Source organism: Paenibacillus eucommiae, assembly GCF_017874215.1.
In the GTDB taxonomy this organism is placed as follows: Bacteria; Bacillota; Bacilli; order Paenibacillales; family NBRC-103111; genus Paenibacillus_AI; species Paenibacillus_AI eucommiae.
Genome location: NZ_JAGGLB010000020.1, coordinates 115343 through 197049, shown reverse-complemented (window position 1 = coordinate 197049; position 81707 = coordinate 115343). Strand labels below are relative to the sequence as shown.

The 81707-nt window shown below is 45.4% G+C and carries 59 protein-coding genes; 44 read left to right on the top strand and 15 right to left on the bottom strand.

Going from position 1 to position 81707, the window contains the following annotated elements; translation table 11 throughout:
- From J2Z66_RS25875 to J2Z66_RS25835, 9 genes are all read left to right on the top strand, one after another.
- A partial coding sequence (locus J2Z66_RS25875) for a hypothetical protein (protein ID WP_209975628.1) occupies window positions 1-289 on the top strand: 289 nt, incomplete at its 5' end.
- Between the two features lie 65 nt (window positions 290-354).
- Window positions 355-1968 (top strand): hypothetical protein, encoded by a 1614-nt coding sequence (locus tag J2Z66_RS25870; RefSeq protein ID WP_209975627.1) that lies wholly within the window; start codon window positions 355-357, stop codon window positions 1966-1968.
- 997 nt (window positions 1969-2965) lie between these two features.
- Entirely contained in the window at window positions 2966-5026 is a 2061-nt protein-coding gene (locus J2Z66_RS25865; RefSeq protein WP_209975626.1) for a hypothetical protein, read from the top strand.
- Between the two features lie 52 nt (window positions 5027-5078).
- On the top strand, window positions 5079-7088 hold the full coding sequence (locus tag J2Z66_RS25860) for a hypothetical protein (protein ID WP_209975625.1): 2010 nt from the start codon (window positions 5079-5081) through the stop codon (window positions 7086-7088).
- A 24-nt stretch (window positions 7089-7112) separates the two neighbouring features.
- Window positions 7113-8843: a sensor histidine kinase gene (locus J2Z66_RS43885; protein WP_209975624.1), complete on the top strand. Its 1731-nt coding sequence runs from the start codon at window positions 7113-7115 to the stop codon at window positions 8841-8843.
- A 2-nt stretch (window positions 8844-8845) separates the two neighbouring features.
- Complete coding sequence (locus J2Z66_RS25850; RefSeq protein ID WP_209975623.1) at window positions 8846-10504, top strand: response regulator transcription factor; 1659 nt, start codon at window positions 8846-8848, stop codon at window positions 10502-10504.
- Between the two features lie 164 nt (window positions 10505-10668).
- Window positions 10669-12354, top strand: a complete 1686-nt coding sequence (locus J2Z66_RS25845; protein ID WP_209975622.1) for a type 2 periplasmic-binding domain-containing protein — start codon at window positions 10669-10671, stop codon at window positions 12352-12354.
- 230 nt (window positions 12355-12584) lie between these two features.
- Entirely contained in the window at window positions 12585-13478 is an 894-nt protein-coding gene (locus J2Z66_RS25840; protein WP_209975621.1) for an ABC transporter permease, read from the top strand.
- Window positions 13479-13498: 20 nt separating this feature from the next.
- Window positions 13499-14377 (top strand): carbohydrate ABC transporter permease, encoded by an 879-nt coding sequence (locus tag J2Z66_RS25835; RefSeq protein ID WP_209975620.1) that lies wholly within the window; start codon window positions 13499-13501, stop codon window positions 14375-14377.
- Here the strand turns inward: J2Z66_RS25835 and J2Z66_RS25830 are convergent.
- Window positions 14374-15201, bottom strand: coding sequence for an AraC family transcriptional regulator (locus J2Z66_RS25830; protein ID WP_209975619.1), 828 nt, complete (start codon window positions 15199-15201; stop codon window positions 14374-14376). The two genes, J2Z66_RS25835 and J2Z66_RS25830, sit on opposite strands and share 4 nt — an antisense overlap.
- A 197-nt stretch (window positions 15202-15398) precedes the next feature.
- Here J2Z66_RS25830 and J2Z66_RS25825 point away from each other — a divergent pair, with 197 nt between their 5' ends.
- From J2Z66_RS25825 to J2Z66_RS25770, 12 genes are all read left to right on the top strand, one after another.
- The gene (locus J2Z66_RS25825) at window positions 15399-16487 is read left to right on the top strand and encodes an FG-GAP repeat domain-containing protein (protein WP_209975618.1); all 1089 of its coding nucleotides are present in this window, start codon (window positions 15399-15401) and stop codon (window positions 16485-16487) included.
- A gap of 7 nt (window positions 16488-16494) precedes the next feature.
- Window positions 16495-17547, top strand: coding sequence for a Gfo/Idh/MocA family protein (locus tag J2Z66_RS25820; RefSeq protein ID WP_209975617.1), 1053 nt, complete (start codon window positions 16495-16497; stop codon window positions 17545-17547).
- A gap of 286 nt (window positions 17548-17833) precedes the next feature.
- Window positions 17834-18277 carry an acetyltransferase gene (locus J2Z66_RS25815; RefSeq protein ID WP_376774478.1) on the top strand — a complete coding sequence of 148 codons (444 nt, stop codon included), beginning with the start codon at window positions 17834-17836 and terminating at the stop codon, window positions 18275-18277.
- 1002 nt (window positions 18278-19279) lie between these two features.
- Complete coding sequence (locus J2Z66_RS25810) at window positions 19280-20125, top strand: BtpA/SgcQ family protein (RefSeq protein ID WP_209975615.1); 846 nt, start codon at window positions 19280-19282, stop codon at window positions 20123-20125.
- A 119-nt stretch (window positions 20126-20244) separates the two neighbouring features.
- Window positions 20245-20976 (top strand): GntR family transcriptional regulator, encoded by a 732-nt coding sequence (locus J2Z66_RS25805; protein ID WP_209975614.1) that lies wholly within the window; start codon window positions 20245-20247, stop codon window positions 20974-20976.
- A gap of 17 nt (window positions 20977-20993) precedes the next feature.
- On the top strand, window positions 20994-21935 hold the full coding sequence (rbsK, locus tag J2Z66_RS25800; protein ID WP_209975613.1) for a ribokinase: 942 nt from the start codon (window positions 20994-20996) through the stop codon (window positions 21933-21935).
- A gap of 139 nt (window positions 21936-22074) precedes the next feature.
- On the top strand, window positions 22075-23034 hold the full coding sequence (locus J2Z66_RS25795) for a substrate-binding domain-containing protein (RefSeq protein ID WP_209975612.1): 960 nt from the start codon (window positions 22075-22077) through the stop codon (window positions 23032-23034).
- Between the two features lie 222 nt (window positions 23035-23256).
- Window positions 23257-24759 (top strand): sugar ABC transporter ATP-binding protein, encoded by a 1503-nt coding sequence (locus tag J2Z66_RS25790; protein ID WP_209975611.1) that lies wholly within the window; start codon window positions 23257-23259, stop codon window positions 24757-24759.
- The gene (locus tag J2Z66_RS25785) at window positions 24752-25717 is read left to right on the top strand and encodes an ABC transporter permease (protein WP_209975610.1); all 966 of its coding nucleotides are present in this window, start codon (window positions 24752-24754) and stop codon (window positions 25715-25717) included. Before J2Z66_RS25790 ends, J2Z66_RS25785 begins: the two co-directional genes overlap by 8 nt.
- 294 nt (window positions 25718-26011) lie before the next feature.
- Window positions 26012-26554, top strand: a complete 543-nt coding sequence (locus J2Z66_RS25780; RefSeq protein ID WP_209975609.1) for a hypothetical protein — start codon at window positions 26012-26014, stop codon at window positions 26552-26554.
- A gap of 200 nt (window positions 26555-26754) precedes the next feature.
- Complete coding sequence (locus tag J2Z66_RS25775) at window positions 26755-27738, top strand: Gfo/Idh/MocA family protein (protein ID WP_209975608.1); 984 nt, start codon at window positions 26755-26757, stop codon at window positions 27736-27738.
- A gap of 70 nt (window positions 27739-27808) precedes the next feature.
- Entirely contained in the window at window positions 27809-28393 is a 585-nt protein-coding gene (locus J2Z66_RS25770; protein ID WP_209975607.1) for an AAA family ATPase, read from the top strand.
- A 591-nt stretch (window positions 28394-28984) separates the two neighbouring features.
- Here J2Z66_RS25770 and J2Z66_RS25765 read toward each other — a convergent pair.
- Window positions 28985-31273, bottom strand: a complete 2289-nt coding sequence (locus J2Z66_RS25765) for a heavy metal translocating P-type ATPase (protein ID WP_209975606.1) — start codon at window positions 31271-31273, stop codon at window positions 28985-28987.
- Between the two features lie 238 nt (window positions 31274-31511).
- Between J2Z66_RS25765 and J2Z66_RS25760 the strand changes: the two genes are divergently transcribed.
- The 4 genes from J2Z66_RS25760 to J2Z66_RS25745 all read left to right on the top strand — a co-directional run bounded on the left by J2Z66_RS25760 (window position 31512) and on the right by J2Z66_RS25745 (window position 33547).
- The gene (locus tag J2Z66_RS25760; protein WP_209975605.1) at window positions 31512-32189 is read left to right on the top strand and encodes a DsbA family protein; all 678 of its coding nucleotides are present in this window, start codon (window positions 31512-31514) and stop codon (window positions 32187-32189) included.
- 45 nt (window positions 32190-32234) lie between these two features.
- Window positions 32235-32654, top strand: coding sequence for a disulfide oxidoreductase (locus tag J2Z66_RS25755; protein WP_209975604.1), 420 nt, complete (start codon window positions 32235-32237; stop codon window positions 32652-32654).
- Between the two features lie 75 nt (window positions 32655-32729).
- Window positions 32730-33101 (top strand): ArsR/SmtB family transcription factor, encoded by a 372-nt coding sequence (locus tag J2Z66_RS25750; RefSeq protein ID WP_209975603.1) that lies wholly within the window; start codon window positions 32730-32732, stop codon window positions 33099-33101.
- Window positions 33102-33364: 263 nt separating this feature from the next.
- Window positions 33365-33547 carry a hypothetical protein gene (locus tag J2Z66_RS25745; protein WP_209975602.1) on the top strand — a complete coding sequence of 61 codons (183 nt, stop codon included), beginning with the start codon at window positions 33365-33367 and terminating at the stop codon, window positions 33545-33547.
- Window positions 33548-33696: 149 nt separating this feature from the next.
- Here the strand turns inward: J2Z66_RS25745 and J2Z66_RS25740 are convergent, their stop codons facing one another.
- The 6 genes from J2Z66_RS25740 to J2Z66_RS25715 all read right to left on the bottom strand — a co-directional run bounded on the left by J2Z66_RS25740 (window position 33697) and on the right by J2Z66_RS25715 (window position 41577).
- Window positions 33697-34635, bottom strand: a complete 939-nt coding sequence (locus J2Z66_RS25740; protein ID WP_209975637.1) for an alpha/beta hydrolase — start codon at window positions 34633-34635, stop codon at window positions 33697-33699.
- A 347-nt stretch (window positions 34636-34982) separates the two neighbouring features.
- Window positions 34983-36350 (bottom strand): sensor histidine kinase, encoded by a 1368-nt coding sequence (locus J2Z66_RS25735; RefSeq protein ID WP_209975601.1) that lies wholly within the window; start codon window positions 36348-36350, stop codon window positions 34983-34985.
- The gene (locus tag J2Z66_RS25730; protein WP_209975600.1) at window positions 36347-37021 is read right to left on the bottom strand and encodes a response regulator transcription factor; all 675 of its coding nucleotides are present in this window, start codon (window positions 37019-37021) and stop codon (window positions 36347-36349) included. Before J2Z66_RS25730 ends, J2Z66_RS25735 begins: the two co-directional genes overlap by 4 nt.
- Window positions 37022-37214: 193 nt before the next feature.
- Window positions 37215-38126, bottom strand: coding sequence for a hypothetical protein (locus tag J2Z66_RS25725; RefSeq protein WP_209975599.1), 912 nt, complete (start codon window positions 38124-38126; stop codon window positions 37215-37217).
- A 60-nt stretch (window positions 38127-38186) separates the two neighbouring features.
- Window positions 38187-39788: a response regulator transcription factor gene (locus J2Z66_RS25720; protein ID WP_209975598.1), complete on the bottom strand. Its 1602-nt coding sequence runs from the start codon at window positions 39786-39788 to the stop codon at window positions 38187-38189.
- Window positions 39781-41577 (bottom strand): sensor histidine kinase, encoded by a 1797-nt coding sequence (locus J2Z66_RS25715; RefSeq protein WP_209975597.1) that lies wholly within the window; start codon window positions 41575-41577, stop codon window positions 39781-39783. Before J2Z66_RS25715 ends, J2Z66_RS25720 begins: the two co-directional genes overlap by 8 nt.
- Window positions 41578-41908: 331 nt before the next feature.
- On the opposite strand from J2Z66_RS25715, the gene J2Z66_RS25710 reads away from it, so the two are divergent.
- The 7 genes from J2Z66_RS25710 (at window position 41909) to J2Z66_RS25680 (ending at window position 58096) form a co-directional block, all read left to right on the top strand.
- Window positions 41909-42859 (top strand): ABC transporter permease, encoded by a 951-nt coding sequence (locus tag J2Z66_RS25710; RefSeq protein WP_209975596.1) that lies wholly within the window; start codon window positions 41909-41911, stop codon window positions 42857-42859.
- A gap of 24 nt (window positions 42860-42883) precedes the next feature.
- Window positions 42884-43756: a carbohydrate ABC transporter permease gene (locus J2Z66_RS25705; RefSeq protein WP_209975595.1), complete on the top strand. Its 873-nt coding sequence runs from the start codon at window positions 42884-42886 to the stop codon at window positions 43754-43756.
- 92 nt (window positions 43757-43848) lie between these two features.
- A complete protein-coding gene (locus J2Z66_RS25700; protein WP_209975594.1) occupies window positions 43849-45621 on the top strand; it encodes a type 2 periplasmic-binding domain-containing protein in 1773 nt (590 codons plus the stop codon).
- Between the two features lie 119 nt (window positions 45622-45740).
- Window positions 45741-47642, top strand: coding sequence for a beta-N-acetylhexosaminidase (locus tag J2Z66_RS25695; RefSeq protein WP_209975593.1), 1902 nt, complete (start codon window positions 45741-45743; stop codon window positions 47640-47642).
- A complete protein-coding gene (locus J2Z66_RS25690; RefSeq protein ID WP_209975592.1) occupies window positions 47639-49978 on the top strand; it encodes a hypothetical protein in 2340 nt (779 codons plus the stop codon). Before J2Z66_RS25695 ends, J2Z66_RS25690 begins: the two co-directional genes overlap by 4 nt.
- An 87-nt stretch (window positions 49979-50065) precedes the next feature.
- The gene (locus J2Z66_RS25685) at window positions 50066-51124 is read left to right on the top strand and encodes an SGNH/GDSL hydrolase family protein (RefSeq protein ID WP_312894768.1); all 1059 of its coding nucleotides are present in this window, start codon (window positions 50066-50068) and stop codon (window positions 51122-51124) included.
- Between the two features lie 87 nt (window positions 51125-51211).
- Complete coding sequence (locus J2Z66_RS25680; protein ID WP_209975590.1) at window positions 51212-58096, top strand: LamG-like jellyroll fold domain-containing protein; 6885 nt, start codon at window positions 51212-51214, stop codon at window positions 58094-58096.
- 536 nt (window positions 58097-58632) lie between these two features.
- Here J2Z66_RS25680 and J2Z66_RS25675 read toward each other — a convergent pair.
- The 3 genes from J2Z66_RS25675 to J2Z66_RS25665 form a co-directional block, all read right to left on the bottom strand.
- Complete coding sequence (locus J2Z66_RS25675) at window positions 58633-58905, bottom strand: hypothetical protein (protein WP_209975589.1); 273 nt, start codon at window positions 58903-58905, stop codon at window positions 58633-58635.
- Between the two features lie 152 nt (window positions 58906-59057).
- Window positions 59058-59459, bottom strand: a complete 402-nt coding sequence (locus tag J2Z66_RS25670; protein WP_209975588.1) for a hypothetical protein — start codon at window positions 59457-59459, stop codon at window positions 59058-59060.
- Window positions 59460-59551: 92 nt separating this feature from the next.
- A complete protein-coding gene (locus tag J2Z66_RS25665; protein WP_209975587.1) occupies window positions 59552-60589 on the bottom strand; it encodes an alpha/beta fold hydrolase in 1038 nt (345 codons plus the stop codon).
- A 330-nt stretch (window positions 60590-60919) separates the two neighbouring features.
- Between J2Z66_RS25665 and J2Z66_RS25660 the strand changes: the two genes are divergently transcribed.
- The 6 genes from J2Z66_RS25660 (at window position 60920) to allD (ending at window position 67380) form a co-directional block, all read left to right on the top strand.
- On the top strand, window positions 60920-63073 hold the full coding sequence (locus J2Z66_RS25660; RefSeq protein ID WP_376774477.1) for an acyltransferase family protein: 2154 nt from the start codon (window positions 60920-60922) through the stop codon (window positions 63071-63073).
- 60 nt (window positions 63074-63133) lie between these two features.
- A complete protein-coding gene (gene sigV, locus J2Z66_RS25655; RefSeq protein WP_209975585.1) occupies window positions 63134-63640 on the top strand; it encodes an RNA polymerase sigma factor SigV in 507 nt (168 codons plus the stop codon).
- The gene (gene rsiV, locus J2Z66_RS25650; RefSeq protein WP_209975584.1) at window positions 63641-64543 is read left to right on the top strand and encodes an anti-sigma-V factor RsiV; all 903 of its coding nucleotides are present in this window, start codon (window positions 63641-63643) and stop codon (window positions 64541-64543) included. It abuts the gene before it with no gap.
- A 90-nt stretch (window positions 64544-64633) separates the two neighbouring features.
- A complete protein-coding gene (locus tag J2Z66_RS25645; protein WP_209975583.1) occupies window positions 64634-65329 on the top strand; it encodes a GntR family transcriptional regulator in 696 nt (231 codons plus the stop codon).
- 57 nt (window positions 65330-65386) lie between these two features.
- Entirely contained in the window at window positions 65387-66172 is a 786-nt protein-coding gene (locus J2Z66_RS25640; RefSeq protein WP_209975582.1) for an SDR family NAD(P)-dependent oxidoreductase, read from the top strand.
- Between the two features lie 146 nt (window positions 66173-66318).
- Window positions 66319-67380, top strand: coding sequence for an ureidoglycolate dehydrogenase (gene allD / locus J2Z66_RS25635; protein WP_209975581.1), 1062 nt, complete (start codon window positions 66319-66321; stop codon window positions 67378-67380).
- 138 nt (window positions 67381-67518) lie between these two features.
- Here the strand turns inward: allD and J2Z66_RS25630 are convergent, their stop codons facing one another.
- Both J2Z66_RS25630 and J2Z66_RS25625 read right to left on the bottom strand, forming a co-directional pair.
- Window positions 67519-67800 (bottom strand): hypothetical protein, encoded by a 282-nt coding sequence (locus J2Z66_RS25630; RefSeq protein WP_209975580.1) that lies wholly within the window; start codon window positions 67798-67800, stop codon window positions 67519-67521.
- Between the two features lie 288 nt (window positions 67801-68088).
- Window positions 68089-68625 carry a DUF2179 domain-containing protein gene (locus J2Z66_RS25625; protein WP_209975579.1) on the bottom strand — a complete coding sequence of 179 codons (537 nt, stop codon included), beginning with the start codon at window positions 68623-68625 and terminating at the stop codon, window positions 68089-68091.
- Between the two features lie 110 nt (window positions 68626-68735).
- On the opposite strand from J2Z66_RS25625, the gene J2Z66_RS25620 reads away from it, so the two are divergent.
- Window positions 68736-68882: a hypothetical protein gene (locus J2Z66_RS25620; RefSeq protein ID WP_209975578.1), complete on the top strand. Its 147-nt coding sequence runs from the start codon at window positions 68736-68738 to the stop codon at window positions 68880-68882.
- Between the two features lie 214 nt (window positions 68883-69096).
- On the opposite strand, the gene pepT is transcribed toward J2Z66_RS25620, so the two are convergent.
- Entirely contained in the window at window positions 69097-70332 is a 1236-nt protein-coding gene (gene pepT / locus J2Z66_RS25615; RefSeq protein ID WP_209975577.1) for a peptidase T, read from the bottom strand.
- Window positions 70333-70553: 221 nt separating this feature from the next.
- Here pepT and J2Z66_RS25610 point away from each other — a divergent pair, with 221 nt between their 5' ends.
- Window positions 70554-70973, top strand: coding sequence for a hypothetical protein (locus tag J2Z66_RS25610; protein ID WP_209975576.1), 420 nt, complete (start codon window positions 70554-70556; stop codon window positions 70971-70973).
- A 14-nt stretch (window positions 70974-70987) separates the two neighbouring features.
- Window positions 70988-76018, top strand: a complete 5031-nt coding sequence (locus tag J2Z66_RS25605) for a DUF4132 domain-containing protein (protein ID WP_312894767.1) — start codon at window positions 70988-70990, stop codon at window positions 76016-76018.
- 158 nt (window positions 76019-76176) lie between these two features.
- Here the strand turns inward: J2Z66_RS25605 and J2Z66_RS25600 are convergent, their stop codons facing one another.
- Complete coding sequence (locus J2Z66_RS25600) at window positions 76177-76719, bottom strand: GNAT family N-acetyltransferase (RefSeq protein WP_209975574.1); 543 nt, start codon at window positions 76717-76719, stop codon at window positions 76177-76179.
- Between the two features lie 661 nt (window positions 76720-77380).
- On the opposite strand from J2Z66_RS25600, the gene J2Z66_RS25595 reads away from it, so the two are divergent.
- From J2Z66_RS25595 to trpB, 3 genes are all read left to right on the top strand, one after another.
- Window positions 77381-78187, top strand: a complete 807-nt coding sequence (locus tag J2Z66_RS25595) for an HAD family hydrolase (protein WP_209975573.1) — start codon at window positions 77381-77383, stop codon at window positions 78185-78187.
- 41 nt (window positions 78188-78228) lie between these two features.
- Window positions 78229-79338 (top strand): bifunctional heptose 7-phosphate kinase/heptose 1-phosphate adenyltransferase, encoded by a 1110-nt coding sequence (locus J2Z66_RS25590; RefSeq protein WP_209975572.1) that lies wholly within the window; start codon window positions 78229-78231, stop codon window positions 79336-79338.
- 105 nt (window positions 79339-79443) lie between these two features.
- Window positions 79444-80604: a tryptophan synthase subunit beta gene (trpB, locus tag J2Z66_RS25585; RefSeq protein ID WP_209975571.1), complete on the top strand. Its 1161-nt coding sequence runs from the start codon at window positions 79444-79446 to the stop codon at window positions 80602-80604.
- Window positions 80605-81707 lie beyond the last annotated feature (1103 nt).

The following is an 81707-nucleotide window of genomic DNA, read 5'->3' as shown; positions in this document are numbered from 1 at the left end:
CACCTCAAAGAACACGCACCTCAAAGAACACGCACCTCAAAGAACACGCACCTCAAAGAACACGCACCTCAAAGAACACGCACCTCAAAGAACACGCACCTCAAAGAACACTCACCTCAAAGAACACCCAGCTCAAAGGACACCCAATGCATTTTTATTTCGGAAGAATAGCTTGGAACAGTTAGCCTACACTGAGTTGAACCTGGCACTTGTACGTAGCGATGTTAGCGATAATATTTGTAATGTATTTATATTTAAATATTTCAAATATATGGGCATTGCAATATAATGAGGATGGAAGTATTGCTATAGATCCCAAATTAATTCTATTTGCCGAAAGCTGGAGGTTATCAAGTGAAAATAAAAGACATTGGAGTAATTTCGTTAAATGTCTTCTTCATATTTGCCGCAGTATTCCTAATAACAGGATGCAGAAATAATTCGGAAAGTCAGTTGGCCATTGAAGAGCTCATTCTTCCGTATTATTGCTATGGAGTTGTAAAGGCTCCGCAAGGCGTCACCATTACTTATCTTCCAGAAAACTCGGGGGATAGTCATAAACTTACCGTAAGATTCAATAAGGCGCTTTCGGAGAAGAATACGATGAACTTGTATTATATTCAAACAGGATCTCCCGTTCCGATTCTATCTATGGAGAAGACGATGCCCAGCGGCAAAAGATATGATCAATATCAAATTAGTGGTAATAACCTTGAAATCGGATATAACGGAATGGAGAAAGGCAATTACTATGTGAATCCGATGACGTTTAGCGCGCTTTATTTCCCTGAGGAGATCATGGCTGAGGATGGCAGTGTTTTGGAAACGGATCTTTCTGTTTATTTTTCCATGGGCGCAGTTAATCCCCATGAGCAGTTTGAACAAATAAATGTGGTGATGAACGAGACGCTGACACCTACGTTGATCATACCGACGAATGCTGAACAGGGAAGTGCATGGAACTCCTCCGGACAGAAAAACAGAGAAGTTGGTTATGTCAGAGAAACGTACTCGCCGATCTATAGCAGCAAAGAAATGTCCGAGGTTGTGGATCGGATCAGTTTTGGAGCTAATGTGGAATTGGCGGAAGCAGGTGATGGTTATTATCGGGTCCACTATTACGTTCCCCGGGATGCATCCGATGAGAAGCATCATTCAAGGTATGCTCTTTCCAATGACTTGGATATATTTGAGAGCGAATATCTTATAAAAAAACAAGGTTATGTCAAAGCAGCAGAAGTAGGCTTGATTGGGTCGTTTGACAATCCTGGAGCAAAAGTGTCTGTGTATGCAACCGGGACTCAGACCATGAATGGAACGCTGGAGTTATATGTATCGAATCTATTCTATCCTGGCGTAGGATCGAGCTATAGGCTGTACAATGTAATGGAGGACACCGAAATTCGAAGCGATGAAGTGATCAGAACAATAAACGATCAGCAAATCAATGCTTTGGAAGTAGAAAGTTATTTGTATCTGAATGATTTATATGGCAGCGGAGTGAGAATTTATAATGACGAAAACAATAAATCGCTCCCAATGGAAGATAAAAGGAATCATTTGCTGCTATTAAATGAATTCAAGGATGATCAAGCGTATATCATGAGATTGAGGGATGAATACAATGGGTATTTATTCGAAAGTTGGAATCGTTCTGTCAGTGATTATGGGAAAAATCGCAAAGCTGATTTTGACAAATATTTCGCAAGCATAAAAAAAATGAATGATATATGGTACGAGTGGAGCCAAACGGATCCCGAAGTCAAACGGGAAACTTATATAAAGTTAGTAGTAGACAATCTGGCTGCAACTGAAGATGAAAAAAGGAACATGGCGGCCTATTTTGCTGATTCAAGCGAACCATTATTCAATTCCTGGACAAAGTTTGTTGAAGGAGGCTTGGGAACGATGGTTGACCGTGCGAAAATAGAAAATGAATTGAAGCGAATATTTGGAGATGATCAATAGCATTATGTTTTCCATAGGGGCGGGGTCAAGCAGATTATTACTTGCTTGGCTCTTTTTTGTACTGGCTCTATTAGAAAGTATAAGTTTTCTGGGTGAAGGAGTGAAAATTCCCGAATACACAGTGTAGCTAAACATATTGTGTACGATTTTTCACCTACATTTGGCCGCTTCGGCCATGCTTAGACACATTGTAGTTGGATTTTCGCTTTCATTCGGCAGTTTCGGCTCGCGCAAGCACATTGTAGGCGGTTTTCCGCCTACATTTGCCGCTTCGGATTGGGCCTGCCTACTAATTGGGGAAAGCTTAACCTGAACTATGTTAACCTGACAACATTGGGGATCAGGGGAGGACGCGCGTTAGTAGCAGCCCAGCCCGCCCTCCGCTGAAATGAGCGTACGCCACTTAACGATGTTTTTCATCGTTAAAATAAGAATTCCAGGTCAATCCGTCACGTTAATGATGATTTTCATCGTTAAAAGAGGGCGGATGGCCTCTCAGGGGCGGTTAGAAGGGATTTTAACGATGATTTTCATCGTTAAAGTAAGGATGTGGAGGGGACTTTATGCTTTTAACGATGAAAAACATCGTTAAAGTTCGCTAAAGTAGTAGATCCTCTCTGTTGTGCCCGCTGGCGGGACCGATCTTCAGTCCCAGCGACTTGGCCCGCGGGGAAATCTCCTTCCATCCAGAGAAAAATCCTTGCTGGATGTCCGTTTGAGCTTGGTGTTCGTGCGATTCGTGCGATTGTAGCTAGAGAGAGGGAAGGGCTGTGGGCGGAAGAAATCTAAGTGATTTACAGCGATGAAGCGATAAAGTATTCATATAGTTAAATAAAGGAAGCTGTAAGGAAAGCAAACTGGGCAACAGAATGTCAGGATCACTAATTATTGTTATTGCCTATGAATTTTGCCGTATTATACAATAAAATCACAGAGAAATGAGATAGAGGTGGTAGGGAGATATACGTAAATTACATACAATCCGGGAGGAATAGTGATGACGATCAAAGTCGAGCGTGAAGTCTCTTTTGAAGGTTCTCAGGAAGGCGCTCCAGAAGGTTCTCCAGAAGGTTCTCAGGGGGTTGCTCCAGAAAACTCTCTCGAGGGTGTTCAAGTAGGTGTTCAAGAAAATTCACAAGAGGGAACAAAGCAGGGAAAGAAAATGAGCAGGAGAAAAATGCTGGCTGCACTTGGAGTGATGGGAATAGCGGCATCCGTTAATGGCATTAAATTCCCGCAAGTAGCGGAAGCGGCGACGACATTAACCCCGAACTTGAAGCTGGCTAAATCGGATCCTTTCGTTTTGGCTGATATGAACGCGAATTTTGACCGGGTTGACAGTTATTTGGGAGGGGCGTCGGTTTCTCCCGACTTTTACAAAGTAGGAAGTGGAGTAGATGATACGGACGCCGTACAGGCAGCGTTTGATTCTGGCAAGCCTGTTATTTTCACGCGTGATTACAATGTCAAATCAGTGGAAATAACGGGGGCCCACAAGAAAATTGATTTTAACGGATACTGGTTAACAGGAATTAGTGAAAGCACGGATACTGTCTCAATGAAGGATTGCATATTGAAAATCACTGGTTTTTATTTGAGGCTGTATAACATCCAAATTGCCGGTGGATTTAACACCAACTACAAATGCGCAGTTCACTGGTATTCGAAGGTAGGTTCTCCCGCACAAAACAATCAGGTGTATGGCATGCAAATTAACCGCACGCTTGTAGGGCTGCACTTCGGCTCCTACCTGGATGATCCCGCGCCGTATGATGCTCCGCAAAGTGAAAATTTTATTATCGGTCTGAACTGCAGATCCGTACAAAACTGCCTAGTGCTCAATCAGCCGAACGGATTTCTGAAAATTATCGGCGGTATCCTCGACTGCGGTCCCTTTGAATGGCCTGGAGCCCCTTACGATGCTGCGGCTGCCTATTGTTTCTACAATAAACAAACAGAGCTGTCGATCGTAAGCACAGAGCTGTTAAAGACGACCAGCACGGATGGCTTTGCCTTCAAGGGCTCGAACTTTTCGCTGCTGGATTGCGTGATCGAAGCGGCTTCTACCTGGGGAGTTATAACGGGAGACGCTTATATCCATCAAGTGTTGGGCGGGTTTCAGGGGGGAGCTTCACAGCCTCTTTTCACTATAGAGTCTGGTGCTGTTGGCCGGCTGTACTTGGAGAAGCTTCGCACCCATCGCGGCAGCGGCGCAGGCAGCAGTTCGACTGCTGCTATTATCACTGGATTGAGCGGCGCGCCTAATTATAAGATACGTATCGAGAAATCCAGATTTGAGGAGTGGAAGCCGAATTATATTGCTGCTTCTAACCGGGACCGCGTACATGTAGAGGATTCCCGCTTTCTCTTCACTATCAGTTCTGCACTCCAAACGGTAACCGTAGATGATCAGCAGGATCAGACTAATTTGGCTTTTAACGTCGATACGACAGGCGAAAGCATGTCCACGGCAGCAACGATCAACCCGAATACGGGCTGGATCTGGACGCCGGTGTATGGAACCGGAGCTAATTATGTTAAGAAAAATACGGCTGACGTGCCATCGGGCTTCCTGAGCTGTATCGAAATGCATGCAATAGGCGTGGGCTATATCACCTCTGCGCGTTTCCTCGTTCCTTCGGGGGCCGAGGCGGCTTTTCAGGCGTGGGCCAAATATAGCAGCGGCGGCTCCCAGGTCGGCGTGAAAATCTTATGGTTTAAAGCCAATGGCACGGCAGCCTCGACCGTAGAGACACTGATGCTGGGAGCTGGCGAAATCAGCACCACCCAGTGGACGCTGGTGACCAAAGCTGTCACGGTGCCCGTGGATGCGGTATTCGCCTGCTTCCGGCTGACCGCGGAGGTAGGCTCCCTGTACATCACAGGTCTGCAGCTGCGTCCGGCAGGACAGCTTCCCTATTCCAATGCTTTCATTAACAACATTAACCGTGCCTTTGATGTTGCAGGAGAAGGCTTTATTCTCAAAGCGCCTGACAACACCAGATATAAAATATCTGTTACAAACGCTGGAGCATTAACAACTGTGGCGATTACTTAGCTGGATGAGCGAACACAATAAGGCCATAAGAATGAATAGTGGGGTCAGGCAAATGAAGATTAGTGTTCCGATGCATATACAACCTTTTAGGGAAAACTTGTGGGATGCCTATTTGCAGCAAATGAAAAGTATGAATGTAAGACGGGTATTTCTTGCTTCCAGCATTCATGAAGGCCACCTGCCTGAGCTGGAGGTGTATCGCAAAGAAGCGCTTATCCTGAAAGAGCTGATCGCGTTGTTCGGCGGGCATGGTATCGAGGCTGCTTACTGGGGCAACAGCATCGGTCACGGAGGTTCTCTGCTTACCGGAGCAGCCCGCCGCTTTCAGGAAGTTGTAGGGCCAGAAGGGAAGACAGCTTCTGGCGTATACTGCCCCTTAGATCCTGAGTTCATCGCGTATGTTTGTCAAGGATACAGCCTGATAGCAGAATCCGGAGTAGATCTGCTTGTACTCGATGATGACTTCCGGTTGCATCTGCATGCTCCTGAAGCGCCGGTTGGCTGCTTTTGTCCGCTCCATATGGAAGCCATGGGGCAGCGGATTGGGCGTGAGATCAGCCGTGAGGAGCTGGCTGCAGCAGTGCTGCACGGGAAACCATCCCTGCTGCGCACGCAGTGGCTGGAGGTAATGGGCGACAGTCTACTGGCTTTTGCCGGCAGATTGGAGAAGGCAGTTCATGCCGTGAACCCCGCGGCACGGCTCGGATTATGTGCCGTCATGTCCCATTGGAGCCACGAAGGGATCACCATGGATAAGCTGCTGCAGACGCTTGCCGGAGAAACCAGGCCCTTCCTGCGTACCATTGGCGCACCCTATTGGTCCAAGGAGTCCCATCATATCGGCTGGATCATCGCCTATACACGTCTTCAGCAGCATTGGGTGAAGGATACGGATGTGGAGATTGTGGCCGAAGGGGATACTTATCCTCAGAGCAGGTTTCATTGCTCGGCCGCTATGCTGCATGCTTTTCATCAAGGTTTGAGAGCAGCGGGCTTTCCGGGGCTATTGAGCTATTCGCTGCACTTTTCTCTGTCACCGGAGCTGGAAGACGGTTATGTGAGCAAGATATCAAGGCAGCAAGCCCATTATGAGGCCATTAGTGCATTTTGTCCCGAGGGCTATGTAAGCCATGGCGTTCAACCCGTGCTGGTTCCTTACAATATGGCCCATATGACGCTGCCTGAAGCGGGTTCAGACTTCAACTTGTCCTGGCCGGATGAACCTGTAGTGCTGCAATATTTGTCTCGCATGGGTATCCCAATCAGCTATGAAGACAAGCAAGGGGCTGTTGTGTTAACCGGCTCTTATGCAGCAAGCCTAAGTGATACCGAGCTGGAGGCCCTGCTGAGGAGAGGTGCGCTGATTGATGGCACTGCGGCCCATTGGTTAATGGCACGAAAGATTGATATTGGAATTACATCCCTGATACCAGTGGAAGCTCCCTCGTTCGAGCAATACACCGATCCGGAAGTTTGCGGCAAATATGCAGGTGAGTATATGTGGTCTGTAGCAGGTGGGGATGTTTCATTTTTTGAATGTGAATTAAAAGCTGGCGCGATTTCTGTTACTGAGTTTATGGGACTTCGGTATAAGCGGCTGTTTCCTGGGGTCATTCATTATGAGAACGCCAATAAGCAGAGATTCTGCCTTCTGCCGTTTGATTTGGCCAGTGCCCGCTACAGCAAGCAGCTTATTTACAACTATGCGCGTCAGCAGCAATTCGCAAGCAGCTTGGCTTGGGTAAACCGCAATGCTCTGTACGCCACAATGAGCGGTCAGCCTGACGTCTACATGTCCTGCAGGGTTTCCCCGGACAGCAAAAGGCTGGTCATTACTGTGCAAAATGGCAGCATGGATCCCATCAAAAACCCGCAAATTCAACTGAATCCAGAGATCCAGATCTGTAGTATAATAGAGCTGCTGCAGCATGATCAAGCTTCTGCGGTGCAGGTGGAAGACTTTGTCTATCACCGTGATGAACACTTCGGTTATTTGGAGATAAAGACAGAGATTCCGCCAATGGGTTTTATGGGAGTTGCCGTTATAAATCCTTGGGGATAAACGTTACTATATGGAGGAATGAATGTGCGCAGCCCATCAGACAAACAGCCTAAGTTGACTATTTTTTATAAACTGGTGGGTACGCTTCTCTTTATTACAATTCCTATTTATGTGATAAGCCTAGTAATGAATCAGCGCGCTGCAGACATCGTCCGCAATGAAATTTCAAATTCCATGGAGCAAAAGACGGACTATGCCTTGAATTCTATTGAAACGGAAATTGAAAGAATTGTAGGTCTGCAGCGGGCTTTTATTAACGATCCTGATCTGAACGATTTGAGCATCCGGTCTCAGTCGCTGAATGATTATGAGAAAACGAAAGCGTTTAACGATTTATCGTATAAGATCGCGATGCTGGCCAGCTCCAGCAAGTTTATTAAAGAAGCTTTTGTGATCATGCCCAACATCAACAAAAGACTTTCCTCCATGTCAGCCGTAGAGCTGATGGACGAGAATGAATATGAGGCGTTGAAAATGGTAAGCGAATCCCCACTACACTCGGTGTATGTGGACGGGAGATTGCTGCTGCCAATTGGTTTTCCCAATACGACCCGTACGCAATTTGTGCTGGTGATCGAGCTGTCTATGATAGATTTAGGGCGCGAGGTCCATTTTTTTCAATCCTATCCGAACAGTGCGACGTATTTAGTCGATCATTATAATCAGCAGACGCTTTATAAAAATGTGCCAGGGATCGATCTGGAGTCGATCATAAATCCGTATATGTCCAAGCAGCAGCGGCTTATTATCGAAGGCAGCCCTTACCTTATTTTCCAAAAAACCTCCGACCTGCTGCAGTGGGGATTAATGATGATCCTCCCTGAGAACGATGTGCTTTATCCGGTCTATTCGTTTCAGAAATGGTACTGGTATTTAACCCTGTTCGCCATCATTATCGTCTTCGCCTCCTCCTATATGATATACAGGCTGATTCACACTCCGTTAAAAAAAATGGTATCCGCTTTTAAAAAGGTAGAGCTCGGCTCCTTGGAAGTAACGATTGAACGAAAAGAAAATGACGAGTTCCAGTACCTGTATATGCAGTTTAATAAAACGGTAAGGCATCTCAAGCAGCTTATTCAGCAAGTGTATGAAAAGACGATTTACAGCCAGCAGGCCGAGCTTAAGCAGCTGCAGTCGCAGATTAACCCGCATTTTTTTTATAACAGCCTTTATATTTTATATATGATGGCCCATGCGGAAGATACAGAGGGTACCAAGAAGTTGTCCAAATATTTGGGCGACTATTTCAAGTTTATCACGTACAACAAGTCCGACATGGTCGATCTTGCGCTTGAGCTTGAGCATGCCAAAACCTATGCTTCGATTCAACAGCTGAGATTCGGCAGCCGGATCAGCTGCGAATTTATCGTGGAAGGAGACTTGTCCGCTTGGGTCGTACCGCGGCTGATCATCCAGCCTATTTTGGAAAACGCCTTCGTTCATGGCCTTGAGAACACAGAAAGCGATGGTGAAGTGAGCGTTAAGCTGGCTTGCGATTCAGCTCAATTGACGGTCTCTATTACAGATAATGGGAGGGGGATGCAGGCCGGGCAGCTGGAAGAGCTGAACACCGGGCTGTCATCCAACAGGGCGGAAGGCGACATTCATGGCATTTATAATGTACACCGCAGGTTGAGGCTGCTGTACGGTAGCGGCTGCGGGGTACGGCTAACGGGGAATGATACCGGTGGAGTGACGGTTACTATGCATCTTAGTAAAGCAGCATCACCCGGATTGATCGAAGGAGGATAACGATGAACACCATTTTGATCGTCGACGACGAGCCGATTATTGTCCAGGGGCTGTGCAGCATGCTCAGCGAGATGGAGCATGAGCTGGTTGTTTGGAAGGCCTACAGCGCGAAAGAGGCGCTGGAAATTATGGAGCACAGCCGGATCGATATTCTGATGACCGATATTAGAATGCCAGGCATGACGGGCCTGGAGCTTGCGGAAATTGTGCGTAAGCAATGGCGCCGCTGTACGATTGTATTTTTGTCGGGCTATTCCGATTATGAATATTTGCATTTTGCGCTGCGCCAGGGGAGCTATGACTATTTGCTGAAGCCCGCGGATATTGAAGTGATTACGGTTGTGGTGCGGCGCGCGTTGAATGATATGGAGCAGGACATAGATAATAGTGAGATTCTGGAGAAGGCGAAGCTGCAGTACAAGGAAGCGCTGCCGCTGCTGCGCAAAGATTTCTTTGTGAAGCTGATCGAGGGCGGCTTTGACGAAGCTGAGGCTGCGCATTTGCAGGAACAGCTGGATTTCTTGGAGCTGCCCCTTCGGGTTGATGGCGATGTATTACTGATGATGGGAAGGATTGACCGCTGGCCGGAGCATTTTTCCCCGAATGACCGCATTTTGCTGGAATATGCCGTTTCTAATATTGCCCAGGAATATTTAACGCCTGTCTGCAAGCTGTTTTCAACGAAGCATGAGCGTTATATTGTTTGGATCATTCAAGCTAGCGGGTCTGACGGAGATGGAGCTCTGTATGGAAGCAGCAAGCTTCATTGGTATATCGGTGAGATGCTGGAGAAGGTGCAGCAATCGGTCAGACATGTGCTGAATCTGTCCATCTCGCTTATTTTGTCGCAGCCTGTTAAAGCGTGGTCGAAGCTGCAGCAAGAGTATCACCTGATGTATGACGTGCTTCAGCGGGGCATTGGATTGGAGGATGAAATTGTAATTGACGACCGAGCGGAACAAGCGCCCTCTCATCCTGAGCTGCTTAACGAGAATGCGCTGGTAGAGCGCAGCATCAATCAGCTGAAGGCGCAGCTCGAAGCCAGGGATTTGGATGGCTTTGCCAAGCAATTGCGCGCGCTGTTCAGTGTGGTGCAGAAATCTGTTTTTGTGAGCTTTACGCAGCAGATGGAAGTTTTCTGCGCTATGTCTGCGATGTTCCTGACCTATCTGAACAAGTGGAAATTAATCGGCGCCTTGGAGAGGCAAATGGATTTAACGCTCCTCTGCAATTATCAGGCTCATGCGAACTGGGACGATCTGCTGACCTATTACAGTAAGCTTTCCCAGTTTATATTTGAACAAATGGAGCTGGAGCGTACCGATTTGAAAACCAAAATCATCGATAAAATCGATCAGCATATCCTTACGCACCTTGATGGGGATCTGTCCCTGCACCAGCTTGCCAAGCAGGTTCATTTGAGCTCTTACTATTTGTCCAGACTGTACAATAAGATCAGTGGCTGTTCGCTCGCCGAGCGGATTATCCAGATCAAAATCGCCAAAGCCAAGGAAATGCTGTCCTCAGTAAACTCAGGCGACATTAAAATTCAAGATGTGGCGGGGGTGCTAGGATTTGACAATATGTCCTATTTTAGCAAATATTTCAAAAAGCATGTTGGGGTTACACCAGTGGATTTCAAAGAAGCAAGCAGAAAATAACAGAGTAGGACAAGCCAAGAGTCTTCAGACTTCAGTTTTCAGATGAACGAAAAGACAGCAATGGAATGCTAAAATGACAACGCTTTTTTATTGTTTGAGGCATCTCCAAAACCTATAATTAGGATTGTCAGAAAATGAAAAATAGGATTGCGAGGGGGATTTACATGAAACATGGAGCAAGGTCAAGGAGCTTGAAAAAAGCGGTGATGCTGGTTGTCTTATCCACATTGGTGCTGTTAGCTGCATGCAGCAGTGGGGACAAGAAAGTGAATGAACAGCCTGGAGCGAGCGAGAAGCCGGTCACGACGGTAAAACCAGCAGCAATTTCCCCGGAAGGCAAGTTTGACCCGCCTATTGAAATTACGACAGGAAGATCGACAGAGGGCATGAAATTTGAAGAGGGCAGGTCGATTGACAATAACCAATACTACGATGCGTATTTGGCGCAATTGGGTATCGGAGTTAAAAACGCCTGGGTCGTCAGTAATCTCGAAGGGTATATCAATAAAATGAATGTGGCCGTCGCCTCGGGTGAAATTCCGGAATTGGCTGTCGTAAGCGGAGCACAGTTGAAAAGATTGGTAGAGGCTGACATGATCGAAGACCTGAGTGCGGCCTATGAGCAGTATGCCAGTGAAAATACGAAGGCTATGATGACAGCAGACGGTGGTAATGCAATGAGGGCATCCACCTATGGCGGCAAGCTGTATGCGCTGCCTATTACGAGCAGCTCGGTTGACAGCGCAGGCGTGCTCTGGATCAGAGAAGATTGGTTGAAGAAGCTTAACCTGACACCTCCAGAGACTATGGAAGATGTGGTGAAAATAGCCAAGGCGTTTGTAGACAGCGACCCTTCCGGGAAAACGATTGGCATCGGCATGTCGAAGGAATTAAATTATATGGGTTCACCTAACATAGGCAACTTGCTGAACGGATTCCATGCTTTTCCCGGCTCTTGGGTGAAAGACAGCAGTGGCAAGCTTGTATACGGCAGCACGCTTCCCGAGATGAAACCTGGTTTGGCCAAGCTGGCCGAAATGTTCAAAAATGGCTTGATGGATAAGGAATTCGGCGTCAAGGATCTTAGCAAAGTGTTTGAAACCATGTCAGCGGGTAAATTAGGGTTGTTTTTTGGAGATATGGCCGCTCCCTTATATGCGAATAATGGCTCCAAGAAAAATGATCCCAACGCAGAATGGAAGGCTTACCCGATTCCTTCTATCGATGGGGCTCCCATCAAGGTTCAGGTAGGCGGATTATCCGACCAATATCACGTGATTAAAAAAGGCTATGCGCATCCGCAAGCTTTGGTTCTATTGATGAATTTCTGGATCGAAAAAAATTGGTACAATCCTGAGCCAGGATTATCACGCAATGTAGACACGGGAATTCTATATTATCCATATGCGATTGTTACGGCATCCCCTGCAGAGAAGAATCTGAATGACCATCGTGCCATTGCGGCCGCTCTAGCTAGTGGAGACGATTCGAAATTAGATACGGATCAAAAATTTTACTACGGTAAAATTAAAAAGTGGCAGGAAAAGAAAGATGATGTGGCCGATTGGGGTTATGACCGGGTTTTCGGATCAGGCAATTCAAGCCTGGAAATTATAGATAACTATACAAAAAGTGACATGTTGAATATGACCGCATTTCTAGGCGGCTCAACACCTGCAATGGTAGAAAAAATGGCAAGCCTTGAAAAGATGGAAAAGGTGATGATAACCAAAATTATTTTGGGGACAGCAGGTCTTGAGGAATTCGATAAGTTTGTATCGGACTGGTATAAGCAAGGCGGGGAGCAAATCACCAAGGAAGTCAATGAATGGGCTGACGCTGTGAAATAAATGTGAAATAAAATGGTGATCCAACCGCTGAATGATTCATTTGCTAATGCTTCTTGAACGATGAAAGTGTGTAGAGGAAAGGGGCAGACGGGCAAACAGGTGGAAAAAGCGATAGCGTCCACATGTAAAGGTTTGCTCCTACCGCTGCACGGATTGATTTAAGGAACACTCACATCAAAGGACGCTGCAAACGTCTATGCCATATTTTGCAAAGAAGTGGAGTGGAACGAATGAAAGTATGGAAACGACAGCTGCCGCTTCACATCATGATGATACCAGCTATAATTTTTGTTTTTTTATTCAGCTATGTGCCCATGTCAGGTGTGGTGATTGCTTTTCAGAAGTTTGTACCTAATCGGGGTTGGTTCGGATCGGAATGGGTCGGATTGGACAATTTTGTGTACATGCTGAATATGCCCGAAATTTTCCAGGTCGTATATAACACGGTGTTTATTGCTGTTATGAAAATTATACTAGGGCTCATCGTACCGATTACAGCTGCACTCCTATTGAACGAAATGAGAACGAAATGGATCAAGCAATCTGTACAAACGTTAATCTATCTCCCGCATTTTTTATCTTGGGTTATTCTAGGTGGCGTTCTGATCGATATTTTGTCCATTCAAGACGGTATTGTGAACAATATGCTTGGTGCTTTGGGGATTAATCCTGTGTTCTTTTTGGGCGACTATAAATGGTTTCCTTTTACTCTTGTCATTTCGGATACTTGGAAGGAATTTGGATTTGCCACGATTATTTATTTGGCTGCCTTGACGGGTATCGATCCTGCTTTGTATGAATCCGCATATGTGGATGGAGCTAATCGCTGGAAGCAAACGATCTATATCACCTTGCCAGGCATGGCGCCGATTATTATTATGCTGGCCGTGCTGAGCTTGGGGAACGTACTGAATGCCGGATTTGAACAGGTGTTTATTTTGTATAGTCCGCAGGTGTATCAATCGGGAGATATTATCGATACTTTGGTGTACCGGATCGGGTTTATGGATGCGCAGTACAGTGTTTCAACAGCTGTTGGGCTGTTCAAGTCGGTCATTAGTTTTTTTCTGATTGTTACCTCCTACGGGTTGGCTTATAAGTATGCAAATTATCGAATTTTTTAGTTAAGGCGGGTGTTTTGCGTATGATCGAATCCAACTCTTATTCTCGAAAACTATTTGTATGGGTTAACTATATATGTATGATTTGTGTGGGTATTATGTGTATTTTGCCCTTTGTGCAAACCTGGGCTGTCTCACTAAGCGATTCTGCTGCAGTGGATGCGAACGCTGTGAAATTATGGCCAGTTGGCTTTAATACAGATGCATATACTTTTATTTTAAAGGATTCCGCCTTTGTTACAGCATTTGCAGTGTCTATCAAAAGGCTGCTCCTCGGGACGGCAATCAGTATGGTACTAACCATTCTAACGGCTTATCCGTTGTCCAAGGAACCGGAGCATTTCCGCTTGCGCCTGATGTATGTCTGGTATCTTGTGATTACGATGTTAATTGGCGGCGGGCTTGTACCCACGTATATGGCGATTAGAACTTATGGTTTACTAGACAGTATGTGGGCTTTGGTGCTGCCTGGTGCAGTTGCGGTATTTCATATTGTGTTATTGCTTAACTTTTTCCGGGGGTTGCCCAAGGCTCTGGAGGAAGCTGCCTTTATCGACGGAGCGGGGCATATTACTATATTGGCACGAATTTATTTGCCGCTGTCCTTGCCTGCGTTAGCGACGATTACTTTATTTACGATGGTGGGCCATTGGAACAGTTGGTTCGACGGTCTGCTGTATATGGATCGGACGGAGCATTACCCGTTGCAAACCTATTTGCAGACGATCGTGGTGAAGCCGGATCTCTCGCAATTGACCAATCTGACCACGATTGCCGATGTTACAGAAAGAAGCGTGAAGACTGCACAAATATTCCTTGGCATGCTGCCGATTCTGGTCGTATACCCGTTCTTGCAGCGGTATTTTATTAAAGGCATTGTGCTTGGTAGTGTGAAAGGCTAATTCCGCTCCTGCTCCTTACGAAACTGGCTGGGACTTTTCAAGGCAAAGCTTTTGAACCAAGATGAAAAATAAGGCTTAGACCCTAAATGAAGCTCATCGCTGATTTCTGCGATGGCTTTATTTGTTTGGAGCAATTCCCGGCAGGCCCATAAATATCGTTCATGCTGAATAAATTCGTGGATGGTGGAGTGCATCGATTTAGAGAATACTCTGGACAGTTGTCTGGAGCTTATGTGACAAGCGGCTGCGATTTCCTCAATTGCAGGATTTGCGAGCTTATGATTATGAATATAGAGAAGGGCTTTCTCTACAATTTGCTGTGAAGACGTATACACCGAAGGGATTTGGGAGGAGGTGCTGGCTGAATCACCAAGCTCCCTTGCTCTTTGCAGCTCGATCTGTGGCGAAATGATGCTCCAAATTAACTCGATCAGCCGTATTTGAACATGAAACAAATTCAAAGCCCCAACATGCTCCTGCAGCTGGCGAATCGTTAGCAATTCATTGTGAATCAGCGGAAACGGTGCGTAAATGCGCGGCAAATCCTTGTGCAAGCCAGAGATGGAAAAAGGGATAAAGAAAATTTCCATGGGGTCGCTCAAATCGGAAAATTGTTCATGAACTTCCCCTGGCGGAGCCATATAAACCACATTGCGATAAAACTCCGCCTGACCTTCTTTAAGTTTGTTAATCCCTTTTCCTCTCGTAATAAAGTGCATCTCGTATTGCTGATGGGAATGTGGCGCTATATACCAGCCCGGCTTTGGGGCTACATAACCAAGATGATTCACTTCAAGCTCAATTTGGTCAAAGGCTACTCGCATGTCTGAACACCTCCAGCTTAATCTGCTTAATGGTCTACCTAATCATACTACATCTCGGACGAATTAAGAGTCATTATGTCTGAAAAACGTAACAAGATGTCTGCTTTCTTTCTTATGTAAACCGTCTCTTTTCGCTATGATGAAGCTGTACTTACGATGATGTTCGTCGTTTATTATGCTCATGAGGAGGAAGCGGCTTGACAGTTCAATGGAAGAAAAGATTGATAGATCCTGCAAAGTTTGAAGCCTGCTCCGTGTTTGATGTAAATAATGATGGTCAGCTGGATATTGTTAGCGGTGAGTTCTGGTATGAGGGGCCGGATTTCACCAAAAAGCATAAAATTTGTGACATTCTTGCGATTCATGAGTATCATGACGATTTCTCCGATTACCCTCTGGATGTTGACGGGGACGGTTATCTGGACCTAATTACAGGTGCTTGGTGGGGGGGAACCCTGAAATGGCGCCGCAACCCGGGCGCAGCAGGCGGAGAGTGGGAAACGATCGATATTGATGAAATTGGAAGTATTGAGACGATACGTTTTATCGATATTGACGGCTGTGGTGTACCCGAAATTTTCCCTAACACGCCAGGAGCTGCGCAGATTTTTTATAAATTAGTAGTGGATGCAAACGGCCGTGGCACAGGCAAATTCGATAAGTTTGTTATTGGTGAGCAGCCAAGCGGGCATGGTCTGGGATTTGGCGATATCAGCGGAAATGGACGGATCGATGTAATTTTGAGCGGTGGCTGGCTGGAGCAGCCGGAGAATCCTTTTCAGACGCCTTGGGTATTTCATCCCGAATTTTCATTAGGCTTGGCTAGTGTGCCTATTGTTACGTTGGATATAACAGGAAACGGATTGACAGATTTAATTGTAGGGCAGGCCCATGATTATGGGCTCGATTGGTATGAGCAGCACGTAGATGCCGCAGGAAATCGCAGCTGGCTGAAGCATGAAATCGATCCGACCTGTTCCCAATACCATGATTTACAGCTGGTTGATATTGATCTTGATGGTGAATTGGAGCTAATAACCGGCAAACGCTACAGGGCACACAATGACGGCGATCCTGGTGCGTTCGATAACGTGGGTATTTATTATTTTAAAATAAAGGGTGGGCACTTCGAGAAGCATGTCATTGATTACGGACCTCCGGGTGAGGCTGCGGGCTGTGGCATCTACTTTTGGCTGCAGGACCTGAATGGGAATGGGTTGACGGATCTGGTGGCGCCAGGCAAGGATGGCTTGTATGTATTTGAAAATTTAGGAAATCAGGAGTGATACGAAGATGAGTAAAAAATTGAAAATAGGCTTTGTTGGAAGTGGTGGAATGGGGCAGATGGCGCATCTATCCAACTATTCGGTGTTGAAGGATGAATGTGAGATCGTTGCTTTGGCAGAGCCTCGTCCGCAATTGGCTGAGCTGGTTGCTGCCCGTTATGGAATTGAGCATGTGTATGCTGATCATGAAGAGCTTCTCAAGCATGAAGGACTTGATGCTATTGTTGCCGCCCAGCCCTATAAGAGACATAGTATCTTGATCCCGGATATTTTACGTGCAGGCATCCCGGTTTTTACCGAAAAACCGCTAACGTTATCCGTCGATGCCGGTGAGAAATTGGCAAGCCTGGGTGAAGAATTGGGCGTGCTGCATATGGTTGGTTACCATAAACGGTCAGATCTGGCTATGGAATATGCGCAGAAGCTCGTTCAAGCGTGGAAGCAGTCAGGTGAGTTTGGAAAGCTAAACTACGTGCGCGTCACAATGCCTCCTGGCGATTGGATTTCGGGAGCGGATCAGCCCTTGGGTACGGATGAACCTATGATTCCATGCGAATGGGAGCCTCGTCCACAAGAATTTGATGAAGTGAACGGTAATAAATATGACATTTTCGTCAATTACTATATCCACCAGGTCAATGCCATTCGTTTTCTGCTGGGTGAAGGCTATAAGGTGACTTATGCAGATCGGTCCGGTATATTGCTTGCAGGAGAAAGCGCCAGCGGAGTTTGCGTTACATTAGAGATGGCCCCGTACAGCACAACTGTGGAGTGGCATGAAGGTATTCTGGTGGCATTCGAGCATGGCTTTATTAAAATAGAGCTGCCTGCTCCGCTCGTACGGCAAGTTGCTGGTAAGGTCACAGTTATGCGCGATAATGGCAAAGACGCACCTACTTATACGGAGCCTGTCATGCCTAGTATAGCTGCGATGCGTAATCAAGCCAGAAATTTTTTGGCAGCTGTCCGCGGGGAAAGACCTGCGCCTTGTGCAGCGATGGATGCTCTGGAGGATCTCAAAATTGCTAGAGATTATATTCGTATGATGGCTGCCTATTAAGAGTATGCGCCGCCGGATTCCGAGCTAGCTTTTCGCCAAGATGTCGAACAGTATTTTCAAATTTGTATGAAATAAACAATACTTGGTAAGGGGAGCCATGGGTTCCTCTTTTTGTGATGTTACTGGAAAGTAAAATCACTGTCCCTTTCCGTCAGGAACCAGACGCCTGCTGGCTGTCCGTTTCTGACTTGCTGTTGGGTGGGAATAGAGTTAATATATTTAATAATTCCAATCAAATGAAATCAAATGGAATCCTGGGATAGTGAGAGGAGTAATGAGTGTAAATATGAAGGAAATTGTTGCTTACCAAGAAAAAGCTCATGATCAATTAGTCGATATTTGGTATCAGGCTGTGCGCCATACGCACACTTTTTTGACGGAAGAGGATATTGAATTTTACAAGCAGCTGGTTCAAAATCAGGCGTTAAAAGCAGCTGAAGTCTGGATGGAGTTAAACGAGCATAAAGAACCGACCGGGTTTATTGGTCTTGATGGTGTAAATATTGAGATGTTGTTCGTTGACCCTAAGTATCACGGAAAGGGGATAGGCAGCCGCTTAATCCAATTTGCCGAAAAAATAAAAGGCAGTGAGCTCAAGGTTGATGTTAACGAGCAAAACGAGAAGGCTAGTGCCTTCTACAAACGATATGGCTTTGTTCAGACAGGACGCTCGGAAGTAGATGGCTCAGGACGACCGTTTCCATTGTTGCATCTTGAACTTAGAAAGTAGGCCTATGCAAAAAGCGGCGGATGTCAGGGGGCGGGGGGGAGCGAGCAATGTTGTCAATTAGAAGGGCATGCCCACTCAGAAGCGGGAGCATGTAGGCGAAAAACCATACACAAAGTGCTTGCGAGCGGCCGAAGTGGCGGAATGTAGGTGAAAAACCATATACAATGTGCTTGGACGTGGCTGAAGCGGGAGAATGTAGGCGAAAAACCATACACAATGTGCTTGCACGTGGCTGAAGCGGGAGAATGCAGGTGAAAAACCATACACAATGTGCTTGGACGTGGCTGAAGCGGGAGAATGTAGGCGAAAACCATACACAATGTGCTTGGACGTGAATGAAGCGGTAGAATGTAGGCGAAAAACCATACACAATGTGCTTGGACTTGGCTGAAGCGGGAGAATGTAGGTGAAAAACCATACACAATGTGCTTGCACGGTCGAAGCGGCGGAGTGTAGGTGAAAAACCATACACAATGTGCTTGGACGTGGCTGAAGCGGCAGAATGTAGGCGAAAAACCATACACAATGTGCTTGGACGTGGCTGAAGCGGCAGAATGTAGGCGGAAAATCATACACAATGTGCTTGGACGTGGCTGAAGCGGCAGAATGTAGGCGAAAGACCGCACACATTTTGCCGGCTTAACCTGACAAAATTGGGGACGGAAGAGTGGCTGCTTATTAAAGTTGTTAAAGATTTTGTTAAAGATATGAGTGCTGAAATCGGCCTCAAAAAATTTTATTGACAATGTTAATAAAAGGTCATATATTTGTTATGACAACATGACATCATAAACTGTGTTGAGGGCGGGTGGTTCCAGATTGATACTAAATAATAAAGTTGTATCAAATTGCATTGATTGTTTTTAATTGTTTTTAATTATTTTTAATTATTTTTTAATTATCAAATTGAACTGCATCAAACTGCATTGTACATCAAAGTACCCTTGCCTGGCTGTCGTCTTTTGTAAATGGGCAACTATCACATCATTTCAGGAGGTTAATATGTCATCAACTATTTTTCCGGCAAAAAGTAATTCGGTATTGGATATTTTTAAAACAGATAAGGCGATCATAGGTATGGTTCATTTGAAAGCTCTTCCTGGTGCGCCACACTTTAAAGGTGGGAATCTGGATGCTATATATGATTTTGCGATGAATGATGTCCGCGCTTTGGAAGAAGGCGGTGTGGATGGGCTCATGATCGAGAATGCCGGTGATATTCCTTTCTGCAAACCGGAAGACATTGGGATGGAAACGGTCGCGGCAATGACTGCGTTAACAGAAAGAATTAAAAGAGAAACTAATCTGCCAATAGGCATCAACTGCCTTGCCAACGGTGTTCTGGTTGCTCTGGCTGTTGCCAAAGCTAATGATCTGCCTTTCGTTAGAGTGAATCAATGGGTGAACGCTTATGTCGCCAATGAAGGTTTCATTGAAGGGGCTTCCGCGAAAGCGATGAGGTATCGTTCCAATATCAAAGGGGATAATATTAAGATATTTGCTGATGTTCATGTGAAGCATGGAAGTCATTCCATTGTTGCTGACCGCAGCTTGGCAGATCAAACAAGAGATGCGATTTTCTTTGACGCAGATGTGTTAATTGCCACAGGCAGCCGTACAGGTGATGAAACATCCACGGATGAAATTGAAGGCATTAAGAGCAACACGGATTTGCCTGTGATTGTTGGCAGCGGAATGACGCCAGGCAATGCCCAAAAAATCCTTTCCCATTGTAATGGATGTATTGTTGGCAGTTATGTAAAAAAAGACGGCTTATGGTGGAACCAGGTAGAGGCTGCCCGTGTGAAGGAGCTTATGGACGTTGTTCTTCAGCTGCGTGGGGAGTAAGGCTCGGAGGCCAAGTAATAAAATTGTCATTGACGAGGGACGCTGCTGGCATTACAATTTGTTATGATAACATAACATAGTGCAGCACTACGTTTGGAATAAGAAAGGTAGGTCCTTCCATGGCAAAAGTGAATAGAGAGAATCGCCTCCCGTTATATGTTCAGTTAAAAGAGGTTATTATAGAAAAAATTGATAATAAAGAATGGCTTCCAGGGGATGCCATACCAACTGAGATGGAATTACAAAAAATCTACAAGGTCAGCAGAATTACGGTGAGACAAGCGTTGGGAGAACTCGTTTCCAGCGGAATTTTAACCCGGGCACAGGGCGTAGGCACTTTTGTTGCTAGTCCCAAGCTGGAACCGATCAGGCCCGATTTGACCGGGTTTACTCAGGATATGAATGAGAAAGGGCATCAGGTCAGTTCACTCATTCTGCATCATACAGCAGTAAAGGCCAGCGAGAAGCTGCAAAGAATATTTCATATTCAGCCTACAGCTGAGGTTATGAAATTGGAACGTATTCGGCTCGTTGATGGTTTGCCGATCGGACTCCACAGGACTTTTTTAAATACGTCGATTACGCCGCAGGTAGAGCTGGACAAGTATGATTTTACCACTGATTCTCTATATACGGCGCTGGCGGCAGAAGGTGTTCATCTTGGAGGAGCCGAGGAGAGCGTAGAGGCAAGTTTGGCCGATGATTCGCAAGCTTCTGTACTCCATATTTCTACGGGTGCTCCAGTATTATTATTAACCAGATTAACCAAGTTGAAAGATGGAACACCTTATGAATACACACAAATGGTCTACAGGGCAGACAAGTACAAATACACAATTAAGCTAAGCTAGAAAGAGGGCAGCCCCCAATGAAAAATGAAATAGAAATCGTTGTTTTTGGGACCCTTAACATGGATTTTGTAACCTATGTGGATCATCTTCCGGGCGTTGGAGAAACTATTGCAGCATCAACCTTCAGTCTGGATCCAGGCGGCAAAGCGGCAAATCAGGCAGTGGCCGCTTCTCGTCTAGGCTGCAGGGTCGCCATGGTTGGCCGGATCGGAGATGATCACCTGGGCAGTAAGCTGAAGGAGCAGCTTGAGCGGAATCAGGTGAATCATGACCATGTTCGCTATACACCCGAGTCAGATACGGGCATGGCCGTAATTTCTGTGGATAAGGACGGCCAGAACACCATTGTTACTTTTGTGGGTGCAAACGCTTTTCTCAGCAAGCAGGACATAGATGATGTGGAGCCGATGTTGAAGCAAGCCAAATTCGCCATTATGCAGATGGAAATGAAGCAAGAGGTAGGAGAGTACCTGATTCAAAAGGCTCATCAATTAGGTGTAGAGCTGGTATTGAACCTGGCACCGGTAGTATCGATCCAACCTGAAGTCCTGCAGTTAGTTGATCTTCTTATCGTCAATGAAACGGAAGCTTCCCAGATGACTGGAATAGAAGTGAATGCTGCTAATTTCTCCGAACATGCTGCACAAGCTTTATTCGATAAGGGGATTAAACATGTAATTGTTACTTTAGGTGCTAAAGGGGCTGTTTTGAAAACAGCAGATTCGATGGTGCACTATGCTTCACCGCAAGTAAATGCGATTGATTCAACGGCTGCTGGTGATTGCTTTGTTGCTGCGACTACAAGTTTTTGGTGTAAAGATGGAAGCCTGGTCACTGCTGTTCAGAAAGCTGTTGAAGCAGCAAGCTTATCTGTAACTAGAAGGGGTGCCCAATCCTCGTTGCCGACACTGGATGAATATATTGAATTTAATCAGAGCCTGGGCCTTGTTCAAAACTAACCTCAGAAGCAACCTGAAAAGTGATCTAAAAAGTAACCTCAAAAGCAATCTCAAAAGCAATATGTGGAAGCTTGGGCGATCATTGCCTATTAAGAAAGCGCTATCATTTTAGTAGATAATTTTTAAGGGGGAAAGAAATATGCCAGGTAAACTTTTAAAAACAGGCTGTATCGGTATATTGATGTGTGCTTTGCTCTTGACTGCTTGCGGAAAAAACGGCTCCTCTGACAATCAGACGACCAGTGGTAGTGACAAACAAATAACCGTGGGTGTAGCTATGCCTACCTTAAGGCACCAGTTCTACATCGATATGAATACAGGCATTGAGAAAGCTGCCAAAGAAAACGGCATAAAGCTTCTGACCAATGATCCCAATCTGGAAATTAACAAGCAAGTTGCCGGCATTGAGGATTTTATTGAGAAAAAGGTTGACGCGATGATTGTTATCGGCACGGATAGCCAAGCTATAGTTCCCGCTCTCGAAGAAGCCAAAGCCAAAGGAATACCGATCATTACTGCGGATTTGGTTATTAACTCGGATAAAATCGATACGTTCATCGGAACCGAAAATTACAAGGCCGGAGTGGAATTAGGCAATTATCTCAAAAAAGAGATTGAGTCCAGTGGGCAGCCAGCCAAAATTGGCGTCATCACACGTGTTCAATCCATGATACAGCAAGAACGTCTGCGTGGGTTTAAAGAAGCTCTGAAGGATGTAAAAGGAGTGACTATTCTTAATGAACAGCCCGGCTACCAGAGGGAAGACTCCTTAAATGTGGTGGAAAATATGATTCAGGCTAACCCGGACCTTAAATATGTGTATGCTACGGCTGAAGGCAGTGTTTTGGGCGCATTGGCTGCATTGCAATCAACAAAAAATGAAAAGATAAAGATTGTAGGCTTTGATGTCACCAAGGAAGCAGCAGATGGCATCAAAAGCGGAATGATTCTGGGCATGATTCAGCAGCAGCCGACATTGATCGGTGAATCCGCGGTTAAAGCCGTGAATGATATCTTAAGCGGTAAAGCCGTTGATAAGCAAATTGATACACCGGTAATTCTTATGGACAAAGCGAATGTGGGCGAATATTTCAAGTAAGAAGAAGTGCCTTGCGGCGTCTTTTGAGGAACGTGTTCGTGATGTGGGTGCTTGGGGGAGGAAAGGGATGTGGGCTCCAGCCGCTGTTAAAGATTTGTTCCCTTAAATGAAATGGATGTTGTGGTTGGAACAAATCTTTAAATGCGGACGCTACCGCTCTTCCTCCCACACCCCTTTGCAGTAAAGCTTAGTAAAAAACTACAAGAAAAAGGGGGAAATCCCTTGATTCAGCCCATTTTAGAATTGAAACAGATAGAAAAGAAATTTAATGGAGTTCCGGCTTTATCCAAGGTTTCTCTTACGATGATGCCTGGCAGCATCCAAGCTATCGTTGGGGAGAACGGGGCTGGGAAATCCACGCTAATAAAAATTTTGACAGGGGCGTACTCCAAAGACGGCGGCGAGATTTATTTTGACGGAAAAGTAAGTGGGCATATGGACCCAAAACTCTCCAAAAGCTTAGGCATTCATTGTATTTATCAGGAATTAACGGTGGCGAATCATTTAACGGTAGCTGAAAACATCTTTTTGGGCAACCAGCCGAAAACCAAATGGGGTTTGATAGACTGGAATAGGATGTTTAAGGAAGCTGCGAGTATTCTGCAATCGCTTAATATTGATCTGGATCCGAAAAAAATCGTAAAAAGCATCAGCATTTCCCAAAAACAGATGGTCGAGATAGCCAGAGCTGTTTCACAGCAAGCCCGGGTTTTAATTATGGATGAGCCTACTTCTTCTTTATCGGAAAGAGAAACAGAGATTTTGCTTAGTTTGGTCACGGATTTAAAGAACCGCGGTGTGAGTATCCTGTATATTTCTCATCGTATGGAAGAGATTTTTCGGATTACCGATACGATTACGGTCCTGCGGGACGGTCAGCTCGTTAAAACGTTGAAAACAGCGGAGATTGCAGATACGAATCATCTGGTTGAATTGATGGTTAACCGGAAGGTAACGGATTATTTTAATAAAGTTAATGTGCCTATAGGGGAAACGATTTTGGAAGTGCGCAATCTAAACAAAAAAAATGTGTTGAACAACATCAATTTTGCGTTGAGAAAAGGAGAAATTTTAGGAATCGCGGGCTTAGTCGGATCTGGAAGAACGGAAATTGCCAAAGCATTATTTGGTTTATTGAAAATAGATGAGGGACAGTTCTATATCGACGGGGAGCTGCTGAAGATTCGTAAGCCTCGTGACGCCATTAGACTGGGGATTGGATTTGTAACGGAGAATCGGAAAGAAACCGGTTTAGTCCTGAAGATGAATGTACGGGAAAATGTGACGCTGGCGAATTTGAAAGCATTTGAACAAAAGTTTCTGGTTAATAAAAAGAAGGAAAGAGATGTCGTCCAGGATTATAAGAAAAAGCTGAGAATTAAAGTGTCCAACATCGAGCAAAAAATATCCGATTTAAGCGGCGGGAACCAGCAGAAAGCCATTCTGGCCAGATGGATATTACAAAAACCGAAGATTCTCATTTTGGATGAGCCGTGCCGGGGCGTGGATGTCGGGGCAAAAGCGGAAATCTTTGCTGAAATTAGCCAATTGGCTGAGCAGGGTGTGGGAATCATTATGATTTCGTCAGAAATTCCCGAGATAGTAGGGATGTGCGACCGGGCCATTGTCATGTGTGAAGGCAAAATAGGCGATGTCTTGGAAGCTGATCACATTACGCCAGAAAATATACTCAGATTAGCTTTTGGGGGCGGTTTACATGAATAATAATCCGATATCAAAAAGCTTGACCCATTATATACTTGATAAAGGCAGTGCGGTTTTAGGATTAGTTTTGCTTTTCATCGTTATGTCCATCTTATCCGCTGATTTCTTGTCGCTGGACAATATTCTAAATGTGTTTAGACAATCGGCTGTGCTTATGATTATGGCTGTGGCTATGACGTTTATTATCATTACGGGCGGTATCGACTTAAGCGTTGGTTCGCAGGTGGCCGTTAGCGGGGTCGTTGTTGCCGGTATGATTTCAGCGGGAATTCCGATGCCACTAGCGGTATTGCTGACGATCGTCATTGGCGGCATCATCGGATTATGCACGGGTGCTGCTATTTCTTTTCAACGTATTCCTCCGTTTATTATGACACTGGCCATGACGACGATTTTATCAGGAATAGCATTTGCCTATACGAAAGGAACACCTATTGTGATCAGCAGCCCTGATTTTAGTTTTTTGGGGCGCGGATATTTAGGTGTCATCCCCATCCCGATATGTATAGCTATTATAGTTGTTATTATTGGTTATATATTGTTAACCCATACACGCTTTGGCAGGTTCGTATATGCGATTGGGGATAACGAAGAGACAGCCCGATTATGCGGGATTAACGTTCCCTATGCGAAAATTGGTGTTTATGTTTTTGGGGGTATGGTGACCGCGCTTGGCGGGATTCTTTTAGCTTCCCGGCTCTCGGCAGGGACTCCCAATTCAGGGACGGGCTCCGAGCTGGACGCTATTGCCGCAGTTGTGCTGGGGGGAACGAGTCTTTTTGGCGGAGAAGGTAAAATTATGGGCACCGTGGTGGGCGTTTGCATCATATCCTTTTTGAACAATGGCCTGAATTTACTCAATGTTACATCCTATAATCAAATGCTGATCAAGGGATTCGTTATTCTTCTTGCTGTATGGATAAGCACTTTGAAAGCTAGAAAAGGTTTGGCACATTAATGAATGGAGCGTGTGCTTCACTTAACGATGTTTTTCATCGTTAAAGTAAGTGTTTCAAGTCAAGCAGCCACGTTAATGATGAATTTCATCGCTAAAAGAGGACGGATGGCCTCTGTGGGCGGTAAAAAAGGATTTTAACGATGTTTTCATCGTTAAAGCATCAGGTTCTCAACTGCGCGCGCTCTTCATCCCCAGCGCCCGAGCCGCTAGGAAATCTCCTTAATCCCATAAAATATTTGAAAAAACCTCCCAGTTATTGTATGATTTATGAAAACGAAAAGGGAGATTATGGTTATGGGTTTGAGGAAAAGGCATTATTTATTGTTCTTATTAGTTTTTATTTTATTGATTGCCGGTTGTGGCGGAAAAGAGAAAACAGATGAAGAAAAATTAGCAGAAGTTATACAAGAGCATCTTGGAAACGTCGCGTCGACTCCCTCGAATGAAGAACCGACCGTAGAAGGAACACTTAGGGAGATAAACAAATTTCTAACTTCGGACATCTGGAATGAAGGTTTCGTAAATATAAGTTGGTATGTTAAGCAAGGAACAGGCAGTACCGGTGAAACGCTGGATATTGATTTCACAATAGAAAGACTTGGGAAAACCATGGTTAAAAAGAAGGAGTACGACGATTACATCAATGGATTAAATGAAGAATATGATGGAATTAAACAAGTGTGGACCAAGCTTTCCGGTGAAATTGACCGCTTGTATGCTCAAATCCAAGCAAATCCTCCGGTTGCAAAGGACGATAACTATGATTTTGATACTGGTTTGTATCAACAATACAAAGATGCATTTAGTGACGATGTCAAAGCACTTCAAAAGAGATAAATTAATTTTAAACAAAAAGCATCCTCTACCCGGGTGTTTTTTTTGTTTTGAGCATCCTTGGATTCCTCTCTTTTTTTAATTGGCAAGTCATTGCAAGTTCATCGAGATGTTGTTCAGGTAGAACATTGTCACAGCCAGGGGAATCTTATAAGATGAGAGGAGACGAAAAATTCAAGCTGTAAGAATGTGAGGAATCAGAAATGATACGCTTTGGCATTATTGGCACGAACCAGATTACTGAACAATTTATTCAAGCCGGGCAGCAGTTGGAGGATTTTAAGCTGGAGGCTGTCTACTCAAGGACTGAAGAGCGTGCGCAAGCATTTGCTTCCAAGTATGGGGCAAGTGCTATTTATACAGATTTGGAAACGATGGCGCAGAGCGATAAGATCGATGCCGTTTACATAGCCAGTCCAAACTCCTATCATTCAGAGCAGGCTGTACGCTGTATGAAGCACGGGAAGCATGTGCTGTGTGAGAAGCCGATTGCTTCCAATGTGAAGGAGCTGCAGCAGATGATCGCCGCCGCCCAGGAGCATGGCGTTGTGCTTATGGAGGCGATGAAATCCACGCTGATGCCCAACTTTCAGGCTGTTCAGGACAATTTGCATAAGCTGGGTAAAATACGGAAATATTTTGCGAGCTACTGTCAATATTCTTCACGTTATGATGCCTACAAGGCGGGAAATGTGATGAATGCTTTCATGCCTGCTTTTTCTAATGGGGGCTTGATGGATCTTGGTGTATATTGCCTGTATCCGATGGTCGTATTGTTTGGGAAGCCCGACGGTGTCCAAGCGAATGCGGTGATGCTCGAATCCGGGGTTGATGGCGAAGGAAGCATGATTGCCCGGTATGGAGAGATGGAAGGAGTCATTATGTATTCCAAAATCACGCCTTCATCGCTGCCTTCCGAAATTCAGGGAGAAGCTGGCTATATGGTCATAGATAAAATAAGCCAACCTCACAGCGTGCAGATTCATTACCGGGATGGTAGCGTTGAGGATCTGACTAGACCGCAAGTTAATGAGACCATGATGTATGAGACAAGAGCTTTTATCGACTTAATCAAAAGTGGAAAGCAGCAGTCGGAAGTAAATACCTTTGCAAACTCGCTGACGGTGATGGAGCTGATGGATGAGGCTCGCAAGCAAATTGGATTGGTTTATCCGGCTGATTTATAGTTCGCTTAAGTTTGCATAAGTTCGCTTATAGTCTTTTATAATCGCACTTCCATGGTTGGAGGTCTTAATAATGATCATATGGATTAATGGCTCCTTTGGTGCGGGAAAAACACAAACCTCGTATGAGCTGAATCGAAGAATAAAGCATAGCTTTGTATTTGACCCGGAAAGGTTTGGCTTCCGTATCCAGAAAGATCTGCCTAAGGGAATACGAAAAGATGACTTTCAGGACTACTCCATCTGGAGGACGTATATTGCGGAAACCTTGCGGTATCTGGATGCAAATTATGAGGGCGTCGTTATCGTGCCCATGACACTGATCAAGAAGGAATATTTTTACGAGATTATCACTGCACTGCAAAAAGAACAGATCCCCATCAAACATTTTTCTTTACTGGCTTCTGAAGAGACGATACAGCGGAGACTGCGCAAACGTGGGGACGGTCCGGGCTCGTGGAACGCTAAGCAGGTGGCCAAGTGCGTGGCAGCGCTAAGCGATCCATTATTTGAAACACATATTCAAACCGAGAGCAAGCCGATTGCAGCGGTGGCGGAGGAGATTGGGCAAATTGCTGGCATTCCGCTTACCGGAAGGCACTCCAAGCTTTCTCAAATGATGTATCAGATCATGATTCAAATCAAGCATATTAGATGAGGATTGCCGAGCTTACCCAAGTTTTCTGATGGTATAAAAAAAGGACCTGGCCACATTCAAAATGAGGCGGGTCCTTTTTTTATCACGCGGTGCAGCGTTACTGTGCTAAATTGGGAGATATCACCCCTCATTCACCAAGGGAATCAGAAAGGAAGCGTAGATGGTTCCTATTGCCATGATTCCTTCCCCTCAGGAAGCAACTTCTGCTGGCAGTTCGCCTTCTGCCGAAATGAGCGTGTGCTCCATTTAACGATGTTTTTCATCGTTAAAACAAGTGTTTCAGGTCAATCGGTCACGTTAATGATGAATTTCATCGTTAAAAGAGGACGGATGGCCTCATGGGGTGGTTAAAAGGGATTTTAACGATGTTTTTCATCGTTAAAGTAAGGAAGTGGAAAGGACCTGGTGCTTTTAACGATGAAAAACATCGTTAAAGTAGCAGGTCCTTCTCAACTGCGCGCATTCCTCAGTCCCAGCGTCTCGTCCGCGGGGGAATTTCCTACATTCAAAAGAAAAACCTAGGCTGACTTCGATTTGAGCTTGCTGTTCGTGAATTCGTGCGATTGAAGCTGAAGAGGGGAGGGATATGGTTCACTTCTTAGCTTTCTGAATCAACACAGTAAGGCTGACAAGTGTTACAAATATAGTAGCGCCCATGTCGGACAAAATGGCTATCCATAGGGTCAGCCATCCGGGGATGGTCAGCAGCAGGGCAATCAGCTTCAAGCCGAGCGATACGATGATATTGAACCGGATAACCCGGTTCACCTGCTTGGCAACCGCTACGGCTTCAGGCAGCTTGCCGAGGTGATCCTGCATCAGCACAATGTCCGCTGTTTCAATGGCGCTATCGGTGCCTTTGCCCATCGCGATGCCAAGCTGGGCGGTGGCTAGTGCAGGGGCATCATTGATGCCGTCTCCGATCATGGCTACCTTGCCGGTTAGGCTGAGCTCTTTAATCTTGTTCACTTTGTCTTCCGGAAGCAAGCCGCCGAAATAGCTTGAAACCCCGACCGCCGCGGCAACTTTCTCGGCTGTTTGTTGGTGGTCGCCAGTCAGCATGACTGTGCTACGGATACCCGCGCGATGCAAGGCGGCAATGACCTGCCTGCTTTCCTCACGGATTTCATCGGCGATGCCGAACATACCGAGAATACGCTGCGTATCTGCAACCAGGACGAGCGTTAAGCCTTCACTTTTGAGCTTATCGATTGTGGAGCGGACTTCTCCTTCGATGCTCAGATGCTCCATTGTTTTCTCATTGCCGAGCCAGTAGGTTTCCCCATCCACCTTGGCAACAATCCCACGCCCAGTGACAGTTTGAATGTCTTCTGCTTCTGCTAACTCTATCCCTCTTGCAGTAATTTCTTTCATGACGGCTTTGGCAAGGGGGTGAGAGGATGATTTCTCAACTGCACCGACTACCCGGTAAAAACGCTCCTCGTCATAAACAACCGTTTGTTCGACATGCGGCTCTCCCTTGGTGAGTGTACCGGTTTTATCGAAGGCCAGGGTGTCTATTTTCCCCAGCTGCTCCAGGAATACGCCGCCTTTGACCAGGATGCCATTGCGGGCATTTCGTGTGATTCCGGCTACTATGGCGATAGGTGAAGACAAAATCAGCGCACAAGGACATCCAACAATAAGAACGGCTAGGCCCTGATACAGCCATTTGCTCCAATCTCCACCTAATAGCAGGGGCGGAATGAGAATGACGAATGCTGAGACGATCATAATAAGCGGTGTATAGTATTTGGCGAACTTGTTAATGAAAAGCTCAGTTGGCGTTTTGGTTTCTTGCGCTTCTTGAACCAAATGAAGAATCTTGGCAAGCGAAGAATCGTTATAGGCTTTCTCGATCCGGATTCGCAGTACACCTTCGTTGTTAATGCTTCCGCCAAAAACGGATTCTCCGGTTTCCTTTTCTACAGGTAATGATTCCCCGGTGATCGCTGCTTCATTTACTGAGCTTTTGCCTTCTGTAACGATACCGTCTGATGGAATTTTTTGACCTGACTTCACGAGTACGATATCTCCAGCCTGGAGAGCTGCAATGGGAACGACGGTTTCGACTCCATTGTCGATTCTAATCGCTTCTTTGGGGGCAACTTGCAGCAGGGTTTCCATGGAACGGCGGGCTTTATCCATCCCCAGACCTTCCAGCAGCTCATTAAGCCCGAAAAGTACGGCTACGAGTGTCGCTTCTTTCCATTCACCGATAGCGATGGCACCAATTAAGGCGATTGACATCAATGTATCGATGTTAAATTTTAAACGAAACAGATTTTTTACGCCGCGAATAAAAGTAGTGTATCCACTGATTACTGTGGCAAACAAGTACATGCCGATGATGACAGATTCATTTAACTGTCCTGCGAGTAATAGTGCAGCAACATAGATGGCACCTGAAAAAATTAATAGCTTTAGCATACGAGAGTTGGAGCCGGAATGGGAATGATCGTGTCCATGTTCATCGTGCTGATCACTATGTTCGTCACCGTGCTCATGCTCATGTTCATGTCCATGACTGTGATCATGCCCAGGAGGAGCATGACTGTGCTCGTGACCATTGTGTCCATCCTCATGATGATGGTCCGGATGTTCATTATGCTGGCTATGATCGTTGCCATGGGAGTGCTGTTGAGCCTGTGCCGGCTTTTTAATCCGTTTGGGCAGAGCGCTCGGCTGTTTGTCAATATACGCGCCTTCTGATTTGAGAATATGTTCTACCTTAGATAAGTTTATTTGGGGATCAACGAGCAATCTGCCGGAGTTAAAGCTTAGCTTTGTGGTGTCACCATGCTCTAATTGTTGAATTTCTTGCTCAAGCATCTGTGCGCAGTGTCCGCAGGATAAACCTTTAACACGGTATTCATTCATTATAAAAACCTTCTTTCGATATTATACATGAATACATGCTCATATAATATGCCGTATTGCTTGTTTTGTCAAACCCATTTTTGTTTTTTTGCCGCCTGTTTATGGCTTGTAAGTCCTTATTTAAACCCGCAAAATACTAGGAACTGTAACATAATATTCATTGATGAGCAGGTGTTCATATGTTATATTTAGAAAATAAACAAAGAGAAACCGTTTACTAAATAAGCTGGGGGGAAATATGAAAAAAAACAAAAACATGTCGCGTAACCTCGTTATCTTTACACTGGTTTTGGTGGTCTTATTCGTAGCTATCTTTGCGTTAACGCGAATGGCTGATAATACGGACAAAAGTGTCACATCCGTATCGGCTCCTGATATTACGGGACAACCTGTACTCGGCAAACAAGATGCCAAGGTAACTATTGTCGAATTCGGCGATTATAAATGCCCATCCTGTAAAGCTTGGGGAGAGCGGATTTTGCCTCAATTGACGGAATCCTATATTGACACGGGTAAAGCCAAGTTTTCTTATGTAAACGTGCTGTTCCACGGTGAAGAATCAACAGTGGGTGCTCTCGCCGGTGAAGCTGTTCTGGCAAATACTCCGGATGCTTTCTGGCCGTTTCATAAGGCAATCTTCGATGCCCAGCCAGATCTTGATCATGACAGCCTCTGGCTTACTCCCGATAAGATGATCGAGATTGCAGGTGCAATCAATTTAGGCATCGACACCGGTAAGCTGCGGGAAGCGATTGACAGCCGGACGACCTTGTCACAGGTCAATAAGGATGAAGCACTTGTAAAGAAATTCAAAGTTGAACAAACACCTACGATTATGATCAATAATATCGTGATAACAAATCCATTTGATTATGCATTAATCACCAAAACAATTGAAGATGAGCTGAAGAAATAAGAAACCCGGGAAAAATAGGGGAACGGAAGGACGGAGGTATGGGCGGTGCGATTTCGTGATTTGACGCTTTATATAGCATGGCTCATAGCGGTAGTAGCCACACTGGGAAGTCTGTATTTCAGCGAAATTAGGGATTTTATTCCTTGTGAGCTGTGCTGGTATCAGCGCATACTGATGTATCCGTTAAGTGTACTGCTTGGTATTGCGGCTTTTTATCAGGATACAGCGATTAAAAAGTATATCCTTCCACTTTCCATTATCGGAGCGCTCATAGCTGCTTTTCATTATATGGAGCAGAAAATTCCAGGGTTTGCAGCGATTAAACCATGTACCCAAGGGGTACCGTGCACCACTCAACATATCAACTGGCTCGGATTTATTACGATTCCTTTTCTCGCTTTAACTGCCTTTGTGCTTATTACGATCATGCTGCTGCTGACTTCCAACAAGTCTTCACAGCGATGACATCGGAATATTTACGAATTTGCCCCTTTCTGTGCTATAATGTCAAACAGGACAAAGTGGGGCGGAGGGCACGGTATGAATAAAGAAGTGGTTGAGACTGCTGTTTGTGAGGAAAGCTGTAATGGGACGGAAGCGGACGTGCTGCGCGTAAAGAGCAGGCTGGTATCCGAATCGACAGCTGTAGAGCTGGCAGATTTGTTTAAAGCTTTGGGCGATCCAACACGGGTCAAAATGATTCATGCCCTGCAGCAATGCGAGCTTTGCGTACATGATTTAACCGAGGTGCTGGAAATGGGACAGTCGGCTGTATCCCATCAGCTTCGTTTCCTGCGTAACCTGCGTATCGTCAAGCGGCGCAAAGTAGGGAAAACGGTCTATTATTCTCTGGACGATGACCACGTAGAGCAGATCTTTCTGCTTACCCTTCAACATTTGGATCATAAATGATGACTTTACTATTCAACAAAAAACATCTTGCCCAACGAACGGGCAGGATGTTTTTTTGTTGAACACTTAGTGTTTCCAGGCAATAAGTCACGTTAGTGATGTTTTTCATCGTTAAAGTAAGTGTTCCAGGTCAATCTGCCACGTTAATGATGATTTTCATCGTTAAAAGAGGGCGGATGGCCTCTTCAGGGGGTTAAAAGGGATTTTAACGATGATTTTCATCGTTAAAGTAAGGACGTGGAGAGGAGCCGGTGCTTTTAACGATGAAAATCATCGTTAAAGCATCAGCTCCCCTCAACTGCACGGGATCTTCATCTCCAGTGCCTTCGTCCGCTAGGAAATCTCTTCCGGCCAAGAGAAAAACCCTTGCTGGCAGTCCGTTTGAGCTTGGTGTTCGTGCGATTGTATCTAAAGAGAGGGAATGGCTGTGGGCGGAAGAGCGGTAGCGTCCGCCTTTAAAGATTTGTTCCAACCTCTACATCCATTCCATTCAAGGGAACAAATCTTTAACAGCGGCTGGAGCCCACATCCATTACCTCCTCAACGCTCTCACGTCACGAACACGCTCATCAAAGGTAACCGCAAGGCGTTTTTCTTACTTAATTTCTGCCATAAATGACCTTAAGTTTTCAGTGATTTCTTTTGATTTGGTATGGTGTAAGTAATGACTTCCTTCAAATGTCATCACTTTTCCATGTACAGAATCTTTGATTTGCTCTTCATGCAGTGGTATCCATCTTTCTACACCCGTATTATTCGCTTGAATAAAGAAAATAAGGGGAAGATCTTTTGGGAATGATAAATTTCGAGCTGCAACAAAATTAGGATAAATATGTTCCATTTCATTTAAAGTGGTGGATTCATACATGTTTTTGAGAGAAAGCATTCTTATTTGTTCCTTTGTCTCATTATCATAGGGCAGCCCAGCATATGGATCCTCACCAAATTTAAACATTAATCTGCCGAAACCTGATTGTTTGAGTAGCTTAAAGGTTCCTATTGGAAACTCAACATCCATACCGCCTTGCGTTGGAACACTGCTATCGATCCCCGCAAACGCGCTCACTTCATTTGGATATTTGTTGACATAATCTATTCCGTAAATGCCTGCAATGGAGTGACCCATTAGAATATAACGGTCAATATTAAGACTCTGCAGCGCTTCATGAATTTCACTCACAATATTTTCTGTGGTTCGCTCTTTTTGGGTTCCATCACTTAATCCATAACCAAAAGGCTCAACCATGACGACTTTGTAAAACGGTGACAACTCTTCAATTAGCGGCTTAAAATCAAGTGCTGGCGCAGCTGTTCCATATCCTGGAAGGAGTACGATTGTTTCTTCGCCTTGTCCTTGAATCAAAACATTCATGTTTTTCCCATCTACTGTTACAGACTGACCATAGGGTATTATTTTTCCCGCCTCTGATTTGCTGCTGATCTTATTATAGGCAAAAACAATGGCTATAAAAAGAACGATTACTATAATTAATACTGCTAATACTCTCAGTAAAATGATAAGCAATTTTTTCATCTTACTAGCTGGTTCCCCACTTTTCTTGTCCGGCTTGATCTTCATTATGTCTCGAATTTTCACGTTCATCTTCTCCTGTCGTTATCTGTATATTGAACTGTCTTAACGGGCCGCTAAGGAAAGCTTACACAACGAAGATGTACTCTTCATGACGACAATATGAACTGAATATGAACGAGAGAAAAAAAATGCTGCGGCATATCATGCAGGGAAGTCTGCACATAATACCGTAGCATGGAGAATGTGGATCTGCTTTATATGACTGATACAGTTACTGTTACATTTTTGGTGCAGATACTGACACTGCAACTGATGCAGTAACAGTAACTGTATCTGTATGAATTTACTTACTCCGTCGGAGTTATGATGGGTAAGGTGACAATAAAGGTCGTTCCTCGGCCCGGTTCGCTTTCCACTCGAATGTCGCCTTGATGAAGCGATACGATCTGTTTAACGATGGCAAGTCCCATACCGCTGCCGCCATACTTACGACTGTGGGAACGATCGGCCTTAAAAAAACGATCGAATATACGCTTCTGGTCCTCGAGAGAGATACCAATGCCCGTGTCGGATATTCGAACGGTTACGTTTTTGATATCTTGTTTGATACTGACGCTAATCATTTCGCCATCCATGGAAAATTTGATGCTATTGCCGAGAATATTCGTCCATACCTGGTTTAACAGATCAGGATCAGCCGTTAGGCTAACAGCTTTTAAATTGAGATCGAAACGGATGTGGCGAGCCGACCATTGCGGCTGGATCGCCACGATGACTCGTCTGATCTGTTCATCAAGGCTGAACGTGACCAATCGCAGCTGCTGTGAATGCGATTCAAGCAAACTCAGCTTGAGCAGGCTATCGCTCATCTTAGACATCCGATCTGCTTCAGCGATAATAATATCCAGATAACGTCTTCGCTCGTTAACTGCGATGTCTTCTTGCTTGAGCGCTATAGCATAGCCGGATATCGAGGTGAGTGGTGACTGAACTTCGTGCGACACGTTCGATACGAAGTCTCTACGCATCTGCTCAAGCTGCTGCAGATCGTGCATCATTTCTTCGAAACTTCGAGCCAAAGTACCGAGCTCACCCGATTGCTTAATATTCAGCTTGATGTTGAAATCTCCAGCTGCTATCCGCCTAGTTGCTTTTGTCAGCTTTTTGATCGGTCTTACTAGGAACATGGCAGCAATTAAAATAAATAAGCTTCCTGCGATCAACGAATAGCCTGCAAAACTCAATCCCCACTTGAGGACGAAAGAAGCGGACGGTGGAGTGATTGCCTCCACAAACAATGCTTTCATTCCCATTTCAGTTTTCAACGGCAGTCCTATGAGAACAACAGCAATACTCTTCGTATGGACTTGAACAACTTCTCCAGCTAATACCTTCTTTACTTGTTCCGTAGTTACAGTAGCAGGATTGTGTCCGTTAAGCGTTCCGTAAGAATAGAACTGATCCGCTGCTTCGTAAATTCGAATATGATAAGAATTGAGCTGCTTCATTCCACTCACGAACGAGTTCGCTTCACGTAACGGAATTGTCTCGTAAATCCGGACGATGTCTTGTCCAAAATTGCGTAAGACAATTTGCGAGTTTTTGCTCAAATTTTCTTCAAATAACCAGGTTGACACAAAAAAAGCAATGATAGTGCCCCCGATGACGGAGACTAGAAATGTCAGGACTACCCGTGTATATAAGGATTTGATCATTCGTTTGCCTCAAGCCGGTAGCCAAGCCCACGCATCGTTTCGATACGAAAATCGGGTGTAGTTGCGAACCGTTCGCGCAGGCGTTTAATGTGTACGTCTATCGTTCTATCATCTCCAGCGTAATCGATCCCCCAAATTTGATCGATCAACTGCTCGCGCGTAAAGATTTGTCCGGGTGTTCCAGCGAGCTTATAAAGTAATTCGAATTCCTTGAGGGGCAGCGTGAATGACTCCGTTCCTCTCATGACCTTATATGTTTGCCGATCAAGAATGACGCTGCCGAGCCGGATCGTCTGCGTGGAGCCAATCTTGTATCGTTTCAGTAGTGCCCTAACACGAACCGTCAACTCCAACGGATCGAATGGTTTCGTCAAATAATCATCCGTCCCCAGTTGGAAACCTTTCACTTTCTCCCAGGTTTCGCCTCTCGCAGTCAGCATAAGTAATGGAAGATCAGGATTGCTTCTTCGGAGCTCCTTACATAACGTCCAGCCATCCATAATAGGCATCATAATATCGAGCACGACAAGATCGACAGGTGTTGAGGCATATACGGCCAGTGCTTCTTTGCCGTCCGCGGCTTCGGCTGTTTCGAATCCGTCGTTGCGGAGAAATAAACAGACGAGTTCGCGAATGTTCACATCGTCGTCAGCAACTAGTATAGTAGGCATTCGTTCCCTCTTTTCCTGTTGTCCATTCTAACCATTATACTATAAATTAACCTATAATATACTTTCAGCTAAACTGCCATGGAAGGGCGGTTCCCCCGGTTTTTCCAGTCGGGAAGTTCAGACGAATAACCAGGTTTAAGGCACTAAAGCACCTAAAACCTGGTAGAGGGAGTTACTCCAGAAACTTCGGAATTTATCTAAAAATATGTTCTGTTAACCCTGTTTCAAGGTCTAAAGTTGTTCCAAAACTGTCAATTACCTTACCCTCAAAAAATATAGATTCAATAAATCCTGTATCTTCTCCTTTATTTTCTATTTCTATCTTCTCTCCTGTAGATAATCTTAATCCTATATATGTTCTTGGTTTAATGTCTGATTTTTGATTAGGGGCATAAAAAACTAATAAATCTAAGCTTTCCTTTATGAAAAATTTGGGTGCACAATTGCAAAAGTTATAGTCATCTTTTTTGAATTTTGTTTCCCAGACACATTCCATACTAGAATTGTGTTTTCTTACAACGAAATTTTTATCAATAGTATATAGATGATTAGAAGTATCTGTATTCACTTGCTGCAGCGTGACTTTGGTTTCATTCATAATAAATTCAGAAAATGAAAGATGCTTAAAGTCAAATACGGTTAAACTTGATTTTTTACGTTCATTAACTGTTACATATTTGTTCTGGTACAAAATTCCGCCACCTACGGAAAAGGGGAGTTTATTCAGTTCTAAATCCCCTCCAATCTTCAAGCAAAATCCATTGTTTTTATATGTACTTGTTATAAGATAATCTTCATTTGGCGAAAAATATGCTTGATAGACCAAGTATTTATTGGTTAGAAAAATAGTCTCATCCGTGGTTACATTTTTCACAATAAAAGTATTGTGATTTTTGTTGTCCCATTTTTTTGAAGCCAATGCTACAAGTTTCCCACTATTAGATACATCCAAAATGGTATAGTCGTTGTTTGCAATGTCATCATTTTTCGTTTTTTCTTTAAAATTGAATAAAAAGGAATTATGAATTTGAGCTTGGATTGGATTGAAAATTCCTAAGTTTATATCTGTGTAGATTTTTATATCGTAAGGTATTAGTTGTTTCATCTTCTGACCCCCATTACTTGAATATTAGCATATAATTGTAGAAGTGTCCTGGCTTCCACGTTATTCCCGTGCTTGACTTCTTTTCCGATATTCTATAGGGGTCAATCCCGTCAGTTCTTTGAAGACTTTAGAGAAGTAGCGATAATTCTCAATCCCGACCAGAGAGGAGACTTCATAAACTTTGGTGTCACTATCTGAAAGCAAGGCTTTGGCTTTATCGATACGTAGTTTGGTTAAGTAGACAGTAAAATTTTCTTTTATTTCTCTTTTAAAGATTTGTGAGAAATACGATTTATTCAGGTTAATATGTTTGGCGACATCGTTAAGGCTGGTTATATTCATGTAATCGCTATCCAAGTAGGCTAAAGCTCTCGCAATATCGCTACGGGAGAACTTAGAGTGTTTTCTTTCCAAATACTCTTCACGGATTCTCATGATCAACTTCACAAGCCAGCTTGTGTATTCAGATAGTTCCAAATCCGGCCATGCTGTATCGAAATGACCGATATTCTGGGTGAGGGATAACTCCTCAGCTTTCTGATTGAACGCGAACATCAATTCTGTATGGAAATCTTTTATGGTTTGGATATCCAGTAGCTCCAATCGAAACTCGGATGCTAAAGCATTGATCGTATTCTCAACCTGGTCATGTTCTTTAGTGATATTCAAGATTATAGATTTGATTTGATCCTTTCTTCGATCTGCGCTCCATTTCTCTGTATGCTTTTCAATCTCTGTATAGTGAATGATACTTCCTTTTCCTGAGAAGAAGGAGTATTCTGTCGCCAGACTTGCTTGTCTGGCCGCTTCTGAAACTTGAGAAAAAGTGGCATGAACTGGACTAACGCCGACTGTTACAGTCAGCTTTAAGCATCGTTGTATCGCGGAGGAGACTTCGTCAACTAAGCCGTAAATAAAATTGTTAATAGATAAATAGCTGTCGGAAGCGCGAAATCCTGAAATCATGTAAAATGTTCTTTTGTCCGACTTTCCATAAATGGTTCCTTTCATGTTATCGATGATCTCTCCCAGTACGTTTCCAATTGCAAATACGAAAGGCTCGTCTTTCCAAGTGGGGTGGCGTTCGTTCTCATCAATGATTAGACAACTGACGACCAGTTTATCCATGGAAAATTGGCTTTGAATAGCGCCGATCTTCATGCCGATGAGTTCCACATCAGTTATATGTCCTCGAATCATATCGATAACGAGGGTATTCATGACTGCGGGCAGGTTTATCGTATCGTCTCGTTGCCGCTTTATTCGTTCCTTCTCCGAAATCCGTTCATTATCAATAAGAGAAGCTACTTGATTCAGGGTTTTATAGAGATTGTCCTCGTCCATTCGTTGTTTTAACAAATATTCCGCGGCACCGTGCTTCATGGCAAGCCTGACGTTATCGTAATCGTCATGGCAGCTCAAGACGATTACCTTGCGGCAATCTGAGCCCTTCAAGATAAGCGGAAGCGATGTCAGTCCGTCCATAACCGGCATTTCAATATCAAGAAGAATGATATCGGGTTTAGTTTCCCGTATGCGATCCAAGGCGACTTCGCCATTTTCTGCTTCGCCGATACAGACGTATTTCTTGTTTTTATCAATCATATACTTCAGATCTGTCCTGACTGTATAATCATCATCCACGATAAAAACTTTATACATATTGTTCGCACTCGCTTTCGTCTTTGATTAAGGGCATTGTGATCGTAATGAGGGTTCCTTCATCTTTCTTGCTTTCGACTTGAAGTCCGAACCTCTCTCCAAAGTAAAGTTTGATTCTATCCCGGATATTTTTGATTCCAATCCCCCGATATTTCTTTTCTACGCCCTGATTCCCGTCTGCAAACAGCTTGCGCATTTGCTCCTCGGTCATACCCTTGCCATTGTCTGCAATTGAGAAGATGATGGTATGGTTATCCGACCGAATGGAGATTCGAAGCAAGCCGTCGCCTTTCACTAAATCCATTCCATGGAATAAAGCGTTCTCGACGAGAGGCTGAAGCAACATTTTGAGAACCCGAAATGGTTTTAGAGTCTCATCGATTTCATAAACGACTTCAAATTGGTTATTGTACCTGATTTGTTGCAAATAAACGTAGGACTGGACGAGTTGAAGCTCTTCCTCGATCGTGACGAATGTCACTTGTTTGCTAATGCTTGTCTGCAACAACCCGATAAGACCGGAAGTAAGCTTGTAGATACGTTCGTCTTCCTGGCTTCGGGAAATGCTGCGAATCGTAGTCAAAAAATTGTATATAAAGTGTGGTGTGATTTGTGCTTGCAGAATGTTCAAGTCAGACTGCCTCTTTAGCCGGCTTTCGGATTTGATCCGTTCCATCAGGCTCCTCAATTCTCCCAGCATCTTATTATAGGTTGCCGTTAATCTCCCGATTTCATCGTGGGATACAACTGCAATTTCGCTGGTGAAATCTCCTTTTTCAACCCTTCTAAGTGATTTGACCAGTTTCTGCACGGGTTTCGTAAGATTGGACGCCAGAAGCATGGACAAAATAACCGACAGGAGAATGCAGAAGAGGATGGCCCAAATCGAAAACCGTTTGACGATGTGGGATTGCTTGTACATTTCGCTGAGGTCGACTTTAGTCACATATATCCATTTCGTTACGTTCGAATATTTGTAGCTGATGAATTCGTTGCGCCCTTCGTTACTGTGGATGAAGTTTCCGTGGAGGACTCCCTTGTCCAATATAGTGTGCACGTAGCTGGATTCCAGGTTTTCCGGGGTCTGCTTATCCATAGTATACATAAAATTGCCATTCAGATCGATGATCGAAAGGTTGTCTTCTTTATTCATGAGACCAGCAACCGAAATGTTGTTGATGACAGGCATGGGAATATTCAATATGATGACGCCGGAAGCGGTGGAATTATCGAGCGAATAAATCGGAAGCGAGAATGTCATCACAGTTTTGTGTTTTGAATCCCGGAATTCATTTTCATGAAAGCCACTCCATAACGTTCGGCTTTCAGGCTCGAGTGCTTGTTTGTATACATTGAAATTCTTGTAATGACTAATCTCATATTCGCTTAAATTGCTAACGGTAACGATCGTACCGTTAGCAAAACAGATGTACATAGAAGAAATATAAGGGTTGCTGCCAAGGATCAGTGAAAGGTATTGCTCAATCTTCTTGATTTGTAGAATACGATCCATATTGCTGAATGTCATATCGTTGTATTGTTTGATTTCCTGATAGTTTCCGAGTTGTACGCCAAGTTTGCTTACATCGTTCATTAGATATTCAATGTTATTTATCGTGTGATCGAGGACGGTCTCCGAGTTTGATTCGGCCAAATTATCGATGATGCCGGCGATTTTGATATTGGCTATAATTCCAAAGGTACTGATGGGGACGGTGGCAATCATAATCATGGCAATGGCAATTTTGTATTTAATAGAAAGATTACGCAACCAGGCTTTGCCTTTCAACGTCCATTCCTCCTTTTAGGCGCGATCAAAAAAATAGAGGATTAATTGGTTGTACTTGTCATAAGCGCTACTTACTCTTTTTTCGGGCAATCAATGGGTCTATTATTTTTTTGATCGCGCCTTAGTACACTATAAACGGAATATATACCAATTTCAATACGGAATGGACCTTATTCCGCGACGACCGAAAAACTTGCAAAGAAAGTAGACATATCTATCAAAATGTGACGAAAACTTACGCGATTTTTATACACAATGCTTGTATTTGTTTATTGTTATAAAAAATTCTCAACCGTATAATTTAGAAAAAAAGACATACGGAGTTGGTTGAATGAAAGTTGAAATGTCACACAAAATAAACGTGAAAGTGCCATGGTTTGCTCGCTTGCGCAAAGACTGGCGAAGACAGCTTATCCTGTTTGCTCTCATCATTCCTGCCATCGCATATACGGTTATTTTTAACTATAAACCGATTTACGGCGTCATAATGGCTTTCCAGGATTATGATTTGCTTAAAGGATTATCAGGAAGTAAATTCGTCGGACTGGACAATTTTAAAGCTTTTCTGGAAGATCCTGATTTCAAAAATGCTTTGAGAAATACGGTGGCGATCAGTTTGCTGAATTTGCTGATCGGATTTCCGATACCTATCGTATTTGCGCTTTTGCTCAACGAGTTTCGGTTTCAAAAAATGAAAAAAGTCGTGCAGTCCATTACGTATCTTCCGCACTTTATCTCCTGGGTCATTATAAGCGGACTTCTCTACAACCTGCTTGATCAGGATTCGGGATCGTTCAATAGGATACTCAGCTGGTTTGGCGTCGAAAGCATCGGATTTTTCAGGGAGCCAAGCTATTTCTGGATCATTTTCATTCTCTCCGCCTTATGGAAAGAAATGGGCTGGAATTCCATATTGTATTTATCGGCAATGACTTCTATCAATCCCGAATTGTACGAAGCAGCCTCGGTAGACGGAGCAGGCAAAATCAAACGAGCTTTGCATATCACTATTCCGGGCATCATGCCAACGATCATTATTCTATTTATCCTATCCGTCAGCAGCTTGTTTAGCAGTTCTTTCGATGCACTATACCCGATGCGAAATGTTATGATCGCGAGCACTTCAGATACGATCGACGTATTTACGTATTTCAAAGGCGTTCGGTTGGGCGAATATGGCTATGCAACCGCTGTCGGGCTCACGCAATCGTTAATCGGATTGCTACTATTGTTCACTGTGAACAAAACGATGAAAAAATTAACGGGATACTCGCTGTTTTAGCAGAGCGATAGGGAGGCGAGAAGCTTGAAGAAAATTACCGCATTCGATGTAATCATGGTGTGCTTGCTGCTGATTCTATGCGTTGTAACCTTATATCCTTTCTATTACGCACTGATTATTTCAGTTAGTGACGGTCTGAAGGCACAGCAGCACAATGTCGTATTCCTGCCACAAGGCTTTACCTTGCAAAACTATCATGCAATCTTTCTGGACGATCGGATCTTGAACGCTGCATTTATTTCGCTGGCGAGAACCGTGCTGGGGACAGCCTTATCGCTTGTCGTCATTGGATTATGCGCATACTCCATGTCCAAAGCCTACTTCAAATTCAAGAAGCCTTTGTTCATTTTCTTCGTTATTCCGATGTACGTAAGCGGCGGAATGCTTCCGATGTATATTCTGATTCATGACCTTCATTTAATGAACAACTTTCTTGTCTACATTTTGCCTGGCTGCTATTCGACATTCTTCATGTTGCTGATGAAGGTATTCCTCGAAACGATACCCGATAACCTGGAGGAATCTGCGAGAATAGACGGCGCGCGGGAAATGAGGATTATGACCAGTGTAATTCTTCCGCTCTGTTATCCGGTAATCGCCACCATTGCTTTATTCGTGGGGGTCGCCCAGTGGAATTCATGGCTGGATGCGTTGATGTACGTGTCCGACCCGTCGCTTCATCCGCTACAAATGGTGCTTCAAGCCATATTGAACGAATCCCAAAATACGACGGACAGACTGCTCCTCATGGGCATGAACAGCCAGAAGGTTACTCTGACGACACAGACGTATACGATGGCGGTTCTTATCGTGACGACGGTTCCGATCGTGTTCGTGTACCCTTTCGCGCAGCGTTTTTTCGTCAAAGGCATGACCATTGGCGCCGTTAAGATGTAGCTAAAATACGAGGCAGATATTTGCTTCTTGATCATATAAAATAAGCTTCATATGATTTCGAAATTAATCTATTTATAGAGGAGCGTTCATCAATGGTCACGAGAAGATTCAAACGGGGAGTTTACAGTCTGATCAGCTTTGTTCTAGTTTTGTCGCTATTGGCTGCTTGCAGCAAAAATAATGATACTCCGCAATCTCAGGCATCGCCTTCGCAAGGTGCATCGGAAAGCGCAAGCCCGGAGAAGCTGGAACCCCTTGAGTTTACATATTGGGCTTGGGGAGATACACCGCCAACGGTTGCCGACGATGCCAACGATCTTATTGCAAAAGCGGTTGAGGAGAAATTCAATCTTAGAGTTAAAGAAATTTACGTCAATAACGGCATGTCCCGCAAAGAACGCTTGAATTTATTTCTATCTACAGATTCCTTGCCTGACGTCGTATTTGACATTGGTGATAACACTACGATACCAGCAACAGGTAAATATGCGGAATTGGGTGATCTTATTAAGCAATACGCTCCAAATCTGATGGAAATCTATCCGGAAGAACAATGGAAAGATGCCATGTATGAAGGGAAATTGTACAATTTTCCTGCCGTTACGATTGATGGAAACGATCCGAAGTTCATCAATGATATTTACGTAAATCCTATGGGTAACTGGGCGGGCATCTGGGTTAAAGAAAGCGACCTGAAGAGCCTTGGCTATACGTTCACGAGCACGAAAGATCTCGCCAAAAAAGTAAATGAAACGCAAACGAAACCAACCGTGGACGAGTTGAAAATCGAACCGGCAATCGCAACGCCGGATGATTTCTACAACTTCCTGAAAAAGCTCAAACAAGCTAAACCTAAGGTCGATGGAAAGGATCTGATTCCGTTCACGATTCCCGTCTATCTGCAGCCGCATTTCGGTGCGATGTTTGGCTTGACGACACAATGGAAATACGATCCGAATTCCAAACAAGTATCCGAGTTTCTCGGGGATCCGAATGCCAAAGCTTATTGGGAATATATGAACAAGCTATATAGCGAGGGCTTACTGGATAAGAACTTCGCTATCCAAAAGGATGACCAACTTCAAGAAAACATCGTTCAAGGCAGAGTCGGTGCTTTCATGTGGGCCAAAGACATTCCGAAAGTTCAAGAATCCATTACACAAAAAGATCCCAACGATTCTCTGCGCCTCATTCCATTGCCTAAACAACCGGGAACGACATTCGTAGGCATCGATGGGGTGAACAAAGCGACTTTCAAGTTTTTTATCCGCAAAGATTTCAAAGACATCAAACGTTTGGTACAGCTGTTCAATTGGACGATGTCGCAAGAATATTTAGAGCTGATAACCTGGGGTCCGGAGGAACTCGGTTTATGGGAGCTGAAAGACGGCAAGAAAGTCTGGAAAGATGAAGCCTTTCATCAAGCGATGCTTACGAACAACGCAGATATTCTCAATGAGAAGTATTACAAATACGGATTGGGCTTAGCAAAGGTTAGCTCGAAGATTTTTGCCGCGACTCCTACTTCTTCTGTTAATCTCTGGGATTGGAAGAGAAGCTATCCGTTCGAAGTCGATCCGAACGACGTCGCATATTTTGGGAACTTCATCAGCAACGAAGGCATTCAGTGGAATGGGTATATAGGTACCGCCGTAAGCGAAACGTCCCAATTAGCACCGAAATATATTTCGGGCGAATTCCAGCAGCAGCAATCCGCCAAACTGTTCGCCGCAAGGAACCAGGAGGAATTCGATAAAAACTGGAATGACATCATGAAAGCTTACAATAGCCGGATGAAATACGACGATGCCAAAAAGGAAATGGAAGACTATTTCAAATCCATTGGTTTCGAGGTTAAGCAGTAAATAATAGGATTGGGAAAGAACAAGATGCAAACAAGGCAACGAATGTTGACTGCGAACATTTGTTGCCTTGATTATAGGATGCGAAAAGCCATTAACAAATATAAAAAGGAGCAGATTCAATGACTACAGAGCAAGTCTTATTCGTTCCCAGTCCGAGAGAGGTTCGTTATATGCCCGGATTTTATACCATATTTCGAGAGGGATCTGTTTGTGTTCCAACAGATTCAAATGAAAGATTGGTAAAAATAGCGGAGAGGACTCAGCATATGATTCAAGAATTAATGGGGCACGACTATCCTGTTAGTTTCGGAAATGATCTGAGCGATGCTCAGATAAGCTTCGAGAGAAAGGAGGATCTCCCCTCGGAGGGTTATACTTTGGAAATCAGCCAAGGAGGAGTTTTCATCGAATTCAATGACGAAGCTGGTGCCTTCCATGCCGTAAGTACCTTAAAGCAACTCTTGGTACAGCATAAGAATGACGCGAAGATTCCTTGCCTGTACATCTCCGATTATCCCGATTTCGGTGCAAGAGGAGTGATGCTGGATATTAGCAGAGACAGAATACCGACGATGGAAACCTTATATCGCATCGTCGAATTCATGGCGGATCTCAAGCTCAATCAGCTGCAGCTTTATATGGAAGGATTTTCTTATGCCTATCCGTCTTTCCCGGATGTATGGAAGGAACAAACGCCGGTCACTCCAGAAGAGATCAAGTTGTTGGATCAGTACTGCAAAGACAGATTTATTGATCTCGTTCCAAATCAGAACAGTTTCGGACATATGACGCCGTGGTTGATCCGCGAAGAATTCAACGCACTCTCGGAATGTCCGGATGGATGTATAGCGCCATGGGGATGGTACCAACCGATGACCTTAAATCCGGTGGATCCCGATGTTTTCAAGTTTCTTGAGCGCACGTTCGATGATCTTCTTCCTGCGTTTTCCTCCCGCTATTTTAACGTGGGATGCGATGAAACCTTTGAATTGGGCCAAGGTAAAAGCAAGGAGCAATGCGAAGAACGGGGCAAAGGGATTGTTTATCTGGAGTATCTATTGAAATTGCATGAACTGGTAGGGAAGAAAGGAAAAAAGATGATGTTCTGGGCAGAAATCATCGCAACACATCCAGAGTTAATCCCGCAACTGCCAAAGGATCTCATCGCTTTGGAATGGGGGTATGCAGCAGATGAACCCAATCCTGCTCATTGCGAGACCCTGATGAAGAGTGGAATTCCTTATTATGTCTGTCCCGGTACATCAACCTGGAACACAATTGGCGGGCTTACGGACAATATGAAATCGAATTTGCGTAATGCCGCAACATTAGGAAAGAAGTTCGGAGCAATCGGGTATTTGAATACAGATTGGGGATCGCCGCATCATTGGCATCATCTGCCGATCAGTTATCCCGGCTTTATCTACGGAGCGGCGTTAAGCTGGGGGGTAGATCAGAATATCGATGTAGATATTGCTGGTTACCTCGACCGGTTCGTATTTCTTGATCGTAATCTTAATATGGGACAATTTGCTCTGGACCTTGGAAACTATTACTTGCAAGAACAGAAAACGAATTTCGATGGAAGCGGCATCTTCAGAACCTTGTATTATGACCAGCTCAAGGATACGAATAAAGATCTGGAGAGGCTTAATCTGCCGAAGCTGAATAGAGAGGACTTCGAAGGGGTGGAGAAGTACGTAACAAATTTACTAGGCGTGTTGGAGCAAGTGGATTTGCAATGCGACGATGCAGATCTTGTGATCGCCGAATATGGGAATGCAATTGATCTGATCCTGCATGGAGCCAAGCTCGGCCAATTTAAACTATCTTCATTGGAAGAAGCTGTTCGTAAGGAGCGGCTTTCCGTTATGATTCAAGAATTGAATGGAATTATGAGCAATTATGAACAGATATGGCTAAGCCGCAATCGAGTGGGCGGGATGAAGGAAAGTTTGATGAATCTCGAAAAATTAGCTGATGAATATAGCGAGGCTTTGAAGGAGTTGAGACACCAATGAGATTAAACTGTCATGCAGAACCCGACTGGAATCGAATTTCGGGATTGTTTCCGCGAACGAGGTCGAAGCGAGTCTATATTCACGGGCCGTTGGCAAATACTTTAGTTGAAGTGCGGCCGGATTTCACCATAATGATCAAGGATGCGCTTGGCCGCAAAGGGGACTTGCGCCGTGGTCACGGTTTTCTAATTGGATCCAGGGGTCAACCGCAGTTTTTTGATTATCGCAACGTTGAACAAGCACTGTTTTCGCCTAAGGAACCGATTCTTTTCTCTTCCCTATCCCAATCAGACTTTGCACACCGCTTGACCAGCTTGACGTTAACAGATTCGGATGGCAATATGCGCGTGCATCAATACCTGTCGATAACGAATCTACATCCAACACAGACGAGAACCGGTCAATGGTATTTCCAAAATATCGAAGCGAGTCACGATCAATTTTATGTTCATGCGAATGAGGATTATGTTCCTTTCAACAGCGTGGCAGCACCATGGCTTAATGGCATGAGCCTGGAGCAGCAGATCATTGATTCTACTTCGGGCAGTTTGCTAAATCCTGAGGGATTAACGCTTATGCGATACAAAGCCGACTCATCCTCACATGTAGAATATAGGGCTCAAGCAGGTGAGTTCAAGCATATTCTGAGATTTGAGATGACTCTGGCTCCAGGTGAAACGAAGCAAATCCAGGTTGAGATTTATGATACGTTCGTCCAGAAATTGCCGGGTTCCAGGTCGGATGAGATCGAGGCTTTTATGGATGAGGAAACGGGAATAGCGGAGAGTAGAAAAATCTGGAATGAGAGCTTGTCCAACCAATCCCAGGTTTATGTACCGGAAGCGGCTATTCAAAAGATTTTTGATACTGCACAGACGAACTCCTTACAGTTGATTGCTCAGAGGGAGGATGGGGCAGCACTTCCAGGGCAAGGAGGATTTAACGATTATACGGTTGTGTATACATGGGAAGTATCCATTTATTTGCGCATGTTAACCCGGTTAGGGGAAACGGATATCGTAAAAAAGACGCTGGCCTACTTTTTGAGTACCCAGGAAAATAGTATTGGCCCGGAAGGGGATATCCTATCGCCAGAGGGCTCATTTCGTGCCTATATTTTCTGGATGGGAGAAACTGGTTCCGTTCTAGGGCTGCTCGCAGATTATTATCTGGTTACGAAAGATCGGGAATGGCTTAGAGCGAATCTGTCCATTATACTCCATGCATGTGAGTGGGTTTGCAAAGAACGCAATGCGACTAAAGTGTATAAGAATGATGGCACAAAAGCTGCCCACTTTGGGTTGCTACCCGAAGGGCGGGTTCATGATTGGCCGGATAAAGGCTATTTCTACTTTTCGAATGTGACGACATGGCAGGGTCTAAGCAGTATGGCTGCGGCTTTGGCTGATATTGAACATCCAGATGCGCCTGGATACCTGACTGAAGCCAATGAATACAAGATATGTATTCTCGAGTCCATTAAGCAAGGAACTTATGTTGATCATGAAAATGTCAGATGGATGCCGAATGAAGTCTATACAAAGATGGATGTTCGAACTGGCGTCTATGCAATCGATGGACCAATTAGCTTCATGGATACAGGATTGATCCAGCCGTCGGATGAAATCATCCCGGAAATTGAATATATGATGCGTAAGCACTATGCGATGAGCGACATGTTTGCTGTTAAGCTTCCAGGGATGGAGGATCCGACATTAGGAGTGCTCCAAGAGGAATATGCAGGGACTCCGATTGACCTGTATTACGTTAACAGTGCGGAAAGAGTATGGCACCGCACATGGAGCTTGCGAGGAGAAAGGGAGAAAGCACTACGCTATTTCTACTCGACAATGGCTTTTTCTACGACGCTTGATACCTTCCATGTGCATGAACGTTATAGTCCCCAACTTCCGTGGTTGTCTCCTTGGCAGCCGAATGGAAGCGGAAATGGGCGTATTATGGAAATGATTTTAAATACGCTATTTATCGTAGAAAACGATAAGCTTTACCTTCTGCCTTGCGTTCCTGCTGAATGGCTTGATGTTGGAAAACATGTTCAGGTGAACCATGTAGGCACCGTCTTCGGAAAGCTTTCGTTTTTCATCGAAAGAAGCTCATTGCATACAATTGAAGTGAATCTTTCTCTGCCGTCGGGTATTGATCAAGTGTCCTTAAACCTGTTCATGAGAAATAATTATCGTATTCATGAAATAGAAGAGTTGAGTATAGACGGCAAGGCTTCGGATTGGCATGGAAGCGTTAGCGTGAATACATTGGCGTTGAAAGATCCGGGCCGGGAAATGAAGTTTAAAGTAGTCTTGTCTGCTTCACATTAATCAGCTCGACATTCCATCACAATTATTGTGCGGGCAGCAGACATGGTATAGCAACGATATGTCATGATACTTAGGAGGTTCTGGCTTGTGGTTCAAATTGATCCTGAAGATGAGGAACTGCTTTGGCTTTCTCCCTATGAGCCGCCTTTTCAAATATCTGGATTCGCTTGGTGGTCGCAGGAGCGTAAGTATCGCAGGCTGCCGGTTGTGGTCGCAGGAGCTATTCGTGAAGAGGTGGACAACTTGGCAAACCATACAGCAGGTGGGCAAATACGTTTTCAGACAAATGCCACCCAATTAATGATCAAAGTGAGGTTATATGGTCCAAACAACATGGACCATATAACAGCAACTGCTGTTAACGGCTTTGATTGTTATTTGGGTTTGCCTGGCTCCCAGTTATACTATGGGACAACACGCTTCCCCCACAATGCAGATGAATACGAAAGCGTATTCTTTAAATCCGTTGAACCTGAATTACGATGCATTACCCTTAATTTCCCGCTTTATCAAGGCGTACATGAAGTGCAAATCGGGGTGAATTCAGACGCGAAAATGATGGAATTTCCCCCATATGACTCTGACGGCAAGGTCATCTTGTACGGCACATCGATTACACAGGGAGGCTGCGCCTCACGCCCTGGAATGGCTTACAGTAATATTTTGAGCCGTAGATTCAATATTGAATTTATAAATCTGGGCTTTTCCGGAAATGGCAAGGGTGACCCGGAAATTGCGGAGTACATTAGCCAAATTGAAAAACCGGGATGTCTGGTGCTGGATTATGATGCCAATTGCGTGAATCTGAATGGTTTAATTACGACCATGCCTGAATTTATTCGAATCTTCCGCAGCCGGCATTCCGAGGTCCCTATCCTCGTCGTATCACGAACTCCCTGTGGATATGAGCAGGTCAAATCCTCAACCTATGAAGAAAGAGTGGCAAGAAGGAACTATCAAAGCGGGCTGGTCAGGGAGCATCGGGAGCAAGGAGATCGATTCATTTATTTTTGCGATGGAGCGGATTTACTTGGGGAAGTATGGGATGAATGTACAGTAGATGGCCTACATCCGACTGATCTTGGCTTTATGCTGATAGCCAATGGGTTAACTCCGATCCTTAAGGACATCTTGCAGATAAGTTAACATGCATGATCCAGAGGGAGCTGATTTCCATGCCTGAGCTACAGTTAGTTGAAAAAATACTAGTGTTAGTTAAAGAGGAGGATATCAATGTTAAATCATGTACGGTTAATAAGCTTCAAAAGACATATGTGCTTGCTATGGGTGCTGATGCTCGGATTGCCCGTTTTCGCATTTGCGGCTGCTGCTCATGTACAGGCAAGCGGCGAACAACTTGTGGAGATCCATATAGATGCATCCAGCCAGGTTGACGGTAATCGAATAACACAGCTTGTGGATTCGGTTGGCGTTTCTTATTTACCAAAGGATGATCTTCCGGCAGAATGGGCTAAAACAAGATTTGATAATGTGAATAAATGGAATATACAAAACTTTGCTGTTGTATCGTGGGACAAAAACCAAGATGCCGGGTACAGTGAGAATAATGGGGTTGTTACTTTCACAGATTTCCGCGGCGAAGGCGAGGAAACGCTTAAGGAATTAGTAACGAATCAAATACACAGCGGGTCCAAACCAATTTTGTATTTTCATGGTATTCCAGCGCCTATCGCAGAGGGGGGATACAGAAGCGGAGCGTATGCATATAACGCGAATCCGCCTTCGGATTATAACAAATGGTATCTTTATGTCGAAGCGGTAACACAGTATCTGGTGGATAACTTCGGAATTGATGAGGTATCCACATGGGGGTTTGAATTTTGGTCAGAGCCTGATTCGCAGCTTGTCGCCGATGCTGAGACATTTCTGAAAACTTTCGATTACTGGTTGGCAGGTCTGGAATCTGTCCTGGGTGCAGGCAACGTATACGCCGGAACCTATTTTACGTATTTGGGAACCCCTTTTGTCAATTATTCCATAGATCACTGGGGACGTGGCACGAACTTTTATTCCGGCGAAATGGGTACAAGAATTTCCTGGGTAGGCACTACGAACTGGGTGTGGAGCCAGGAACAAATGAATCAGCTTCCTGGAACGGGCGGTAACTTCCAGCAACTGACCGATATTTTAAGTTATTATTCGAATCAATTATCCAGATATCCTCAGCTTAAGAATGTTAATATTAACACTTATGAATCGGGCAGAGGGGAGCCTGGTATTGTCGTCACATGGGCGGATCATTATGGAGCCTCCAATTATGCTTATAGGAATGATCTATACACGCAATATCCACGCACTAAGAATATTATTAATTATGGCGATTGGGGCACCACAGCCCCTGGTTATGAGTCGAGTCCTCATGTTCTAACACCTGCGTTTAATGTTTATCGGATAGAAAGAGATATGAACGGGCAGAGGCAGCTTCCGGTGTCGGCTTATGGAGTAAAGGCAAATCCATCTGATTTTGTCGGAGGATATGCCTCGGCTTCAGATGAAGAAACCAATACCTACAGGGTGGTTGCGTATAATTTCAATACGGATTATGACACCAATGTATCGGAAAATGTAAAAGTCGTTCTGGATAACGTCCCCGGAACCCAGGTCACGATAAAAGAGTATCTTATCGACGATGGTCATAACAACTGGTGGAAAGACTGGAAACAATATCGGAATGATAACGATATTTCTTATATAAACAGTCGGGGTTATGGAAATTATCCTTCATGGACATTGCCAAACCACCACAGCATATATTCAACTACCGATGATGTGGGATTTGCCAAGTGGGTTGAGAAAGCACCGGATTACCTTTCCCGGCAAGAATTGCAATTGACAGCGGTGCCGAGCGTGTATCCGGTAAACGACGGAAAAGTAGAGATTTCACGAACTCTGACGGGTCATAGTGTACTATACATGGTCATAGAAGCTTCTCCGACAAGATCAGGTTATGGAGCCGATATGGGTTTTGAGAATGGAAGCTTATCGGACTGGACAACTGACGGCAATGTTCTAATTGAAACGGATGATAAAAAGGACGGAGCATACAGTGTTAAACTTTCCGGAATAAGCAGTGTTCCTGCTGCGGCCAAACAAATGGTGTCGGGACTTGTTCCCGGAAAGAGATATACCCTGACGGGGTGGGCTAAACCGGAGGGAAGCAGAATGGAATATGGAATTTATGTTCAGAAACCGGGCGATACCGTCAGCCGCATTATCGGTCACGGATTGTACGGCGCTCAATCAGATTGGAACAGAATGGCGGTGACGCAAGAAGCGGATGAGAATGGTCAATTGGAAGTGGGAGTTATGGCTCCGGTTCAATCCAGTACACGGTCTGTAGTATTTGATACGTTAAGATTGCAAAGAAGCGGTACGGATAGTGAACCTTCTCTGGAACCTGCCCCGGTCGGGGAGTGGCAATTCAATGCGGGCAGCGGAACGCAAGCAGCGGATACATCGGGATACGGGCACAACGGAACGATTGCCGGGGCATCATGGATAACCGGGATTAACGGAAATGCACTGAATTTCGATGGAACAAGCGAAAGCTATGTGGATATAGCGGATGCGAATATTAACATTGGTTCGAATTTCACTTTAGCAGCGTGGGTTAAGGCACCCCGGGACAGGGGAACGAATCATGTCTTGCTGGCCAAGGGACCCAAGGATGCGGGGCACTATGAATTGTATATTGGTCAATCGGATGGGAAGTTTAAATTCTATGCCCCGGACTTGGGAGGATTCAACAGCGAGACGGCCATTGACGACAATGAGTGGCATCACGTAGCTGTAACCTATCAAGGAAACACGATAAAGATGTACGTAGACGGTGCGCTGAAAAATTCCGTACCGGCGTCGGGAGTGATTGTGGATGAAATGGAGACGTTGCGTTTGGGGGCGATGGCGGATGGATCTTCACCGATCAAAGGCGCTCTTGATGAAGTGAGCATCTATAATCGGGAATTGAACGCAACACAAATTGCGACACTCCATAAGAAGGGCAATGGCAATCTGATCGGAGAGTGGAAATTGAATGATAGCAGCGGAACGAATGCAGCCGACACATCGGGATACGGACATCACGGAACGATTGCCGGAGCAACATGGACTACCGGAAAAAGCGGAAATGCATTGAAGTTCGATGGAACAAGCGAAAGCTATGTGGATATAGCGAATGCGGATATCAACATCGGTTCGAATTTCACGCTGGCCGCATGGGTTAAAGCTCCTCAGGCCAGGGAGGAGAATCATGTCTTGTTGGCCAAGGGGCCCAAGGATGCGGGACATTTCGAATTGTATATCGGCGCTGAGGATGGGGAGCTCAAATTCTATGCTCCGGACTTATTTGTATTCAGCAGCGGGACGGCCATTGACGACAATAAGTGGCATCACGTAGCGGTGACCTACCAAGGAGACACCATAAAGTTCTATGTAGACGGTGAGATTAAAAATACGGTGTCGGCGTCGGGAGCGATTGCGGACGAGATCGAAACGTTGCGATTGGGAGCGTTGGTGGACGGCTCTTCTCCGTTCAAAGGTGTTCTTGCTGAAGTTGAATTGTATAGCTGGGAATTGAATCAGACGGATATCTCAGCACTCTTTCAGGACGGTAATGGCAATCTGATCGGGGAATGGAAATTGAATGAAGGCAGCGGAACGTATGCAGCGGATACATCGGGATACGGGTACAACGGAACAATTGCCGGGGCATCGTGGATAACCGGGATCAACGGAAATGCATTAAGTTTCGATGGAACAAGCGAAAGTTATGTGAATATAGCGGATGCGGATATCAACATCGGTTCGAATTTCACGCTGGCAGCAATGGTTAAAGCCCCTCAGGCCAGGGAGACGAAACATGTATTTTTAGCCAAGGGATCCATGAATGCCGGACATTACGAATTGTATATGGATGAATCGGATGGACAGCTCAAATTTTATGCACCGGACTTAGGGGAATTCAGCAGTGAGACGGCCATTGACGACAACGAGTGGCATCATGTAGCGGTGACCTACCAAGGGGATACCATAAGGTTCTATATAGACGGCGTGCTGAAAAATTCCGTGTCGGCGTCGGGAACGGTTGCGGACGGAATGGAGACGTTGCGTTTGGGGACGTTGGCGGATGGATCTTTACCGTTCAAAGGCGCCCTCGGTGAAGTAAGTATCTATAATCGGGAATTGAGCCCAGCACAAATCGCGGCACTTCATAAGAAGGGTAACGGTTACCTGATCGGGGAGTGGAAATTCAATGCGGGCAGCGGAACGCATGCAGCGGATACATCGGGATACGGACATCACGGAACGATTACCGGGGCATCGTGGATAACCGGGATCAAAGGAAATGCATTGAATTTCGATGGAACAGGCGGAAGTTATGTGGAAATAGCGGATTCGGATATCAACATCGGTTCGAATTTCACGCTGACCGCATGGGTTAAAGCTCCTCAGGCCAGGGAGACGAATCATGTATTGTTGGCCAAGGGACCCAAGGATACAGGACATTTTGAATTGTATATCGGTGCAGGGGATGGAGAGCTCAAATTCTATGCTCCGGACTTATTTGTATTCAGCAGCGGGACGGCCATTGACGACAACGAATGGCATCACGTTGCTGTAACCTACCAGGGGGACACCATAAAGTTCTATGTGGACGGTGTGCTTAAAAATACCGTGATGGGGTTGGGAGCAATTGCGGAAGAGATCGAAACGTTGCGTTTGGGAACGTTGGCGGACGGATCTTTACCGTTCAAGGGTGCCCTTGATGAAGTGAGCATCTATGGTCGGGAATTAAGTCAAGCAGAGATAACGGCACTTACTGTTATTTCCCCCGGGACTGCGAGCAATGAGAAAGACATTACTTCATTCAGCTTGGTAGCGGAAACCGGAGCGGCCACAATCAATGCGACCGCGCATACGGTAGCAATTGAAGTAGCGTACGGGACTAACTTGAACAGTTTGGTTGGCACGTTCGGATTATCCGCGGGGGCCGCGGCAAAAGTTGGCACCGTGGATCAAGTAAGCGGCACGACCGCTAACGACTTCACGACGCCGGTCACCTATGTGGTGAAAGCGGCTGACGGCAGCACGCAGAATTGGACGGTCACTGTGTCCGTAGCAGCTTTTCAGAACGGCAATCTGATTGGGGAATGGAAGTTGAATGAAGGCAGCGGAACGAATGCAGCCGACACATCGGGATACGGCCATCACGGAACGATTGCCGGGGCATCGTGGATAACCGGGATCAAAGGAAATGCATTGAATTTCGATGGAACAAGCGGAAGTTATGTGGAAATAGCGGATTCGGATATCAACATCGGTTCGAATTTCACTCTGGCAGCATGGGTTAAAGCTCCTCAGGATAGGGAGACGAATCATGTACTGTTGGCCAAGGGACCCAAGGATGCGGGACATTTTGAATTGTATATCGGTGGAGGGGACGGAGAACTCAAATTCTATGCCCCGGACATATTTGTATTCAGCAGCGGGACGGCCATTGACGATAACGAATGGCATCACGTAGCTGTGACCTACCAGGGGGACACCATAAAGTTTTATGTAGACGGTGTGCTTAAAAATACGGTGTTGGCGTCGGGAGCGATTGCAGACGAAATAGAGACGTTGCGTTTGGGGACGTTGGCGGATGGAACTTTCCCGTTCAAGGGTGCCCTTGATGAAGTGAGCATCTATAGTCGGGAATTAAGTCAAGCTGAAATAACGGCACTTACTGTTATTTCCTCCGAGACTACGAGCAATGCAAAAGATATTACTTCATTCAGCTTAGTAGCGGAAACCGGAGCGGCCACAATCAATGCGACCGAGCATACGGTAGCAATTGAAGTAGCGTACGGGACTAACTTGAACAGTTTGGTTGGCACGTTCGAATTATCCGCGGGCGCCGCGGCAAAAGTTGGCACCGTGGATCAAGTAAGCGGCACGACCGCTAACGATTTCACGACGCCGGTCACCTATGTGGTGAAAGCGGCTGACGGTAGCACGCAGGGTTGGACGGTAACCGTAACTGTGAAAGCGGCACCTCCTATTGGTGGAGGTTCAACACCTCCTAGTGGTGGTGGCCCAACACCTCCAGGCAACACTAAAACAAGCTCAACGGATGGCAAGTTAACACTTCCGGCAGGTAAAGAGGGCGAGGTTAGTTTGGACAATGTAATCGTAGTCTCGATTCCGGCCAATGCTGCAGATAAAGAATTAAAAGTAACGATAGACAAAGTGATGGACGCGCACAAGCTTCTCACGAATAATGAAGTTCTGGTGACTTCGGTTTATGAGATTCTAAAGAACTTCCCGGATAACTTTATGAAGTTGGTCACGCTAACCTTTAAGTTTGATCCTGCTAGTCTGAAAAACAACCAATCTGTGGCTGTTTTCTACTATGATGAAACGAAGAAAAGCTGGGTTGAAGTTGCTGGCGGCAAAGTAAGCGGAAATCATATTTCTGTGACAATCAATCACTTCACGAAGTTTGCTGTATTCGCTGTAGACAAATCCACAGAAGACCAATCAACAGATGTGCCTACTTCAGAGTCTTCGATTAAATTGAGCGACATTGCCGGACATTGGGCTGAAGCTGGGATCAAGCAAGCCGTGAGCAACGGAATCATCGCGGGTTATCTGGATGGGACTTTCAAGCCGAATCAGACCGTGACGCGCGCGGAATTTACGGTCATGCTGATGAATACGTTAAAGCCGCAAGGAGCAGGAGCAGCGCTGACTTTCACCGATGCCGCGAAGATCGGGACATGGGCGAAGAGCGCAGTGGCGCAAGCAGTCAAAGCCGGCTATATCAAAGGGTATCAGGACGGGACCTTCCGTCCGGAGGCAGCGATTACTCGCGCTGAGATGGCGATGATGATTGCAAACGCATTGGGTCTGTCTTTGGAAGAGAATGTCTCATCCGGCTTTGCGGATGACAAAGACATTCCAGATTGGGCGAAAGGCGCAGTCGCAGCCATTAAAAAATCAGGCTATATAGAAGGGAAAGGATCAAATAAATTCGATCCTAATGCCAAGATGACAAGAGCAGAGGCCGTGACCGTTCTTCTGAAACTATTGGAGCCAAAAGAGCAAGTAAATTAAAAGAACAATGGCTCAATACCACAATCAGTGCTTGACAAATGAATGGATAGCTAAAACTGGAAAAACATCTGCCAATCTTGTACGGTTGAAAGTCCTACCCAACAACAAAAGAGGAATAGACTGATGCAGAATCCGTATATCACAACGACGGAGGATATCCTCCAGATACGGAAAGGACTTAGTCTCTAACGGTCACCGCTGACCTTTAGAGACTGATTTTTACATATTCACGATTCTAATGGACATCCGCGACTAAACTTGACCCACAACGCTTCCAGAAAAATGGGATTTCATATTAGCTCCATATGAGCGTTGTTCAAGAGCGGAAAATATACTATTTTACCAATATATGATGAAATTTGATCTCTCCTCGTAGAGCCCCAGCTCTATTTTCTGTAAAAGAGCCGCTTTCATGTCGGGGGTCCGCGGCAAGCCATAGCTGTTTTTAGTAATTTTGTTCGTTCCCAGTGCGTTTAAAAGGGAAAAATTATTATTATTGGGCTCATTTGGATATTTTTTATTTATATAAAATCAACTTAATTTCCAATATTTGATGTTTCCATAAAATTGGAAGCATAGTGGGGCAAGCTTAGACATCCGCGACCATTAGAAGGCGGTTTTCCCCACAATCGCCCCCTTTTCAGCCTATAAGGGCCATCCGTGACCGTTACAATCTCATTTCGCTGCATTTCCACTTCTAACGGACTGCGGTGAACTGCGGTGACCATTAGCGCACGTGTTACCTTCGCCGATATGAAAATAGCTATGACAAGTATCGGGCCGCTATAAAGCTGGCATTTTCGTAGCATTTAACCTCCATCGAATGTTAGTTTGACTATCAAGCACTGATTATTAGGTTGAGCCAGAACAATAATAGAGTTATGGGTTATCCTTTAATCGGTTGAACAACTGGTTGAAGGATAACCATTTAATCGCTGAGGGTTCAATTCCCCGCAGCTTGCTACGTCAGTAACTTAGATTTTGAGGTATAATGAACACACATATAGATAGAGTTCTTGGAAATCGGAATGGGTACAACAATGTTCGCTTCTTGGTGCAATCGGTATCTTTTAAACGGGTGATTGACTTGTCTTCCTCCTCCAATAATCTTTAGATGGTCAAGATCTAGCTCTCCCTGATGTTTATGTTTCTCTCTTAATTCTTCCCGTAACTGTTCCTCGGACTGTATAGTTTTCGTAACTACTGGTTCATGAACAGATTTGTTGTTATTGGGGCTATGACTAGGTGATTTGATAGGTGTATACGTATTTTGATTTGTTGAAGATGGCGAAATACCTTCTCCTGCAGTTGAACATGCAGTAAGTATGCTAACTACAAAAATGAGCAACGTTATTTTTTTCATAATAGAGCCACCTTTCTAATAATAAGATGTCTCCTTCAGCATTAAAGTCGCGCTTTATTAATAGAACTCCTATTATAGTTAATCCTCCGCGGTTACTTTTTATCCTCAATAAGCCTTTCAATTTCCTGAGTAATTATTTCTGGATGATATTGATGAATGTAATGCTCAGCATCTTCAACGATAATCTGTTTGGTTTGGTTGGACCATTTTTTCCAAGTTTCCAGATTGTTGAGCGGGTTTATGTCCACAGATTCGGCTGTTCCTGCTGATATAATGGTTAATGGAATCTGGAGAGGCTTGGCACCATCCATTACATGCAGTGCGTTGCGCCGGCTTTCTTTCATTTCTGCAACCATGTTGGAGTTTACAGCTTGAATGAAAGTGGCCTTCTTGTCTAGTGTGCGAATTTCGGCGGGCAGGAGCTGCAGGCTGTTGCGTTCGTTATTTATGCTGTCGACCATGGAGGGGATTGCATACAATGCTCTGGCTGCGCCGGTTTCGATCAGCATTTTCTGAAATCTGGCGATCGCGGTTAACGGTTTGTGGGCGCTGTAAAAGTCCGGGGTATCACTGTCAATTAGCACGATACCTGTGACCTCCCCGGGGTACTTTTGAGCGTACCGGATGCTTTCCAAGGCTGCCAGCGAATGACCGACCCACAGGTATGGGGGATGCTGGCCGGCCGCTTGCAGGAGTGTATGTATTTCCTCGACAATCGTGTCTATATCTCTTGGTCTGTCAGTGACATCACTAAAGCCGTAGCCTGGACGGTCATAGACAGCAAATTTGGCATGCTTGGACAAGTCTTCATAAAGCGGGTAATAATCCGCGTAGGGGCTAGCCGTTGCCCAGCCCGAAGCAAGCACTACAGTTACATCCCCCGCACCTACCTCACTGTTTGAACCTTCTGAATTTTCTGAACCTGCAGAACTTCCCGAACTTCCCGATCCTCCTGTATAAACATGCATATTGTAGCCATTTACTTTAAAAAGCTGCCCCGGAGGCGTATAACCCTGTATATCCTTCTTGACGCTTATTCTCTCGTACATATTGCCAGCGAGCATAAGCACAAGGATGATTACTGCAAAGATGGCCGCTGGTTTCCGCATTTTCTTTATTAGTTTTCGCATAATAACCTTCCTTCGTTGCTTTCACTTATTCTTTTAATTCATCGTAGCAGCTTCTTCATTTATCTGGAACACTCCAGAGACGGGGAACTATACTGGATCTTAGTCGAGTACTTCTTCTTATACACCTATAACCAAACAGCCAGGTGGACGCCTTCTCTTTCCCACAGTTTTTTTTACTGCTTCGAAATAAATAAAACTATTTCCTTGGCCCATGCGTCTTCATTAGGTAACTGTGAAACACGGTGCGTTCATGCAGCCTTAGCTTCGAGGAACTGCATGTTGAGATTCATTGCTGCTTTGTACATACATGATGAGAAGGAAGTGTTTAACGTGATTAAAAAGACCACAGCCACGTCTGAGCCTTTAGCTCGCACCGGACGCTACATGCCAGGAATAGACGGACTCAGGGCGCTGGCTGTGCTTGCGGTTATCGCCTATCATTTCAACTTGGACTGGGCCCCTGGGGGATTCCTTGGTGTCGGAGTATTCTTCGTTCTTTCCGGGTATCTGATCACGGACCAGATTATTCATAAGTGGAAACGAAGCAAACGGCTTGCGCTGAAGGACTTTTGGCTGCGGAGGGCGAGAAGGCTGCTTCCGGCAATGCTTACTATGCTGCTGCTTGTACTCGCATGGCTTCTGCTCGTTGACAAATCCCGCCTGTTATCGCTGAAAGGGGAAGTGCTGTCAACGGTTTTTTACACCAATAATTGGTGGCTTATTTTTCACGATGTATCCTATTTTGAGAGCTTCGGTCCTAGTTCTCCGCTGGGTCACCTTTGGTCGTTAGCTATTGAAGAGCAATTTTACTTGATATGGCCGTTGGCTTTGGCGCTTGGTTTGCGCTTTTTTCCGCAGCGGGGCAAGCTGCTGCTGCTGACCCTAACGGGAGCAGCGCTCTCTGCTTTTGCCATGAGCCTGCTTTTTCAGCCGGGAGCTGATCCTAGCCGGGTGTATTATGGGACCGATACGAGGTCTTTTGCTCTGCTGATTGGAGCCGCACTAGCAATCGTCTGGCCGAGTCAGAGACTGACCAGTCAGATTTCATCCAAGACGCGCCTGATGCTCGACTCCACCGGAGGATTTGGTCTTGTTCTGATCTTGCTCATGATGGGGCAAATGAGCGAGTATGAAAGTTTTGTTTACCGCGGCGGTCTGGTGCTGCTGTCTGTTCTTACTGCAATTGTTGTGGCTGTACTCGCACATCCGGCCAGCAGACTTGGCAAATTAATGGGATGCAAGCCATTGCGGTGGATTGGCGTGCGCTCATATGGCATTTATCTTTGGCATTATCCTGTTATTGTGCTGACTAGTCCTGTCGTGGATACTGGAGATATTGACGTCCTGCGGGTGGTGCTTCAGATAGGAGCCAGCCTCGTGTTAGCGGCTCTTTCATGGAAATTTATCGAGGAACCGATTCTCCATGGTGCACTCGGAAAGCTATGGGCGAGGGTTCGCACAGGATCACTGGAATTAAAGAAGCGTAGAATACTTTTCGTTTCGATAGGCCTGGTCTTTTTGGTATGTGTGTCCTTCTATGGCAGTCTGAAGCAGTCATCATACCTGCTCGCTGCTGATCCAATTGTTCAGCTTGCCGGCAATGGCTCCGTCAATTCGCAGCATCCCCTGATTCAGGAGGAGACCTCGGATGAAGCAACGGGAGAGGTCCCAAAGGGAGCCTCGGAGGGAGTCCCGAAGGGAATCGCGAAGGAATCCTCGAGGGGAATCGCGAAGGAAGCCTCGAAGGAAGTCCCGAAGGGAATCGCGGAGGAAACCACGGAGGGAGACTCGAATGAAGTGCCCAAGGAAACCCCGAAGGAAACTACAGGTGAGGCTGAAGTGGACGCTTCTGCTGAAGCTTCAGAAGAAGCGTCAACAGACGGAACAGATGTTGCAGTAGAAGATACACCAGAAGATGCAACAGAAGCAACCCAACAAGAGACGCAACCAGGATCTGACTCTGGGACAGCAGAAAAAGAAGAGCCGCTCCAAAAGCCAGGCGCTTCAAATACAGATTCAGGAAAGGGCGTTACCGCAATAGGGGATTCTGTAATCCTGGATGCTGCGCCGTTCCTCGAAAAGCTGCTCCCCGGCATCGTAATCGACGGCAAAGTAGGCCGGCAAATGTCACAGGCACAGGAAGTGGTCGACCAGCTGAAGTCGGAGGGGAAATTGAAAAGCCATGTGATCATTGAGCTTGGCACCAACGGCGCTTTCACCGCCAAGCAACTCGGAAAGCTGCTAGACTCGCTCAGCGAGGTTCAGCAGGTCATCCTCGTGAACACCCGTGTCCCGCGGAAATGGCAGGATACAGTGAACAGCACTTTGAAGAAGGTGGCTGCGGATTTCCCTAATGCTGCAATTTTAGACTGGTACTCATTCAGCGAAGGCAAGGAAGATTTCTTTTCCAAGGATGGTGTTCACCTTAAATCGGAAGGCGCTGAATTTTATGCCTCACTTTTGACGGAAGCAGTTCAGGATTAACCTAAATTGTGAAAAGAGCTGCAGTAGCAGCAGAACAAAGGGGGAAGGAGCTTTACATTCATGGCTAGCGATCATCTGGAAAACTTACTTATACGTTTTATAACTGACAATCAGAGTCATATATACCGACTGGCCTATAGCTATGTCAAAAACCAGCAGGACGCTCTGGATATTGTGCAGGAATCGATCCATAAGGCAATTTCGGCAGCGGCAACACTTAGAGAATCCAGGGCGATTAAAAGCTGGCTGTATAGAATTGTGGTGAATACTTCATTAGATTTTTTAAGAAAGCAAAAGAGGGTTCAGCTTGTAGATGAAGCAACCTTGGAGCTGTATGGCACGGGGATGGAGGATGTTTATCAGGATCTGGATTTGGAAAAGGCCTTGGAGGAGCTGCCGCATAAATATCAGAGTGTAGTCGTGCTGAGATATTTTGAGGATTTAAAGATTGAGGAGGTAGCCGAGGTTTTAAGCGAAAATGTAAGTACGATCAAAACCCGGTTATATCAGGCGCTCCGAATGCTGCGGGTCAAATTGAGTGACGGATCTTTGGAGGAGGTAAAGTAGATGGACAACAAATTGGGGCAATTAAAAAAACAATATATGGACGTACCTATCCCTGCCGAGCTGGATTTCATCGTGAAAAATGCGCTTAAGCAAAGCGTACAAAGCAAGCAAAACAAACAAAGCTTTAAGAAAAGCCTTAGCTTCAAGTGGATTGTTGGAACCGGGGTGGCGGCCGTTATATTTGTAACAGGAATTAACAGCAGTCCAGTTATTGCCAATGCTTTTGCAGGCATTCCTGTCGTCGGAAGTATTGTGAAGGTACTTACTTTTCGGGAATATAAGATCGATGATCAGACCTACAACGCACATTTAAAGGTGCCTGCCATTGCCAATCTGGAAAACAAAGAACTGGAGCAGCTATTAAATCAAAAATATTTGCAAGAAAACAAACAGCTGTATCAAGAGTTTATCACAGAGATGGAAAGCTTAAAGCAGGATGGCGGCGGACATTTAGGTGTCGACAGCGGGTATGAGGTCAAGACGGATAATGAAAGTGTATTGTCGATCGGCAGGTATGTGGTAAATACGGTAGGTTCATCTTCAACAACGATGAGTTATGACACGATAGACAAGAAAAACCAGATTCTCTTAACTTTGCCCAGCTTATTTAAAGATGATCAGTATATTAACATCATAAACCATTTCGTCAAAGAACAGATGGTAGCGCAGATGAAGGAAGATCCGGATAAAGTGTATTGGGTGGCAGGAGCAGGGGAGGAGTCGCCGATAACTCCTTTTGAGACGATAGCAGCTGATCAACAATTTTACATCAATAATGAGGGGAAATTAGTGATTTCTTTTGATAAATATGAGGTAGCTCCCGGGTATATGGGCATTATTGAGTTTGTCATTCCAACGGAGGCCATTAAGGACCTTCTGGTTAGCGATGCTTACATTCATTAACATCATTCATCTTGACAAAATAATATCATCTGATATATTAGAAAAAACGAAGCATTCAGAGAATATAACGGAGAATACAGGTGATAGCGGATGAAGAACAATTTGGAGTCTTTAGACAAGGAACAATTTATGGGCAGCACCGATATCAAGGAACGGGTGTATCTCCAGCTTAAACAAATGATTATGAGAAGAGAGTTTACGCCAAATGAGCGGATCGATGCTGTTGAAATCGCTGAAAAGCTCGGTATTAGCCGGACTCCTGTGCGGGATGCGCTGAATATGCTGGATGGTGAAGGGTTTATTACGACGGTGCCCCGCCAAGGTATTTATGTCAAAGGCGTCTATAAGCAGGATTTAATCGAGCTTTTTCAGTACCGGGAAATGGTGGAGCTGTTTGCTTTGGAGGCAGGGTTCGACCATTTGCGGGAGCGCGTGGAGGAAGCGGCGGGTATTGTGGATGATTTCGAGAAGTTGATTACTTCCGAGCAGTACGAGGGCACTCAGGTTATGGAATCAGACATCCAGCTGCATAAGCTCATTGTTGAATCCACGCAAAACAGAAGAATCATTGAGTCTTACGAAAAAGTAAACGGTCACGTTCAAATGGCAAGAGCTTATTATTTGCAGGATTTACAGCGAATCCACAATGCTCATATGGAGCATAAGGAGCTTCTGCAGGCATTGAAGGAGGGTGATAAGGAAAAAGCCAAGCGGCGCTTGAAGGAGCATTTGGATCAGACTTTGAGCAATCTTTTAGCGATTATTGATATTTATAAGGTTTTTTAGATTTTTTAAGAAGGATGCAGGTAACCACAAATCCAATGGTGTGATGGAGGTATGTTCATGAGCAATTTATCTGGAAAAGTGGCTATTGTAACGGGCGGTACGGCTGGTATTGGTGCCGGGATCGCCAAGCTTTTTGCTCAAAAAGGGGCGAATGTAGCTATTGTAGGCCGAAATGAAGAGCGGGGACGCAAGGTGCTCCAAGCGATTGAAGGATCTGGTGTAAAAGGACTTTTCGTACAGGCGGATGTGGGATTAAAAGAAGATACGATCCGGTACGTGGAAGCGGCGCTTTCCGCTTTTGGAGGGCTGCATATCATGGTCAATAACGCCGCAGTTATTCATCAAGCGAATGTGGTGGATACAGAAGAAGAGGATTGGGAGCGCATCATCCGCAATAATCTGACCAGCTGCTTTCTCGGCAGCAAGTATGCTGCAAAGGCCATGATAGAGCAAAAACAAGGAGGACGTATTATCAACGTATCCTCCATTCATGCGACGCTGTCAGAGCCGTCTTGTTCCGCGTACACGGCTGCCAAGGGCGGCATCGAATCGTTTACGAGAACGCTGGCAACAGAGCTGGCCCCTCATAAAATCACCGCTAATATTTTGGCTCCCGGAGCGACTTATACTGAATTGACCACACCTATGTACACGCCGGCCGTCAAAGAAGCGCTTTTCAAGCGTATTCCCCTGCAGGATATTGCGGAGCCTGAAGATATTGCCCATGCCGCTTTATATTTGGCCTCTAATGAATCCAGGTATATGACAGGCTCGATGCTAACGATTGATGGCGGGTATGTGATGGACGGAAGCCTGCCTGGCGCTGTTTATTGGGAAGAATAAGCAAAAAGTAAGCAGCATTTTTTTATGCAATTTTTGATATATCAGTTGATATAACAAAAAGAGATGATGACGAAAGAATCAGAAGAATCAGAAGGATGAGTGGAACGAGTAAGTAGGACGAGAGTGATGGGGAAGGTTGGAAGCAAATGACTGAACTTAATAGGGAAAATATCAGGGAAGAAAAGCTACTCTCCCCTCAACAGCTGACTGAGCTATGTGTCAATAAATTAACAAAAGCAGGCATAGCTCACGAGCACGCCCGGATAACCGCTGATGTGCTGGTGCATGCCAATCTAAGGGGCGTCGATTCGCATGGTGTCCTTCGGATGGAGCACTACATTCAGAAAATAACACATGGCGGAATCAATGCGAATCCGCAAATTACCGTTCATCCGACGGGACCTGTTACGGCGACTGTGGATGGCGATGACGGCTTAGGCCATATCATAGCGGAAAAAGCGATGAGTCATGCCATCGAGCTCGCCCGGGCAAGCGGGATCGGTATGGTAGGGGCAACGAACAGCAGCCATTGCGGGGCTTTGTCCTACTTTGCGGAAATGGCAGCCAGGCAAAATATGATCGGTATGGTCATGACCAACACAGACAAAATGGTCGTTCCCTTCGGAGGAAGCCAAGCTTTCTTCGGAACGAATCCTATGGCCTTCGGTTTTCCCTCAGGCACAAAGCCGCCGATCATTGTGGATATGGCCACAAGCTCTGTGGCCTATGGGAAAATCTTGGAGTCGCTCCAAGCCGGCAAATCCATTCCAGCCGATTGGGCGGTGGATGCTGAAGGAAAGCCGGTAACAGATCCCCACCAGTTCTCTGCGCTGCTCCCTTTTGGTGGAGCTAAGGGATATGCGCTGGGTCTTGTAGTGGATATTTTCGCAGGCATACTTACTGGCTCGCCCTATGGTCCTCACGTAAGTCAAATGTACGGAGGCGACTATACAGATCGCCGGAAGCTGGGTCATTTTTTCTGCGCCATTGATGTGTCGAGGTTTACGGGTAGAGACTCGTTTCTGGCAAATATCGACCAGATGATGGATGAACTTCATACCGTACCGCCGGCGCCAGGAAACAAAGGTGTTATGCTGCCAGGAGAGCCTGAATATCTGCGGGCATGCGACAGACAGGATAAGGGCATTCCCATTCCATTGGAGTTGTTCCAATATTTAAATGAGCCGGAGGGGCTTGTAATTGACTAATTAGTTACCAGAAAGATAATGAGGGCCGGAGGGTTTCACAGAGTGCATATGCTGAACCTAGGCGATGGCGATGTACTCAGCCTTTCGGCTCTATTGCGGATTTAAAGGGAGATCGGGAAGATTATTTTACGTTACTATTTATTTTACTCGCTTTAATCTATCTATCTCTAATTCATGCTGGCCTAACTTCCCTGCTAAGAAGCCTATATCTTCCTTTGTTGCCGTTAGTTCTAGTTTATTATTAATAATTTCAAGCGTTGCTATTATATCTTCGTTAGCTTCAGTTTCGATTCTGTTCAGTTGTGTCCTTATGGCTGACAATTCAACGTCTATGTTATCGAACCTTGCATTCACTTCACTCTTAAGCGTCTCTTGGTTCTTTATAATAGATTCGAGCAAACTCTTTAATTCCTGCTCCATGATCAATGACCTCCTTGGACTGGATATTTATTTATTGTATCATAATTTTAGCTCAGAATGTCTATCCCTTTGACTCAGGGGGAAAGAGAATCCGGCCTATCCTCCCAATTGGACTTCTTGCGTTCTCGTAACGACATTTTTTATGAAAAGAAGCCAACCAAAGAAATAACTTCCATACCTTTTTAGCGATGAAAAACATCGTTATATAGCCGGCTTTACTGTAAATTCTTCACTTAGCGATGAAAAACATCGTTATCTGGACTCCACTTTGACGATAGGACTGAGTTTTCAGTCCCGCAACCTTTTTACCCAGAACCCGCCCTTGAAGTTTTTAGGCTCAGATGAGATGACAAATGCTTTCGGGGAAAGAACGCCAAGTTCTGCCAATAACTTTTTTTGGTGCATCCTTTTGGCCAGAATCTGAATGACGAGTCTTTGTCCGGACATGCCTTCTGCGGTCCATGAGGTTATGCCATATCCAAGCTTCCGCAATTTGCCGGGTAACTCCAATTCAACAGAATCCACAATAACTTGAAACATGAGGTAGCCTAGAGCCAGCTTTTCTTCAATTATACTTCCCAAGTAGACACCCAGTCCCCAGCCCAGACAATAAGCGGCAATATTCCACGGTTTATCCAGGCTGCTGAGCACAATGTTTAGCCCCATTAAATAAATAAAGACCTCTGCTACAGAGAGGAGGGAAGCTGTTGCTTTCATTCCTCTAATGACGAAAATCATACGCATGGTGAAGAAGGATACATAAACAATATTGATTAAAATGATGGTAGCAATCAGTGTTAGATTAATTTGAATAACCTCCCTCATAAAAAAACGACACAGCTCCCTATCTTCTTTATCTCCATTTTGCGCTGAGATAAACACCTTGCGGCTTCTGGAGCGGCGTGTTCGTTGAGGTGCAGAAGGAGGCAGGGCAGGTGAAGGCGGTGAAGACAGTAAAGACAAGTGAAGGCAAGTGGAGGGAGGTGAACTTGAAGGGCTGTGGGCTTCAGCCGCGGTTAAAGGAAGTCCCTAATGGACGCAGACGCACGAGAGGAAAAGCTGCCGCGCCAACTGCGTTATAACGATGTTTTTCATCGTAAAAACCCCGGGGGCTCTCCGAATTCTTGTTTTAACAATGAAAAACATCGTAAAATCCCTTTTAACAACCCAAAGCGGCTATCTGTCCTCTTTTAACGATGAAAATCATCATTAACGTGCCGTTTCTCCTGGAAACCCTTGCTTTAATGATTAAAAACATCGTTAAGTGAAAGGACATGTTCAACCAGCCAATCGACCTCAGTCTGCCTCCAGCTCCAGCAGGTTAATGATCCCGATGATTACCTTTACAGCCTTCACCATATTTTCTACGGAGATGTATTCGAATTTGCTGTGAAAGTTTTCTCCACCTGTAAAAATATTCGGTGTAGGAAGTCCCATATAAGAAAGCTGTGAACCGTCCGTACCGCCGCGAATAGGCTTAATGACCGGATCAATACCGAACATTTCCATGGAGCGGCGGGCGATTTCCACAATTTCTTTAACCGGCTCAATTTTATCCTTCATGTTGTAATACTGGTCCTTTATCTCAAGGATGATGCTGTCTTCTCCATAGATTTCTTTTAACTCATTTACGATGGTGTTTAGGTTTCTTATTTTAGCTGCAAACAGCTTTTGATCGAAATCGCGGATAATGTAGTGGAGCTTGGTTTCCTCTACATCGCCATGGATGGAAAGAAGATGGTAGAAGCCTTCATAACCTTCCGTATATTCGGGTGCTTCTTCCACTGGAAGCCTATGATGGATTTCCATCGCGATTTTGGCGGAGTTGATCATTTTGCCTTTGGCTGTCCCTGGATGTACATTGATGCCCTTGCAAGTAATTTTGGCCGAGGCTGCGATAAAGCTTTCATATTCCAGCTGGCCGAGAGGGCCACCGTCAACGGTATAAGCATAGGAGGCTCCAAATGCAGAGACATCAAATTTGTCGGGACCTCTTCCAATCTCTTCGTCCGGAGTGAAAGCGACTCTGACTTTGCCATGCTTAATTTCGGGATGACGGGCGAGATAGGCCATTGCCGTCATAATTTCCGTAATTCCAGCTTTGTTGTCGGCACCAAGCAGAGTCATTCCATCTGTGGTAATTAATGTGTGTCCTCTGTAGTTGTCTAGCTCCGGGAAGTCTTCGGGTGAAAGCACAATGCTCCTGGCTTCGTTCAACAAAATATCCCCGCCGTTATAATTGGTAACAATTTGGGGATTCACATTAGCGCCGCTAAATTCGGGGGCTGTGTCTAAATGAGCCAGAAATCCGATGGTGGGTACGTGCTTTTTGGTATTGGAAGGGAGCGTAGCCATCACGTAGCCATTTTTGTCGAGCGTTACATCATACATCCCGATAGCGGCTAGTTCCTCAGCCAAATCTCGCGCGAGCCTCATTTGCCCTGGCGTTGAGGGACAGGAATCGCTGTACTCGTTGGACTGCGTATCCACTCTGACATAATTGACAAAACGTTCAATAATTTCACCTTTCAACGTTGTTCAGCTCCTTCTAATTTTCCAATCTGTTTGCCTTTAGACCCCTTTGTGTTGTCCTTCTTTTGACCTATTCAAATGTATGATATCGTTCCGTTGCACGAGGTCAGCGGTTATCTATGTGTGGTATTATACTCCTATTCAGGAAAAAGTCGCATAAATTCCGTAAATTCCGTAAATCTTTTAGGCTTCTTTAAGCATTATTTTGGAGGTGAATGGTTATGAAAGTGTTTATTACGGTTAAGAGTCTGGGAAAGAAGAAAAATGACTTGAGCCGGATAGAATGGCAGCTGATAAGGACACCTGAAACACTTCGGGCCTTCATTACAGATATGGTGACAGAGAATGTTAAGAAATTCAATAGCCGTCAGACCGAAGTACCGCTAGTTCCCTATTTAACTGGCAGCGAGATTGAGCAGCAGGGCAGCGTGGGAAAGGTTGGCTTCGGTACGCTGTATAATGAGCAGCAGGCTGATTCGGCGGATGCCGTTCATACAGCTATTCTTGCTCACGAGGACGGGCTGTACAAAGTATTTATAAATGGAGAAGAAATAGATAGCTTGGATGAGCCGTTACTGTTGGAGGAGAGCGCTGACGTTGCTTTCATCCGATTTACAATGCTCGCAGGAAGATTATGGTAAGGGGAGGCAGATTAGTGGAGAGACTAGAGAGAGTAGAGAAAAAGCTTTACTTCCAAGATATGTTGGAAAGGGCGAAAGGGTTAGAGGTGGACAATTCACTTCGGCAAATAGCTGAATGGATTGTGGAAAATGCTGAAAAAGGTTATGTCGAGCACGGACTAAGGGATGAAATGGCAAGCTTGCTGGACACCATGTCGGGCGGAGAGCAGAGCAGCCTGTTCAATCCTTTATTAGCCATTGCGGAGCTGCTGCTGGATGAAGCCTATGCAGATGTTTTCCGCTATATGGTCCGGCATGCAGCAGAGTACCCATACAGCAGTGGTTACACCAGACGGCCGTTCCGTACTAAGGAATTAAGAGCACACACAGGAACTTTGATTGTCAAAATAAATTCGCTTGTATGTATGCAGTGGCTCTCTTTCTCAACACTTGATTATTTGACGAAGCCGGACTATTTCTCAAACAATGATTATCGGATCCCAACGGATGCCCTCCCAGACCTGATCGCTTACGAAATCGACCTAGGCAATGAACATGTTCTAAATGCCTTGAAAGATATCATCTATGGAGACAATAATACTGCTCTGCTGTCTGCACCTATGATTAAAGGAGCGTTCCTTAGTCACAATAAAGATGTCTACCGGATGATAGGAGAGCTATTGGTGGCTGCGCGGCTGCAAGAGGGTTTGCGGCAAAGTATTGTTGAACGTATGGACGAGGGCACACTGGACGCTATGATACATATGCTGCAGGTTATTGAGAGCCATAATCTAATCCGTTTTAGCTCCGTGGTCCGGGCACTTGACGTATGGACGGGCTTGGCGCTTGAAGCGGCAGATACCCGTGTGGCTAAGCAGTGCCTGGAACTTGCTGCGCAAGCTCTGGAGGATAAGGAGCTGCGTGAAGCTTGGCTGGACAGCAAGAATGTGAACGAAATTTTTATGAGTCTCTGGGCATATGCGGTTCATGAAGAGCAGGAGCTTTATGATAAAATCCGGCATTTGATGCAGCGGGGAGAAACCTACCAGAAAATCGTGGCTCAATACATGCTGGCGCAAAGCCAGAACAAAGAGGTATGCTTTCAGATTGCCCATGAATGGCTGGGGGAGAAGGATCCTGAGCTGCGTTATTGGATTCTTTACAACTATAGCTTCGATTATTCACAAACCTGGGACCAGGAAGACGGCAAGTTTACATTAAAACTTAAAGTGCCGCGCATAGCTGTGTTGGAGGATAAATCTGTAAGGAGACAGCAATTCGGGCTATTTGGGCAAATGTTTGCAGAGCTGGGGCAAAAGGAGCTGACGATGGCCTCCAAGGTTTTCGATTGGATCCATATCCGCTATTCCTCTGACATGATTGTCAGTAAGATGATGTACCTCACGGGTTATGATATGGATCATGAATGGATTGCGGAACTGATCGCGAGGAAAGAAGCGCTCGCTCCTGACCGGCGGGGCGATTTGCTTGTTCATTTCACGGGGGACCCTGCGAACCGGCTGCAGCGGGAATTTATTCTTGCAAGCCTTGGGGACAAAAGCTTGAGCAATCGCGAAAAAGCGCTCACCGAAGCTGCCAAGCTCGAATTAAGCGGCAGTGAATTGGAGGCTGTAGCGGCAATTCTGAAGCTTAAAACAGGCTCCTTGCGCCAAAGCGCGATTCAACTGCTGCTTAAGCAGCCTGCCGAGAAGCTGACCTCGGTGCTAGAGCTGCTGCTGCATAGCAGGAATGAGCTGCAGCGTATGGCAGCCTTGGAAATGCTGACTGAATTGAAAGAGGAAGCTTCATTCAATGAAATTTATCCTCTTCTGAAGGATCAAATTACCCAGATCGAAGCCCCCTCAGACAAAGAGCAGCTTCTGATTGCCAAGCTTGAACAGAGCGAGGCCTATAACGCAGCTAACGGGTTTGGATTATTCGATCCGAAGACCGGTACCGCAGAACTGACAGAAGTTCAGAAGGTGCCTCTGTCCGCGCTGCTTGAGGGGAAGAAAAGCTTCACGTTGTCCTTGCAGCGGGCTCAGGAATTCCTCACCGGATTATCTGAACTTATTCATGAACACCGTCATCATGAATACGAGGTGGAGGACTACTCCGGGGCGAAGCAGACTCTGCTTCTTGGAACCAATCTGACAACTTTGAAGTGGCGGTATGATCTTGCGGATGCTGATCAACCTGTTTTGGAGCGTTATCCGCTTGCAGAGGTATGGAAAGCTTATTTGGAGAAGAGTGGATTCAGCCCTGTAGAGCTGCTGCAGCTCGAATTTTACAAAAATGCGGATACTCTGTATGACTATTACTTCGGAGAATTGAGCAGCTGGGAGCAGACTTACTATAAGCCTCTGGAGGGCTGGAGAAAAGAATTTCTGGACAACTTGTACCCGATGAGCATGCTTAAGGGGGTTGAGGAATTTTACGAGGAGCTGCCTTATAGCTCTCAGGCGCAGTCGCTTGTCAAGGCTTACTTGGAGGATAACGACAAGCAGAGCCTGTTCAGCTTCGTGAACCCCGTGCTGAATCTGATCATTGGAGCGTTTCCTGAGGAGAATCTGGAAGAGGAGAATAAGCTGCTCGAGCTATTTGTACGCTTCTGGATCAGCTGGGAGCGCAAGGCGACATATGATGATGTATCCTTTAAAGCTTCCTTCCTCCTACATTACAAATTATATGGTATGCAGCAGTATGAGAGCACTAATCTGTCCTTAATTGACTTTTTACGGGCATACAAGCTTGGCTTCTTTACTGAGAATGATATGTTTAAGGAACTGCTGGCAAGGCCCTACAGCAACCATTATATCAGGCAGATGACCCATACGAATGGCCGTTTTGCTGAGGAGAATCCGGAAATCATACCTTTTCAGGAGAAGGCTCTGCAGCGTATTCTGGAGATCGAATTAAATCGCGGAGATCTTTCCACAGAAGTAACACGTCTGGCAACAAGCATTCAGTATATCGAGGGTATGGCCTATTTCATGGATATTCTCGCAGGGCTGGAGAAGGAAGCCTTCGTGCGGGGATTTATTTATAGCTATGGCAATGATTTGACGAAAAAAGAAATGTTCAGCCGTCTGCTCAGAGCCTGCCATCCGAAAAAAGAGGAGGACGCGGCATTACTAAAGCAGCTGCTGAAGGATAAAAAGATTTCAGAATTACGCTTGCTCGAAGCCGCGATGTATGCTCCGCAGTGGGTTGAGATCATCTCGCAATATTTGGGCTGGAGAGGCCTCCGGAGCGCAGCCTGGTATTTCCACGCCCATATCAATGAATCCTTTTCGGCTGAGAAAGAAACGATTGTTGCCCATTACTCGCCCATCTCGCCGCAGGATTTCACGGATGGAGCTTTCGATATTCACTGGTTTAAGGAAGCCTATCAAGAGCTTGGCGAAAAGAAGTTCCAAATGCTGTATCAATGCGCCAAATATATATCTGCCGGTTCGAATCACAGGCGCTCCCAGCTGTTTGCAGATGCTGTTCTTGGCAGACTGAAGCTGCAGGAGATGAAGGCCTCTGTAGCGGATAAGCGCAACAAGGATCATTTGTTAAGCTACAGCCTCATCCCTTTAAGTGAAGACGCAGCTGGGGATGTGCTGGAGAGATATACATTTATTCAGCAGTTCTTGAAGGAAAGCAAGACCTTTGGGGCTCAGCGGCGGGTAAGTGAAGCGAAGACAGCCAGCATTGCGCTGGACAACCTGGCGAGAAATGCCGGTTACGCAGATGTTATCCGGCTAACATGGGATATGGAAGGACGCAAGCTCGACGAGCTTCTTCATTACTTCGAGCCGATGGAGCTTGAGGACTTAACCGCGCAGCTGGTCATCGACGAAGATGGCAAGTCGGACATCCGCCTGTCCCGCAAGGGCAAGGAGCTGAAATCTATTCCTGCGGCATACAAGAAGCATGCGTATATCGAATCGCTCAGGAATACAAAAACTGAGCTTGCCGATCAATACAGGAGGGCTCGCGCGGAGCTTGAACGCTCTATGGAGTCGGGAAGCGTCTTTACCTTGCAGGAGATCAGCCGGCTGATGCAGAATCCTGTCCTGTCTCCGCTCGTTGGAGCGTTGGTGTTTGTCGCTCGGGGATTGGATCGTTTGGATGGACTGGATGGAAATGATGGGAATTATGTACAAGGTGGATCAGATGAGAACAGTGGACATACGCGGCACCTTGGATATTTCGAAGGTGGAGTGCTGCTCGGTATTGATGGACTCAAATATACAATAGCTGAGAGTGATTCACTGCTGATCGCGCATCCGCTTCATTTATATCAAAGTGGGCAGTGGAGTCAATACCAGAAGGATTTATTTGATAGACAAATCAAACAGCCGTTCAAGCAGATATTCAGGGAATTGTACCTGCCCAATGCCGACGAGCTGGCAAGCGGCACTTTATCCCGCAGATACGCAGGTCATCAGGTGCAGCCCCGGAAGACGGTCAGCCTGCTCAAGAACCGCTTCTGGACAGTTAGCTATGAGGAAGGACTGCAGAAGGTCTATTACAAAGAAAATGTAATTGCCAGCATCTACGCCCTGGCGGACTGGTTCTCCCCTTCGGATGTGGAAAGTCCGACCCTGGAAACTGTCCGGTTCTACGACAGGAACACCTACAAAAATCTGGCTATAGATCAAGTACCAAGTCTGATCTTCTCTGAAGTGATGCGCGACGTAGATCTGGTAGTCAGCACAGCTCATGTGGGCGGTGTAGATCCGGAAGCAAGTCTGACGACAATCGGGATGCGTACTGCAATTGTCCGCGAGTCGCTGCGGCTGCTGAAGATAGACAATGTCGTGTTGGAGGGCAACCATGCCCGTATTGCAGGTCAGCTGGGCGAGTATAGCGTCCATTTAGGCAGCGGCATGGTGTATAAGCAAGCTGTAGGAGCTTTAGCCATCCTTCCTGTTCACTCCCAGCATAGAGGCAAGCTGTTCTTGCCGTTTATGGATGAGGACCCGAAGACTGCCGAGATCTTATCCAAGATCGTCCTGTTGGCACAGGATACGAAGATCAAGGATCCACAAATTTTATCCCAGCTTCGGTCTTAAGCATGGCACAGTAGGTTAGTGATGTTTTTCATCACTAACCTATAAACAGCCAGTTTCAAAAAAGAAGCGGCTGTCTTAAACTAATGTACCTGTTTATTTAAGTATATTTCTTCAAAAACTTTAGGGGGAAAACGAGAGACTATTTCCCCTAAAGTTTGTTAACTGGATTGTTTTTTTAACCATTCTTTTTTTAGCAATGCGTATTGGAAAGTGTTTTCGTATTTAGGTGTTCCATCCTCGTATTTGGTAAATGAAATAAATTCAATAAAATAACCTTCTTTACGCATACCTAATCTATCACATAATTTTTGTGACCTGTAGTTATCATCCTCAACATATGAATAAAGCCTTCTTGCACCTAGTTGCATAAAGAGATACTTCAAAAAAGCCTTCACACTTTCATTTGCGTATCCCAAACCTTCAAATTGAGCATTGAAATTCCAACCAATGGAATAAGTATCTGGCTCTTCTTTTAAATAAAATAGTTCTCCGATTAGATAATCGCTGTCTTTTAAGCAGACTGCAACATAAGAGTCATCTTTGCTTCTTTTTTGAACTTTTAAGGCAGCTTCTTCTAACGTGGAAGTTCTTTCATCAAGAAAGCAGCTCACTCTTGGATTACCCAAATATTCCAACAGACCTTGAGAATCTGCCTCGGAAAAATTTCTTAATATCAATCGATGGGTTTCAATTTTTTGCATTAGTAATCTCCTAATTCAAATTTACCGACTTATTTCTTTGAACAGATTATAACATACCGTGGCAAAAGGCTACATACAAACCAATAAAAAAGCGGGAACCCCCAAAAGATTATCCATAGATGGTCTATGGTTCGCAGAGATCTTTAGAATTTCATCATGAAGGCTTACGGACATCACGGGCGCTATTTGTGGCAAAATGACATGATTTGAAATGCTTACGGACATAGAAGCCGTTATTGAGGTTGTTTTCTCCTGTTTGAGCCCGATTCAGGGCAAATAAGGGACCTGATGTCCGTATGTTTTCGAAATGACGTCATTTCGGTGAAATAAGGGATCTCATGTCCGTAACCTCCCTAAAGTCAGCTTCAGCTTCATCATCGGACTCTGGCTAGACACGTATCTGTTATATCTCTCTTTTATCGCTCTTTTATATTGCTCTATTTTTTCGTCAAGCGCCTATTTTTGACTTTGATCCAGAATTAGAGTGACTTTTTCTATTTACAAGGACTGGAGTGTCCTTTACAATGGAGTCATACCGATTAAATTTAATGAATAAGTTAATTCATCATATTTTTTTGTGGAATTAACTTTTTCATTAAGTAAAAATGCTCAAAGCGATAGCTAGTGAGAGTAAACGAAGATTACGGGAGGAACGATATTTATGGCAGCGGAAGGTAATGCAGCGGTAAAGGTTAAGGTTGCTTTGTTTGATTTTGATGGGACGATATCGACTTTGCGCGCGGGTTGGGAAGAAGTAATGGCGCCGATGATGATGCAGGCAATAGCTGGTGATGCTGTTCTTTCGGCTGGAGAGAAGGCGGAGCTTGAGCGGGAGATTGCTGCATACATTGATCAGTCCACAGGTATTCAAACGATTTATCAGATGGAATGGCTGGTGGGCAAGGTTCGTGAAAAAGGCTGGAATGATAAGGTGCTTGATGGATGGGGCTACAAAGCGGAGTACAATGAGCTTCTGCTTTTGAAAGTGAAGGAACGGATAAGTCTTTTGGAGAAAGGGGAGCTTCAAGCGGAGCATTATATTATGGCTGGAGCGGTGGCCTTTTTGCAGCAGTTGGCGGCAAAGGGAATCGACATGTACGTGGCCAGTGGAACGGACCATCCCGATGTGGTTAAAGAGGCAGAGGTTTTGGGTGTGGCGAGCTACTTTAAAGAGATCGTGGGTGCGCCTCCGGGGCGTGCTGAATGTTCGAAGGAGAAGGTTATTGGAGATTTGATCGCGTCGAGAGGATTTTCCGGAAGTGAGCTGGTTGTCATTGGTGATGGGAAGGTGGAAATTCGGCTGGCAAAGGAAAATGGCGGATTGGCGCTAGGTTTGGCCAGTGACGAAGAGCGGCGTGAAGGGATCAATCCTGTGAAGGAGAAAAGGCTTGCTGAAGCTGGGGCTGACTGGATCGCGGGCGATTTCCTGGATCAGGCCGATTGGCTGCGGAGACTGGGATTCGAATGATTAGTGCCGGGAATAGATCTGGAAAAGGAGGAGACTTATATATGCCAATTAAAGGGGCTGCAGACTCTGGCTATATGAAACCGGGAGCTGCTCTTCCGGATGAGCTGTTGCAGAGGGGGGTTACCCTTGTAGAAGAGCTGCCGCGGGATGCGGCTGAGCGCTTGCTGCAAGGGATTTCCCGTCTGAAAGCGGGCGTGATAGGAGACGCGTGTCTGGACGCTTATTGGCATGCAGATATGACACGCAGTGAGCTATCTCGTGAAACCCCGCATTTCTCGCTGCCAGTCATCCGGGAACACTATTCGCCTGGAGCGGCGGGTAACGTTGCTGCCAACCTGCGTGCGCTAGGCTGTGCGGAAGTCCGGATTTGTTCCGTTATCGGGGAGGATTGGCGCGGACATATGCTGCGTCAAAGCTTTGCGAAGCTTGGAATTAACGATTCACATCTGCTTACAGCAGACAACTGGGTGACTCCGGCTTATTGCAAGCCGTTTCGTCATGGCTGGCAGCAAGTGCAACAGGAAGATCCGCGACTGGATTTTAACAATCATACTCCGATGAGGGCGGAGACGATTTCCCTGCTGATCGCTCAATTGGACCAAATGGCAGAGCAGGTGGATATTATCGCCGTAACGGATCAACTGGCATGCGGAGTCATTGTCCCTGTTGTTCGCGACCGGCTCAGCGAGTGGGCGGCGCGCGGCAAAACGATTGTCGTGGACAGCCGCAATCGAATCGGCAATTTCTCCGGAGTCATCGTCAAACCGAATGAAATCGAAGCGCAGCAGTGGGTGAAGCCAGCAGGCGATCCAACAGGCGGCTCTTGGGCCGAATGGTTGGAGTCAGCACGCAAGCTTTCACTAACTGTGGGAGCTCCATGCTGTCTCACGCTCGGGGGAAACGGTTCCCTCTGGGTTGAGGGGGAGCACTGTTTCTGGGCGCCAAGCCGCAGGGCTGAGCCTCCGCTCGATATTGTCGGGGCCGGTGACTGCTTTGCAGCCGGATTGGCCTGTGCCCTCGGAGCGGGCAGCAGCGGAGCAGAAGCAATGGCCTTCGCACACATCGGTGCTTCTATCGTAGTGCGCAAAATCGGGATGACTGGAACGGCAGCACCCGCAGAAATAATGAATACGTTCATGCGTGACGCTTAACTTGGGAAAGAATCTCCGAATTGTTTTGACAGAGTATCTCCTCATTTTATAAGATGAATAGAAGCATCATTATTCTAATTATTCTAAAGTGGGGAGCTGCGTACGATGAGTGAAGAGTTGCAAGAAGGTTATTTTGGTGAGTTCGGAGGAAGCTTCGTACCACCTGATCTTCAAGAAGTGTTGAATTACTTGAGCGCTCAATTTTATAAATACAAGGACGATGCCGAATTTATTGAGGAATTCCATTATTATCTGCGCGAGTATGTGGGCCGGGAAAATCCGCTGACTTTTGCTGAAAGGCTGACAGATGCTTGGGGCGGAGCTAAAATATATTTAAAAAGAGAAGATTTAAACCATACTGGAGCTCACAAGATTAATAACGTTATCGGTCAGATTCTGCTGGCTAAACGCATGGGAGCCAAAAGGGTGATTGCCGAAACGGGAGCCGGCCAGCACGGGGTGGCTACTGCAACGGCCTGCGCCATGTTTAATATGGACTGCTTTATCTATATGGGTGCAGAGGATATGCAGCGCCAATCATTGAATGTTTTCCGGATGGAGCTGCTTGGGGCGAAGGTTGTGCCGGTTACGAAAGGGCAGGCTCGCCTGAAGGATGCGGTTGATGAGGCATTAGGAGATCTTGTTCAAAATTATAAGAACACCTTCTATTTGCTCGGCTCGGCAGTAGGTCCCCATCCGTTCCCGACAATGGTCAAGCATTTCCAGTCCGTTGTCAGCGAGGAATCCAAGCGCCAAATTCTGGAGAAGGAAGGAAAACTGCCTGATGCTGTTTTGGCCTGTGTAGGCGGAGGCAGCAATGCGATAGGCGCTTTCGCTCATTATTTGGACGAGCCCTCAGTCCGCTTAATCGGCGTCGAGCCTGATAAGGCCCCTACTTTGACAGAAGGTGTGCCAGGAACGATTCACGGATTTAAATGTTTGGTGCTGCTCGATGAGGAGGGTAATCCCAAGCCAACGTATTCGATTGCAGCCGGACTGGACTATCCGGGTATTGGACCAGAGCACAGCCATCTGAAAGTTTCCGGCCGTGCCGATTACGTGACGGTAACGAATGAAGAGGTGCTGGCAGCATTCCAGGAGCTGTCCCATACCGAGGGCATCATTCCCGCGCTTGAAAGCGCGCATGCGCTTGCTTATGCGAAGAAGCTGGCTCCGACGATGGGCAAAGAGCAGATTATTATCGTCAATTTGTCCGGGCGCGGGGATAAAGACGTTGAACAAGTTTTTGAAATGTTGAAAAAATAAAGAAGTTAAATACGGACATATCCCTCATACGCAAAAATAATGGATAGAGTGATCAGAAGGATAACTTCTGCTGCTCTATCCATTTTTTTGTGGTTTTTATTAAAGTATAAGTTTTGGGGTGATGCCTAGAGTGAAAGGGATCAGTCGTATGGTGCAGCTTTATAGTGATGAAGTGTTCGGTGGGACTTGTTCATCGACCAAGAGAATCAGAAAGGAAGCACAGATTTCCCTATCGCCACTATCCCTCTCCCTCAGGAAAGTAAATTCTACTGGCAGTCCGTTATCCATTTGATCGTGGCAGGTTCGGCACTTTTTGGCTGAGCGGGAAGGGATCAGGGGAGGATGCACGTTAGTAGCAGCCCGCCCTCCGCTGAAATGAGGCGTACGCCATTTAACGATGTTTTTCATCGTTAAAAAAAGAATTCCAGGTCAATCCGTTACGTTAACGATGATTTTCATCGTTAAAAGAGTGCGGATGGCCTCTCAGGGGGGTTAGAAGGGTTTTTAACGATGTTTTTCATCGTTAAAGCAAGGATGTGGAGAGGAACTGATGCTTTTAACGATGAAAATAAATCGTTAAAGCATGAGCTTCTCTCAGCTGTGCGGGTTCTTCATCTACAGCTCCATCACCCGCTAGGAAATCTCCTCTAACTAAGAGAAGGACCCTTGCTGGCTGTCCGTTTGAGCTTGGTGTTCGTGCGATTGTAGGTAAAGAGAGGGAATGGCTGTGGGCGGAAGAGCGGTAGCGTCCGATTTGTTCCTACCTCCTCATGTATACCATTCAAGGGAACAAATCTTTAACAGCGGCTGGAACCCACAGCCATTTCCTCCGCAACGCACCCAAGTCACGAACACGCTGATCAAAGGATGCCGCAAACTTTTTTCTAATCTTATTTAGAGTTGTAGATCGTATTTAGGGATTGTATGACTGGGGAAGGTATATCCGAGCATTCATGTTGGTTTGATTAAACTAAAAATTTCCACCCAGAAAGTTAAAGAATCGCAAAAAACTCTTTACAAAAAAAGGTGTTATCTTTATGATTAAATTAATTAATGCGGATCGCGAAAATAACTCTAAGCCTATAGCATTTACCCCTTGGTTT

Excerpts from the sequence above, each read along its gene's own strand:
- J2Z66_RS25865 (WP_209975626.1), top strand. The coding sequence starts at position 2,966 with ATGACGATCAAAGTCGAGCGTGAAGTCTCTTTTGAAGGTTCTCAGGAA.
- J2Z66_RS25860 (WP_209975625.1), top strand. The coding sequence starts at position 5,079 with ATGAAGATTAGTGTTCCGATGCATATACAACCTTTTAGGGAAAACTTG.
- J2Z66_RS25850 (WP_209975623.1), top strand. The coding sequence starts at position 8,846 with ATGAACACCATTTTGATCGTCGACGACGAGCCGATTATTGTCCAGGGG.
- J2Z66_RS25845 (WP_209975622.1), top strand. The coding sequence starts at position 10,669 with ATGAAACATGGAGCAAGGTCAAGGAGCTTGAAAAAAGCGGTGATGCTG.
- J2Z66_RS25840 (WP_209975621.1), top strand. The coding sequence starts at position 12,585 with ATGAAAGTATGGAAACGACAGCTGCCGCTTCACATCATGATGATACCA.
- J2Z66_RS25835 (WP_209975620.1), top strand. The coding sequence starts at position 13,499 with ATGATCGAATCCAACTCTTATTCTCGAAAACTATTTGTATGGGTTAAC.
- J2Z66_RS25830 (WP_209975619.1), bottom strand. The coding sequence starts at position 15,201 with ATGCGAGTAGCCTTTGACCAAATTGAGCTTGAAGTGAATCATCTTGGT.
- J2Z66_RS25820 (WP_209975617.1), top strand. The coding sequence starts at position 16,495 with ATGAGTAAAAAATTGAAAATAGGCTTTGTTGGAAGTGGTGGAATGGGG.
- J2Z66_RS25815 (WP_376774478.1), top strand. The coding sequence starts at position 17,834 with ATGAAGGAAATTGTTGCTTACCAAGAAAAAGCTCATGATCAATTAGTC.
- J2Z66_RS25810 (WP_209975615.1), top strand. The coding sequence starts at position 19,280 with ATGTCATCAACTATTTTTCCGGCAAAAAGTAATTCGGTATTGGATATT.
- J2Z66_RS25805 (WP_209975614.1), top strand. The coding sequence starts at position 20,245 with ATGGCAAAAGTGAATAGAGAGAATCGCCTCCCGTTATATGTTCAGTTA.
- rbsK (WP_209975613.1), top strand. The coding sequence starts at position 20,994 with ATGAAAAATGAAATAGAAATCGTTGTTTTTGGGACCCTTAACATGGAT.
- J2Z66_RS25795 (WP_209975612.1), top strand. The coding sequence starts at position 22,075 with ATGCCAGGTAAACTTTTAAAAACAGGCTGTATCGGTATATTGATGTGT.
- J2Z66_RS25785 (WP_209975610.1), top strand. The coding sequence starts at position 24,752 with ATGAATAATAATCCGATATCAAAAAGCTTGACCCATTATATACTTGAT.
- J2Z66_RS25780 (WP_209975609.1), top strand. The coding sequence starts at position 26,012 with ATGGGTTTGAGGAAAAGGCATTATTTATTGTTCTTATTAGTTTTTATT.
- J2Z66_RS25775 (WP_209975608.1), top strand. The coding sequence starts at position 26,755 with ATGATACGCTTTGGCATTATTGGCACGAACCAGATTACTGAACAATTT.
- J2Z66_RS25770 (WP_209975607.1), top strand. The coding sequence starts at position 27,809 with ATGATCATATGGATTAATGGCTCCTTTGGTGCGGGAAAAACACAAACC.
- J2Z66_RS25765 (WP_209975606.1), bottom strand. The coding sequence starts at position 31,273 with ATGAATGAATACCGTGTTAAAGGTTTATCCTGCGGACACTGCGCACAG.
- J2Z66_RS25760 (WP_209975605.1), top strand. The coding sequence starts at position 31,512 with ATGAAAAAAAACAAAAACATGTCGCGTAACCTCGTTATCTTTACACTG.
- J2Z66_RS25750 (WP_209975603.1), top strand. The coding sequence starts at position 32,730 with ATGAATAAAGAAGTGGTTGAGACTGCTGTTTGTGAGGAAAGCTGTAAT.
- J2Z66_RS25745 (WP_209975602.1), top strand. The coding sequence starts at position 33,365 with ATGAAAATCATCGTTAAAGCATCAGCTCCCCTCAACTGCACGGGATCT.
- J2Z66_RS25740 (WP_209975637.1), bottom strand. The coding sequence starts at position 34,635 with ATGAAAAAATTGCTTATCATTTTACTGAGAGTATTAGCAGTATTAATT.
- J2Z66_RS25735 (WP_209975601.1), bottom strand. The coding sequence starts at position 36,350 with ATGATCAAATCCTTATATACACGGGTAGTCCTGACATTTCTAGTCTCC.
- J2Z66_RS25730 (WP_209975600.1), bottom strand. The coding sequence starts at position 37,021 with ATGCCTACTATACTAGTTGCTGACGACGATGTGAACATTCGCGAACTC.
- J2Z66_RS25725 (WP_209975599.1), bottom strand. The coding sequence starts at position 38,126 with ATGAAACAACTAATACCTTACGATATAAAAATCTACACAGATATAAAC.
- J2Z66_RS25720 (WP_209975598.1), bottom strand. The coding sequence starts at position 39,788 with ATGTATAAAGTTTTTATCGTGGATGATGATTATACAGTCAGGACAGAT.
- J2Z66_RS25710 (WP_209975596.1), top strand. The coding sequence starts at position 41,909 with ATGAAAGTTGAAATGTCACACAAAATAAACGTGAAAGTGCCATGGTTT.
- J2Z66_RS25700 (WP_209975594.1), top strand. The coding sequence starts at position 43,849 with ATGGTCACGAGAAGATTCAAACGGGGAGTTTACAGTCTGATCAGCTTT.
- J2Z66_RS25695 (WP_209975593.1), top strand. The coding sequence starts at position 45,741 with ATGACTACAGAGCAAGTCTTATTCGTTCCCAGTCCGAGAGAGGTTCGT.
- J2Z66_RS25690 (WP_209975592.1), top strand. The coding sequence starts at position 47,639 with ATGAGATTAAACTGTCATGCAGAACCCGACTGGAATCGAATTTCGGGA.
- J2Z66_RS25680 (WP_209975590.1), top strand. The coding sequence starts at position 51,212 with ATGTTAAATCATGTACGGTTAATAAGCTTCAAAAGACATATGTGCTTG.
- J2Z66_RS25675 (WP_209975589.1), bottom strand. The coding sequence starts at position 58,905 with ATGCTACGAAAATGCCAGCTTTATAGCGGCCCGATACTTGTCATAGCT.
- J2Z66_RS25670 (WP_209975588.1), bottom strand. The coding sequence starts at position 59,459 with ATGAAAAAAATAACGTTGCTCATTTTTGTAGTTAGCATACTTACTGCA.
- J2Z66_RS25665 (WP_209975587.1), bottom strand. The coding sequence starts at position 60,589 with ATGCGAAAACTAATAAAGAAAATGCGGAAACCAGCGGCCATCTTTGCA.
- sigV (WP_209975585.1), top strand. The coding sequence starts at position 63,134 with ATGGCTAGCGATCATCTGGAAAACTTACTTATACGTTTTATAACTGAC.
- rsiV (WP_209975584.1), top strand. The coding sequence starts at position 63,641 with ATGGACAACAAATTGGGGCAATTAAAAAAACAATATATGGACGTACCT.
- J2Z66_RS25645 (WP_209975583.1), top strand. The coding sequence starts at position 64,634 with ATGAAGAACAATTTGGAGTCTTTAGACAAGGAACAATTTATGGGCAGC.
- J2Z66_RS25640 (WP_209975582.1), top strand. The coding sequence starts at position 65,387 with ATGAGCAATTTATCTGGAAAAGTGGCTATTGTAACGGGCGGTACGGCT.
- allD (WP_209975581.1), top strand. The coding sequence starts at position 66,319 with ATGACTGAACTTAATAGGGAAAATATCAGGGAAGAAAAGCTACTCTCC.
- J2Z66_RS25630 (WP_209975580.1), bottom strand. The coding sequence starts at position 67,800 with ATGGAGCAGGAATTAAAGAGTTTGCTCGAATCTATTATAAAGAACCAA.
- J2Z66_RS25625 (WP_209975579.1), bottom strand. The coding sequence starts at position 68,625 with ATGAGGGAGGTTATTCAAATTAATCTAACACTGATTGCTACCATCATT.
- J2Z66_RS25610 (WP_209975576.1), top strand. The coding sequence starts at position 70,554 with ATGAAAGTGTTTATTACGGTTAAGAGTCTGGGAAAGAAGAAAAATGAC.
- J2Z66_RS25600 (WP_209975574.1), bottom strand. The coding sequence starts at position 76,719 with ATGCAAAAAATTGAAACCCATCGATTGATATTAAGAAATTTTTCCGAG.
- J2Z66_RS25595 (WP_209975573.1), top strand. The coding sequence starts at position 77,381 with ATGGCAGCGGAAGGTAATGCAGCGGTAAAGGTTAAGGTTGCTTTGTTT.
- J2Z66_RS25590 (WP_209975572.1), top strand. The coding sequence starts at position 78,229 with ATGCCAATTAAAGGGGCTGCAGACTCTGGCTATATGAAACCGGGAGCT.
- trpB (WP_209975571.1), top strand. The coding sequence starts at position 79,444 with ATGAGTGAAGAGTTGCAAGAAGGTTATTTTGGTGAGTTCGGAGGAAGC.